An 85331-nucleotide genomic window follows, 5' to 3' on the forward strand; every position below is an offset into this window, starting at 1 on the left:
AGGCCGGCCGGGCTGGACTCCTCCCGTTCCAGCTTGGTGATGAAGCCGAGCTGGCGGCGCAGCAGGTTCTGGTTGCGCCGGCCCAGGTTGGCCAGCGACTCGGCGGTGGTGCGCCGCAGCATCGCCTGCTCGGTGGCCAGCGCGTACGCCGTGGCCTGCACCCGGTCGAAGGCGTCGGCCACCAGGCGGATCTCGGTGCTGGCGCCGCGCGGCACGAGCACCGGTGGCGGGGGAGCGGTGCTGTCGCCGGCCGCCGCCTGCTGGACCGCCTCCGGCAGCTGTGCGCTGGCCAGCAGGTTCGCCTCGGAGGCCAGGACGGCCAGCGGGCGGGCGACCGACCGGGACGCGACGGTGGCGAGCCAGACCGAGCCGGCCAGGCAGAGCAGCACGGCGCCGAGCAGCACGCCCATACGTGCGGTCGCGTCGTCCTCGAGGGTGGCGGCCCGCGCCGTGATGACCGACCCGATGTGGTTCTCGAGCTGGAGCATGTCGTCGAGCACCGTGGTGTGCGCGGACCACCAGGACTGCGGGTTGACCTGGAGGTATCGGTTGTCACCGGACTGGAGGGCGACCTGCTCGAAGAAGGCGGCCTCGCGGGCGGCGCCGGTGTCGAACGTGTAGTCGCGGGCGGCGCGCTCGGTGCTGTTGGCGTACCGGTCGAAGGCGGCGAGCGCGGCGTCCTTGGTGGACCGCATGGTGACGAACTGGAGGAACTCGCCGGACTTGAAGCCGCTGGCCGAGAAGACGCCGTTGAGGAAGGCCCGCTCCTGGGCGATCGCCTCCTTGATGTCGCCGAGCGCCTCCAGCGCGGCCGCGCCCCGGCGCAGCTCGGGGTCGCTGGTGCCGTCCAGGTCGAAGTCGAGGTTGCCGAGGTCGGCGATCCGGGCGGTGTAGAAGGCGAAGGTGGCGGCCCGCTCGCCGGAGCCGGTGTCGGTGCCGGCCCGTACGCCGGTCAGCCCGTCCAGCTGCTGGAGTGCGGCGCCGACCCGGTCCTCCACGTCACCGCCGTCGGCGATCAGCACCTCCAGTTGGTCGCGCCGCAGGTCGACCGCGTCGCGGGCGGGCAGCAGCTCGGCGCGGAAGCCGTCGTTGCCGCCGAGCAGCCCGGCGGTCAGGCCACGTTCGGTCTGGAGATCCTGGACCAGCTCCTGGACGCCGAGGTCGATGGTGACGGCGCGGGTGGTGTCCGAGGCGGTGCGGTAGTTGCCGACCTCACCGACGGCCACGATGGTGAGCAGCACCAGGGTGGTGGCCACCGGCAGGGCGAGGGTACGCACCACACGCCGGCGGATCGTCCCACCGGCCCGTCGTGATCGCGCCCTCTCGTCGCCGGGGTGGCTGCTGGGGGCCGGCGCGTTCCCGCCCGGCTCGGACTGCTCGGCGCCCTCAGCATGGACGGACAAGCGATCAGCTCCTCTGTCGACCGCCGGCTCGGCTCGCTCACGGCCGGCGTGCACGTCGATTCAATACGGTCGATCCGTAAAGTCTGTTGCATGAAGCGGGGGGTGGCGCGATGGAAAGCGGTCGCCGGTAATGGAACTGATCTTCGGGGACCGCCGAAACAGAATCGTCTCTTCGTCCTTGATGGTCAACAGTGCGAGCCGAAATTTACGATGGCGCAACGTCAAATCGCTTTTACGTGATCACGGATGGTGAGATGGGAGCGTTATCAGTCACCCGCTGTGAATTCCTGGGCCGCGTCGACGATCCAGTCGGCCAGGTGTGCCGCGAAGGACGCCCGCACCAGGATCCAGAACCCCGTCTCCCGGCGCCAGATGATCACCGGCGCGTGCGCCATCGTCGTCTGCGCGCAGTCGCCCACCCGGAAGACGCGCGGGTGAAGGTCGATCGCGCAACCCATGGCCAGCAGATCGAGCACCCGCGAGCCGCCCATCGCCACGGTGGTGCGCTGAGCCGACACGTCCACGGCGGAGGAGTCCGCCGATGCGGCCGAGAGCCCCGGCGGTCCGACGATCAGCCATTCATCCGGGCCGAGTTGAAGAACGTTAACATCGACAGCTGTCGAGGTGCTGGGAAGTGCTCGCACGCCGATCTGGGTCAGGAACGGCACCTCGGCCACGGTGACCGCGCCGCCGGTCGCGGCCGCCACCGCCGCCAACCGGTCCGTGGCGCCGCCCAGAGGGGAATTCCGCTCAGCCATCTCGCCGGGTTCCTTCCGGGTCGTAGAGCACCGAACCGGTGACCGCCACCGGTGTCACGCCGTCGTCGAGGGTGGCCCACAGCGTCTGCCCGATCAGGCCACGGCCGCCGCGCACCAGGGCCAGCGCGAAGGTCCGCCCCAGGGCCGCGCTGTGGTACGACGACGTCACGTGCCCCAGGGCGGCCGTCTCGTCCGGTCCGGTCAGCAGGTGCGAGCCCTCCGGCAGCAGCGTTCCGGCGTCCGGCAGCAGCCCGACCAGTTGCTTGCGGTCCGGGCGCGCGGTGTCCGTACGGGAGAAGGATCTGCGGCCGAGGAAATCGGCCTTCTTGCGCGACACCGCCCAGCTCAGCCCCAGATCGTGCGGGGTGACCGTGCCGTCGGTGTCCTGGCCGATGATCGGATAGCCCTTCTCGGCGCGTAGCACGTGCATGGTCTCGGTGCCGTAGGGCGTGATGCCGAGCGGCGCGCCGGCCGCCAGCAGCGCCTCCCACAGCGTGACCGCGTCCCACCAGCTCACGTTGATCTCGTAGGCCAGCTCGCCGGAGAAGCTGATCCGGCAGACCCGCGCTTCCAGGCCGGCCACCTCGGTGTCCCGCCACGTCATGAACGGGAAGCCCTCCCGGCTCACGTCGAGGGCGGGCGCCAGCGTGGCGAGAACCCGGCGGGAGTCCGGTCCGACCAGCGCCACGGTGGCCCACTGCTCGGTGACCGAGGTGCAGTGCACGCGCAGTTCCGGCCACTCGGTCTGGAGCCACTCCTCCATCCAGTCGAGGACCGCCGCGGCGTTGCCGGTCGTCGTGGTGACCAGGAAACGGTCCTCCGCGAGGCGGATCACGGTGCCGTCGTCGAACACCATGCCGTCCGGGCGGCACATCACGCCGTACCGGATCGCGCCCGGCGCCAGCGTGCTGATCATGTTGGTGTACAGGCGATCCAGGAACACCGCGGCGTCCGGCCCGCGCACGTCGATCTTGCCGAGGGTGGAGGCGTCCATCATCGCCACGCCCTCGCGGGCCGCCCAGCACTCGCGCAGCACGGCGGCGGCCATGTCCTCGCCCTCGCGCGGGTAGTACCACGGCCGCCGCCACTGGCCGACGTTCTCGAAGAGCGCGCCGTTCGCCTCGTGCCAGGCGTGCAGGGCGGTCACCCGGACCGGATCGAAGCGCATGCCCCGGTTCCGGCCGGCCAGCGCCGCGAAGCTCACCGGCGTGAACGGCGGCCGGAACGTCGTGACACCCAGCGCGCCGACCTCCACGCCGAGCAGTTCCGCGATCACCCCGCTGGTCAGCGCCCCGGACGTCTTGCCCTGGTCGTGCGCGGTCCCGGCGGTGGTGTAGCGCTTCACGTGCTCCGCCGAGCGCATCCCGGTCCCGGTGGCCCGGGTAAGGTCCGCCACCGTCACGTCGCGCTGGAGATCCACGAACGCGGTGGCCGGATCCCCGCCGGGCAGCGTCCAGACGGCCAGCGGCGGCGTCACCTCCGGCTCGGTGACCGCCGGCAGGACGATCTCGCCGGCCACGAGACCGGCGGCCTCGGCGGCGCGCTTCCCGGCCGCGGCGCCTTCCGCGAGACAAACCCCCAGCTTGTACGAACCCGCGGCGGCCCCGGCGACCTCCAGCGCCTGCCGGCAGTTCCCGTCCGGACGGAAGGCGGCCAGCCCGGGGTCGAAGACGAGCCGCCCACCGGCCTGGCTGTAGAGCGCGCCCACCGGGTTCCAGCCACCGGACACCAGCAGCAGGTCCGCCTCCAGACGGCGCTCGATCCCGTCCGGAGCCCGCAGCGTCACCGCCTCGACCCGCTCGGTCCCGGCCACCCCGGTGATCGCCCAGCCGTCGCGCAGGTCGGCGACCGCGGCGATCTCCACCCCGGCGGCGGCCAGATCCCGGGCCGCGTCGTGGGCGCTGTCGTTGCCGGTCAGCACCACGGCGCGGCGGCCGGGCAGGACGCCGTACCGGTTGACGTAGGTGCGCGCCGCACCGGCCAGCATGACGCCCGGCCGGTCGTTGCCGGCGAACGCGAGGGACCGCTCGTGCGCCCCGGTGGCGAGAACCACCCGGCGCGCCCGGATCCGCCACACCCGCTCCCGGGCCCGGTGCTCCGGCAGCCCCGGCCGCCGCTGCACCGCCACCACGTAGTTGTCGTCGTAGTAGCCGAACGCCGTGGTCCGGGTCAGCAGCCGCACCTCGGGGGCGGCTTCCAGCTCGGCGGTCACCCGGTCCACCCAGACCAGGTGCTCACCGGTGCCGAGCAGGCTGCCGCCCGCCCGGATCTGGTCGTCGACGACGACGACCCGGGCGCCCGACGACGCGGCCACCATGGCGGCCGCCAGCCCGGCCGGCCCGGCGCCGATGACCAGGACGTCGCAGTGCGCGTACATCCCGTCGTACCGGCCCGGGTCGGGGTCCGCCGCCAGCCGGCCCTGACCGCGCAGGCCGCGCGCCACCAGCCCGTCGTACAGCTCGACGGTGGTGGCCGTCAGCATCGGCTCCGGGAACGGCTCCTCGATCTGGACCAGCGCGTTCGGTTCCTCCACCCCGGCCGCGAAGATCCCGCGCGGCCGCCCGGTCCGGATCCCCGAGGAGACTCGGTGAACCCCGTTGGCGAGCAGCGCCGACGCGAGCGTGTCACCGGGATGCCCCTCGTACTCCCGCCCGTCGAACAGGAACGCCAGCGCGCGGCCCCGGTCCACGAGCCCACCCGATGCGGTACGGAACGGCTGGCTCATCTCAGTACCTCGTTCGTCACGGTGTCCCGGACCAGGCTGAACCAGCGACGGCACCCGGCACTGTGGCTCCACCGCTCCCGGAACGGGCCCTTCGGGTTCTCCCGGAAGAACAGGTACTTCGCCCACTCGGAGTCGGAGAGCGCGTCCGGCTCGGCCGGATAGGCCACCCCGGCCTGCCCTCCGTAGTGGAACTCGGACTCGTCACGTGGCCCGCACCAGGGGCAGGGGATGAGCATCATGGTGTTCCTCGCAGCTGAGTGGCTCAGTGGGCGACCGCGGCGGCGCCGTGCTCGTCGACGAGCGCTCCGGTGACGAAGCGCTCCAGGCTGAACGGGGCGTTCAGCGGGTGGGGTTCGCCGTGCGCCACGGTGTGCGCGTAGCACCAGCCCACCCCGGGAGTGGCCTTGAACCCGCCGGTGCCCCACCCGCAGTTCAGGAAGAGGCCGTCCACCTCCGACAGGCCGACGATCGGGGAGGCGTCCGGGGTGACGTCCACGATCCCGCCCCAGGTACGCAGCACGTGCGCCCGGGCGAAGAACGGGAACAGCTCCAGCGCGGCCGCCATCTGCCGCTCGATGATGTGGAAGGCGCCGCGCTGCCCGTAGCCGTTCCAGGTGTCGATGCCGGCGCCCATCACCAGCTCGCCCTTGTGCGCCTGGCTCACATAGACGTGGACGGCGTTCGACATGACCACCGTCGGGTGTACCGGCTCCAGCAGCTCGGAGACGAGCGCCTGCAACGGGTGGCTCTGCAACGGCAGGTCGATCCCGGCCATCCTCGCCACCACCGAGGTGTGCCCGGCCGCGCTCAGCGCCACCCGCCCCGCCCCGATCGTGCCGCGGGTGGTGTGCACCCCGGTGACCCGGCCGCCGCTGATCTGCAGGCCGGTCACCTCGCAGTCCTGGATGAGATCCACGCCGAGGGCGTCGGCGGCCCGCGCGTACGCCCAGGCCACGTGGTCGTGCTTGGCGATGCCGGCGCGCGGCTGGTAGGTGGCCCCGTGCACCGGGTAGCGCACGTCCGGCGAGATGTTGATGATCGGGCAGATCTCGCGGACCTGCGCGGGATCGAGCCATTCGGCGTCGATGCCGTTGAGCCGGTTGGCGTGCACCCGCCGCACGCTGTCGCGGACGTCCTGGAGGCTGTGCGCCAGATTGAGCACGCCCCGCTGGCTGAACAGGATCGGGTAGTCCAGCTCCTGTTCGAGGCCCTCCCACAGCTTGAGGGAGTGCTCGTAGATCCCGGCGCTCTCGTCCCACAGGTAGTTGGACCGGATGATCGTGGTGTTGCGGGCCATGTTGCCGCCCGCCAGCCACCCCTTCTCCAGCACCGCCACGTTGGTGATGCCGTGGTTCTTCGCCAGGTAGTAGGCGGTGGCCAGGCCGTGCCCGCCGCCGCCCACGACGATCACGTCGTAGGCGGCGGCCGGCTCCGGGTTACGCCACAGCCGATCCGGGTGGTCGACTAGCCCGCCAGCCACGCCTTCACCTTGTCCGGGTTCGCCTCGACCCACTTCTTGGCCGCGTCGGCGGCGGACATCTTGTCCTGGGCGATGTACTTGGCGACCACGTTCTGGTCGTCGTTGGTCCAGTTGAAGTTCTTCACCAGGTTGTAGGCCGGCCCGTTGGCGTCGGCGAACTTCTTGCTGACGATCTTGTCGAGGTCGTACTCGGGGTAGTCGCAGGCGACCTTCGCGGCATCCGCGTCACAACCCGCGGTGTACGCCGGCAGGCTCACCTTCTTCAGCGGCACCTCGGCCAGGAACCACTGCGGCTCGTAGAAGTAGCCGATCAGCGGCGTCTTCTTCGACTCGGCCTGCCGGAACGCGGTGATCAGCGCGGTCTCGCTGCCCGCGTACACCACCTTGTAGTCCAGCTTCAGGTTCTTCACGAGCGCCTCGTCGTTGGTGACGAACGACGGGTCGCCGTCGAGCAGCTGGCCCTTGTCACCGGACTCCGAGGTCTTGAACTGCGCCGCGTACTTGTTGAGGTTCTTGTGGTCGAGGATGTCCGGGTTCTTCTCGGCCATCCACGGCGGCACGTACCAGCCGATGATGCCCTTGTTACCGGTCGACCCGGCGGCCACCGCCACCTTCTGCTCGTCGATGTACTTCTTCTTGAGGTCGTCGTGGCCCCAGTTCTCGACGATCGCGTCCACCTCGCCGGTGGCGAAGCCCTGCCAGGAGATCTCCTCCTTGAGGTCCTTCTTCGTCACGGTGCAGCCGAGGTCCTTCTCCGCGACGTACGCGATGACCGCGGCCGTGGCCTCGTACCCGACCCACGGGTTGACGGCCAGGTTGAAGGTGCCGCAGGGGGCCGCCGCCGCGGCGGACCCCGGCGTAGTGGTTTCGCCGACCTTCTCGCCGCCGCAGGCGGTCAGGGCCAGCGCGGTGATCGTGGCGGCCGCCGCGATACGCGTCGATTTCATGATTCAGTGACCTTTCCGGGTGTTCGAGGGGGACGAGGCGCGGGCGATGCGGTCGAGCATGATGCCGAGCAGCACGATGGCCGCCCCGGCCGCGAGGCCCTTGCCGTACAACTGGCTCTGGGAGAAGCCGGCGACCACGTCGTAGCCGAGCGCACCGGCTCCGACGAGACCGCCGACGACCACCATCGACAGCACGTAGATGAGGCCCTGGTTGGCGGCGAGCGTCAGCGACCGCCGGGCCATCGGAAGCTGCACCTTGGTGATCAGCTGCCAGGTGCTGGACCCGGCGGCGGTGGCGGCCTCGACCGTGGTGGCCGGGATGCCGCGCACGCCGTCCGCGACGATCTTGATGGCGACCGGCGCGGCGAACACCACCGCCGCGACGATCGCGGTGAACCTGGTGGCCGCGAAGAGGGCCACGAACGGCACCAGGTAGACGAACGCCGGCATGGTCTGCCCGGCATCAAGGACCGGGCGGACGATCCGGTCGACGTGGCGGTTACGGCCCATCCACACGCCGAGGACGATCCCGAGCAGCATCACCAGCAGCGTCGCCACGATCGTCATGGCCAAGGTGGTCATGGCGTCCTGCCACAGGCCGGTGCCGATCAGCAGCGCCAGGCAGGCGGCGGTGACGACCGCGGCGCGCACCCCGCCGATCAGCGCGGCGAGCAGTACGGCCACCGCCGCGACCAGCCACCACGGCGACTCGGTGAGCAGCGCCTGGAGCGGATTCAGCAGGGCGTAGGTGACCAGGTTCTTGACCGCGTCGGTGACGGCGAACAGGTGGTCCTGCGCCCATACGGTCACCGTGTCGGCGCCCCGGGAGATGGCGCCGCCGATCCGGTACGTGTCCGGGAACTCGGCGGCCCACACGTACGTGTAGGACATGTAGCAGCAGGCCGCGGCCAGGATCCCGAGCAGCGCCACCAGCGGCCGCCGCAGCCGGGAGGAAGGCCCGGTCCGGCGAACCCGGTCACCGGCCGCCGTGGTGACCCGGTCCAGCACGATCGCCAGCACCACGATCGCCAGACCGGCGTTGAACGCGGTGCCCACGTCCAGCGTCTGCAACGCCTTGACCACCGACTTGCCCAGGCCGGGCGCGTCGATCAGGGCCGCGATGGTGACCATCGACAGCGCCGCCATGATCGTCTGGTTGACGCCCAGCACGATGGTGCGTTTGGACAGCGGCAGCAGGACCTTGAACAGCTTCTGCCGGCCGGTGGCGCCCAGCGACTCGGTCGCCTCGACCGCCGACGGGTGCACCGAGCGGATCCCGTGCGCGGTCAGCCGGATGGCCGGCGGCATCGCGTAGATCAGCGTGGCGATCGTCGCCGACGCCGGTCCGATCAGGAACAGCAGCGTGAGCGGCGCCAGGTAGACGAAGGTCGGCATGGTCTGCATGAAGTCGAGCGCCGGCGTGATCAGCCGGTGGAACCGGTCGGACAGCCCCGCCCAGACGCCCAGCGGGATGCCGACGAGCAGCGAGATCGCCACCGCCGCGAGGGTCAGGGCCAGGGTGTCCATGCTCTCGGTCCACAGGCCCTGCAACCCGAGCAGGACGAACCCGCCGGCGGCCAGCAGCGCTACGCGCCAATTCCCGAAGACCCAGGAGACGTACGCGACGAGCGCCACCACGCCCAGCCAGCCCAGCACCGGCACCGGCCGCCCGTACGACGGTTGCGCGATCAGGTCCTGGAGGAACGTGACCAGGGCGTCGATGGCCGCCCGGATCTCGTTGAAGAAGTACAGGAACACCGGACTGCTGTCGCGGTTGGCGCCGACCGTGTCGTTGACGTCGTTGAGCCACCGGTGCAGCGGGGTCAGATCGGCCGGGGACAGGCCGAGGGTGTGCATGCCGTGCACCGGGATCCACAGCACCACCCAGGCCAGCAGCACCGCGGCCACCAGCACCGGCCGGCCGATCCGGCGGCCGGCGGACCGCGGTGCGGCGAGGGTCGTGACGGCCATCAGACGCCGGCCTCCGCACCGGTGACGACGGTCAGGATCTCCTCGCCGGTGACGACGCCGAGCAGTTCCCCGTCCTGGACGACCCGGACCGGCGCGCTCGCGGCGAGAACCGTCCGGACCGCGTCCCGGACGATCACGTCCGGGCCCAGCTCCGGGCCGTCCAGGTCGTCGTCCGGGCGGGGCCGGCGCATCACCCGGCGCAGCGTGAGCACATGCGACTTCGGCACGTCCCGGACGAAGTCGCGCACGTAGTCGTCGGCCGGCGCGCCGACCAACTCGTCGCCGGTGCCGCACTGCACGGCCGCGCCGTCCCGCATGATCAGGATCCGGTCGCCGAGCTTCAGCGCCTCGGACAGGTCGTGGGTGATGAACACCATCGTCTTGCCGACCTCGCGGTGCAGCCGGATGACCTCGTTCTGCATGTCCCGCCGGATCAGCGGGTCCAGCGCCGAGAACGGCTCGTCGAAATAGAGCACGTCCGGGTCGACGGCCAGCGCCCGGGCCAGGCCGACCCGCTGCTGCATGCCGCCGGACAGCTGGTCGGGGTAGCTGTGCTCGTACCCGTCCAGGCCGACCAGCTCGATGACCTCCCGGGCCCGGCGGTCGCGTTCGGCCCGGCCGGCGCCCCGGATCTCCAGCCCGTACGCCACGTTGTCGACGACCTGCCGGTAGGGGAGCAGCCCGAAGTTCTGGAAGACCATCGAGAACTTGTGCCGGCGCAGGTCGCGCAGCCGCCGGCGGCCGGCGTCCAGGATGTCCTCACCCTCGAACACCACCTTCCCGGCGGTCGGTTCGACGAGCCGGGTCAGGCAGCGGACCAGCGTCGACTTGCCGGACCCGGACAGGCCCATGACCACGAACACCTCACCCGGCGCCACGTCGAACGACACCTCCCGGACCGCGGCCGTGCAGCCGGTCCGGTCGGCGAGCTCGCGCCGGGACAGCGCGGCCAGCTCGGCCGAGCGTGGCACCCGGTCCGCCTTGGGCCCGAACACCTTCCACAGGTCCCGGACCGAGATGACGGCCTCGGTGGTCATCACGAACTCCAATGCTCAGGGACGGAACCAGTGCTGCGGCCGTGGGTCGATGTTCTGCCAGACGTGCTTGACCTCGCGGTACTCGTCCAGGCCGCGCGGGCCCAGCTCGCGGCCCACACCGGACTGCTTGAACCCGCCCCACTCGGCCTGCGGCACGTACGGGTGGTAGTCGTTGATCCACACGGTGCCGTGCCGCAGCCGGCCGGCGACCCGCTGCGCCCGCCCGGCGTCCCGCGTCCACACCGCCCCGGCCAGCCCGTAGTGCGTGTCGTTGGCGATCCGGACCGCCTCGTCCTCGCCACGGAACGTCTCCACGGTGAGCACCGGCCCGAACGACTCCTCGGTCACCACGCTCATCCCGGACCGGCAGCCGTCCAGAACCGTGGGCAGGTAGTAGAACCCGCCGGCCAGCTCCGGGTCGTCCGGGCGCCGGCCGCCGCAGCGCAGCTTCGCGCCCTCGGCGAGCCCGGCCGCGACGTACGCCTCCACCTTGGCCAGATGGGCCGCCGAGATGAGCGGCCCGGTCTCGGCGTCCGGGTCGAACGGGCCGCCCAGCCGGATCCGCGCGGCCCGCTCCACGACCGCGTCCACGAACTCGTCGTGCAGCGACTCCTCGACGATCAGCCGCGCCCCGGCCGAGCAGACCTGCCCCGAGTGCAGGAAGACCGCGGTGAGCGCGAAGTCCACCGCGGTCTCCACGTCGGCGTCGGCGAACACCACGTTCGGGTTCTTGCCGCCGAGTTCCAGGGCCACCCGCTTCACCGTGGCGGCGGCCGCGGCCATCAGCCTCCGCCCGGTGGCCAGGCTGCCGGTGAACGAGATCAGGTCGACCCGGGGGTCCTCGGCCAGCGGCGCGCCGACCTCGGGGCCGGCGCCGAGCACCAGGTTCGCCACCCCGTCCGGCAGCCCGGCCTCGGCCAGCAGGTTCGTCAGCCGGATCGCGGTCGACGGGGTGAGCTCGCTGGGTTTGAGCACGAACGTGTTCCCGGCGGCCAGCGCCGGGGCGACCTTCCAGGACGTCTGGAGCAGCGGATAGTTCCACGGCGTGATCAGCCCGCACACGCCGATCGGCTCGTGCGTGATCCGGCTGATCGCGTCGGTGCGGCCGGTCTCGATGACCCGGCCCGCGTCGGTCGCCGCGATGCCCGCGAAGTACCGGAAGGCCTTCGCCACGTCCGCCATGTCGTACTCGCTCTCGACCAGGCGTTTGCCGGTGTCGAGCGACTCGGCGCGGGCCAGCTCCCCGGCGTCGCGGTCGATCAGGGCGGCGACCCGGTACAGCAGGTCGCCCCGCTCGACCGCCGGGGTGCGCGGCCACGGGCCGTCGTCGAACGCCCGCCGGGCCACCGCGATCGCGGCGAGCGTGTCGCCGCGGGTGTGCTCGGGGACCTCCGCGACGAGGCTGCCGTCGGCCGGGTTGCGGATCTCCCGGGTGGCGGTCACCGGTCGCTGCCCTGCCGGAAGAACGGCACCGGCTCCGCGGCCAGGGGAGTGTTGCCGAGGATCAGGTCGGCCGCCTTCTCGGCGACCATCATCACCGGGGCGTAGATGTTGCCGTTCGTGACGTACGGCATGACCGAGGCGTCGACGACCCGCAGCCCGTCGACTCCGTGCACCCGCATGCTCCCCGGATCGACCACCGACATCTCGTCGACACCCATCCTGGCCGTACAGGAGGGGTGCAGCGCGGTCTCGCCCTCCCGTCTCACCCAGTCGAGGATCTCCTCGTCCGACTCGACCGCGGGACCGGGGGAGATCTCGCCACCGTTGTACGGATCGAGCGCCGCCTGACCGAGGATGTTCCGGGCCACCCGGACCGCCTCCACCCACTCGCGCCGGTCCTGATCGGTGGAGAGGTAGTTGAACCGCAGCGCCGGATGCTCCCGCGGATCCCGGCTGACGATCTTCACGCTGCCCCGGGCGTCGGAGTACATCGGACCGACGTGCACCTGGTAGCCGTGGCCACCGGCGGGCGCCGAGCCGTCGTAGCGGACCGCGATCGGCAGGAAGTGGAACATCAGGTTCGGGTAGGCGACGGTGTCGTTGGACCGGACGAAGCCGCCCGCCTCGAAGTGGTTGGTCGCCGCCGGACCGCCGCGCAGGAACAGCCACTGCGCGCCGATCCAGGGCCGGTGCCGCCATTTCAGGTAGGGCTGCATCGACACCGGTTGTGTGCAGGCGTACTGGACGTACACCTCGAGGTGGTCCTGGAGGTTCTCGCCGACGCCGGGCAGGTGGTGGACCGGGTCGACGCCGAGGGCGGACAGCTCGGCCGCGTTGCCCACACCGGACAATTGCAGCAGCTGGGGCGTGTTGATGGCGCCGCCGCAGAGGACGACCTCACCGGCGTGCACCCGTCGCGGAGCGCCGCCGCGGCGGGTGGTGAACTCGACGCCCACCGCCCGCTTCCCGTCGAAGACGACCCTGGACACGTGCGCGCGTGTCCGTACCGTGAGATTGGGTCTTCTCATGGCGGGATGCAGATAGGCGCGAGCCGCGCTGAGACGGCGACCCCGGCGGATGTTGCGGTCGAAGAGGGCGAAGCCCTCCTGGCGCTCACCGTTGACGTCGGCGGTGGCCGGATATCCGGCCTGGCGGCTCGCCTCCAGCATGGCCTGGAACAGCGGGTTCGTCCCGGGACCGCGCTCCAGCACCAGCGGGCCGTCGTGGCCGCGGAACGGATCGTCCGGGTCGGCGGCCAGGCACGACTCCATCTTCTTGAAGTACGGCAGGCAGTGCGCGTAGTCCCAGTCCGCCATGCCCGGATCGGCGGCCCAGCGTTCGTAGTCCAGCGGGTTGCCGCGCTGGAAGATCATGCCGTTGATGCTGCTGGAGCCGCCGAGGACCTTGCCGCGGGCGTGGTAGACGCGGCGGCCGAACATGTGCGGCTCGGGCTCCGACCGGTATTTCCAGTCGTAGAAGCGGCTGCCGATCGGGAAGGTCAGCGCCGCCGGCATGTGGATGAAGACGTCCCACGGATAGTCCGGGCGTCCCGCCTCCAGCACGAGGACCCTGGTGGCCGGATCCTCGGAGAGCCGGGCGGCGAGGGCGGAGCCGGCCGAGCCGCCGCCGACGATGACGAAGTCGTACCGGTCGGTCATGGGCGGGCCTGTTCGGAGAGCGCCACGTGGACGACGCCGTCGGTCACCCGGACCCGATGGGTGCGGACCGGCTTCTTCGCCGGCGGCGCGTCGACCGCGCCGGAGCGCAGGTCGAACCGGGAGGCGTGCAGCGGGCACTCCACCTCGCAGCCCTCCAGCCAGCCGTCGGCCAGGGAGGCGTCCTGGTGCGTACAGGTGTCGTCGATGGCGAAGACCTCTCCGTCCTCGGTGTGGAAGATCGCCACCGGCGGGTCGGTCTCCCACCGGTACGCCTCTCCCGGCGGGATCGTGCTGAGCGGGCACACGGGCTGGAACATCAGGCCTCCTGCGGGACCGCGCGCACCTGGCGGCGCCATCGGGTGAACGACTTCGGCCGGTTCATGCCGAGCACCGCGACCGGATGCCCGTCGCGCTCGTAGACGGCCAGGAAGTCGCGCCGCTCCGGGTCGCCCTCGACGATCCGGACCGCGTCGCCCGGCTCCCGGCGGCCGGCGAACTGGATGCGCACGCCGTACTGGTCGGACCAGAGGTAGGGCTGCCGGGCCGGTGGCGGGGTGCCGCCGAGCAGGGTGGCCACCGCGGTCGCCGGATGGTCCATGGCGTGCGACCAGTGCTCGTTGCGGACGCCCGCGGCCACCGCACAGTCGCCGGTCGCCACCACGGTGGGCAGGCTCGTCGCGCCGTACGCGTCGGTCACCACCCCGCCCGCGAGGGCCAGCCCGGATCCGTCCAGCCACTCCACATCGGGCACCGCGCCGATCCCGGCCACCACGACGTCGGCCGGCAGCCGGGTGCCGTCGGCCAGTTCGACCGCCTCCACACGATCGGAACCGGTCAGTCCGCGTACCGGGACGCCGGTCAACAGCCGTACCCCGTGGTCGCCGTGCAGCGCGGCGCAGACCGCGCCCATCTCACGCCCGAGCGGACCGGCCAGCGGGGTGTCCAGGGCCTCGACGACGGTGACGTCGCAGCCGAGCGACCGGGCGCTGGAGGCGACCTCGGCGCCGATGAAGCCCGCGCCGATGATCACCACGTTCGGGCGCCGCCGGAGGTCGTCGCGCAGGGCGACGGCGTCGTCCAGCGTGCGCAGGGTCCGGGAACGGCCGAACGTCCGGGCCCGTGCTCCGGTCGCGATGACCACGCCGTCCGCCCGGACCTCCGTGCCGTCGTCGAGATGGACGCTGCGCCCGCGTGGATCCAGCCGGGTCGCCGTGACGCCCAGGCGCCAGTCGATGCCGAGGTCCTCGTGGTCGAGGGCGAGGTCGTTCTCGGTGCAGGCGCCGGTCAGGAAGTCCTTGGACAGCGGCGGGCGGTCATAGGGGTGGCGGCGCTCGGCTCCGATGAGGATGATCTCGCCGGAGAAGGACTGCCGGCGCAGCGCGCGTGCGGCGGCGAGGCCGGACAGGGAAGCGCCGACGATCGCGACTTTCTCCACGCCGGTAATCGCCCCCTGTTGTGGAACACGAAACAGTCAGTGAGATCCGCAACAGCCTGTCGGGGGATTGATCGATAGTCAAGAGTGCGACAGATACCGGTCGAATCTCGCAACGTGCCCGAAATTCCTGCCCTAGTGTTGCGCCATGAGCAACGAGTCCGAGCCGGGTCCCGCCCTAGTGCAGTCCGTGGACCGCGCCCTGAGCATCCTGGAGATCCTGGCGAGGCGCCGCAGCGCCGGGGTCACCGAGATCGGCCGGGAGCTCGGTGTGCACAAGTCCACCGCGTTCCGCCTGCTCGCGGTCCTGGAGAGCCGGGGCTTCGTGGAGCAGACCCAGGAGCGTGGCACCTACCGGCTCGGCCTCGGCGTGGTGCGTCTGGCCGGGGCGGTGGCCGCGCAGCTCGACCTGAGCCGGCAGGGCCACGAGGTGTGCGACCGGCTCGCCGCCGACCTGGGGGAGACCGTCAACATCGCCATCCTGGACGGCAGCCGCGTCGTCAACATCACCCAGAGCCGCGGCGCCGCCTCGGTGACCAGCTACAACTGGGTCGGCCGGCAGACGCCGCCGCACGCCACGTCCAGCGGCAAGGTGCTGCTGGCGTTCGCGCCCGAGCCGGTCCGGGCCGCCGTCCTCGCTGAGCCGCTCGAACGGTTCACCCCCGCCACCCTCACCGGCGGAGGCGAGTTGATCGCCGAGCTGGACGCGGTCCGGTCGGCCGGATGGGGGTCCACGAGCGAGGAGTACGAAGTGGGACTCAACGCCGTGGCCGCGCCGATCCGGGGCGCCGACGGCTCGGTGGTGGCCGCCCTCAGCGTCTCCGGGCCGGCGTACCGGCTGGACCGGGCGGCGTTCCCGGAGATCGCGAAGCGGGTGATCGTCGCTGCCGGCGAGGTGAGCGGGCGGATGGGATTCATGGCTTGACGCGGGCCTGACTGTGCGTTGAAGCTGTTGCGTATTCCAGATCCGGTTGCGCTCAACGAAACGCAGGGATCCCATGGCCAAGCCTCCCCGTGTAGTCATCATCGGCGCCGGCGTCGTCGGCAGTGCCCTGGCGGACGAGCTCACCGAGCGCGGCTGGACCGACGTCACCGTGGTCGACCAGGGTCCCCTCTTCACCCCCGGCGGCTCCAGCTCGCACGCCCCGGGCCTGGTCTTCCAGACGAACCCGTCGAAGACCATGACCGAGCTGGCCACCTACACGGTCGAGAAGCTCAGCGGCCTCACCCTCGACGGCCGGTGGTGCTTCCGGCAGGTCGGCGGCCTGGAGGTGGCCACCACCGAGGCCCGCCTGCACGACCTCAAGCGGCGGTTCGGGCTGGCTGCCTCGTGGGGTGTCGAGGCCGCGCTGCTCGACCCGGACCAGTGCGCCGCCGTGCACCCGCTGCTCGACCCGGCCCGGATCCTCGGCGGATTCCATGTGCCCACGGATGGTCTGGCCAAGGCGGTCCGCGCCGTGGAGGCCCAGGCCCGCCGCGCGATCGAGCGCGGCGCCCGCTTCCTCGGCGGGCACACCGTCACCGGCATCGGGCAGAGCGCCGGCCGGGTCACCGGTGTGGAGACCGATCAGGGTTTCGTCCCGGCCGACGTCGTGGTCTGCGCCGCCGGTTTCTGGGGTCCGCGGATCGGCTGGATGGCCGGGCTCACCGTGCCGCTGCTGCCGCTGGCCCACCAGTACGCGACGACCGGCCCGGTGCCCGCGCTGGCCGGTGTGAACGACCCGGTCCTGGAGGCGACCAGGCCCATCCTGCGCCACCAGGACCGGGATCTCTACTTCCGGGAGCACGGCGACCGCCTCGGCATCGGCTCCTACGGCCACCGCCCGATGCCGGTCCGCGACTTCCTCTCCCCGGCCGAGGCGCCGGTCATGCCGAGCGTCCTGCCGTTCACCGCCGACGACTTCGCGCCGGCCTGGCGGGACAGCGTCGCGCTGCTGCCGGACCTGGCGGCCACCGCCGTCGAGGAGGGGATGAACGGCGTCTTCTCGTTCACCACCGACGGCTTCCCGCTGCTCGGCGAACACCGGGAACTGGCCGGATTCTGGGTGGCCGAGGCGGTCTGGGTCACCCACTCGGCCGGTGTGGCGCGGGCCGTAGCCCGGTGGCTCGTGGACGGTGACCCCGGCATCGACCTGCACGAGTGCGACCTGCACCGGTTCGAGACGGTGCAGTTGGCGCCCCGCTACGTCGAGGAGAGAGCGAAACAGAACTTCATCGAGGTGTACGACGTCGTGCACCCGTTGCAGCCGATGGACCGCCCGCGCCCCCTGCGGACCAGCCCGTTCCACCCACGGCAGCGGGAGCTGGGCGCGGTCTTCCTGGAGGGCGCCGGCTGGGAGCGGCCCCACTGGTACGCGTCGAACGCCGCGGCCGTGACGCCGCCCCGGGACGAGTGGTCGGCCCGCTACTGGTCACCGATCGTCGCAGGCGAGGCCGCCGCCACCCGGGAACGCGTCGCGATGTACGACATGACGCCGCTCAAGCGCTTCGAGGTGAGCGGACCCGGGGCGCTCGGCTTCCTCCAGCGCCTCACGACCAACAACGTGGACAAGACGGTCGGCTCGGTCACGTACACCTTGATGTTGGATTGTGAAGGGGGCATCCGCAGTGACCTGACCGTGGCGCGGCTGGGCGACCAGACGTTCCAGGTCGGCGCGAACGGGCCGCTCGACGAGGACTGGATGCGGCGGCACCTGCCCGATTCTGTTCAGTTGCGGGACATCACCGGTGGCACCTGCTGCATCGGCCTGTGGGGTCCGCGGGCCCGCGAGGTCCTCCAGCCGCTGACCGACGCCGACTTCTCCAACGCCGGTCTCAAGTACTTCCGCGCCCGGCGGGCCTACGTCGGCGAGGTCCCGGTCACCGCGATGCGACTCTCCTACGTGGGTGAACTCGGCTGGGAGCTCTACACCTCGGCCGACCTCGGCCTCAAACTGTGGGACATGCTCTGGGAAGCCGGCCGGGAGCACGGGATCGTCGCGGCCGGGCGCAGCGCCTTCAACAGCCTCCGCCTGGAGAAGGGCTACCGAGCCTGGGGCACTGACATGACGACCGAAAATGATCCCTTCGAGGCGGGCCTGGCGTTCGCCGTCCGGATGGACAAGGGCGACTTCATCGGGCGGTCCGCACTCGTTGCACGCCCGGCGGCGCCGGACCGCCGCCTCACCTGTCTCACCCTCGACGACCCCGCCGCCGTGGTGATGGGCAAGGAGCCGGTGTACGCCGGCGGCGCGTCCGCCGGCTACGTCACCAGCGCCTCCTACGGCTACACCATCGGCCGCACCGTCGCGTACGCATGGCTGCCCGCTTCACTCTCCGTGCCGGGCACCGCGGTGGCCGTCGAGTACTTCGGCGTGCGGCTGCCGGCGACCGTCCGGGCGGAACCGCTGTTCGACCCGAAGATGGAACGTATCCGCTCGTGAGGAGTGGCCGTGACCGCAAGCCTGATCCCCACCCTGCCCGGCCACTACTACACCGACCCCACGATCTTCACCCTGGAGCAGTCGCGGATCTTCGAGCGGATGTGGATCTGCGCGGTGCGGGCCGCCGACCTGCCGAAACCGGGCAGCTTCCGGACGGTCGACGTCGGGCGGGAGAGCGTCGTCATCGTCCGGGGCCGCGACGGCGTGCTGCGCGCCTTCCTCAACGTCTGCCGGCACCGGGGCGCGAAGCTCTGCACCGAACCGGGCGGTGAGGTGCGGCGGGCCATCCAGTGCCCCTACCACGCCTGGACCTACGGGCTGGACGGCAGGCTGATCGCGGCGCCCAACCTGACGCGGATGCCGGACATCGACCGTGTCGAGTACGGGCTGATCACCGTCCACCTGCGGGAGTGGATCGGGTACGTCTGGGTGTGCCTGGCGGACGAGCCGCCGTCGTTCTCCGACGACGTGACGGGCGCGGTCATCGAGCGGCTCGGCGATCTGGGGGCGATCGACTCGTACGAGATCGAGAGCCTCGACGTGGGCCGGCGCATCACCTACGACGTGCGGGCCAACTGGAAGCTGATCGTCGAGAACTTCATGGAGTGCTACCACTGCGCCACCATCCACCCGGAGCTGACCGAGGTGCTGCCGGAGTTCGCCGACGGCTACGCGGCCCAGTACTACGTGGGCCACGGGGCCGAGTTCGGCACCGGCGTCCAGGGCTTCACCGTGGACGGGAGCGAGGGCTTCGCGAAGCTGCCCGGCGTGACCGACGACCAGGACCGGCGCTACTACGCGATCACCATCAAGCCGCAGGTCTTCGTCAACCTGGTGCCGGACCACATCATCCTGCACCGGATGTACCCGGTCGCCGCCGACCGCACGATCGTCGAGTGCGACTGGCTCTACTCGGGACAGGTGGTGGAGTCCGGCCGGGACGTGTCCCGTTCGGTGGAGCTGTTCCATCGGGTGAACGTGCAGGACTTCGAGGCCTGCGAGCGGTGCCAGCCGGCGATGGGCTCCCGCGCGTACGCCCGGGGCGGGGTCCTGGTCCCGTCCGAGCACCACATCGGCGCCTTCCACGAATGGGTCACCGACCGGCTCGGAGACGCTGTGATTGACTAGCGCTCATGCTCCGGTACCAGGTGATGCGGTGACGGCCGGGCCGGCCTCGGCCACCCGCCCGCACAACCGCAAGCAGCTCATCGTCGAGGCCGCCGGTCAGGTGTTCAGCGAACGCGGCTACCACGCCGCGTCGATGGAGGAGATCGCCGCCGGGGTCGGCATCAGCGCCGCGGCGCTGTACCGGCACTTCCCGAACAAGTACGCGCTGTTCGCCGAGTGCGCCGAGGTGATGGTGGACCGGCTCGTTCTTGCTCTGCGGGAGGCGCCGTCCGGCGCCTCCCTCCGCGACGTGTTCGCCGCCGTCACCCGGGTGACGGTCGCGCACCGCGCCTCCGGCGGCCTGTACCGGTGGGAGGCCCGCTACCTGGAGGCCGCCGACCGCCGGCGGCTGCGGGGCAAGTTCGAGCAGGTGGTGGGGCGGGTCACCGAGTTGGTGGCCGGCGAGTTCCCCCTTCCGGAGGCACGGCTGCGGGCCGTGGCGGCGCTCGGCGCCATCGGGTCGATCACCATGCACCACACCTCGATCGCCCAGCGCCGCGTCGAGGACCTGCTGCTCGGGTCGGCCCTGCACGTGGCGGCCACCGACCCGTCGGCCGCCGCCGGCAGCGCCGGGCTGGTCGAGCCGCCCGCCTCGCCGGTGCCGCGGACCAGACGGGCGGAGATCCTGGCGGCCGCCGTCCCGCTGTTCGCCCGGGACGGGTTCGCCACCGTCACGAACGCGCAGATCGCGCAGGCGGTGGGCCTGGCCCCGTCGGCGATCTACCGGCACTATCCCGGCAAGGTCGACATCCTGGTGGCGGCGTGCCTCCAGGCGGCCGGGCTGCTCGCGCAGGCGGTGGAGCAGAGCCTGGAGCACGCGGCCGGCCCGCGGGCGGCGGTGAAGGCGCTGGCCGCGGCGTACGTCGCCTACAAGTTCGAGCACGACGCGCTCAACAGCGTCGCCGAGGCCGAGATCGCCGGCCTGCCGGACGACCTGAAGCGGCCGCTCATCCTCGCCCAGCGGGAGCACATCGCGATCTGGGAGCAGCAGTTGCGCGGCGTCCGTCCGGAGTTGGACGCGCGTCAGGCCCGGCTGCTGGTGCACGCCGGGTTCGGCGTGGTGGTGGAGGCCGGGCGCGCGCTGCGCTGGGAGAACACGCCCGGCCACCGGGACGCCGTCACCGCGCTGGTGATCGGCGCCCTCACGCTCTGACCGCTCAGGTGCCGGCCCGGTTGCCGGTCGGGATGGTGATCGGCGTGTACGTGGCCGACGTCCCGTTGTTGAGGAACAGCATCGCCACGCCGCGGATGAACTGGTCGAAGAGCGAGTACGTGGTCGGGATGATCCCCGACGTCCCCTCCCGGAACGCCACGTACGCCGGCCAGCCGACCTCGATGATCGCGCGGGAGGCGTAGTCGCGCGGCAGCCTCAGCCAGTTGCCGACCTGGTCACCGAGCAGGTAGCGGGCGAACTCCCGCTGGAAGCCCTTGGTGACGCCCAGGTCCACCTGCGAGGTCAGCCCGAGCAGGATGTCGGCCAGGTCGATGCCCTCCGGGGTGGGCGCGAGCAGCGGCGTCAGCGCGTACTGCGACTGAGCCCTGGCCGCCGCCCAGGTCGCCGGGATGAAGTCGTCCCGCACGCCCAGCAGGTGCAGCGCCACCTGCCACATGTGCAGGAACGCCTCCTCCTCGGCGGCCGACATCCGGATGCCCCACGACTTCAGCTTGCCGTGCACGAAGGTGCCCAGGCTGTGGAAGGTGATCAGGATGTCGCCGTTGCTGATCGGGATGAAGTCCTGGTCGTCGGTGACCGCCCGCCAGTGCGGGGACTGCGGCAGCAGGTGCCGGACCGCGGCGTGGGTGAGGCGGGTCTTGTTCGAGGTGACGACGAAATGGCCGGTCGGCTTGAAGGCGTCGACGGCGCTCAGGTCGTACCCGTAGGTGAAGGTCTTGGCCGCCCGCGACTTCATCACGGCGCCGCCCTCGGACCAGTAGACGTTGCGCGCCTCCCGCGGGATGACCGTGCTCATGATGCCGCTGCCCAGGCCGTAGAGCAGGAAGAGGTACATGCTCATCCGCTTGTTGAACTGGGCGGCACGGTCGAGTTTGGTCTGATCGGCCCACGACGGCAGCCGGTTGTGCGCCTGGAGGTAGGTGGTGAGCGCCGCCGGGATGCCGCTCGGCAGCGCGTCGCCGTTGTCGACCCACTTCTCGAACGCCGTGTTGACGCCCGGGATCTGACCGTTCTCCAGGAGGTCGACGAGCAGCGGGTCGGTGGCGTCGTCCCAGACACCCCACGGGTCGGTGACGGTGTCCGTCGCGGCGATCGAGCCGGACGACGACCAGGCCCAGGCCTTCGAGGGGTCGGCCACGCCCACCAGACCGAGGGCGGCACCGATGGTGAGGACACGTCGTCTACTGAGATTCTGCATTAGCTTCCCACCTTCGTACGGGGTGTTACGCGGGTGTGGCTACGTTCATCGATATGTGATTTTCGATTAACATAGCGGCACCTGGCCGCACTCGGCAAGGTGGCTCCTCTAGTGATCAACCTCGATATGCGAATACGGTCATCGAGGAAGTTCCGAGGCTTCGACAAGGAGGTCGAAACATGGGTACGCGCAGGCCGCGGATAATCGCCGCGCTCGCCGCCGTGTCGCTCGCCGCCGCCTGCTCCCCGGGCGGCGACGGCGGGGACGGGGACACCACCGGCTATCCCGAACAGAACATCACCATCGTCGTGCCCTTCAGCGCCGGCGGCCCCACCGACACGGTCACCCGGATGATCGCCGACCCGATGGCCGAGGCGCTCGGCGGCAAGATCGTCGTCCAGAACGTCGAGGGCGCCGGCGGCACGGTCGCCGCCGGCCAGGTAGCCCAGGCCGAACCGGACGGCTACACCGTCCTCATGCACCACATCGGCATGTCCACGGCGCCCGCCCTCTACAAGGACCTCGGCTACCAGCCGCTCGAGGACTTCGCGACCGTCGGGCTGGTCACCGAGGTGCCGATGACCGTCGTCGCCCGGCCCGACCTCCCGCCCGCCACCCTCGCCGACCTCACCGCCTACGTGAAGGCCAACCAGGACAAGGTCACCCTCGCCAACGCCGGGCGCGGCGCCGCCTCCCACCTGTGCGGGCTGCTCTTCCAGTCGGCGGCCGGGGTCAAACTCCAGGAGGTGCCGTACCAGGGGACCGGGCCGGCGCTCACCGACCTGGTCGGCGGGCAGGTCGACTTCATGTGCGACCAGACCACCAACACCAGCGGCCAGATCACGGCGGGCAAGATCAAGGCGTACGCGGTGACCACCCCGGAACGGGTCAAGAGCCTGCCCGACGTGCCCACCACCACCGAGGCCGGGATGCCGCAACTCCAGGTGAGCGTGTGGCACGGGCTGTACGTGCCGGCCGGGACGCCGCCGGAGATCGTCCAGAAGCTGTCCGGGGCGCTCCAGAAGGCACTGGCCGACCAGGCGGTCATCGACCAGATGGCGGAACTCGGCACCGCGCCGGTCACCGCCGCCGACGCCACCCCGGAGACACACCGCGCCCACCTGGAGGAGCAGATCGAGACCTGGGGCAAGGTCATCGCCGACGCCGGCGTGCAGGCCTCGTAGATGCAGCGCCGACGGTCACTCCCGGACGTGCTCGCCGGGGGAGTCTTCGCCGTGATCGGCGGCGTGTTCGTGGTGGGGTCACTCGGCTACGACCGGGGGACCCCGCTACGGATGGGCCCCGGCTACTTCCCGCTGCTGGTCGGCGCGATCGTGACCGTCCTGGGCCTGGCGATCGTGGTGAAAGGCCTCCTTGCCGGATCCGATCTCCCGTTCGAGGCCGTCCCGTGGCGCGCCATCGTGCTCGTCACCGTGGCGGTCGTGTTCTTCGGCGTCTTCGTCCGGGTGCTCGGCTTCGTCCCCACGTCCTTCGTCACCGCGCTGCTCACCGCCTTCGCCAGCCGGCGGGTCCGGCCGCTCACCGCCCTGGCCGTGGCCGCCGGCCTCACCGTGGCCGCCACCCTCATCTTCATCGTCGGGCTCCAACTACGGCTCCCGCTGTGGGGCTGGTGATGGACCTCCTCGACAACCTCGTCCTCGGCTTCTCCACCGCCCTGCTGATCCAGAACGTCCTCTACTGCTTCGTCGGCGTGCTGCTCGGCACCGCCGTCGGGGTGCTGCCCGGCATCGGCCCGACCGCCACGGTCGCCATGCTGCTGCCGATCACCTTCGAGTTCGAACCGGTCACCGCGCTGATCATGCTGGCCGGCATCTACTACGGCGCCCAGTACGGCGGCTCCACCACCGCCATCCTGATCAACCTGCCCGGCGAGTCGTCGGCCGCGGTCACCGCCCTCGACGGCCACGAGATGGCCCGCCAGGGCCGCGCCGGACCGGCCCTCGCGGCCGCCGCGATCGGCTCCTTCGTAGCCGGGACGATCGCCACCGTCATCCTGGCCGTCGCCGCCCCGCCGCTGGCCGCGGTCGCCCTCGAATTCGGCCCGGCCGACTACTTCGCGCTCGTCCTCTTCGGCCTCATCGTGTCGATCACCCTGGCCCGCGGCTCGCCGCTGAAAGCCCTCGCGATGATCGCGCTGGGCATCCTGCTCGGCACGGTCGGCCAGGACATCTACACCGGTACGCCGAGGTTCGTCCTCGGCCAGCGCGAACTCTACGGCGGCATCGACTTCGTGTCCGTCGCCGTCGGCATGTTCGGCATCGCCGAGATCCTGCGCAACCTGGAGAACGAACGCGATCGGCCGGTTCTGTTGGGTCAGGTCGCGGGTCTGTGGCCCACCCGGGAGGACCGCCGCCGCATCGTCGGCCCGATCCTGCGCGGCACCGGGCTCGGCGCGGCACTCGGCGTCCTGCCCGGCGGCGGCCACGTGCTGTCGTCGTTCACCTCGTACGCCGTCGAGAAACGGATCTCGAAACGCCGGGCCGAATTCGGGCACGGCGCCATCGAGGGCGTGGCCGGACCCGAGTCGGCCAACAACGCCGCCGCACAGACATCGTTCATCCCGCTGCTCACCCTGGGACTGCCCGCCCACCCGGTGATGGCGCTGATGGTCGGCGCGTTCATCGTGCACGGCATCACCCCCGGCCCCAACGTGATCAACGACGAGCCGGAGCTGGTCTGGGGCCTGATCGCGTCCATGTGGATCGGCAACATGCTGCTCGTCCTGCTGAACCTGCCGCTGATCGGCATGTGGGTGCGGCTGCTGCGCATCCCGTACCAGGTGCTCTTCCCGATGATCGTGCTGTTCGCGGTGATCGGCACCTACTCACTGGGCTTCAACGAGTACGACGTCTACGCGATCGCCTTCTTCGGCCTGCTCGGCTACGTCCTGATCAAATGCGGCTGCGAACCGGCCCCACTGCTGCTCGGCTTCGTCCTGGGCCCACTGCTGGAGGAGAACCTGCGCCGCGCCCTGATCATCTCCCGCGGCGACCCCACCGTCTTCCTGTCCCGCCCGATCTCCGCCGGCCTCCTGCTCCTGACCGCCGCGGCCCTGATCGTGGTCGCCCTCCCCACCATCCGCCGCCGCCGCGAAACCGTCTTCACCGAGGACGATTGACCGGGCGTCTCCTCGCGCTTTCGTGGTCGAGGTCCGCGTTTCGCTTCCAGCTCCTTTCTTTCTTGTACGCGTGTCCCCGTCCCGCCTCATTCGGACCGTCCCGTCCGGTCGGCGCGATCTCGCTGCCCGCTCCGGCCTTTGCCGCGCCCGCCGGGCGCAGATCGGTGCCCGGGCAGGCCGGGCGGGCTGCCACTTCCGCACATGCCGCCGGTCAAGCCGGGCGGGTGGTCGCGCGGTGGGCGCACACGCCGGCGCTGTCGTGGTGAGCCGCCTCGAGCCGGACAAGAAGCTCTACATGGAGATCAGCGAGCCCGCCCTGGTCGCGACCCTGGGCGAGTTCGTCGAGATGTAGCGCCGGTCAGATCCGGCCGCGGACGGCCCGGATCCGACCACCAGAATCGGGCCCGCCCGAAAGCCACAGCCCGAGCAGCGCGCCGAGCACGCAGACGCCGGCCGTGACCAGGAAGATCTCGCGGTACTCGGTCTGCAGGGCGGCCTTGACCGCCGCCTCGTAGACGGCGAGCCGGGCCTGGTACTCGGCCGGGTCGACGCCGAACGGCAGCGGGGTGTCGAGTGCCGCGGTCAACGTCTGGAAGCGGTGCAGCCCCCACGCGGTCAGCGTGGCGACACCGAGCAGCATGCCGACCATCCGGGCCACGACCGCGGCCGCGGAGGCCACCCCGTGCCGGTCCGGCGGGGTGACACGCAGCACGGCCGCGGCGAGCGGCGCGATCACCAGGCCGAGACCGAACCCCGCGACGACGAGGTCGGTGTCCGGGCGGGGCAGGAACCCGGCGTAGCGCACGGCGAGCACATCGGTCGGCCAGTGCGCGATCAGCACGTACCCGAAAGCCGCCGTGAGCAGCCCGGTCAGGGTGACCAGCCGTTCGCCCAGGCGAGCGAGCAGCACGCCGCCGAGCAGGGCCCCGACCGGCAGGGCGACCAGGAACCGGGTGAGCAGCAGTGTGCCGCCGAACGCGTCCTTGCCGAGCAGCGTCTGCGCGATCAACTGGACGTCGACGAGGGTCACCATCAGGGCGGCGCCGGTGCAGAAACTCGCGCCGAGCGCGGCGAGAAAAGGCGCCATGCGCACGCCCGCGGGATCGAACAGCTTCGTTCGGGTCCGGCTCTCCCACCAGACGAAGATCAGGAGTACGGCCACCGCCGCGCCGATCGCGACGGGACCCCAGTCCGGCAGCACCGAGTCTCGCGGATCCGGGTTGTAGAGCCCGGCGACGAGCAGAGCAAGCCCGGCGGCGAGCAGGATCCCGCCGACCACGTCGACGCCGGGGCGTTCCCGGCCGGCGGCGGGCTCGCGGGGCAGCGCGATCAGCACCGCGACGATGGCCAGGACGGCGAGCGGGATGTTGATCCAGAAGATGCCCCGCCAGCCGATCAGCGCCGCGACCGCGCCACCGTAGATCGGGCCGAGCACACTGCCCAGTTCCTGCGCGGCGCCGACCGTGCCGAGAGCCACCGCGCGACGGCGCTGTTCCGTCCAGAGATCGCCGGCGAGAGCCATCGTCACCGGCAACAGCGCGCCACCGGCCAATCCTTGCAGGACCCGGCCGGTCACCAGCCAGTACAGCGACTCGCCGGACCCGGCGGTGACCGCCGAACCCACCGCGAATCCGGCCAGGCACGCGACGATGACCGCACGACGGCCGAACCGGTCGGAGACCGAGCCGAGCAGTGGCATCCCGGCCACGTACCCGAGCAGGTAGCCGGTCACGATCGGGGTGGCCCGCTCCAGCCGGTTGAGCGGGATGTGCAGGTCGCCGAGGATGTCGGTGAGGACGGTGACCACGACGTACGCGTCGAGGGCCCCCAACAGCACGGCGGCGCCGCCGACGCCGATCGCCAGCCGCCGCCGCGCCACCGGCACGGTGGCCGTGGCGTCAGGGCGCACTGATCACCGCCGGCACGTCGAACTCCTCGAACGTCACCGTCACCGAGCCGCCCGGCAGCGTGAAGGCCGCCTTGAGCAGGCGCTTGTCGGCGGCGGCGATCCACAGTTTCGTCGGGATGGTGCCGGTGAGGCCGGGGATGAGCCCGGCCAGCCCGGTGCCGGTCGTGTTGGCCGCGACCCGCCAGGCGTCCTTGCCGCCGACCGCCTCCGCGGCCTCGGTCTCGGGGCTGGTCACGGATTCGAGCATGGTGACGACGCCGCGCTCGGGATCGAGGATGGCCGACGGGTCGTAGACGGTGGCCGCCAGCGTGAGCGGCAGCGTCTGGTAACCGCCGGTCGGCCCCTTCAGATAGAGCTTGTCGCCGACGATCACGAACTCCAGCTCGACGATCGAGCCGCCCTGGTCGAGCTGCGCCGTGCCCTTCGCGCTGCCCTCCCTGGTGAGCGTGCCCTCGGCCCGTCGCAGGCTGAGCCCGGCGATCTCACCGTCGGCGACGATCAGGAAGCGCGTGGTCTTGACCTCGCGCATCGCCACCGCGCACTCCTGCACCAGAGTGGCGCCGTTCGGCAGGCTCGCCGTGTCGTCGCTCTTGTCGCGAGTGCACGCGACCAGCGAGAACATGACGGCGACCAGGGCAAGCAGGGGGCGGAGTCGGAGCATAGAGCGAATGCTAGACCGCTTAGCGGTCACGATGTGGTGACGACTCGGGTGCGAGACGCCCTCCCACGTCTACCGGCGCCTTCTCGCGGCCTCCTCGTTCCAAACGGAGACGATGCCTTCCCCGTACCTGTCGACGGCAACGGCACGCGCCTCTTCGGGCGAGTCCGCGACGACCCGAAATGGTGGCCTCGGTGGGGGTACAACATTTCCCATCACGTTCGCTCACAGATTGACATCGCCCATATCGAACAGGTTGGATTCTTTACAGATCCCGTGTGCCTTGGTCCTCGAGGAGTCCCGCCCATGTCCGTGCGTGCCCCCCTTCCGCTGCGGCGGCTGTTCGCCGCCGCCGCGACGCTCGCGGTGACCGCCGCCGGCCTCGCCGCCACCACCGGTCCGGCGGCGGCTGTCGATCCGCCCGGGCCGTTGCCCGCGGTCGGCGCCGGCACGACGTTCCTGGACGGAAACGCCTTCGTCGGCGGCTTCGACGATCCCGCTTGGTACCGGGCGAACATCCCGTTCCTGGAGGTGCCCGACCGCCAGATCCAGGACGTCTACTACTACCGGTGGAAGACGTGGAAGGAACACCTGGTCTACACCGGGCCGCAGTTCGGCTGGATCTCCAGCGAGTTCCTCGACCCGGTTTCCTACGGCGCCCCGTACGGAGGGATCTCCGCCGCCGCCGGGCATCACATCAACGAGGGGCGCTGGGTTCGTAGTGCCCAGTACCTCGACGACTACATCAACTACTGGCTGACCGGTCCCGGCGCGGGACCCAAACCAGCCGTCGAGGCGGTCAACCCGAACACCACCGACTGGGGTCACGAGTACAGCTTCTGGGCCGCCAGCGCGGTGTGGAACCGATACCTGATCAACGGCGACCGGGCGTTCGTCACCGCTCAGCAGCCGGCGCTGCAACGGTTCTACGACCGGTGGAACGTGCAGTTCAACGCCGCCCTCGGGCTGTACTGGCAGGTCCCGGTCTGGGACGCCAGCGAACTGTCCGCGGCGTCGTACCAGTCACCGGACCCGTACCACGGCGGCGCCGGCTACCGGCCCAGCATCAACGCCTACCAGTACGGTGACGCGCGGGCGATCGCCGCCATCGCCGCCCTCAACGGCGACACGGTGACCGCCGGCGCCTACAACGCGCGAGCCGCGGCGCTGAAAACGGCGATGGACAACCGGCTGTGGGACCCGCAGCGCAACTTCTACTACCACGTGATGCGCGACCAGAACCCCGGACTCGGCAAACTGGACACCCGCGAGCACATCGGCTTCGTGCCGTGGATGTTCAACATGCCGGACGCCGGCCGCTCCGTGGCCTGGGCGCAGGTGACCGACCCGCAAGGCTTCTACTCCGGGTACGGTCCGACCACGGCTGAACGGCGTAGCCCGCAGTTCATGCGTGACGCGCTCAGCGGTTGCTGCCGCTGGAACGGCCCGTCCTGGCCGTACGCCACCGCCCAGGTTCTGTCCGGCCTGGCCAACCTGCTCCAGGACTATCCGGCTCAGCCCTACGCCGACAGCGCCGACTACGTCGACCTGCTGCACAAGTACGCCCTCACCCAATACCGTGACGGCGTGCCCTACGTGGCCGAGGCCCACCACCCGGACGAGAACCGGTGGATCTACGACGGGCGGGGACACAGCGAGGACTACAACCATTCGACGTACGTCGACAACGTCATCTCCGGACTGATCGGCGTGGACGGGCGCGCCGACAACGCGGTCACCATCACACCGCTGGCCCCGGCGACCTGGGACTACTTCCTGCTGGAGAACACGCCGTACCACGGTCACAACCTCACCGTGCTGTGGGACCGTACCGGGACCCGGTACGGCCGCGGCGCCGGGCTGAAGGTCTTCGTCGACGGTGCCCAGGTCGCCGCCCAGGCGGGCCTGAACCCGCTGACCGTCACCGTCGGCGACCCGGTGACCCCGCCAGGGACCGAGGGCCGGGTCGACATCGCCGCCAACAGCCAGCGACACGGCAACGGTGCGGCGCAGCCGTTCGCCTCGTACACCTTCCAGGTCGACAACGCCTGGCGGATCATCGACGGCAACATCTTCGAACACACCGTGCCGCAGAACACCCGCTGGACCTCGTACGGTTCGCCGAACGCCAGTGACCACGCCGGGGTGGACTTCGGCCGGCCCGTCACGGTCGACGACGTGCGGCTGTACTTCTACGACGACGGCGGGGGAGTGCGGGTGCCGGCGAGCTACGACCTCCAGTACTTCACCGGTGCCGAGTGGCGCACCGTGCCGGGACAGAACCGCAGTCCCGGCGGGACGTCACCGGCGGTGAACGGGCTCACCCGGATAACCTTCCCGGCCGTCATCGCGACCCGGCTGCGGGTCGTCGCGCCCAACCGCGGGGGCGGCGTGGGCTGGGGCCTCAGCGAGTTCCAGGTGTGGAGCCGGCCCACCTTCAAGATCTTCAACCGGCACAGCGGCAAACTCCTCGCCGTCAACAACGCTTCGACGGCCGACAGCGCACCGGTCCAGCAGTACAGCGACACCGGCACCATGGACCACCGCTGGGAACTCGTCGACAACGGCGACGGCTACTTCCGGATCAAAAACCTGAACAGCGGCAAGGTGCTCGGCGTCGCCGGCATGTCGACGGCCGACAGCGCCCAGGTCGTGCAGTACGACGACAACGGCACCGCCGACCACCTGTGGCTGCCGGTGGACGCCGGCGACGGAAACTTCAAACTGGTCAACCGGCACAGCGGCAAGCTGTTGGCGGTCGATCGGATGTCCACCGCCGACAGCGCCGACGTCCAGCAGTACCGCGACAACGGCACCGCCGATCAGCAGTGGCAGCTACGCTCGAGCATCGGCCGGTGACGGCCTTTCAATGGGGCAGGGCCACCGTGAAGGTGGTGCCGCCGGTGGGCGCCGGCTGGGCGGTGATCGTGCCGCCGTGAGCGTCGACGATGGCTTTGGTGACGGCGAGGCCGAGGCCGGTGCCTTTGATCTTGCGGTCGGTCGCGGTGGTGGCGCGGAAGAAGCGGGTGAAGAGCTGGGGGTACTGCTCGGCCGGGATGCCGATGCCGGTGTCGGTGATGCCGATGGTGACGATGGTGTCGTCGGCGTGTGCGGTCACGGTGGCGGTGCCGCCGGCAGGTGTGTATTTGATGGCGTTGGAGAGCAGATTGTCGACGACTTGCCGGAGCCGGGGAGCGTCGCCGGGCACCAGCGGTAGTGGGCCGATGTCGGTGGTGAGGGTGACCGATTGGGTTTCGGCGTTGGGCTGGTGGTCGTGTACGGCCTGGCGCAGCAACTGGTCCAGCCGTAGTGGTTTGCGGTCGATGGTGGTTCGGCCGCTGTCGAAGCGGGCGAGGTCCAGCAGGTCTTCGACGAGGTGGTTGAGGTGGTCGCTGGTACGCGCGATGACGGCGAGTTCGGGTTGGTCGGCCAGGCCGGGTTCTTCGCGGAGGAACTCGGTGTGCGCGGCGATGATGGCGATGGGGTTGCGCAGTTCGTGGCTGACGACGGCGACCAGTTCGTCCTTCATCCGGTCGAGTTCCCGCAGGCGGCGTACCTGCTGCTGTTCCTGGGCGAGTAGCCGCTCCCGCTGGTCGGCGAGTTCCCGGCGTTCGGTGACGTTCGTGCTGGTGCCGTCGATGTAGAGGTGGCCGTTCTCGCGGCGGGGGACGGCGCGTATCCACACCCAGCGGGTGACGCCGTCGAGGCCGATCAGCCGGCATTCGCATTCGGCCGGCTCGCCCGTCGACGCCTGCTCGTAGAACAGCTCGAACATCTCCCGGTCGTCCGGGTGCACGAGCGCTCTGACGGTGGTCGCCATGTCCCCGTCGGTGGGCAGCGCGCCGCCGTAGACGCCCTTGCCACCGACGCTGGAGTAACTGGAGCGGACCTCACCGGACGGGGTGACCTCGACGGTCCAGAACGAGTCGTTGACCTGCTCGACGACCCGGTTGAAGTCGCGGCGGGCGGCGGCCAGCGCGAGGGTGAGGTCCTCGGCGCGGCGCCGTTCCACGAAGCGGCCGATCTGCCCGGCGATGTCGCACAGCATGGCGAGGATCTCGTCGTCGCGGTCGATCTCGGCATCGATGAAGAACACGAGCGCGCCGGCCACCCCGTGACCGCGGTGCACCGGTACCCCGACCCCCGTACGCAGCCCGGCCCGGTACCCGGCCCGTACCCGGCCCCGGTGGGGGAAGGTGAGGTCGCGGATCAGGTCGGTGCTCCAGATCTCGACGCCGCGTTCCCAGACGGAACCGGCCAAGCCGTGGCCGCGGGTGAGGGCCCGCGTACCTTCGTCGCGGAATGCCGTCAGGTCGGTGCCGGGCCGGCTCCAGCAACTGTTCCGGACGAGGAGGCTCTGCTCCTCGTCGACCTCCCAGTATTCGGCGCAGGCCCACTGGAGTTCGGCGGCGACAGCCGCGGCGGCCGCGGCCGCCGCCCCCTGCGCCGAGGTGGCCTCGGAGAGCGCGCTCGTAACGGCGTACCGGCAGCGGCGCAGCAGCTCGGCGCGGCGCGTCTCAGTGATCTCGTGCAACGCCGCCACAGCGCCGAGGCACCGCCCGTCCGCGGTCTCGACCGGCCGGGAGTTGCTGAGGAAGTAGCGTGGTGGCCGGCCCGGGACGACGATCGAGATCTCCTGGCGCCGCACGACCTCACCCCGGAAGGCGCGGGCCAGGCCGGCATCTTCCGGCCGCATCGGGGTGAGCCCGTCCGCTTCGAACAGGTGGTAGGTCCGCGACCACGACTCCGGCCCGAGCGGCAGCATGTCCTGGCCGTGGATTTCCCGCATGGCCGAGTTGAACTGGGTCAGGACGCCCTGGCTGTCGCAGGCCACCACCCCGACGTCCAGGCTGTTCAGCACCGCCTGCAGGAAAGCCCGTTCGCTCTCCAGTTCGGCACGCGCCACGGTCCGCTCGGTGATGTCGTGCATGAACATGCTGAACACCGGCCGGCCGTGCCCGTCGTCCATGTACAGAGATGTCTCGACCGGGATCTCCCGGCCCCGCTTGTCCAGCAAGGCTATTTCCAGCCACTGCCCGACCAGGTCGGATGTTCCGGTACGCCGGGCCTCGGCCAGCCTCTGTTCGTGCCTGTCCCGGGACTTCGGGGGCACGAGCAGGTCGGTGGTGCGCTTCCCCAGAACCTCGGCGGCGGACCAGCCGAACAGCTGTTCGGAGGACCTGTTCCAGCCGATGATCCGCCCGGCGGCATCCATCGACAGGTAGGCCTCGATCGCGCCGTCCAGCATTTTCTGCAGCCGTGCCGCGGAAAGCCGTGCGGCATCGTACGCGGTATGCAGCGCGATCTCCGACTCGGCGGTCTCGGCCAGATCGAGCAGGTTCTGCAGCTCGTCGTCGGTCCACTCCCGCGGCACGATGTCGGCCACGAAGAACACGCCGGGCGACTCCCCGTCCGGCCCCCGTAGCGGATAACCGGCGTAGGCGACTGTCTCGTGTTCCCGGACCGCCGAGTCGTGGCTCAGCCGCGGGTCGGTGTCGCAGCGGACAACGATCAGCGGGTCGCCCTCGCTGACCACGTACCGGTTGCACGGATGCGACTGGTTCGGGTCGGTGCCGGGCCGGGACACTCCCGCGATCGGGACATGCAGTTGCCGCGCGGCCATCCGGGCCAGCCGGTTCAGACCCGGCGCCGGGTCCGGCTCCTCGCAGACGCGTGCCGAAACCACCTCCTGCGCGCGCACCTTCACCTTCACCGGATCGGCGGGATCGCGCTCCTGCTGAGCGCGTGCGCCGCGATCCGAAACATCAGACGATCCCGGCGGTGAACGAAAGCGGGTTGCGGTGGGACAGACAGGAGGACAGCCCTACGAAAAGGAGTGAACGCGTCATGCGCATCTCTTCGCATCCCCACCGGCTCGGCACGGCCACGCTGCTCGGACTCGTCCTACTGGTGGCCGGCACCTTCGGCGCCGCGCCGGCGGCCGCTGGGCCGCCGTCCCTCGCGGCCGGCGCCGCCGCCTGCGAGGGCGCGGTGGTCCACTCCGTCGACGCCGCACAGCCCGGCACGCTGCCGCGCCTGTGCATCGCGGTCGGCGGGGTCGTGCGTGTCGTCAACACCGGACCCGGGTCGCTGCTCGCGCAGCCCGCCACCATGGTCGACTGCTTCTACGCGGCGGGCACCTACCAGTGCCGCCTGATCCGCACCGGCACCGTGCGCCTCACGCTGGCCGCGGATGCCCGGGAGCTGCTCGTCCGGGTGCCCGCGGCGGTGCCCGGACAGCCGTCGACGGCCTGCTCGCCGGCGGGCAGCGTGGTCGATCTCGACACCACCGACGAGTTGCGCTGGTGGTCGCCGTGCCTGCGGATCGGCGCGACGCTGCGGGTGGTCGACCTCGGGCCCGGCCTGCTGGCGGTCACCCCTGCCGACGCCGTGAACTGTCACTACGAGGCCGGCATCCACGCCTGCCAGTTCCGCCGGCCGGCCAGTGTCGTCTTCACCGCCACGGTGGACGCGGCGACACGCTCCGTGACGGCCGTCGCGGTCCGTTAGCCGTCTAGCGATCGGCGTCTATGGTCGAGCCGTGACGGGTGAAGTCGCACCATCATGACCGGCCTACGGCAGATCGGCGGGTACCGCATCGAACGGTTGCTCGGCGCCGGGTCGTTCGCCACCGTGTGGCTCGGCCACGACCCGGCGCTGGACGCCTACGTGGCGATCAAGGTGCTGGCCGAGAACTGGGCCCACGACCTGCGGGTCCGGGAACGTTTTCAGCAGGAGGCCCGGCTGCTGTGGCGGCTTGCCGACGAACGGGTGGTGCGGGTGTACGCCGTCGGCGAACTGCCGGACGGCCGCCCGTACTCGGTCATGGAATTCGCCGAGGGCGGCAGCCTGCGCGACCGGCTCGATCAGGGTGACCTGCCGCCCACCGTGGCCTTGCGGGTATTGCGGGAGATCGCCGCGGGCGTCGCGGTGCTGCACCGGCACCGGATCGTGCATCGCGATCTCACGCCCGGCAACATCCTGTTCCAGACAGCGTCACCAGGACCGGAGCGGGTACTGATCGCCGACCTCGGCCTGGCGAAGGCGCTCGCCGCCGCATCGGGGCTGACCGCGCGCGCCGGCACCCCCGGCTACATGGCTCCGGAACAGGACGACCCCCTGGCCGCGGTGGACACCAGCGCCGACGTCTACGGGCTGGGACGGCTCGGCGCCCGGCTGCTGAGCGCCCAGCAGAGCACCGGGCGGCCACGGATGCGCCCCGGCGTGCCCGCCGGGGTCGCCGCGCTCCTGCACCGGGCGACGGCGCGTAACCCCCGGGATCGACCTCCGGACGCCGCCGCCTTCGCGGCGGCGCTCGATCGGGCCGTCGGGAACGACACCGGTGGCGCGTTCACGCCGTTCGGGCGCGCGGCGACCATCATCGCGGCCGTCGTGGTCCTGGCCGGCGTCCCGTCCGACGCCGCCCGACCCGAGGGCACGCGCACGGCCCGGGACGGTACGGGGCAGCTGACAGTCGCGCTGCCCGCCGGATGGCGTGCCGCGGGGTCCGGCTGGGCCGGCCGCCTCGACGGGGACGGCCGGCTGGAACCCGCCATGGTGATCTCCCCGGATCCCGCGCGCTGGCGTACCGATCCGGGTGTGCCCGGCGCGTTCATCGGACTGTCCCGCAGTGCCGGGGCACGCACGACGGCGGCCGGTTTCGTCGCGGAGCACCCGCACGCACGCTGCGCCGCGGCACCGGTCCGGCAGTCCGGCGCCGACTGGGTGGTGGCGCGCTTCACCTGCACCGGTCCCAAGCCGGTGATCATCGAGGCGGTCCGTCCGGACATCCGATCGGCGGCCCTGGTGTACGTGCAGATCGCCCTCGAACCGAAGGCGAGCGACGAGGAGGTCGACGAGCTGCTCGGCGGCGTCGGCACGACCTAGCGGACCACCACCGTGATGTCATAGGTCCTGCCGCCCTGTGGGATCGTCACGACGACAGTGCCCCTGCGCACGAAACGCACCTCGACGATGCCGGCCTCGTAATGCTGCGCGACCAGTTCCGGCGAGTCGGTGGTGACCTCGCCCGGCCCGATGTTCTCGATGCGCAGCACCGCACCGGCCGCCAGGCACATCGCGGGAACCAGAGCCAGCTCGTCCGCGGCCACGTCGATGGTGTGGACGACCGCGCCTTCACAGGACGGCGACGCCGGAGGCCGGGTGGACGTCCGGCTCGGGCTCGGGGTGACGAGGGGGCGGCGCGACGGCGACGAAGTGGACGCGGGGGAGGGCCGGGGCGGCGACACGCTCGAGGCTCTGCTCGCCGGCCCGGCGGCCGCCGACCGTACCGGTGCCGTTTCGGTGGCAGCCTCGGTCGGTAGCGGTGAGACCGGCGACTCGGCCGCGCATCCCACCATGGCCAGCGACGCGGCGAGCGCACCGACCGTCAGCCGGCCCCGCATCAGGTTCCCCCGGGCGGTGCCAGCCGCAGCCGCAGCTGTGAACGGCCATGGTGAATGCGGGATCTCACGGTGCCCTCCGGTACCGCGATCAGCGCGGCGATGTCGGAGTAGCTGAGGTCGAGCAGATCCCGCAGGACGACCGCCTCGGCAAGATCGGGTGGTAGCCGCTCCAGCGCGTCGAGCAGATCCAGGCGGGTTCCCGCTACCACGCTGGTCCTGCGCGGGTCGGGACGATCGGGCAGCGGCACTCCACCCGATTCGGCCAGGAAGCGGCCGCGCAGCCTCTGGTAGGTCGACCTGGCACGGTTGGCGGTCAGACGGTAAAGCCAGGTACGGAACGACGAGCGACCCTCGAAGCCGCCGATCGACCTGGTGAGCGCGAGCAGCGCGTCCTGACAGGCGTCTTCGGCGTCTTCGCGGTTCGGCAGGAACCGGGCACATATCCGGAGCATGTCAGGTCGCAGCACGGTCAGCAGGACATGCAGCGCGGTGGCGTCGCCGGCCGCGGCCGCGTGTGCCAACTCTTCGACCTCGGTGGCTGGGCTGTCCACCAGCCCAGCCTAGACATGCCACACCAGCACCAGGGTCCACTTCGGATGCGAGCGCTGGGACTGCGGTGTCTGCGGTTCAGGGCGCGCCGATGAGCCGCAAGTCCCCCGGTCGGACCGAGACGGTGAGGGGGCCGCTCCCGAGCGGTTCACCGTCGGCGTACACCGGTAGTGGGCGGTTGGCCGTGACGGTGACCGTCCGGGCTCGGCGGGTTTCGATGCCGGGCAGCTCCAGGTGGGTGCCGTGCCGGAGCGCGGCGAGCGCTCTGAGCATCCGGCCTCGCGGCAGGGCCCCGACGGTGACGATGTCCAGCAGGCCGTCGTCGAGCCGGGCGTGCGGTGCGACCCGCAGGCCGCCGCCGTACCACGGCGCGTTGGCCACCACGACGGTGTGCCCGGTGAACGAGGTGGTCTGCCCGTCCACGGTCAGCGTGTACTCCACCGGGCGCCACCTGGCGATGACGGCCAAGCCGGCGAGCTGGTACGCGATCGGGTGGCGCGGTAGCCGGCGCCGGTTCGCCAGGTCGTTGGCTGCCGCGTCGATGCCGATGCAAGCGCTGCCCGCGACCACCCGGCCGTCCGCCTCCGCCACGTCGATCGGCCGGCCGGGCAGCGTACGCAGCGCCTGAGCGGCAGCGGCCGGATCGGCCGGCAGCGGGGCGCAGCGGGCGAAGTCGTTGCCCCGCCCGGCGGGCACGACCGCCATCTCGGCATCGGAGCCGACCAGGCCGGCGGCGACCGCGCCCACGACGCCGTCGCCGCCGACCGCCAGGACGGTGTGTCCCGCGGCGGCGGCCACGGCGCCGAGCTCGGTGGCGTGGTCGAGCGAGCGGGTGTACGACACGGTCACCGCGGCCCCGCTCTCCCGCAGCGCGGTTGCCAGCCGGGTGACGTGGACGGCCGCCGTGCCCGCACCCGCCGCCGGGTTGACCACGGCGGTGAACCGGTCGCGGTTCACGGCAGCAGGATGCCGGGGTTGAGGATGCCGTGCGGGTCGAGCGCCTGTTTCACGCCCTGCAGCGCGGCCACGCCGACATCACCGATCTCGCGGGTGTACCAGGGGCGGTGTGCACGGCCGACGCCGTGGTGATGGGTGATGGTGGCGCCCGAGGCGGCGATGGCGTCGCTGGCCGCGGCCTTGGCGGCCTGCCACTGCGCGACCGGCTCCTCGGCCTGGGCCGCGACCACGGTGAAGTACAGCGAGGCGCCACTGTCGTACACGTGCGAGATGTGGCACAGCACCAGCGGCGGCGTGCCGGCGCCGGAGAGGTTCTCCATCAGGGCGCCACGCACGGCGGCGTAGGTCGCCGGCAGCCGGTCCCAGAACGTGGCCGTCTCCAGCGTCTCGGCGATCGCACCCGCGTCGAGCAGGGCGTCACGCAGGTAGGGCGCCCGGAAGCGCCCCTCCTGCCAGGCCTCACCGGGCCCGGTCCCGAGCGGGGTGCCGCCGAGCTCGGCCAGCCGCTGTTCGAGCGCGGCGGTACGGCCGGCGACATCCTCGACGGTGCCCTCGACGCCGACCACGGCCAGGCAGCCGTCGGCCTGCGGGCCGCCGGTCGCCGCGTTGATCGCCGTCTCGGTCTCGTCCGACAGCCGCAGCACGGTAGGCATAGGACCGTCCTGGGCGAGCGCGCGCACCGCGTGGGCGCCGGCGTCGAACGACGGGAAGCTCCAGCCCGCGTAGTGGCGTGCCTGCGGTGCAGGGCGTACCCGTACGGTCAGCTCGGTGATCACACCGAATGCGCCTTCCGAGCCCAGCAGGAGCTGGCGCAGATCGGGGCCGGCGGCCGACTCCGGGGCCCGGCCGGTGTCGAGCAGCCCGATCGGGGTGGCCGCTCGCAGGCCGACGACCATCCGGTCGAACCGTCCATACCCGGCGGACGCCTGACCGCTGGACCGGGTCGCGGCGAAGCCGCCGAGGCTGGCGTACTCGAAGGACTGCGGGAAGTGCCCGAGCGTGAAACCCTCGGCGGCCAGCAACTGCTCGGCCCGTGGCGCGCGCACGCCGGCCTCGAAGGTCGCGGTCCGCGAGACCTGGTCGAGGTGCACCAGGCGGTCGAGAGCGGCGAGGTCGACCGCCAGCACGCCGGCGAAACCTTCCCGGCGGGCGGCGAGGCCACCGACCACCGAGGTGCCACCGCCGAACGGGACGACCGCCACCCGGAGCCGGGAGCAGACGGCCAGCAGGTCGGCCACCTGTTGCTGGGCGGTCGGCCGGGCCACCGCGTCCGGGGCGTCGCCGGCCTGCCCGGCCCGCAGCCGTAGCAGGTCGTCGGTGGATTTGCCGGCGGCGTGCGCCAGCCGGGCCTCGTCGTCGGTGGCGACCGTGGGGCACACCGAGCGCAGCTCCTTCAGGACCGTCTCGCTCAGGGTGCCGGCCGGCAGGTCGGCGGTCGCGGCCGCGGGGCGGGGGTCGGTCACGCCGAGAGCCGCGCTGAGCAGATCGCGTACGCCGGAGGACAGGGATACGGCGTCGGCGGGGGTGCCCCATCGCGCCACGTCGCGCAGTTCATTCATGAGTTACACTGTTACACATGACGTCGAATCGTCACACCCTTGGAAGCCGTACAGATGAAGATGTTCTTCTCGACGCGGCGCGCGACTGTGTGCTCGCGGTGGGGCTGCGCCGCACCACGCTGACCGACGTCGCCCGGCGGGCCGGCGTCTCCCGGATGACGATGTACCGGCGGTGGCCCGACATGGCGACGCTCGTCGCCGACCTGATGACCAGGGAGTGGGGCGATCTCGCCCTCCAGTCGCAGGCGAGCGCCACCGGCCGGCACACCCGCGAGCGCCTGGTGGACGGGCTCACCGGCGGGGCCCGGCGACTCCGCGACCACCCGGTCTTCCGCCGCATCGTCGAGCTGGACCCCGAGGTGCTGCTGCCCTACCTGGTGGACCGGCGCGGCACCAGCCAGGACCGGATGCTCGCCGCCCTGCTCGTCACGATCGCCGAGGGTCACGCCGACGGATCGGTCCGGCCCGGTGCGCCCGAGCTGCTCGGCCGTGGCCTGCTGCTGACCCTGCACGGCTTCGTCATCTCCATCGGCACCATGACCGACCAGGTCACCTCCGCCGAACTCGACAGTGAGCTGCGCCTGCTCCTCGACCGGTACCTGGCGCCGTGACCGCCGCCGCAACCGCGCTGACCGCCGCGCGCCGCGCCCGTGACCTCGCCGAGCTGGCCGCCGGCGAGACCGTCGACCTGCTCGTCGTGGGCCTGGGCGTGACCGGGGCCGGTGTCGCCCTCGACGCCGCCTCCCGCGGGCTCACCGTGGCCGCCGTGGACGCTCACGACCTCGCGTTCGGCACCTCCCGCTGGAGCTCCAAACTCGTCCATGGCGGATTGCGCTACCTGGCCGGCGGCCACATCGGCCTGGCGTACGAGAGCGCGGCCGAACGCGACGTGCTGCTGCGCCGCGTCGCCCCGCACCTGGTCAGCCCGCTGCCCTCGGTGCTGCCGCTGACCCCGCTGACGCCCGCCGTGCCGGCGGCGCTGGCCCGCGCCGGCTTCGCCGCCGGTGACGTGCTGCGGGCCGCGGCCGGCACTCCGGCCGGCATCCTGCCCCGGTCTCGGCGGATCGCGCCGGTCGAGGTGCACCGGCTGGTCCCGGCGGTGCGGCGCAGCGGTCTGCGCGGTGGCCTGCTCGGCTGGGACGGCCAGCTCGTCGACGACGCACGGCTGGTCGTCGCGCTGGCTCGTACCGCCGCCGGGCACGGAGCCCGGGTGATCACCCGGTGCCGGGTGGAGCAGTTGCACGGCCGGGGCGCCACCGTGTTCGACACGCTCACCGGCGAGCACCACGAACTCCATGCCCGCGCGGTCGTCAACGCCACCGGCGTCTGGGCGGACCGGCTCGACCCGGGGGTCCGGCTACGCCCGTCTCGCGGCACGCACCTCGTGCTGCGCCCCGGCGCCCTCGGCCGGCAACTCGCCGGCCTCACCGTGCCGGTTCCCGGTACCACGAGCCGCTTCGTCTTCGTGCTGCCCCAGCCGGACGGCTACAGCTATCTCGGGCTGACCGACGAGCCGGTCGAGGGCCCGGTGCCGGACGTCGCCGAGCCGAGCGCCGCCGAGCGGGGCTTCCTGCTCGACGTCCTGGCCACGGTGCTCGACACCCCGCTGTCGGACGCCGACGTGGTGGGCGCGTTCGCCGGCCTGCGGCCACTGCTCGCCGGCGCCGCCGGAAGCACGGCGGACCTGTCCCGGCGACACGCGGTCCGCGTCTCGCCGGACGGGATGACCACCGTCGTCGGCGGCAAACTGACCACATACCGCCGGATGGCCCGCGATGCCGTCGACGCCGCCCTCACCGCGGCCGGACTGCCCGTGGGCCGGTGCCGTACCGCCCGGCTGCCCCTGGTCGGGGCCGCGCCGGCGCAAGACCTGGCCCGGCTGGGCGCGCCCGCCCGGCTCGTCGCCCGGTACGGGACCGAGGCCGCGGAACTGGCCGCCCTCGCCGAGCACGACCCGGACCTGGCTCGCCCGGTCGCCGAGGGTCTCATGGTGACCGGGGCGGAGCTGCTCTGGGGCGTCATCCGGGAGGGAGCGCTCGACGCGGACGACCTGCTCGACCGGCGTACCCGCATCGGTCTTGTGCCGGCCGACCGGGCCCGGGCCCGGGCCGCCGCCGAGGCGATGGTCGAGCGGGGCAGGGCGGCGACCACCGCCTGAGCAGCCAGGCCATCACCGTCGCACGGTGCAGGAGGTCACCGCGGTCGCGCCCGGGTCGCTCTCCGACCTGACCTCGACCGTCACCGCCGGCACACCCTTGACGTGGACCTCGACCGAGGCCGGCTGACGGCCCGCCACCCCGACGACCGCCCGGGGCAGTACTGCCCCCGGCGCGGAGATCCGGAAGACGTCGGCGTCCCGGCCGGTGTTGCGGATCGGAATCGTGCACCGAGCCCAGCCGGACGGCCCGGGGCGGGCGGTGGCCGGCGACGCCTTCACACCGCGGACGGACGGCCCGGCGCCGTCGAGGGAGCGGACCGCGACCTCGTACGAGAGCACGCCGTGCCGGTCCCGCTTCCGGTCCAGCACGTAGAAGTGCAGCCGGTTGGCGGTGTCCGCGTACTCGAACAGGCTGCCCGAGCCGGTGCCGGCGTGGAACAGCGCGTCGGAGAGCTGCCGGTAGTCGCCGATGGTCATCTTCTGCGGCGTGCCGTCCGGCAGCACGAAGTCGACCTTGTCGATGTCCTGCGGGTTGGCGTCGATGGTCCAGATGAACGGCGCGGTGTCCGCGTTCTTCGTCTTGGCCAGCAGCACGCCGGAGCCCGGGGTGAACGAGTCGAAGCCCATCCGGTCGACGACTTCGAGCGTGTAGTTGTGGTACCCGCCGCCGTCGCAGTACGGATCCGTCGCGGTGTTGCAGGCCGGGCTGCGGTCGCCGCCGTCCAGGGTGACGTTGATGCCGGCCAGCCGGCGAGGGCCGGGATCGACCGCGCGCGCCGTCACTCGCGTCACCACGACGCCGGACTGGGCGAGAGCGTCGCGGGACAGCTTCAGCACCGCGGTGTCGTCGACGATGCCGAGCTTCATCTTGTTGCGCAGCATGTGCTGTGCGCCCATCGACGAGCCCGCGGTTCCCGGGATCAGCCACCGGCTGTGCGGTCCGCCGGGGCCGTTGAACGTGCCGCGGCTCAGCATCTCCCACGGTCCGCTGTAGTCGCGGCGCGCCGGTACGGAGTACGGGTTGTTGTAGTTGTCGCCGATGCCGAGGATGTGGCTGAACTCGTGCGCGTACGTCGACATGCCCGAGCTCTCCGCCTGCAGTGAGCTGCCCTGGGTGGCGTTCGGCCAGATGTTCGCCGAGGCCTGCCAGGACGTCCACTCGACGTAGCGGGTCGCGTTCCAGTTCGTCAGTGACTCGTCCGGCGGGCCGAACTCGTCGCTCACGTCCTCCTTGGTGGTGAACTTCATCTGGCCGAACTCCTGCCAGGTGGCCGACTCGTCCTGGCCGGCCGAGAGGAAGAAGACGAAGTCGTACGAGGCCGCCTCCTGTTCGCCGATCGCCGCGATCCAGGCGGCGCGCGCGTCGGCACGCAGGTCACGCCCGCACACGTCGTCGGCCGGGCAGCCCAGTCCGCGCTGCATGGAGTTCTCGATGCCGTATTCGTGGCTCGCGTGCGGCATCTGGTACACACCGAACGCGCTCAGGTCGATGCCGAAGCGCCCGTTCGAGTCCTCCATCCAATATTCGTGGATGGTGTGCCCCCGGTTGAGCGTCCCCGGCTTGTTCAGAAAGTCCCGGTAGAACGCCGGCACTTCGGAGCGGTCCAGATTCTGTACGCCGGACGGGTTTCCGTAGATCGTCGAGTTCGCCGGTTGCGTGACCACGAACGGCTGGTTCGGGTAGTCGACCAGCACCAGCGCCCCGTTGAAGGTGCGTTCCGAGCCGCGCACCGCCGGGTCGGCCCAGTCGGTGCCCGGCACAGCCCGGTAGTCGTCCCAGGTCATCGTGTCCGGCAGCTCGTACCGCTGGGGGTCGATCGGCTGCGGCGCGCCGGCCGGGCCGCCCAGGGTGACCGCCTCGTCCAGCTGCCAGGGCTGGGTCCGGGGCCAGTGCCGCATGCGCCACGGTGTGTCCGGGTCCCCGGCCGGTGGCGTGGCCGTCGCCGGTGCGGCGTTGAAGGCGCCGGCCACCACGAGCGCCGCTACGGACAGTGCCGAGAACAACCGTCGCCCCGTCGTCATGGCGCCATCCTGGCAAATTTATCGACTCCTCTCAATGGGTTGATCCGGCACGCCGGCACGCTAGCGTCAGGGACGGTAAAGATGATGTTCGATGTTTGGGGGTCGGATGAGTTTACGCAGACGGGCAGCAGCAGCCGCTGGCGCGCTGATCACGGTTGCCACTCTCGCGGTAGGTGGCCCGGCGACCGCCGCCGCTGTCTCGCCGCTGGGCGTCACCCACGAGGAGAACCCCCGCGTACCGGAGGGCGCGGTGTGGACGGAAGCCTACTTCCCGTCCACCGACAACAGCGGCGTCGAGCTCCACGCGGACGTCCTGCGGCCGGCGCACCTGCCGTCGCGCGCCCGGACGCCGGTGATCCTCGCCGTCAGCTCGTACTTCAGCCACGCGGGCCAGACCGGACCGGAGGGGTGGACCCGTACCGGCCCGTCCAGCCGCTTCGCGGACTTCACCAGCGGCACGGGCCTCTTCGCCCGCGGCTACACCTACGTCATGGTCGACCTGCGTGGCTTCGGCGGAAGCACCGGCTGCCTCGACTGGGTGGGCCCGGGTGAGCAGGCCGACGTCAAGGCCGCGATCCAGTGGGCGGCGACTCAACCGTGGTCGACCGGCAAAGTGGGCATGTATGGCAAGTCGTACGACGCCGTCACCGGGCTCGTCGGCAACAATCTGCGCCTGCCCGCCCTGAAAGCCGTCGTGGCTCAGGAGCCGGTGTGGGACATGTACAACTACCTGTTCAGCAACGGGGTTCCCCGTCCCAACGTGACCGGCACTCCGAACGCCTACAACGGCATCGCCACGATGGCGCCGCTAGCCGACGACACCGGTCGCTACAAGGCCAACGCGGCGTACGAACAGAGCCACCCCGAGTGCCTCGCCGACAACCTCACGAACAACAACAATCCCGACCCGGACTCGTCCTACTGGCGCGCACGGAACCTCGCCGCCCAGGCCAAGGGCACGAACACCCCGCTCTTCGTCACGCAGGGATTCATCGAGAACAACACCAAGCCCGAGGACATGCAGGAATTCCTCGACAACCACCACGGCGTCGAGCGGGGCTGGCTGGGGCAGTGGGAGCACGTCCGCGGCAACGAGACCAACAATCAGGGTCAGCTGCTCATGGGTCGCGCCGGGTTCTTCGACGAGGTCATGCGCTTCTACGACCGCTACCTGAAGGGCATCCGCCCGGCGGTGCACGACCCGGCCTACGCCGTCGAGGACAACACCGGCGCGTGGCGCGCCCAGCCGACCTGGCCGACGCCGTCCTCCGCCACCAGCGCGGCCCTGGTCGACGGGCAGTACGTCGATGACGGAATCGCCTCGACGCTGGCCGCGCCCGCCGGTCAGGAGTGGGACATGGAGCACTACACGGATCCCGCTCCGACCGCCGCCAAGGGTCTCGCGCAGGCGGCCGCGGGCAGCTATTTCACCTGGTCCACGCCGGTCGAGTCGCGACTGCGGATCACCGCCACCCCGCGGATCACATTGCACGCGAGCGCGCTGGGCAATGTCATGGTGCGGCTGTGGGACGTCGCCCCGGACGGGACCGCGGTGATGTTCGACGAGAACGTAGCGCTGATCGAACGAGCGGGCCGGGTGGCGTTCGACCTGAAGTCCACGGACTGGACTTTCGAGGTGGGCCACCAGCTGGGTGTGCAGATCGGGACGATCGGTAGCGGGAACTGGCGCGACACCCCCAGCGGCAACACGATCGAGATCACCCGCGCACGGCTGAACCTCCCGTTGCAGAATCCGCGGCTCGACGTGCCGACCCAGGGTGACCGGTCGCCGTTCCTCGACACCTACCTGAGGCAGTACACCCGCACGCTCACCGACATCGGCGAGGGAACCTTCCCGCTCGCCCCGCGCCACCGACCCTGACGAGCCGCCACCGCGTGGACTGCCCGGCCGCCCGACCGGCCGGGCAGCTCATCGGTGAATGTCGCTCCGAGTCGCGGCTCCACCCGAAGTGCGTACCGCTGCGACGTGTCCCGTTCCACGGACAACTTCACCGGCTACTGGCCACAGCCACCCGCCGACAAGGACACCGGTGCTGTCCACGGCATCCAGGCGTCCAACCCGCGTCGTCGTAACTTCGCTGGAACGCCGGACCCTGGCCCTGCATGAGCCCTGTGACCGGGTAAAACGCCCGCATCGGCGAAACCGGCCGGCAGCGAACGCCGTCAGCGCTTACCTGCCTGACCAGGGCGTTTACCTCACGTTCACCTTGGCCGCTCCGGGCGGGCAGCTGCCGTTCCTAGCTTCCCGGCCAACTGATGGTTCTCTGACCAAGGAGTTGCCGATGCGGCTGCTGATCCTTTCCGTCTTGCACGAGGTGTTGCCGTGGCTGCCCCAGCTCTCCGTGCTGGTGAAATTCGCCGCCGCCGCTCTAAGCCTCTGGGCAGCGGTCTTCGCACTCGTCAAGCATCACCGGTGCCGCTGCGGCTGTACCCGTAAACACTGAGCCAGGGCAGGATCGCCGGCCTGGGCTGCTCCAGCGGCTCAGGCCGGCGCGCATGGCGTCGTGGACGCCGCGGCGCCGGCGGGTCTGACCGAGGCTTTCATGCCATCAACGAGTGACCGGGTCGGCCCAGGTCGCCCGTAGGAGGCCGACCAGACCGATGTTCGCAGATCGCTGCGCCGCCGACAGGCGCAACTCGGCGGCCCGCATGTCATCGGCGAGAGCAGCGGCGGTGGCGGCCGTCTGCTGAGCCTCTTCCTCGGCCTGTGCCGCGGCGGCCGCGGCCTGCTCGTAGCGTCGCCGGGACTCGAGCACCCGCAACTCCCACCCGAGCGGCACCGCGGCGGGGGTCTGCGTGGATTCCGCCGTAGTGTGAGCGTGCCGCCAGATCAGGTTGAGTTCGCCAACGGACAGCTGTCCACGCTGGTATGCGTTCAGAGCCGCGCGCTGCACGAGCTGATGAGTTCGGCCGGCCGCTTCGGCCTGTCTGAGTACCTGCCGGTGGCGCAGCTCCGCAATGTCGCGTGTCGTGGATGCCCACAGGGCCCGGTCATGTGCCTGGTCGGCCTCGTCCAGCGCCCGCTGCGCTGCCGCAGTGGCCAACTCGACGTCGGCAGCCGCCACGTCCACCTCATCGGTGATGAACACCGACCCGCCGTGTTCCGCCTGCCTGTCGGCGAGTTCGCGTTGACGGCGGGCAGCGATCCCCAGCAGCACCACAGCCAGCAGCAAGGCGGCCTGAACCAAGCTGAAGACGAACATGGCAATCGTCGACACCGCTGTCCCTTTCCGCCGTCTCGCGAATGGTTTCATGCTCCGCTCTACCCGCGTTGCCGCCCTCGAGCGGCGTATGGCGGAACATGCCCCAAGGGGCGGCGGGAAACACCTCGGATGGCCGTCTCGATGCGTACCGCGTCCGCCGAGTCCTGCCGCCCGGCTGCTGATCGCCGGCCACTGCCCCATCGTGCAACCGGCCGGCCCGGCCCGCGACCGAGGTCCGGGCCGTACCACCCTCACCCGGCGGCGATGCCGAGTGTCGGAGGCGGCCTCGGCCGTGGCGCGGATCCCGCGGCTGACAAAATCGCCGCATGAGTGGTCCCGAACTGGTCCTGGTGCTGCGCTATCGCAAGGCGGTGACGTACGGCTTCCACGTGCTGCTCGGTGCGCTGGGTCAGCACGAGACCGCCACCCGGTACGAGGTGCGTTTCGGGGAGGGCGCTGAGGAGACGGCCCGTCACATCCGGGAGGCGGGCGATGTCCGTACCCTCGTCCTCTGGTCGTTCTATTCACCGGATGCCGCGGCTCTCGCTGAGGAGCTGAAGCAGATCCGGGCGCTGGCCGACGGCCCGAACGTGACTCATCTGGCCGGTGGCGTGCACGCCACCGCCGAGCCGGTGCAGACGCTCGATGCGGGCTGGGACATGGCGGCGATCGGTGAGGGCGAGTCGACCTTGCTGTCTCTGGTCGACGCGAAGGGTGACCCGAGGGGGATCACCGGCCTGGCCTACCGCGACGCTACCGGCACGCTGATCAGGACCGGCAAGGCCAAGCAACGCGATCTCAACGACTTCCCCGGCTTCGCCCTGAAGTGGGACAAATTCAACGCTCTCGAAATTACGAGAGGCTGCATCTACGCCTGCAGGTTCTGCCAGACCCCGTTCATGTTCTCGGCGAAGTTCCGGCATCGGAGCATCCAGAACGTTCGGTGGCACGTCGACCAGATGCGGGCTCGTGGGCTGCGGGATGTCCGGTTCATCACGCCGACGGCGTTGAGTTACGGGAGCCAGACGGACGAGCCGAACCTGGACGCCGTGGAGGAGTTGCTGGCGTCGTGCCGGGAGGGGATCGGGCCGAACGGGCGGGTCTTCTTCGGGTCGTTTCCGAGTGAGATCCGGCCCGAGCACGTCAGCCGGGAAGCGTTGCGGCTGGTCAAGAAGTACTGCGACAACAACAACATCATCGTGGGGGCGCAGTCCGGCTCCGACCGGGTTCTCGACGCGGCCAAGCGGGGTCACGGCGTCGAGGAGGTGATGCGAGCCGCGCGGCTCGGCATCGAGGAGGGCTTCCGGATCAACGTCGACATGATTTTCGGGATGCCGGGCGAGAACGAGGACGACGTCAACGACTCGCTGACCCTGGCCCGGGAGCTCGCCGACCTGGGCGCCCGGATTCACGCGCACACCTTCATGCCGCTGCCGGGGACCCCGTGGCGTGACGCTCCGCCCGGTGACGTCGACCCGGAGACGATCCGCGAGGTGGATCGACTGTCGCGGCGCGGCGCACTCTACGGCCACTGGCAGAAGCAGCGTGACCACGCGGCCCGGCTGGCGGCCGCCGCGGAGGCGTATCCGCGGCCGGGCCGCAGCCGCACGATCCTCCCGACGGTGCCGGCCGCAAGCACGGTGCCGACCGCAAGTACGGTGCCGGCCGCGACGAAGCCCACCGACGGCTGCGCGACCTGCTGAAACGCGCCATTCAAAAGAGAGCCGCTCAGAGGGAGCGGGCCAGTGCAGCGGCGTGGGCCAGGTGGTCGGCCTTCAGCGACGCCCACCCGGCGGGGTCGCTCCCGGCCAGGACCGACCCGCCCAGGACGACGAAGTCGGACGAGGATGCCCGCGCGCCGATGCGGTCGGTGAGCATGGCGGTCCGCATCGCCTGGTGGACGCCGGATTTCTCCAGTTCGGCGACGGTGTAGCCGGCGGTGCAGAGCACGACCGCTCGCCGCGCCACCCGCCCCCACCCCGGCTTGTACGCCCACCCGACCGTCCACACCCGGTCGAACCAGCCTTTCAGCATGGCCGGGCAGTCCGCCCACCACACCGGGTAGACGAACGCCCATACCTCGGCCGCGTCAAGAGACTCCTGTTCCGCGGCCACGTCGGAGGGCACGGGATCGGAGGCCGGCCGCGCGTACTCGGCGGCGCTCAGGACGGGCTGAAAACCGGACCCATAAAGATCCGAGACGGTGTACGACGAAAGCCCGCCCACGAACGCGTCCAGCACCTCCCGGGTGAAGCTCGCCGGGTCCGGATGGGCGTAGACGACATGAACCGGGCTCACACCGTGGATTCTGACAGGGCCGCCGGCTCCGGCCGCGGTTCGGGCGTGTCACCCTCGGCCCGGCTGGACCAGACGGCCGCGTTGACGGCGGCCCAGGCGACTCCGAGGACCACCGCCGCCACGGTCACGCTGGTGTCGCTCCAGTTCAGGTAGACCCACGAGCCGGCGCAGACCAGCGTGTACCCGGTCGCCAGCGTCCAGACGGTGACCCGCCACTTCCACGGCAGCCCACGCACGACCACCCAGGCGAGCAGCCCGGCCGCGGCCGCCACCTGTGCGGTCTGCCCGGCGGGCATGCTGTGCACCGCGATCACCTGGGCGTCCAGGGGCAGCGATCCGTCGAGTTCGCCGGCCGGCGGGAACGGGATGTCGCCGGTGGTTCGCCGGCCGGGGTCGGCGGTGGCGGCCAGCACGACGGCGAGGACGACGGCGGGCAGGATCGGGCCGAGCACCTCGGGGAAGAAGGCGCGCAGGTCGAACCCGCGCCAGCACCACCGGGCGAGGGCGATGACCAGAGCCAGGATCACCAGGATCTCGGGGACCAGGGAGGTGGCGATCTGGAGGGCGGCGAAGTAGCCGTCGGAGGTCCACTGGGATCGGGCCCAGGCGGCCACCGTCTCGTCGACCGCGGACAGCCCGCTGAACCGCACCACCGGCGGGATCACCGCGATCAGCAGGAACGCCAGCGCGACGAGCAGGACGAGGCTCACCGCCGTGGCGGTGCCGGCCGGCAGCGGCTTCGGACGGAAACGGCGCGCGACCGCGCGTACCGGATCGGGGTGTCTTCCGAACAAGCGGCCCGCCAGTGTCAGACCGAGAACGAGCACCGTCAGGGCGGCCAGCGCGCCCGCGGCGCGCCCGGCGCGCGCCGCAAGCACGTCGTAGGAGGCTCCGGCCGCGTAGCTCGCGCCGACCATCCACAGGGCCCAGGAAATCGCCGCCGGCGTGTGCCAGGCCATGAAGATCTTTCGGGGTACGCCGTTGCGTGCGGCCAGTCGCGGCATCAGGGTTCGTGCCCCCACCACCCACTGGCCCAGGAAGACGGCCCGTCCGCCGTGCCGCTGGAAGAGTTTCTCGGCCCGGTCCCAGGCGCGCTGTTTGCCGGTGGCCGGCGCGGTCCCGGCCCGCCGGAAGGCGATGTTGCCGCCGATCACCGCGGCCGCGACCGCGGTGAGCAGGGCCGGGCCGACCGGTACGACCCCGGCGTTGGCGAGCAGGCCCATCGCGACGAGGGCGGTGGCGGCCGGCAGCACCAGTCCGGCGAGCAGTGCCGTCTCAGCCGTGACCAGCACGCCGACGACGAGACAGACGAGTGCCCACGGCAAGTCGCCGAGCAGGTCGTTGAGCCACCGCATCGATCGAATCCCCCAGGTCTGGCCGACAATGTGGACGCTATGGCAAAGACCGTAGCGGTGGATCCGTGATGCTCCTTAGGGCTACACCGATATCTCTTGCGGGGTGGGATGCGGCGAACTAATCCGTTCAGCTGATTCCCACTGATCTATCAAGCGAGAACCGTCGATGTCATGACACAGGTTGTGCCCAAGTGGCGTGCAGTTTTACTCGATTTCCTGGAGCGGGCCGGCTGGTCCGCCGGGCAGGTGTTCATCGCGACACTGCTGGCCGGAGGTGTCAGCTCGGTCACCGAGCTGCCATGGAAGTACTCGGTCACCATCGCGATCGGCGCGTTCATCTCCTCGGTGATCCTCACCGGGGTGCAGTACCTGTCGAAGATGACCAACCTGGCCTTCTGGCCCGACCTGCTGGTCCGGCTCGTGAAGACCTTCCTGTCGTCGCTGGCCGGCGTGATGACGGCCGGCGTCTTCGACGTCACCGCCTTCGACTGGGACGCCGCGCTGAACGTGGCGTTCCTGGCCACCGTCGCGTCGCTGGCCAAGGGTCTGCTGGCCCGGGAGCCGGCCGCACCGAATGGGCAGGTCCCGCCCGGCGCCAGCCCGTCCACCCTGCCGACCGGCACCTACCGGGAGGCCGTCGACCACGCTCCGCCGCCGCCGACCATCGCGGCCACCGACCCGCCGGACGGCGGGTCAGTACCCGATGGGAAGCCCGGCGTAGTTCTCGGCGAGGCCGGTGGCTCCGGCCCGGCTGCCGGCGACCCAGCGTAGCTGCGAGAGCTGCAACTCGGCGTCGAACGGGTCGTCCGAGACGTGCAGCATCGTCGTCATCCACCAGGAGAAGTGCGTGCACCGCCAGACCCGGCGCTGCGCGTCGTCCGAGTACCGGTCGGCGAGCGCCGGGTTCTTCTCTCTCAGTGACGCGACGAGCGCCCTGCTGAGCAGTGCCACGTCGGCGATCGCCAGGTTGAGCCCCTTGGCGCCGGTCGGCGGGACGATGTGTGCCGCGTCGCCGGCCAGGAACAGGTTGCCGTGCCGCATCGGTGTCTGCACGTAGCTGCGCATCGGCAGGACGCTCCGGTCGGTGATCGGGCCGGGGTTGAGCTTCCAGCCGTTCTGCCCGTGCCCGAGCCGGGTGGACAGCTCCTCCCAGATCCGGTCGTCGGACCAGGACCGCGGGTCCGTGCCGTTGGGGACCTGGAGATAGAGGCGGCTGACGCTCGCCGACCGCATCGAGTGCAGGGCGAAGCCGTTCGGATGCCAGGCGTAGATCAGCTCGTCGGTCGAGGGCGCGACGTCGGCGAGGATCCCGAACCAGGAGTAGGGGTAGACCTTCTCGTAGGTCTCGGCGGCGGGCACGGCCTGGCGGCTGGGCCCGAACGAGCCGTCGCAGCCGGCCAGGTAAAGAGCGTCCAAGCGACAGATAAGTCCGTTCTTATCGGTGAATGTCACATAGGGTTGGTCCGACTCGACATCGTGCAGCGAGACGTCGGAGACCTCGTAGTGGATCTCCTGACCGTCGGCATGACGGGCCGCGATCAGGTCCTTCTGTACCTCGGTCTGCCCGTAGACCCACACGCTGCGCCCGGTCAGGTCGACGAAGTCGAGGTGGTGCCGCTCGCCCGGCCACTGGAGGTAGATGCCCCGGTGCTGGTCACCCTCGGCCCGCAGCCGGGATCCGAGCCCCACCGACTCCAGCAGCTCGACGCTGGAGTGCTCCAGGATGCCGGCCCGGATCCGGGCCGCGACGTACTCCTCGGAGCGGGTCTCGAGGACCACCGATTCGACCCCGCCCCGGGCGAGGAGGTGGGAGAGCAGAAGTCCGGCCGGGCCGGCGCCGATGATGGCGACCTGGGTACGCATGCCCCCAGCGTTCAGTCCCGAACCGCCGGGACACAAGACCCTATTTCCACTGGATGGAAGGATCGCCGGTGAGGGTCCGGCCGATCCCGTGCGCCGCCACCTGGAGGGCGGAGACCAGCCGGGGCAGTTGCCGGCGCAGGTCGGGCACCACCATGCCGAGGGCCGCCACCACGGTGTCGCCGCTGCGCACCGGCACCGCCACCGAACAGGCGCCCAGGCTCATCTCCTCGCCGGTGGTGGAGTACCCCTCGGCGCGGACCCGGCGCAGCTGTTCCAGCAGGCGGGCGGGCTGGGTGACGGTGTACGCGGTGATCCGGGTGAGGTTCTGGAGCACCTCCATGCGGACCTCCTCCGGAGCGTAGGCGAGCAGCACCTTGCCGACCCCGGTGGCGTGCATCGGCAGGCGGGACCCGACCCGGCTCACCACCGGCACCGAGACGTGCCCGGCCAGGCGTTCCACGTACAGCACCTGGAGACCGTCGCGGACGGCCAGGTGCACGGTCGCGAGGGTTGTCCCGTACAAATCATGCAAAAATGGGGACGCGGCCTGGCGCAGGCCGCTCTGCACCGGCGCGAGCAGCCCGAGTTGCCAGATCCGGCGGCCGATCACGTACTCGCCGTTCGGCTCGCGCGCCAGCGCACCCCACCGCTGCAACTCGCCGACCAGGCGATGCGCGGTGGCCAGCGGCAGCCCGGCACGGCGCGCCAGATCGGTCAGGGAGAGGCTGCGGTGCTCGCCGTCGAAGGCGCCGAGGATGGCCAGCGCGCGGGACGTGACAGTTGCCCCCACGGACGCTCCTTCCGCTCAGTGGAAGAAGAGTATCGCCCCGGGACGCGTTTCCGCCTAGCGTCCGGAGCGTGAACATGGAGTCGTCACAAGCTGACATCAACAGGGAGATCGAGGCGGCGGCGCAGCAACCGGGCGGGCCCCAGCCGAAGATCGACTACGCCCCGTACCGGAGCAGCATCCTCCGGCACCCCAAGCAGCCGGCGCACCTGATCGACCCGGAGGCGGTCGAGCTGTGGGCCCCGGTCTTCGGTCACCGTGACGTCGCCGACGACGAGGCCGACCTGACCATCCAGCACGCCGGCACCCCACTGGGCGAGCGGATCGTGGTCACCGGCCGGGTCCTCGACGGTGACGGCCGCCCGGTCGCCGACCAGCTCGTCGAGGTGTGGCAGGCCAACGCCGCGGGCCGCTACCGGCACCAGCGCGACCAGCACCCGGCGCCGCACGACCCGAACTTCACCGGGGTGGGCCGGATGCTGACCGGGCCGGACGGGACCTACCGGTTCCAGACCATCAAGCCGGGACCGTACCCGTGGCGCAACCACGTCAACGCGTGGCGGCCCGCCCACATCCACTTCTCGATCTTCGGCACCGACTTCACCCAGCGCCTGGTCACCCAGATGTACTTCCCGGGCGACCCGCTGTTCCCGCTCGACCCGATCTACCAGTCGATCACCGATCCCAAGGCGCGGGAGCTGCTGATCGCCCAGTACGACCACGATGTGACCACCCCGGAGTGGAGCACCGGATACCGCTGGGACATCGTGCTCACCGGCACCCACCGCACTCCGCTGGAGTCCGACACCGAGGAGGAGGCCGCATGAGCGCGGTTCCCGGTCAGACCGTCGGCCCCTTCTTCCATCTGGGGCTTGAGTACGACGGCATGAACGAGCTGGTTCCCCCGGGCCACCCGCGGGCGCTGCGCCTGCACGGCCACGTCTACGACGGCGCCGGCGCCCCGGTCCCGGACGCGGTCATCGAGATCTGGCAGGCCGACCCGCAGGGCCACATCCCGCGCCAGCCCGGCTCGCTGCGCCGCGACGGCTGGACCTTCACCGGCTGGGGCCGCGCCGCCACCGGCCCGGACGGGCACTACCAGTTCACCACCCTGGAACCGGGCGCCACCGAGCCCGGCAAGGCGCCGTTCTTCGCCGTCACGGTCTTCGCCCGCGGCCTGCTCGACCGTCTGTTCACCCGGGCCTACCTGCCGGACGACCCGGACCTGCTGGCCAACGACACGCTGCTGGAGTCGGTCGCGCCGGACCGCCGGGCCACGCTGATCGCGCGCCGCGTTCCGGACGGCGCCGTCTTCGACATCCGCCTCCAGGGCGACGACGAGACGGTCTTCCTCACCTACCCGCGCCTTCGCGACGCATGGGCCTGACGCACGGTTCGTGCCGCGCGTTCCGGGCATCCGGTGAGGGAGAAACCATGAGGGGTACGCGGTGAGCGATCTGTTGTGGCCCGGTGACGAGCGGGCCGGTGACCTCTTCACGGACGCGGCCGTGTGTGCGGCCATGGTCCGTGTCGAGGCCGCCTGGCTGGCCGCGCTCGTGCTGCACGGCGTCGCCGCCCCGGACGCCCGGGACGACCTGGACGGGCTGATCGGCCCCGGCGACGTGGCGACGGTGGCGGCCGGCGCCGAGTCCGGCGGCAACCCGCTCATCCCGCTGCTCAAACTGCTCCGCAAACGGCTCGAAGCGCGCAACCCGGCCGCCGCGTCCTGGCTGCACCGGGGCCTCACCAGCCAGGACGTGGTGGACACCGGGCTGGTGCTGTGCCTGCGCGACGCCGCCGACCGGATCGGCGACGACCTGGCCGCCCAGGCCGCGGTCCTGGCCCGGCTGGCCGAGGAGCACCGGGACACCCCGATGGCCGGGCGCACGCTGACCCAGCACGCCGTACCGATCACCTTCGGTCTCAAAGCCGCCGGCTGGCTGACCGGCGTGCTGGACGCCCGGGACCGCCTGGCCGCCGTCTCGGACCTGCCGTTGCAGGTCGGCGGCGCGGCCGGCAGCCTGGCCGCGCCGGTCGCCCTGGCCGGCTCCCCGGCGGTGGTCGGCGACCTGGTCGAGACCACCGCGGAGACCCTCGGCCTGCCGGTGCGCGACCCCTGGCACACCGCCCGGGCACCGCTCACCGGCCTCGCCGACGCGTTCGTGACCTGCACCGACGCGTGGGGGCGGATCGCCAACGACGTGCTCGTCAGCGCCCGGCCGGAGATCCACGAACTGTCCGAGGGCGCGGTCGCCGGGCGCGGTGGCTCGTCGGCCATGCCGAACAAGCAGAACCCGGTGCTGTCCGTCCTGGTCAAGCGGGCCGCGCTGGCCGCTCCGTTCCTGGCCGCGACGGTGCACGCGGGCGCGGCAGCCGCCGTCGACGAGCGGCCGGACGGCGGCTGGCACGTCGAATGGGCCACCCTGCGGACGCTGGCCCGCCGCACCGTGACGGCCGGCTCGCAGACCGCCGAGCTGCTGGCCGGGCTCCAGGTGGAGACCGCGTGGATGACCGCCAACCTGACCGCGGCCCGGCCCGGGATCGACGCCGAACAGCGGTCGATCAACCCGGGCGCGGCCTCCGGCGAGCCCTACCCGGGCGCCACCGACCGGATCATCGACGCGGCCATCGCCCGGGCGAAGGAGCACCGCTGATGACCGGCCGCCGGCACGCCGTACCCCTGAGGAGGCTCGCGCCGATGACCGCGTCACCGGCACACCGGCGGCGCCGCTCCGGCGTACCGCTGAAGAAGCTCGCGCCGAAGCGCGGAGAGGGACCGATTTGCTGACCGCGACCACCTTCACCGACGCCCCCGATCGGCCGTTGTTGCTGCTCGGACCGTCGGTGGGAACCACCGCCGAGACGCTGTGGGCCCGCTGCGCCGGACGGCTCTACGGCCGCTACCACGTGGTCGGCTGGGACCTGCCCGGCCACGGCCGCAGCGCGCCGGCGGCCGGGCCGTACACCATCGCCGACCTGGCCCGGGAGGTGCTGGCGCTGGCCGAGAGGATCCGGCCGGGGGAGGCCTTCGGCTACGCCGGCGACTCGATCGGCGGCGCCGTCGGCCTCCAGTTGCTGCTGGACGCGCCCGAGCGGGTGACCGCGGCCGCGCTGCTCTGCACCGGCGCGAAGATCGGTGAGCCGTCGATGTGGCACGACCGGGCGAAACTGGTCCGGGCGGAGGGCATGGAGGCGGTGGTCGCCGGGTCCCGGGAGCGCTGGTTCGCGCCCGGCTTCACCGGCGCCGAGCCGCTGATCGCGGCGCTGCGGGCCACCGACGCGGAGAGCTACGCGCGGGCGTGCGAGGCGCTGGCCGGGTTCGACGTCCGTGACCGGCTCGCCGAGATCGCCGCCCCGGTGCTGGCGGTGGCCGGCGGGCACGACAAGCCGACCCCGGTGGACAGCCTGGCCGCCATTGCGGACGGCGTCCTGCACGGCCGCCTGGTGGTCCTCGACGACGTCGCCCACCTGGCCCCGGCCGAGGCCCCGGAGGTCGTCGCCACCCTGCTCGACCAGCACTTCGACGAGCTGCGCGCGGCCGGCATCGGGGTCCGCCGGGAGGTGCTCGGGCCGGCGCACGTGGACCGGGCCACCGCCGGGACCACCGCGTTCACCCGCGACTTCCAGGACATGATCACCCGGTACGCGTGGGCCGAGATCTGGACCCGCCCCGGCCTCCAACGGCGGGACCGCTCGCTGATCACCCTGACCGCCCTGATCGCTCTCGGACACCACGAGGAGCTGGCCATGCACGTACGGGCGGCCCGCACCAACGGCCTGTCCGACGACGAGATCAAGGAACTGATCCTCCAGACCGCGATCTACTGTGGCGTTCCCGCCGCCAACACCGCCTTCCGGATCGCCCAGCGCGTCCTGACCGAGCTCGACGAGGAGCAGCACCAGTGACCGATTCGTTCGTCTACGCCGCCGCCCGTACCCCGTTCGGCCGCTACTCCGGCGCCCTCGCCGACGTGCGCCCCGACGACCTGGCCGCCACCGCCCTGACCGGCCTGCTCGCCAAGGCCCCGGACCTGGACCCGGGCCGCATCGACGACGTCTACTGGGGCAACGCCAACGGCGCCGGCGAGGACAACCGCAACGTCGGCCGGATGGCGGTCCTGCTCGCCGGCCTGCCCACCAGCGTCCCGGCGTCGACCGTGAACCGGCTCTGCGGCTCCAGCCTGGACGCCGCCATCATCGGCTCCCGGGCGATCGCCGCCGGGGACGCCGAGATCGTGGTGATCGGCGGCGTCGAGTCGATGACCCGGGCCCCGTGGGTGCTGCCGAAGCCGTCGCGCGCCTTCCCGGCCGGCAACCTGGAGGCGGTCTCCACCACGCTCGGCTGGCGCCTGGTCAACCCGGGGATGCCGGCCGAGTGGACGATCTCGCTGGGTGAGTGCAACGAGCGGCTGGGGGAGAAGTACGGCATCTCCCGGGACCGGCAGGACGCGTTCGCGGCCCGCTCCCACCAGCTCGCCGACAAGGCGTGGAACGACGGGTTCTACGACTCCCTGACCGTGCCGGCCGGCGACCTCACCCGGGACGAGGGCATCCGGGCCGACAGCAGCGCCGAGAAGCTCGCCCGGCTCAAGCCGTCCTTCCGCGCTGACGGGACGATCACCGCCGGCAACGCGTCGCCGCTCAACGACGGCGCCGGGGCCGTGCTGCTCGGCACCGCGGCCGCCGCCTTCCACATCGGCTTCGACCCGATCGCCCGGATCGCCGGCCGCGGCGCGCACGCCCTCGACCCGCAGGACTTCGGGTTCGCCCCGGTCCAGGCCGCCGAGAAGGCGCTGCGGCAGGCCGGCATCGGCTGGTCCGACGTCGGCGCGGTCGAGCTCAACGAGGCGTTCGCCGTCCAGTCGCTGGCCTGCGTCGACGCCTGGGGCCTCGACCCGGGGATCGTCAACACCCGCGGCGGCGCCATCGCCATCGGCCACCCGCTCGGCGCGTCCGGCGCCCGCATCCTCGGCACCCTCGCCCACGTGCTGCGCGAACGCAACCAGCGCTGGGGTGTCGCGGCCATCTGCATCGGCGTGGGCCAGGCCCTCGCCGTCGTCCTGGAGAACTGCAACCCGTGAAGACTCAGGTAACCGACGCGCTGACCGCGGTCAAGGAGATCGCCGACGGGGACACGGTCCTCGTCGGCGGGTTCGGCATGGCCGGGATGCCGGTCGAGCTGATCGACGCGCTGATCGAGCACGGCGCCGGCGACCTCACCATCGTCAGCAACAACGCCGGGAACGGCGACACCGGCCTGGCCGCGCTGATCGCCGCGGGACGTGTACGAAAGATGGTCTGCTCCTTCCCGCGTCAAGCGGACTCCTGGCACTTCGACGGCATGTACCGGGCCGGGAAGATCGAGCTGGAACTGGTCCCGCAGGGCAACCTGGCCGAGCGGATGCGCGCGGCCGGCGCCGGGATCGGCGCCTTCTACTGCCCGACCGGCGTCGGCACCCCGATCGCCGAGGGTCGGGAGACGAGGATCATCGACGGCCGCGAGTACGTCCTGGAGTACCCGATCCACGGCGACGTCGCCCTGATCCGCGCGCACGTCGCCGACCGGCTCGGCAACCTGGTCTACCGCAAGACGGCCCGCAACTTCGGCCCGGTCATGGCGACCGCCGCCAAGCTGACCATCGCCCAGGTGTCGAGGATCGCCGAGATCGGCGAACTCGACCCGGAGAACATCGTGACCCCCTCCATCTACGTGAACCGCCTCGTGGAGGTGCCCCTGTGACTCCCTCTCTGGAGAAGGACGATCTTGCGCGGCTGGTCGCCGCGGACATCCCCGAGGGCGCCTACGTCAACCTCGGCATCGGCCAGCCCACGTCGATCGCCCGCTATTTGAAACCGGACAGCGGCGTCATCCTGCACACCGAGAACGGCATGCTCGGCATGGGCGAGGTGGTGCCCGCCGAGGAGGCCGACCGGGACCTCACCAACGCGGGCAAACAGCCGGTCACCGAGCTGCCCGGCGCCGCCTACTTCCACCACGCCGACAGCTTCGCCATGATGCGCGGCGGCCACCTCGACGTCTGCGTGATGGGCGCCTTCCAGGTGTCCGCCGACGGCGACCTGGCCAACTGGCACACCGGCGCGCCGGACGCCATCCCCGCGGTCGGCGGCGCCATGGACCTCGCGGTCGGCGCCAAGGAGGTCTGGGTGATGATGACCCTCTTCACCAGGACCGGCGCCCCGAAACTGGTCCCGGCCTGCACGTACCCGCTCACCGGCAAGGCGTGCGTCACCCGCGTCTACACCGACGTGGCCACCTTCCTGCTCACCCCCGACGGCGTCCGCGTCCGCGACACCCACGGCATCGGCCGCGACGAGCTGGCCACCCGCCTCGACGTGCCGCTGCTCTGAACCCCACCGGTGGGCGGCGGCTCAGCGTCGCGCTTCCGCTCACCGGTTGGTCAAAACCCGTTTCTTGTACGACAGAGCCGCGCTCGCCTGCCCACTCCCGCCTGTGCCGCGCCCGCCGGGCTGAGATCGGTGGTCCCTCAGAGCAGCGCGAACATGGTCTCGATGCGTGCCGCGAGAATCGGGTCGATCGCACCGTGCACCCGGATGTCGACGACGCTGCCACCCGGCTCCCGGGACAGCTCCACCTCCAGTGGCGGGGTGCCCATCAGCGGGTGACGCAGCGGAGTGCCGGCGGCAAGCGCCGCCTCGTCGAGGTGGTCGTAGTCGTACCCGATGAGGCGGCTCAGTTCTTCCAAGAACCTCACCAGGTTCTCCTCGCTGACCCAGTCCGCGACCACGTCGTCCCGACGGCTACGCCCTAGTGCGTGCTCGACCGCGGACTCCGGCGTGTCGGCGTAGTGGATGCCCGGCACGGGTGTGCCGTCCGCCGCGTGGATCCGCCAGCCGCCCAGGGCGACCACCGGCAGGTCGCCGCGGCGCATGCCGAGGGCGATCTCGCTGAGCGTGCCCCACGAGCCGCCGACGCTGATCAGGGCGTCCGCGCTCCGGACCAGGATCGCGTTCCGCGCCTGCCCCATCCCGGTGACCACGGTCGCCGACAGATCCGGCGAGGCCCCGGCCCGGCTGTCCCCGGACCACACCCCGACGATGAGTCCGTCCCGGGAACGCGCGCCGGCCGCGACCGCGGCCATCACCCCCGCCCCGCCGCCGCAGAGCACCACCGCCCCGGCCTCGGCGAGCAGCTCACCGACCCGCCGTGCCTGCTCGGTCTCCCGCACGGTGCATTCCGCCGGCCCACAAACCGCGATCTGAACGGATGTCATGACGGCATTCTGGTCGCCCGGCGTGGCGTGATCGTGCGCCAGGCGGCTGCCGCGCCGCTGAGTTGCGGGATCAGCCGGGCGAGGCCCGCGGGCGGCACCCGGCGAACACCTCCGCTGAACGGATCCGGCGGCAGGTGGGTGCACACGGTCGCGTTGTTGTGTGTGCCCACCTGCCCTATGTGGCCGGTGGTCGCCCACGCGCCACGTTGTGTGTGCGGCTCGCGGGGATTCGCGGAAGCGCAGCAGCGGCACCGGGACGCCGTCTGGCGTACCGGTGCCGCTGCCGGTGAACCGCCCGCGGTGGGGTGACCGCGGCGGGACTGCACGCCGCTCCGGGCCGGACGAACCGGCGGCCTGGCGGCGGTGACGGGAGCGGGTGGGGCGCCCGCGCTTCCCGTCGTGGAGTCACAGCACGTGCGTGGACGGAGCCGAGCCACGCGGGTGTTGCCTGGTCTCCGTTTCTGGGGGATGGGGGACGGCTAGATCTCTGGGAGCGCTCCCATTAACCGCACTGTAACAAAGATGAACGCCGATGCGAAAGGGTCAGGTGGTGGCCGCGCAGGTGAGCGTCGGCGCGACCGCCGTACCCGAGCCGAGGAAGCCGAAGGTCGTGCTCGCACCGGCCGCCAGGCTGCCGTTGTACGACGCGTTGGTCGCCACCGCCGTACTGCCGTTGGTGGTGAGGCTCGCGCTCCAGACCTGCTGGATCGGTGACGTGCCCGGGTAGGTCAGCGTCACGGTCCAGCCCTTCACCGCCGAGGAGCCCGCGGTCACCTTGACCTCGCCCTGGTAGCCGCCCGACCACTGCGACGTCACCGAGTGGGTCGCGGCGCAGGAGCCGGTCACCGGCGGCGTGGACGTGCTGGGCGACACCGACGGCGACACCGACGGGGAGGTCGACGGCGACGTCGACGGCGAGGTGGACGGGGATGTCGACGGTGAGCTGGTGACGCCGCCGAAGTTCACGTCACTACAGAAGTAGTACGACTGGTCCAGGTGGCTGGCCTGCCAGATGGTGTAGAGCATGGCCCGCCCGGACCGGCCGGAAACGCTGACCGGGATGTCCATCTGCACGCCATTGGTCAGCTGCTGGGTCCACTGTGCCGCCGGCGTGTTCGGCACCGTGGTGAGCAGTTGCAGATCGGACCACTTGAGTGCGGTGGTCACCGGATTGAAGCCGGGCTTGGTCACGTAGACCCGGATGTAGTCGGCGCCGTGACGCGCCCCGTCGAAGAGTTTCACCGTGAACGAGTTGCCGATCGACGTGGCCTTCCAGTCGCCGACCGTGTCCATGGCGTTGTAGCGGCCGCTCTCGGTGTGCCCGGCGCTGCACAGCTGACCGTCCGGGATGGCGGTCTCGTGCTGGCCGGCCACACCCTCACGGAACAGGCCGTTCCAGTTCCACATGGCGTTCGGGTTGGCCTGCCATGCCTGCCAGCACATCGGATCCTGGGTGGCCATGGCCGGATTCTGGAAGTCCGAGCCCCATCGCTCGAAACAGCCGTAGTTGCGGGATGCCGGGCCGGTGACGTTGCCGTGCGCGGCGGCCGGGCCGGTCTGCACGGCGAGCACGGCGAGCGACGCGGCCAGGGCCGCTACCACGGCACTGATCAAAAACTTGATGCGTACGGAAGAAAGCATGTGAACTCAGCACTCCTGAGCTCGGGACCGTCACGCCGAGCGCGACAGGTCCGCCTGAGGTGGACTCACGGAAGCTGCCCATGCCTCCGCGCCGTGTGGCTCCGGCGGCGTGCTGTGGCCACAGCCTGGTCCAGTGATCGAGATAAGTCAATGAGAAATTCGGGTGCCGCCGGTTCCGGCCGTGCCTACGGTGAGGGCATGTCCGTACCCGCCGCGCACGCCTCCGGGCTCCTCATGCTGCTGTCCCACCCGGCCCGGTTGCGGGCCTTCGCCGAACTGGTCCGGCACGGCCGGGACGGCTGCACCATCGCCGAGATGTCCATCCACCTGGATCTGCCGAAACCGGAGGTGGGTGAGCTGCTCGGCCGGCTGGTCGGCGCGGGCGTCACCACCGGCACCGGCGACGGCGTCTACCGTGCCGTGGCCGACGTGCTGCGCGAGGCGGCCCAGGCGCTCGACCGGGTCCAGCCGATCGCCCCGCTGCTCCGGGAGTACCCACAACTCAGATCGTTCTTCTCGCACGGCCGGCTGACCAGCCTGCCGCCCACCCTGAGCGACCGCTACCAGCAGGCCGCCGAGCTGTTCGCCCGTTTCCTCGCGGTCGACGGCGTCTTGACCGAGGCCGAGGTGAACGACCGCATCGCGGCGGCCGCCGACGACGTGGCCGCGGTCCGCCGCATGCTGGTCGAGTCGGGCTGGCTGGAGCGCGACCGGGCCGGCGCCTCCTACAGCTCCGCCCGCGTCCTCCCCACCCTGAGCAACGCCTGACCGGCTGGCTCCCAGGGCTGTCTCACCCGCCCCGAGACGGCTCCGGGGCCGGCCGCAGAGATCAGGTCGGCTGGGTGAGGGGTCAGTCGTGGGTGACGTTCAAGGGGGTGGCGGAGCGGGGGGACGATCGCCGGCGTGGCGACGGCCAGGACCGCGGTCGCGACACCGAGCACACCCAGGGCCGGGCGCAGGCCACCGAAGGTGCCGGACAGGCCCATGATCAGGACCGGGGACAGGAACTCGCCGATGAACAGGGTGCCGGTCCACAGACCGGTGCCCCGGCCCCGCTCGGCGAAGGACAGCCCGTTGGTGGCCCAGGTGAGCAGCACCGGCAGCAGCAGGCCGGTGCCCGCGCCGGTCAGCACCGCACCCGCGGTGATCACCGGGATCGCGCCGCCACTGGCCCAGATGATCAGGAATCCGGCGGCCGACGATCCGAAGGCGACCGGCAGCAACGCGCGCGGCGTACGCCCGGAAAGTCTGGCGAAGGACCCGGCGGCGATCGCGGTGGCCAGCGACATGAGCGCGCTCAGCGCGCCGATCGTCGCGGTGGCCGTCACCCCGGCCTCGTCGAGGACGAACGAGAGTTCGACGATCAGCGCGTAGAAGACGACGCCACCGGCCAGGGTGACCAGGCACGGCACCCGCAACCGACGCCACGGGATCGGGGGCAGCGTCTCCTTGGAAGCGCCACGCGCGGGCTGCCAGATCAACAGATACATGGGTACGGCGAGGAGCGCCGCCACGGTGTAGAGCCAGAACGGGGTACGCCATCCGGACGACCCGAGCGCACCGCCGATGCCGAGGAAGACGGTCGCCGACACCGACGCGAGCAGTGTCTGTAGTCCCAGGTAGCGGCTGCGGCGCGGCCCGGACCAGTAGTCGGCGATCAGCGTGGTGCAGCAGGTCATGATCGCCGCTTCGCAGAGCCCGACCAGGACTCGGCTGCCGATGATGGCGCCCAGCGAGTCGAGGTAGAGCGGCGCCGTACCGAAGAGGGTGTAACCGATCATCGCGAGGATCAGCACCCGCTTGCGGTACCGCTGATGGCGGCCATAACTCAGGCTGATGGACGCAGTTCGGTGGCGGCGTCGAGCAGCACCTCGCGCAGCCAGACGTGGGCCGGATCGTTGCGGTACATCGGGTTCCACCAGAACGCCTCGGCCACCGGGACCACGTCGAACGGGCAGTCCAGGGCCCGGACCCCGGCGACCGGTCCGAGCAGCCGGGCCAGCCGTTCCTGGATGAGCGCGACCCGCCGGGTGCCGGCGACGAGGAACGGCATCTGGAGGAACCCGTCGACGACCAGGTCGACCCGGGCCTCGATGCCGAGCATCCGCAGTTGGCGTACGGCCGGGGCGAACGCGGTCGGGCGGTCGAAGAGGACGACCCACGGCAGTGCCGCCAGCTGTTCCATGCTGACCGCGTCACCGACGTCGGGGTGGTCCTCGGAGACGATGCAGACCCAGCGATCGGTGTAGAGGTCCAGGTAGGGCAGTCCGGTCACGAAGCCGTGCGGGATGAACAGCCCGTCGGCGGTGCGCAGCGTGTCGGTGGCGTGGTCGACGGCGTACGGCGTGGTCTGTTGCAACCGCAACCGGGCCCCCGGAGCCTGCGCCGCGATCCGCCGGGCCAGCAGCGGCCCCAGCACGGTGGCCGCGTAGTCGGAGCTGACGATGGTGAACTCGCGGTCGAGCCCGGACGGGTCGAACTCGGCGGTGGCGTCGAAGACCCGGCGCACCCCGGCGAGCGCCGGCCCGGTGAGGGCGGCGACGCGGGTGGCGAGCGGCGTGAGGTCGTACCGGTTGCCGACCCGGACCAGCAGTTGATCGCCGAAGTGCCGGCGCAGGCGGCTGAGCGCTCCGCTGACGGCCGGCTGGCTGACCCCGAGTTGTTCCGCGGTCCGGGTCACGTTCCGCTCCCGGAGCAGGGCGTCGAGCGTGAGCAGCAGGTTGAGATCGAGGTTGGCGAGCACCCGGTCGACGGCCATCCTCGAACTATAAGCCTGACCTATGGTGCCGATCAGCAGTTCGAGCTTCCCTTATGGCCTGGTCGACCGGGACAGTGGTCCCAGTCACAGGGGTAACAGGGAGGAAACAGCCGTGCCAGCAGTTCGTAATGTTCTGGTCGTCGGTGGCGGCGCCGCCGGTGCTGCCGCGGCGATCCTGCTCGCCGAGGGCGGGGTGACGGTCGACCTGGTCGACCTGAAACCCGACGTGGCGGCGCTCGGCTCCGGCATCACCCTCCAGGGCAACGCGCTGCGCGTCCTGCGCCGGCTGGGCGTCTGGGAGCAGGTCGAAGCCGAGGGGTACGCGTTCGACACGCTCGGCCTGCGCGCCCCCGACCCGGCCGGCACGCTGATCGCCGAGCTGACCGACATCCGTACCGGCGGCGCGGACCTGCCCGCCACCCTCGGCATGTACCGGCCCACGCTGGCGAGGATCCTGATCGACCGGGCCACCGCGGCCGGCGCGCGGATCCGCTTCGGCGCTTGCCCGGCCGGCCTCACCCTGGACGGCGAGGTCACCTTCGCCGACGGCGAGAGGCAGCGGTACGACCTGGTGATCGGCGCCGACGGCCTGCGCTCGTGGACCCGTCGCCAGGTGGGCATCGACGTCGAGCCGCAGCCGGTCGGCATGGGCATCTGGCGGACCTTCACGAAGCGGCCCGCGTCGGTCACCCGCACCGACCTCTACTACGGCGGGCCCGCCTACATCGCCGGCTATTGCCCGACCGGGCCGGACTCGATCTACGCCTACCTGGTCGAGGACGTGCAGGACCGGTTCAGCCTGTCGCCGGAGGAGGCCCTCGCCGCCATGCGTGAGCTGGCCGGGGCCTACCACGGGCCGTGGGACGAGATCCGGCGGACGCTCACCGACCCGGCCCGGGTCAACTACACCGCCTTCGAGAGCCACGTCATCGACGGGCCCTGGCACCGGGGGAACGTGGTGCTGATCGGCGACGCGGCGCACAGCTGCCCGCCCACCCTGGCCCAGGGCGCCGCCCAGGCCCTGGAGGACGCCGCCGTCCTGGCCGAACTGCTGCTCCGCGAGGACGCGCTCACCGACGACCTGTGGCAGGAGTTCACCGGCCGCCGCCTCGGCCGGGCAAGGACGGTCGTCGAGGCATCCCTGCAACTCGCCCGCTGGCAGCTCGCCCACGAACGCGGTGACGTGCCCGGTCTGATGGCCCGCGTCGCGCACCTGGTCGCCGATCCGGCCTGAAAGGACAGACATGAACGACGAGCGACTCATCACCCACCTGCGGCACGTCGACCTGGCGGTGCCCGACTACGACCGGCAGTTCGAGTTCTACACGACCATGTGGGGCCTGGAGCCGGAGACCACCGACGACGGCATCGCCTTCCTGGCCGCGGCCGGCTCCCCGGAGCAGTACTCGGTCCGGCTGCGCAGGGCCGCCGAGAAGCGCCTCGACCTGATCGCCTTCGGCGCGGCGAGTGAGGCCGACGTGAACGAGCTGGCCGAGCGCCTGGGCCGGTCCGGGGTGAAGCTGGTCTGCGAGCCCGGCCGGCTGCTCACCCCGGGCGGCGGGTACGGCTTCCGCTTCTTCGACATCGACGGCCGTACCGTCGAGGTGTCCTCGGACGTCGAGGTCCGGCGGCACCGGAAGGTGGAGGAGGGCGAGTCCGTCCCGGTCAAGCTCTCGCACGTGGTGATCAACTCGCCGAACCCGGAGGCGACCGTCGCCTTCTACGCCGAGCACCTCGACTTCGCGCTCTCCGACACCCTGATGCATCCGCGGATGGGCGAGATGATGTGGTTCCTGCGGACCAACCGCTGGCACCACAGCCTGGCCGTCGCCCGCGGCCCGCACGTCGCCCTGCACCACGCGTCGTTCGAGATGCGCGGCGTCGACGAGTACATGCGCGGCACCGGCCGGCTGCTGCGCGGCGGCGTCGAGAAGGTGTGGGGCCCCGGACGGCACATGGCCGGGAACAACACCTTCAGCTACTTCCTCGACCCGCACGGCAACACCATCGAGTACACCACCGAGCTGGAGGAACTCGACGAGGACACCTGGCACCCGCACATCTACGACTTCTCCGACCCGGCGGTCAGCGACCAGTGGGGCACCGCGAACCCGATGAACGAGTTCGTGGCGAAGCAGTCGTTCAACGATGTCGACCGCGGGCTCTTCGTCGCCCCGCCGGTGTAGGGAGAACCATGAGGATCGCGACATTCCGCCACGACGGCCAGGTCCGCACCGGGATCGTCGACGGCGATCAGGTGCTGCCGTTCCACGGGGACCCCACGATGCTGGAGATCATCTCCGCGGGCGTCGATGCGTTCGGGAGCGCTCAGGCCGTACCCCTCGAAAAGATCCGCCTGCTGGCGCCGCTGAAACCCGCCTCGCTCCGCGACTTCGTCGCGTTCGAGGAGCACGTCGAGGGGGTCCGGCGCAGCATCGACGGCGCGAGCGGCGTTCCGGATGCCTGGTACGCCGCGCCGACCTTCTATTTCACGAACCCGCACACGATCCTCGGGCCGGACGACGACGTGCCGTTCCCGGCCGCGTCGGTGGCGCGCGACTTCGAGCTCGAAGTCGCCGCCGTGATCGGCCCGGACCAGCGGATCTTCGGCTACACGATCTTCAACGACTGGTCGGCGCGCGACCTCCAGAGCCGGGAGATGAAGGTCAGCCTCGGCCCGGCCAAGGGCAAGGACTTCGCCGGCACGCTCGGCCCCTGGATCGTCACCGCCGACGAACTCGAACCGCACAGGAGGGAGGGCTTCCTGGAGCTGTGGTGCACCGCCTCGGTGAACGGCGTCGAGGTCGGCCGTGACCTGCTCAGCAACATGGGCTGGACGTTCGAGACGATGCTCGCCTACGCGGCCCGGGACAGCCGGGTGATGGCCGGTGACGTGCTCGGATCCGGGACGGTCGGCAACGGCGGCTGCCTGGCCGAGCTGTGGGGCCGCAACGGGAGGCAGGATCCGCCGCCGCTGCGGGACGGCGACACCGTGACATTGACCGTCGAGGGCATCGGCAGCCTGACGAACCGCATCATCTCCGGTCCCCGGACCGCTGAACTCCCGCCCGTTCGCCGCCGTGATCCGGCGATCGCGCGCAACGAAAGGCAGCACTGAATGTTCGAGTACTTCCCCGGCAACTACGTCTGGAACCTGGGCGTGGTCGCCACCCTGAACAGCGGCGGGCTGATCGACGAGGTGGACCGCGCGTGCCGCCCGATCAAGGACCTGGCCGCGCGCGGCTCGGACGTCGGGACGGCCGAGTTCATGGCCTCCTGGGCGGCGGTCGCGGAGGACCTCGCGACCCAGGCGGCGGCCGACGAGGCGGCCGGCAACACGCGCACCGCGGGGCAGAAGTACCAGCGGGCCACCAACTACCTGGCCCAGGCCGAGCGCATGCAGAGCGCCAGGTCGCCCGGCCGCCGCGCGTTCTACCAGCGGCTGCTCGACCTCCAGCAGAAGGCGTTCGACCTGATCGACCCGGACACCACGCGGGTCTCGATCCCGTTCGAGGGTTCGCTGCTTCCGGCCTACTTCAAGAAGGCCGTCGACGGTCCCGCGCCGACGATCATCCTGTGGAACGGGCTCGACTCGACCAAGGAGCACATGTACGCCTCGGGTTTCGCGCACGAACTCGCCGCCCGGGGTGTCAACACGCTGATGGTCGACTGCCCGGGCAGTGGCGAGGCACTGCGGTTTCTTGATCTTAAAAGCCGGGTCGAGACCGAGGACTGGGCAGCGGCTTGCGTGGACTATCTGCTGACCCGCGATGATGTTATCTCCGGAAAGATTGGACTCGTAGGCTGGTCTTTGGGTGGCTACTACGCGCCCCGGGCCGCCGCGTTCGAGAAGCGGCTCGCCCTCTGCGTCGCGTGGGGAGCCAACCACGACTGGGGCGCCGTGCAGAAGCGCAGGCTGGAGCGCGAGGGCGAGAACCCGGTGCCGCACTACTGGGACCACGTGCTCTGGGTGTGGGGCGAGGACGACCTGGACACGTTCATCACCAAGGCCGAGGCGGTCAACCTGGACGGGGTGGTCGAGCGGATCACCGTGCCGTTCCTGATCTGCCACGGCGAGAACGACCGGCAGATCCCGTTGAAGTACGCGCACCGCTCCTACGAACAGGCGGTCAACTCGCCGAAACGGGAGCTGCGGATCTTCACCCCGGCCGAGGGCGGGGCCGAGCACATCGGGCTCGACCACTTCGCGCACGTGCAGACGTACATCGCGGACTGGGTCACCGGTGTTCTCGAGAACTGACCCGGAGAGCTCCATCGCCGCGGCCGCGCAGCGGTGTTCCAACTGGGGCCGGTGGGGCGCGGACGACGTACGCGGAACCATGAATTTCCTGACCCCCGGCAAGCGCAGGCAGGCCGCGGCGCTGATCCGCCGCCGGGCGCGGGGTGCTGCTCGACTTCGGGGACCTTCCGGACGGCTTCGCGATTCGTGCGGAGCATCTCGTCTCGCGGGCCGCGGATCAGGGTGTGGAGATCGGCCGGGGCGACATCGTCCTGGTACGCACGGGGCAGGTCGCCCGCGCACGCCGGGACGGCTGGGGCGACTACGCCGGAGGGCCGGCCCCCGGCCTGTCGTTCGAGACCGCCGACTGGCTGCACCGCACCGAGATCGCGGCGATCGCCACCGACACGTGGGGCTTCGAGGTGCGGCCCAACGAGTTCGACGACGCGTTCCAGCCGCTGCATCAGGTGGCCATCCCGCACATCGGCCTGTTCATCGGCGAGATGTGGGACCTGGACGCGCTCGCACTCGACTGCGCGTCGGACGGCGTCCACGAGTTCTGGCTGACCGCCGCCCCGCTGCCGATCACCGGCGCGGTCGGCTCGCCGGTGAACCCGATAGCCGTCAAATAGGTCGTGGGCGGGCCCGCGGACTCAGGCGGTGGCGGCCACCGAGTCCGCGGGAGACTCTCGGCGCCTCGCCACCCAGCGCTCGAAGATCAGTGTGGTGAGCGGCGGGATCGACGCCGCCAGGCCGAACAGGGTGCGCCACGGCGACCACCGCTCGGCGCGCGCCACCCACAGCGTGGCCACCAGGTAGGCGACGAACAGCGCCCCGTGCAGCCGGCCGAACAGCCACACTCCCGCCTCGGTGGTCTCGGTGACGTGCTTCAGATACATCCCGACGAGCAGGCCCGTCCACGAGAACGCCTCGGCGATCGCGGTGATCCTGAAGATCCGGAACGGCTGCACGTGTGAACTCCTCTTCCCAGTCGGCTACCGGAGAGTACGGCCGCGAAGATGAGCGTTTGCTGTGGGGATGACTCGTCCCTTTCCGGGTATCTCGCCAGGCGTTCCATCCAACGCTTCCACCGAGGGGGACCCAACCGTGCCGGACATCGTCGAGATCATCAAACAGCAGCACCGACGGGTCGAGGATCTGCTCGCCCGGGCCGAGGAGGGCGGCACCGACCGGGCCGAGCTGATGCAGGAGGTGGCCCGGATGCTCCTGCCGCACTCCGAGGCCGAGGAGGACTTCGTCTACCCGGCCATCCGCGATCTGGCCGCCGACGAGGGCGAAGAGGTCAAGGACGGCACCGTCGAACACCACCAGGTCGAGGAGATGCTGCAGAACCTCCTCCGCGGCGACCCCGGCGACCCCGGTTACGGCGGCACGATCGCTGCCATCGCGGGCGAGCTGCGCCACCACGTACAGGAAGAGGAGGACGACCTGCTCCCGGTCCTGGAGAAGCGGCTGGCCGCCGACGAGCGCGAGGAGATGGGCCGCCGCTTCGCCGAGGCCACGATGGGATCCCTCCCCGACGGCGGCGACCACCATGCCACCACCCGTAAGGAGCTGTACGAGAAGGCGAAGGACCAGCACATCACGGGCCGCTCCCGGATGAGCAAGCAGGAACTGGCCGAAGCCGTCGGCGAATCCTGATTCGCCCCGGGTCCCGCGCGACGGCGCCGGATCGCCGGATAATCGAGGGGTGGGGGAAGCGAGATCATCGGAGCGGATGCGGCCGTGCCGTCGCTGTGGTCACCCGACCCGGGTGGACCGCATGATCCAGGGGTACGGGCGCAACTGCGCCGCCATCATGGGCCTGATCGGGGGCACGGTGGACACCGGGCACTCCGGTCCGGACCTGTTCGATCTCCTGGAGATCGAACCGGAGGACAGCTGCGACGGCTGGGACCGGCCGGCCGACGCCGGGATCGCTATCTCTCGCCGACGCCGCCCAGGGTCACGAATCGGGCGGGGTCGCTGACCGGCTCGTCGTCCGGGTCCGGCCGCCACTCCGGGCAGTAGACCAGGCCGGGCTCCACCAGCCGCCACCCTGCGAAGAGCCGTTCCACCTCGTCCGGTTTCCGCGGCGTCAGCGGTGTCTCGGTGCGGTTGTAGAGCGCGGTGAACCGCTCCGTCAGCTCGGTGTGGTCGCTGGGCGTGACGTGTGAGATCGCCAGGACGCTGCCGGGCGCGGCCGCCTCCCGGTACCCGGCCAGTGCCGCGTCCAGGGCCGGCCCGTCCGGCAGGAAGTGCAGCACGCTGCTCAGGAGCACGGCGAGCGGCTGGTCCAGGTCGAGCAGATTCTGGACCTCCGGCTCGTCCAGCAGGGCCTCGGGGTGCAGCAGGTCGCCGTGGACGGCCGCGGCCCGCGGGTCGCCATCGAGTTGATGGCGGGCGTACAGGACGGCGGTGGGGTCGATGTCGACGTGGACCAATTGGGCGTCGGGGGCCACGTCCCGGGCCGCCTGGCGCACGTTGTTCGCGCTCGGGATGCCGGAGCCGAGGTCGAGGAACTGCCGGATGCCGCGCTCGGCCGCGTACCTGACCGCGCGGCGCAGGAAGGCCCGGTTGGCGCGGGCGATCGCGGGGGTGTCGGGCAGCAGTTCGATGGCCCGGGCGGCCACGGCACGGTCCGAGGCGAAGTGGTGGGCGCCGCCCAGGAAGAGATCGGCGATCCGGGCAGTGCTGGGCCGGTTCGGGTCGATGGGTGGCTCGGCTGCGGTGCTCACCCCGAATACATTCCCCGATTACTCCAACCTTATGCCCGAATATCCGGGCAGAAGTACCGTGGAGGCGGGAGGGATCGGTGGAGTCAACCGGGATCCCGGGGCTCCTCATCGACACCGCCCCGGACGCGATCATCGTGAGCCGCTCGGACGGCACCATCGCCATGGCCAATCGCCGTGCGCACGAGATGTTCCGCTACACGACCGAGCCGCTCGTCGGCCGTACCCTCGATGACCTGATCCCGGACGATGTGCGCGACTCTCGCCCGCTTCCGCTGCGGCGGCTGCCGCTCCGCGGCACGCGCCGCGACGGCACCGTCTTTCCGGTCGAGGTCTCGCTGTCCGCGGCGCGGGCGCCCGACGGGGAGCGGTACGTGACCGCGATCCTGCGCGACGACACGGTGCAGCGGGAGGTGGCCCGCACCCGCGCGCTGCTCGCCTCGATCGTGCAGTCCTCGCACGACGCGATCGTCACCACCGACCTGGACGGCCGCGTGCTGTCCTGGAACCCGGGCGCCGAGGCGCTCTACGGTCACCCGGCGGCCGAGATGATCGGCAGGTCGATCGACGAGATCATCCCGGCCGAGCGGCAGGCCGACGAGAAGCAGGTCCGGCTGCTGGTCCGGCTGGGCGGCCGGGTGGACCGCTACCGCAGCGTCCGGCGCACCGCGAACGGCGAGATCATCGCGGTGTCGACGCTGGTGTCCCCGCTGCTCGACGAGCACGGCACGATCGTCGGCACGACCGGCATCACCCGCGACATCAGCGACCGGGAGCGGGCCGAGGCCCGGGTGCAGGCGATCCTCGACGCGGCGCCGGACGCGGTGCTCGGCGTCGCCGAGTCCGGTGAGATGGTGCTGGTCAACGCCGAGGCCGAGCGGCTGTTCGGCCATCCCCGGTACGACCTGCTGCACATGCCGCTGAGCCGGCTCCTCCCGGACGGGCTGCCGGTCGCCTCGGCGGTGCTGCGGACCGGCGAGGACACCACCCCGCTGGACTCCGAACGCGCCGCCGACGGCCAGGCCGACCAGCACTGGGCCACCCGCCGTGCGATCGGCCGCGACGGCGCCGAGATCCCGGTCGACATCGCCTGCAGCGCCCTGCACACCGACAGCGGCGTGGTGACCGTGGCCGTGGTCCGCGACATCACCGAGCGCCTGGCCACCGAGGAGGAGCGGCGCCGGCTGCGTGAGGAGGCCGAGAAGCAGCGCCTGGAGGCCCGGATCCAGCAGACCCAGCGGCTGGAGAGCCTCGGGCAGCTGGCCGGTGGCATCGCCCACGACTTCAACAACCTGCTCGCGGTGATCCTCAACTACGCGTCGTTCATCATCGAGGACTCCGCCGGCACCCCACCCGCCACGGACGCCGAGCAGATCGCCCGGGCCGCCCGCCGGGGCAGCGACCTCACCCACCAGCTTCTCGCCTTCGCCCGGCGGGAGGTGATCCGGCCCCGGCCGCTGAACCTGAACGAGGTGGTCACCGAGGTGCATCAGATGCTGAAGCGGTCACTCGGCGAGCACATCACCCTGACCGTACGAACCCCGGACGGCCTGCCGTCGGTGATGATGGACCCGGGCCAGATGGAGCAGGTGCTGGTCAACCTGGCGGTGAACGGCCGGGACGCGATGCCGACCGGCGGCCGGCTCACCATCGACACCGCCCCGGTCGAGGTGGACATCGAGCACACCGCCGCCCAGGCCGGCCTTTCGCCGGGCCCCTACGTGCGCCTGCGCGTCTCCGACACCGGCACCGGCATGCCCCGGGAGGTGATCGACAAGGTGTTCGAGCCGTTCTACACCACGAAGCCGAGCGGCCAGGGCACCGGCCTCGGCCTGGCCACCGTCTACGGGATCATCACCCAGGCCGGCGGGACCGTGCAGATCTACTCCGAGGTGGGCATGGGCACCACCTTCACGATCCTGCTGCCGGCCACCGACGTGGAACCGCACGAGCAGGCCCCGGAGGATCCCGGCCTCGACCTCACCGGGCACGGCGCGAGCGTGCTGGTGGTCGAGGACGAGGACGCGCTGCGCGACGTGACCTGCCGGATCCTGCGGCGCGCCGGCTACACGGTGCTGGCCGCCGGCGGCGGCGACGAGGCGCTGCGGCTGGCCGCGGAGAACAGCGTCGACGTCCTGCTCACCGACGTCATCATGCCGAACATGCTGGGCAAGGACCTGGCCGACGCGGTCCGCGAACGCTGGCCGGGCACCAGGGTGCTGTTCATGTCCGGGTACGCCCAGCCGGTCCTCACCACGCACGGCACCCTCTCCGCCGAGGTGCACCTGCTGGAGAAGCCGTTCACCGGCGCCGATCTGATGCGCGCCCTGCACGACGAGCTACAGGCCTGACCGTGACCCGCCCGGGCGTCACGTCAACCGGCGGCGTCGAGGATCCAGCCGATGCACGCGCAGACACCCAGCGTGACCGCGACCGTCAGGAGCGCCCACGCGGCCCTCGCCCCCGGGTAGCGCTGCGGAGGAGCGCCGAGCGCCCCGCGCAGAAAGGACAACAGGGGCGCCCGGTACTCCAGCTCGACGGTCCTGCCCGGCAGTGCGAGCACCGTGACGTCGGCGGCGCCGATCCGGGACGGGATCAGGTACGGCACGTGCACGTGCACATGGTGTTCCCCGAACCCCACCGACTGCACGAACCGTCCCCAGCCGGCCGGCACCGCCTGCCCGTCGATCTCCAGCACCGGGGGGTAGAGCCGCAGCAGGAAGGCGAGCGGCGCGTACCGCAGGGTGACCGCGATCGACGCGCCGCCGTTGCGGCGCGCCGGATCGTCCGGCGGGAAGCCGGGGGAGAAGGGCCGATGGGGCGGGGCTTGCACGGCCAACGCTGAACCCTTTCCGAACGTCGCCCGGGCAGGATATGCCGCGATCCACCGGCGGGGAAACCCGAGCCGATCCACTGTGGACCACGACGGACCTCGATTCCGGCTAGGATGATCGCGGCCCCGATCGCGCTCCCATTCCCGGAGGATGCCCCGTGACCAGCGACAAGGTTGATCAGACGACGGTCTCCTCGGCCCGCCGGTGGAACTACTGGCTGGGCGGCAAGGACCACTTCGAGGTGGACCGGGAGTCCGGCGACCGGATCGCCTCGGTGTACCCGGCCGTCCGCACCGCCGCGCAGCAGGGCCGGGCCTTCCACAACCGGGCGGTCCGTCACCTGGCCGAGGTCGGCATCCGCCAGTTCCTGGACATCGGCACCGGTCTGCCCGCCCCGCAGAACACGCACGAGGTGGCTCAGCGGATCGCCCCGGACAGCCGGGTGGTCTACGTCGACAACGACCCGATGGTGCTCACCCACGCCCGCGCGCTGATGATCGGCGGCGCCACCACGTATGTCGACGCCGATCTGAAGGACCCGGCCGCCATCCTGGGCGCCGCCGAGCTGAAGGAGACCATCGACCTGGACCGCCCGGTCGGCATCCTCCTGCTCGCCGTCCTGCACTTCGTCGCCTCCGACGAGCGGGCCCGGGAGGTGGTCGCCGAGCTGCTGGCGGCGGTGCCGCCCGGCAGCTACCTGGTGGCCACCAACTCGACGAAGGACTTCGTCGACGTCGAGGCCGCCGCCCGCTACGACGCGATGCTCGCGGCCGGCCACGTCGACGCCTGGCCGCGCGACCGGGCCACGTTCGGCCGCTTCTTCGACGGCCTGGAACTGGTCGAGCCGGGCATCGTGGCGATCAGCGACTGGCGCCCCGAACGCGAGGATCGCCCGGCGCCGTCCGAGGTCTCGATGTACGGCGCGGTCGCCCGTAAACCCTCCTGACCTTGCACGATGGTCGTACCCTCCGTGACGGGATCGTGTGGTGACGGCGATTTCTCAGCGTTCGTTCAGCGGGCGTTGCTAGTTTTCCGAGGCACCTTTTTCTAGCGGGAGAACATCGTGGTCTTCAAGAAGTTGCTCGGTGCCATCGGAGTGGGCGGGCCGAGCGTGGACACTGTGCTGTCCAACCCGAGCACCTACCCGGGCGCTCCTCTGACCGGCAATGTGAATCTGGTCGGCGGCACGCAGGACGCGGCCATCGAGCACATCACCCTCGGCCTGATCACCCGGATGGAGGTGGAGGGCGGCGGCGGTGACTACTCGGCCGTCACCGACTTCCTGCGGGTCCCGGTCACCGGGCCGATGCGCCTGGCGCCCGGCCAGCAGTTGTCGCTGCCGTTCCGGATCGACATGCCGTGGGAGACGCCGATCACCACGGTCTACGGGCAGACGCTGCGCGGCATGGTGATGGGCGTGCGCACCGAGGTGGCCATCGCCCGGGCGATCGACAAGGGCGACCTGGACCCGGTGCACGTGCACCCGCTGCCGATCCACCAGCGCATCCTGGACGCGTTCGCCCAGCTGGGCTTCCGCTTCAAGTCCGCCGACCTGGAGTACGGGCAGATCTACGGCGTCCACCAGACCCTCCCGTTCTACCAGGAGATCGAGTACTTCCCGCCCCAGCACTACGCGGCGGCCGGCATCAACGAGGTCGAGCTGACCTTCGTGACCAGCCCGCACCAGGTCGAGGTGGTGCTGGAGTTCGACAAGCGCGGCGGCCTGTTCACGCAGGGCCACGACACCTACGGCCGCTACACGGTGTCGCACGGCGACGCCGACACCACCGACTGGCGCCAGGTCGTCGACGGCTGGGTCCGCCAGGCGGTCGACCGCCGTAAGTCGATGCCGGGCTTCGGCGGGTACGGCGCGCCGCAGCCCGGTTACGGCCACCCGCAGCCGGGTTACGGCCATCACGGTCACTACCGAGGCGGTGGCCACGGTCACCACGGCCACTACCGGCACCGCGGCCACGGCATGGGCGGCGCCGCGATGGGCATCGCGGGCGGTCTGGCCGCGGGCTACCTCGCCGGCGAGGCGATCGAGGAGATCGGCGAGTCCTTCGGGGACTTCGGCGAGTGATCAGACCCGCGGCCGGCGGGTGAGTTCCGGCTGAGAAGGGCGAGGTGCGCATCGTGCGCCCTCGCCCTTCCTCCTTTTCCGGTACGCCTTCGTGAGCCGGGCGTCGTCGCAGGTCACGGGCGGTAACGCCGCCTGAACGGTCCTCATATCCCACTCACTCTATGGGAAATGTATGTGAGCTGGGTCACAAACCCGCTGACGTGGCGGTCCCCCGCGGCATACGTTGCTGACATGAACCGAAGCAAGCGCCTGACCCGGCGCCGCTTCGTCGACTACCTCCGGGTGTGTACCTGCGCCTGTTGAGACGGACGGCGAAGCCGCCGCACCGCCTGTCACACCGATCGTGAACCCGCCCGCCTCCGTGCCGGCGCGCTGAATCCTGCCTGAGATACGCCGACGGCCCGTGGCCGCCCGGCCGATGACCCCTGCCTGCCCCTCTTGAGGAGTACCGATGACCACCCGTAGATCCGCCCTCGCCGCCGCGCTGGCCGGCGTCCTCGCCGTCACCACACTCGCCGCCTGCGGTGGATCCGGCTCGGCCGCCGCCGGCGACCAGGTCAAGGAACTGCGCTACCAGGGCAACGTCGGCGCCGTGACCCTCGCCGAACTGGCCGCCGACCTGGGCTACCTGAGCGACGTCAAGCTCAAGTGGATCGGCAACACGATCAGCGGCCCGCAGGACATCCAGGCGGCCACCACCGGCGACACCGACTTCGGCGGCGCGTTCAACGGCGCGATCGTGAAGCTCGCCTCCTCGGGCGCGCCGATCACCGCGGTGGTCGGCTACTACGGCGTCGACGACGTCAACTTCAACGGCTTCTACGTCCTCGACGACAGCCCGATCAAGTCGGCCCGCGACCTGATCGGCAAGAAGATCGGCGTCAACACCCTCGGCGCCCACTCCGAGGCGATCACCAAGACCTACCTGGCCAAGGAAGGTCTCACCGACGAGGAGATCAAGCAGGTCGAACTGATCGTGGTGCCGCCGGTCAACACCGAGCAGTCGCTGCGCGCCAAGCAGATCGACGTGGCCGCCCTCGGCGGCACGCTGCGCGACAAGGCCCTCGAGCGGGGCGGCATCCACCCCCTCTACACCGACTACGACCTGCTCGGGAAGTTCACGGCCGGCAGCTACATCTTCCGCGACGACTTCATCAGGAAGAACCCGGACACCGTGAAAACCTTCGTCGCCGGTGTCGGCAAGGCCATCGAGTGGTCGCGCGCCACACCGCGCGAAGAGGTCATCGCGAAGCTCCAGGAGATCATCAAGAAGCGTGGCCGCGAGGAGGACGACAGTCAGACCAAGTTCTGGAAGAGCTACGGCGTCGCCGGCAAGGGTGGCGTGATCGAGGAGCGCGAGTTCAGAACCTGGATCGAGTGGCTGGACCGGGCCGGTGAGCTGAAGAAGGACATCAAGGCCACCGACATCTACTCCAACGACTACAACTCCTTCGCCACCGGCGGTGCCGCATGACCGCCAAGATCGTGTTCGAGAACGTCGGCAAGACCTTCCAGGCCCGCGGCCGCACCGTCACCGCCCTCCAGAACATCAACCTCGAGGTACGCGACGGCGAGTTCCTGGTCATCGTCGGTCCCAGCGGCTGCGGCAAGTCCACCCTCCTGGACCTGCTCGGCGGCCTCAGCGAGATCTCCAGCGGCCGGATCCTGGTCGACGGCAAACCGGTCACCGGCCCCGGCCTGGACCGCGGCATCGTCTTCCAGCAGTACGCGCTGCTGCCGTGGCGCACCGCCCAGGGCAACGTCGAGTTCGGACTGGAGGCCAAGGGCGTCGGCCGGAGGGAACGTGCCGAGAAGGCCCGCGAGTACCTGGACCTGGTCGGCCTGTCCGGCTTCCACGACCGCTACCCGCATGAGCTCTCCGGCGGCATGAAGCAGCGGGTGGCGATCGCCCGCAGTCTTGCCTTCGACCCGGACGTGCTGCTCATGGACGAGCCGTTCGCCGCCCTCGACGCGCAGACCCGCGACGGCCTCCAGGACGAACTGCTGCGGATCTGGGAGAAGACCGGCAAGACCATCGTCTTCATCACCCACGGCATCGAGGAGGCGGTCTACCTCGGCCAGCGCGTCGCCGTCCTGACCTCCCGGCCGGGCCGGATCAAGGAGGTCGTGGACGTGCCGATCGACGCCCGGTCGGCCACCGAGGACCTGCGCTCCGACCCGCAGTTCACGCACTACCGCCACGAGATCTGGAGCCTGCTGCGCGACGAGGTCGACCGCGCCCGGAGCGAGGAGTTGGAGAGCAGCGATGTCTAGCATCACCGATGTTCCGGTCGCGCTGTCGGAACGGGTCGTCCCGGTGGCCGGGGTCACCGCGTCGCCGGCCCCCGTGAACCCCTGGTACCGCACGGGCGCCCGCTTCCTCACCACCGTCTTCACCCGGATCGCGGCGATCGGTGCGCTCGCCCTGGTCTGGCAACTCGCCCCGCAGTGGGAGACCGCCCCGGGGGAGTACCTGGTCGACCCGACGTTCCTGCCGCCGCTGTCCGAGGTCCTCGTCGCCTGGTGGGACCTGCTGATCTCCGGCGAACTGTGGACCCACACCGAGGCCAGCCTGGTCCGCTCGGCCGCCGGCTTCGGCCTGGCCATTCTCATCGCGGTGCCGCTCGGCCTGCTGATCGGCTGGTACAGCCCGGTCGCGAACCTGCTGAACCCGCTGCTCGAGGTGTTCCGCAACACCGCGGCGCTGGCCATCCTGCCGGTGTTCGTGCTGATCCTGGGACTCGGCGAAACCTCCAAGATCTCGATCATCCTGTACGGGTGCACCTGGCCGATCCTGCTGAACACGGTCAGCGCCGTCCGTACCGTTGATCCGCTCTTGATCAAATCGGCCCGATCGCTGGGACTGGGCCCGGTGCGGCTCTTCCAGAAGGTCGTGCTCCCGGCCGCCGTGCCGACGATCTTCACCGGGATCCGGCTGGCCGGCGCCGCCTCGATCCTCATCCTGATCGCCGCCGAGATGGTCGGCGCGAAAGCCGGCCTCGGCTACCTCATCAACTACGCCCAGTACAACTTCGCGGTCCCCGACATGTACGCCGGAATCATCACGATCTCCGCCATCGGCCTGATCGTGAACCAGCTCCTGATCGTCACCGAGCGCCGCTTCTCCACCTGGCGCACCAACTAAGCCCCTCCCTTTCGGAAAGGAACGACAATGAGCATCGACATCACGCGCCTCGGTGGCCGGATCGGAGCCGAGATCTCCGGCGTCGACCTTCGTAACCCGGTGGACGACGTCACCGCCAAGGAGATCCACGACGCCCTGGTCGAGCACAAGGTCCTGGTCTTCCGCGGCCAGCACCTCGACGACGAGCAGCACCAGCGGTTCGCCTCGATCTTCGGCCCGCTGACCCTGGCCCACCCGACCGTCCCGTCCGTCGACGGCCAGGCCAACGTGCTCGAGGTGGCCGGCGCCGAGGGGGCCCGGGCCAACGCCTGGCACACCGACGTCACGTTCGTGGTCGCCCCGCCGAAGGCCACCACCCTGCGCAGCCTCGTCATCCCGCCCTACGGCGGCGACACCCTCTTCGCCAACACCGCGGCCGCCTACGCCGACCTGCCCGAGCACCTGCGGGTGCTGGCCGACCGGCTGTGGGCCGAGCACTCCAACGAGTACGACTACGCCGAGCACCCGCAGTTCCGCTCGGCCGAAGTGGAGGAATACCACAAGGTCTTCGTCTCCACCCGCTACCGCACCGCCCACCCGGTGGTCCGCGTCAACCCCGACTCCGGGCTGCCGAACCTGTTCATCGGCAACTTCGTCACCGGGATCATCGGCCTGTCCCGTACCGAGTCCCGCGACATCCTGCGCCTGCTCCAGCACTACGTGACCCGCCCCGAGAACACGCTGCGCCACAAGTGGCAGGTCGGCGACATCGTGGTCTGGGACAACCGCACCACCCAGCACTACGCCGCCGACGACTACGGCGACCTGGCCCGCAAGCTGCACCGTGTCACCGTGGCCGGCGACGTCCCGGTCGGCACCGACGGCACCAGGAGCCACATCCTCGAGGGCGACGAGGCCACCCACTACACCCCGCAGGTGCAGTGATGACCCGTCCCGGACAGCTTCACCTCAACGCCTTCCTGATGAGTGTCGGCCACCACGAGGCGGCCTGGCGTCTTCCGGAGAGCGACCCGTACGCCGACCTGAACGTCGAGCACTTCAAGAACCTGGCCCGGATCGCCGAGCGCGGCAAGCTCGACTCGCTGTTCCTGGCCGACGTCCCGGTCATCTTCGACCAGGTGGGCCGCCGCCCGTCCGGCATCCTCGAACCGACCGTGCTGCTCACCGCCCTCGCCGGGGCCACGCAGCACATCGGGCTCATCGCCACGGCGTCCACCACCTACAACGAGCCCTACAACCTGGCCCGCCGGTTCGCCTCCCTGGACATCGTGAGCGGCGGCCGGGCCGGCTGGAACATCGTCACCACGGCCGGCCTCGACTCGGCCCGCAACTTCAACCTCGACGCGCTGCCCACCCACCGGGACCGCTACGAGCGCGCCGCCGAGTTCGTCGACGTCTCCGTCAAGTTGTGGGACTCCTGGGACGACGACGCCATCGTCGCCGACAAGGAGACCGGCGTCTGGGGCGATGAGGACCGGATCTACCCACCGGCGCACCAGGGCCGGTACTACTCGGTGGCCGGAGCCCTCAACCTCCCGCGCTCCGCCCAGGGACGCCCGGTGCTGGTCCAGGCCGGCTCGTCGGAGAACGGCCGCAACTTCGCCGCGAAGTACGCCGAAGCCGTCTTCACCGCACACCAGACCCTGTCCGACGCCCAGGCGTTCTACGACGACCTCAAACGCCGCGCCGCCGAACACGGCCGCGACCCCGACCACGTCAAGATCCTCCCCGGGATCGTGCCCCTCATCGGCGCCACCGAGTCGGAGGCGCGCGAACTCGAAGCCGAACTGGAACGCCTGATCCGCCCCGAATACGCCCTCACCCAGCTCGCCGACCTGCTCGGCGTCGAACCCGGCGAGCTCTCCCTCGACGCCCCGCTCCCGGCGAACCTGCCGGAGGAGGAGCAGATCGAGGGCGCCAAGAGCCGCCGCACCCTGATCGTCAACCTGGGCCGCCGCGAGGGCCTCACGGTCCGCGAACTGATCGGCCGTCTCGGCGGCGGCCGTGGCCACCTCACCTTCGCCGGAACCCCCGTCCAGGTAGCCGACAAACTCGAGCACTGGTACGAGTCCGGCGCCGCCGACGGCTTCAACATCATGGCCCCGGTCCTCCCCTCAGGCCTGGCCGCCTTCGTAGACCAGGTAGTCCCGATCCTCCAGGAACGAGGCCGCTTCCGAACCGAGTACACCGGCCACACGCTGCGCGAACACTACGGCCTACCCCGCCCCGCCAACATCAACACCACCACCCGCCCACCCGCCCTACTCCCGTAGACCGCCCCACCACCGACCGGCCCACCCACCAAACGACCGGCCCACCGCCCCACCACCGCCCCACCACCGCCCGACCACCGCCCCACAACCGACCGACCGGCCCACCGCCCCACCACCGACCGACCGGCCCACCGGCCGACTCACCGACCGACCCGCCCCCACCGACCGACCACGCACCGACCGGCCCACCCGCCCGGCCGCGCTGCCGGGCAACACCCCGGCGCGGCCGGCCGGGGCGTTCCGCAACACCCCGCACGACCGTCCGGCGGCGGAACGGTGTTCCTCCTGGTCGTTTCACCGCCGGTTCGGTGCCCCTGTTCGGGTGCCCCGGCCGTACCGACGGAAGGTTTGATCTTGAAACCCGGCGCCACGCTCGGCGGTCTCTGCCTAGCCACGACGGCCTACTCGGTCCTGCAGTCGCTCGTCGTGCCCGCCCTCGGCGTCTTCCAGGACGAGCTGAACGCCACCCCGTCCGCGACGGCCTGGCTGCTCACCGCTTTCCTGCTGAGCGCCTCGATCTCCACACCGGTCCTCGGCCGGCTCGGCGACATCTACGGCAAACGCCGCATCCTGATCGCCGCCCTCACCGCCATGAGCCTCGGTGCCCTAACCTCCGCACTCGCCTCCGACCTGCCGGTCATGGTCGCCGGCCGGGTCGTGCAGGGCCTCGGCGGCGCTGTCTTCCCTCTCTGCTTCGCCCTGGTCAGAGAACACCTCCCGGCGCCCGGCCGCCCCCGCGCCTTCGTGATCATCTCCACCGTGATGAGCGTCGGCGGCGCCGCCGGCACCATCACCGCCGGCCCCATCCTCAGCCTGCTCTCCTCCCGCTGGCTGTTCCTGATTCCCGCCATGGTCTCCGCGCTGGCGATCATCCCGGTGATCCTTCTCCTGCCGCCCGGTGAGCGCGCGCCGCTCAACACCCGGATCGACTGGTACGGAGCCGCCCTCCTCGCCACCTGGCTGGGCCTCCTGTTGCTGGCCATCAGCCGCTTCGGATCACCCGGCTGGCACTGGCCCCTGATCGGCGCCACCATCCTCGCCCCGGTCTGGTGGCGCGGCCAGCGACGAGCCGACCAACCACTCGTCGACCTGCGAACCCTGGCCCTTCCGACCGTCCGTGCCACCAACGCGGCCACCCTTCTGCTCGGCTTCGGCATGTTCGGCTCCTGGATGGTGATCCCGTTACTGGTGGCCGAGAAGTTCGACGCCGGACCCACCGTCGTCGGTTTGGTGATGGTGCCGACCGCCGTAGGCAACCTGCTGATCATGCGGGTCTACCGCCGCCTCACCGCACGCCAGGGACCACGCGCCGCCCTCGCCGCCGGCATCGCCATCGCCGGTCTCGCCTACCTCGCCCTCGCGGTCGGCCACCAGACCTTGGCACAGGTCTGCCTGGGCATCCTCGTCATGGGCGCCGGCATCGGCCTGGCCTTCGCGGCAGTCGGCGCACTCGTCGTCGAAGCGGTGCCGAGCGAACAGACCGGAGTGTCCGCCGCCGTCAACACCGTGATGCGCACCGTCGGCGGGAGCCTCGGCACCGCGGTCGGCGGCTCGGTCCTGACCTGGTCGCCGGGCGAGTCCTCCTACACCACCGTCCTACTGCTCTACGCGGCCGCGCTGGCCGGTGCCCTGTGCTGCGCCATCCGGGTGCCGCGGCCGGTCACCGTATACGGCGGGCCAGCCGAAGCTCGGACAGGTACCGCTTGACGATCCGCCCGCCGTGCTCCTCGTCGATCAGCCGGCCGATGCCGTCCAGCAGGGCGGACTGCTCTGGTCGTGGCATCGAACGGGTGGTCGAGTAGGTGAGCAGCAGATCCAGATACTCCGACGTCGTATAGGCGGCGTCCCACTCGTACCGGTGAAAGTCCGCCGGGCCGAACCGGTCGGACGCCGCGATCTCCGCATCGTCGTGCGGGATGTCCCGGGCCGGCTCCAATCGCAGGTTCGGTGGGGTGCGCGGGTCGTAACGCTCATACAACCGCTGTGCCGCCGCAAAGAACACCTCGGTGCCACCCTTGATGTGATGGGTCGCGACAGTGGCCAGCAACCCACCGATCCGCAGCGCGTCCGCCGACCGTGACACTCGGGTGGCCGGGTCGATCCAGTGGAAGGAGGTCGCCGCGAACACCACGTCGAACGGCTCCTCCGGCAGCGTCCACTCCTCGAAGCTCCCGGTCACGATCGTCACCGCGGGATGGTCCGTCAGGTTTCGCTGTGCTGCCGCCGCGAGCGAAGCACCCAGCTCGATCCCGGTGATCCGGTAGCCGCGCTCGGCAAGTGACACCGTCGCCTTGCCCGTTCCGAGTCCGATCTCCAGCACCCGCGCGGGCGGTGGCGCCCCCGCGGCCGCCAGATCCTCGAAGATCTGCGGCGGATATCCCGGTCTAGCCCGGTCATACCGCTCCGCGTCCTCGTCAAAGACCCGCCGCAGTTCCGTGGTCATCTCCGCTCCCTCCATCGACCTGGCACCCAGTCTGGCCCTTCTCGGCCTTCCACGCCTTGCCCTGTCCATCCAGGGATCGCCCCTCCTAGGCAGTTGTCCCGGAGGCCGAGGAGGCCGCGGGGGCTGCGGAGGTCCCGGAGGTCGAGGAGGCCGCGGGGGCTGCCGGGGTCGCGGGGGCTGCCGGGGTCGCGGGGGTCGTGGAGGAAGCGGGCGGCGAGCCTGTCGACGGTCTCATGGCCGCCTGGGTGTCCCGGGTCAGAGTTCGGCCAGAGTGGTCTGGCGGCGGGCCTCGGCCACATCCGCCATCAGTTCGTCCCAACGGAGGTCGGGGCGGAAGCGTGCCAGCCGGATGCTCTTCGCCGCGCGGGCCGACGTGTACTCCCACCAGGCCGCCACCCGCACCGGCCAGAGGCCCATCCGGACGGCGCCGGCGATGAAGCACCGGTGCGCCAGCAGAGTGGCCGCCAAGATCTCCGGATCCAGCTCCAGCTGGGGATCGTCGATCGCCTTACCGAGCGCCCGCACGTCCCGGTGCATCTCCGAATAGCCCAGCAGCCCCGGCATGGCCGGGACCAGCAGCTCATCCTCCGGATCCACCAAATCATCCGCGTACGCCGGTGTGAAGACCACATCGTCCACCGTGATGATGAACGGCAGCGACTCGTGTCCGCGCTTGATGTTCACCTGAACCGCTGGCGCCCCGGTCGGGACCGACACCTCATAGGCGTCCAGCACCTCCCGGAACAGGATCCGAGCCGTGTCCCCGATCGCCGGCACATGCACCGTGACCACCCCGGGCGCCGCGGTCACCTCAGTACCGGGCACCTCGCTGATCAGGTCCGCGAGCTCGTCAGTGCGCATGCGTCGGTTATATGCCCTCGAAGCATCCCCGTGGGGCCCGCCTCGCCCACACCTCGGACGAGCGCTGCTCGGTCTTGCGCGAGCGCAGTTGAGGATTTACCGCGACAAATCGGTGTGACGGGCGTCGCGGGACCCCCGATTTGGAGTTGCGAGGGGCGGCGAGTAATGTTGTCCGAGCCGCCAGGGAGACGGGCGAGCGAGCGGGACCTGATTCAGGGGCCCGGCGCGGCCGTCCTGGAGGAACCTCAAACAAGATCGCACGATCTAGCATCGTGCTTCTATTGGGGTGCCTGTGCAGTTTCTGTGGTGCTGAATTCGGTTGCGAAACGCGGATTTGACACGGCGGAAACGGCGGGTAAAGTAGAGC

General features: G+C 71.0%; 75 protein-coding genes (1 of these 75 only partly in view). 39 read left to right on the forward strand and 36 right to left on the reverse strand.

Annotated elements, in window-relative coordinates; all coding sequences use genetic code 11:
* The 12 genes from IEZ13_RS35615 to IEZ13_RS35670 all read right to left on the reverse strand — a co-directional run.
* Positions 1-1403, reverse strand: the 5' portion of a protein-coding gene (locus IEZ13_RS35615; RefSeq protein ID WP_183219983.1) for a sensor histidine kinase. The gene continues 961 nt to the left of window position 1, outside the view; only the first 1403 of its 2364 coding nucleotides appear in the window; its start codon is at positions 1401-1403; its stop codon lies beyond the left edge, outside the window.
* A 266-nt stretch (positions 1404-1669) separates the two neighbouring features.
* Entirely contained in the window at positions 1670-2161 is a 492-nt protein-coding gene (locus IEZ13_RS35620) for a sarcosine oxidase subunit gamma (RefSeq protein ID WP_183219985.1), read from the reverse strand.
* Positions 2154-4886 (reverse strand): 2Fe-2S iron-sulfur cluster-binding protein, encoded by a 2733-nt coding sequence (locus tag IEZ13_RS35625; protein ID WP_183219987.1) that lies wholly within the window; start codon positions 4884-4886, stop codon positions 2154-2156. The genes IEZ13_RS35620 and IEZ13_RS35625 overlap by 8 nt, the downstream gene beginning before the upstream one ends.
* Positions 4883-5125 carry a sarcosine oxidase subunit delta gene (locus tag IEZ13_RS35630; RefSeq protein WP_183219989.1) on the reverse strand — a complete coding sequence of 81 codons (243 nt, stop codon included), beginning with the start codon at positions 5123-5125 and terminating at the stop codon, positions 4883-4885. Before IEZ13_RS35630 ends, IEZ13_RS35625 begins: the two co-directional genes overlap by 4 nt.
* A gap of 23 nt (positions 5126-5148) precedes the next feature.
* Positions 5149-6366, reverse strand: a complete 1218-nt coding sequence (locus IEZ13_RS35635; RefSeq protein WP_183219991.1) for a sarcosine oxidase subunit beta family protein — start codon at positions 6364-6366, stop codon at positions 5149-5151.
* Positions 6351-7313 carry an ABC transporter substrate-binding protein gene (locus tag IEZ13_RS35640; protein ID WP_183219993.1) on the reverse strand — a complete coding sequence of 321 codons (963 nt, stop codon included), beginning with the start codon at positions 7311-7313 and terminating at the stop codon, positions 6351-6353. The genes IEZ13_RS35635 and IEZ13_RS35640 overlap by 16 nt, the downstream gene beginning before the upstream one ends.
* 3 nt (positions 7314-7316) lie before the next feature.
* The gene (locus IEZ13_RS35645; protein ID WP_183219995.1) at positions 7317-9284 is read right to left on the reverse strand and encodes an ABC transporter permease; all 1968 of its coding nucleotides are present in this window, start codon (positions 9282-9284) and stop codon (positions 7317-7319) included.
* Positions 9284-10321 (reverse strand): quaternary amine ABC transporter ATP-binding protein, encoded by a 1038-nt coding sequence (locus IEZ13_RS35650; protein ID WP_183219997.1) that lies wholly within the window; start codon positions 10319-10321, stop codon positions 9284-9286. The genes IEZ13_RS35645 and IEZ13_RS35650 overlap by 1 nt, the downstream gene beginning before the upstream one ends.
* Positions 10322-10336: 15 nt before the next feature.
* Positions 10337-11764 carry an aldehyde dehydrogenase family protein gene (locus tag IEZ13_RS35655; RefSeq protein ID WP_183220000.1) on the reverse strand — a complete coding sequence of 476 codons (1428 nt, stop codon included), beginning with the start codon at positions 11762-11764 and terminating at the stop codon, positions 10337-10339.
* Positions 11761-13422 carry a choline dehydrogenase gene (gene betA, locus IEZ13_RS35660; RefSeq protein WP_183220002.1) on the reverse strand — a complete coding sequence of 554 codons (1662 nt, stop codon included), beginning with the start codon at positions 13420-13422 and terminating at the stop codon, positions 11761-11763. Before betA ends, IEZ13_RS35655 begins: the two co-directional genes overlap by 4 nt.
* Entirely contained in the window at positions 13419-13739 is a 321-nt protein-coding gene (locus tag IEZ13_RS35665) for a bifunctional 3-phenylpropionate/cinnamic acid dioxygenase ferredoxin subunit (protein ID WP_183220003.1), read from the reverse strand. Before IEZ13_RS35665 ends, betA begins: the two co-directional genes overlap by 4 nt.
* Positions 13739-14857, reverse strand: coding sequence for an NAD(P)/FAD-dependent oxidoreductase (locus IEZ13_RS35670; RefSeq protein WP_183220004.1), 1119 nt, complete (start codon positions 14855-14857; stop codon positions 13739-13741). Before IEZ13_RS35670 ends, IEZ13_RS35665 begins: the two co-directional genes overlap by 1 nt.
* A 145-nt stretch (positions 14858-15002) precedes the next feature.
* Between IEZ13_RS35670 and IEZ13_RS35675 the strand changes: the two genes are divergently transcribed.
* The 4 genes from IEZ13_RS35675 to IEZ13_RS35690 all read left to right on the forward strand — a co-directional run bounded on the left by IEZ13_RS35675 (position 15003) and on the right by IEZ13_RS35690 (position 20596).
* Complete coding sequence (locus IEZ13_RS35675; protein ID WP_183220005.1) at positions 15003-15779, forward strand: IclR family transcriptional regulator; 777 nt, start codon at positions 15003-15005, stop codon at positions 15777-15779.
* A gap of 73 nt (positions 15780-15852) precedes the next feature.
* A complete protein-coding gene (locus IEZ13_RS35680; RefSeq protein ID WP_183220007.1) occupies positions 15853-18276 on the forward strand; it encodes a GcvT family protein in 2424 nt (807 codons plus the stop codon).
* A 9-nt stretch (positions 18277-18285) separates the two neighbouring features.
* Positions 18286-19404: an aromatic ring-hydroxylating oxygenase subunit alpha gene (locus IEZ13_RS35685; RefSeq protein WP_229795451.1), complete on the forward strand. Its 1119-nt coding sequence runs from the start codon at positions 18286-18288 to the stop codon at positions 19402-19404.
* A gap of 28 nt (positions 19405-19432) precedes the next feature.
* Positions 19433-20596, forward strand: a complete 1164-nt coding sequence (locus IEZ13_RS35690; RefSeq protein WP_183220011.1) for a TetR/AcrR family transcriptional regulator — start codon at positions 19433-19435, stop codon at positions 20594-20596.
* A 4-nt stretch (positions 20597-20600) separates the two neighbouring features.
* On the opposite strand, the gene IEZ13_RS35695 is transcribed toward IEZ13_RS35690, so the two are convergent.
* Entirely contained in the window at positions 20601-21815 is a 1215-nt protein-coding gene (locus IEZ13_RS35695; RefSeq protein WP_183220013.1) for an oxygenase MpaB family protein, read from the reverse strand.
* A 179-nt stretch (positions 21816-21994) separates the two neighbouring features.
* On the opposite strand from IEZ13_RS35695, the gene IEZ13_RS35700 reads away from it, so the two are divergent.
* Genes IEZ13_RS35700 through IEZ13_RS35710 form a run of 3 tightly spaced genes read left to right on the forward strand, consistent with a single transcriptional unit; the run spans position 21995 to position 24954 of the window.
* Positions 21995-22999 carry a tripartite tricarboxylate transporter substrate-binding protein gene (locus IEZ13_RS35700; RefSeq protein ID WP_183220015.1) on the forward strand — a complete coding sequence of 335 codons (1005 nt, stop codon included), beginning with the start codon at positions 21995-21997 and terminating at the stop codon, positions 22997-22999.
* Entirely contained in the window at positions 23000-23449 is a 450-nt protein-coding gene (locus IEZ13_RS35705) for a tripartite tricarboxylate transporter TctB family protein (protein WP_183220017.1), read from the forward strand.
* Complete coding sequence (locus IEZ13_RS35710; RefSeq protein WP_183220019.1) at positions 23449-24954, forward strand: tripartite tricarboxylate transporter permease; 1506 nt, start codon at positions 23449-23451, stop codon at positions 24952-24954. The genes IEZ13_RS35705 and IEZ13_RS35710 overlap by 1 nt, the downstream gene beginning before the upstream one ends.
* Before the next feature lie 358 nt (positions 24955-25312).
* Here the strand turns inward: IEZ13_RS35710 and IEZ13_RS35715 are convergent, their stop codons facing one another.
* On the reverse strand, positions 25313-26863 hold the full coding sequence (locus tag IEZ13_RS35715) for an MFS transporter (RefSeq protein WP_229795453.1): 1551 nt from the start codon (positions 26861-26863) through the stop codon (positions 25313-25315).
* Positions 26853-27524: an LppX_LprAFG lipoprotein gene (locus tag IEZ13_RS35720; protein ID WP_183220021.1), complete on the reverse strand. Its 672-nt coding sequence runs from the start codon at positions 27522-27524 to the stop codon at positions 26853-26855. The genes IEZ13_RS35715 and IEZ13_RS35720 overlap by 11 nt, the downstream gene beginning before the upstream one ends.
* Positions 27525-27827: 303 nt before the next feature.
* On the opposite strand from IEZ13_RS35720, the gene IEZ13_RS35725 reads away from it, so the two are divergent.
* Positions 27828-30380 carry an MGH1-like glycoside hydrolase domain-containing protein gene (locus IEZ13_RS35725; RefSeq protein WP_183220023.1) on the forward strand — a complete coding sequence of 851 codons (2553 nt, stop codon included), beginning with the start codon at positions 27828-27830 and terminating at the stop codon, positions 30378-30380.
* A 7-nt stretch (positions 30381-30387) separates the two neighbouring features.
* Here IEZ13_RS35725 and IEZ13_RS35730 read toward each other — a convergent pair whose 3' ends face one another.
* Positions 30388-33222 carry a PAS domain S-box protein gene (locus IEZ13_RS35730; protein ID WP_183220025.1) on the reverse strand — a complete coding sequence of 945 codons (2835 nt, stop codon included), beginning with the start codon at positions 33220-33222 and terminating at the stop codon, positions 30388-30390.
* A gap of 146 nt (positions 33223-33368) precedes the next feature.
* On the opposite strand from IEZ13_RS35730, the gene IEZ13_RS35735 reads away from it, so the two are divergent.
* A complete protein-coding gene (locus tag IEZ13_RS35735; protein WP_183220027.1) occupies positions 33369-34031 on the forward strand; it encodes a hypothetical protein in 663 nt (220 codons plus the stop codon).
* A gap of 54 nt (positions 34032-34085) precedes the next feature.
* Entirely contained in the window at positions 34086-35408 is a 1323-nt protein-coding gene (locus IEZ13_RS35740; protein ID WP_183220029.1) for a serine/threonine-protein kinase, read from the forward strand.
* Here IEZ13_RS35740 and IEZ13_RS47040 read toward each other — a convergent pair.
* The 5 genes from IEZ13_RS47040 to IEZ13_RS35760 all read right to left on the reverse strand — a co-directional run bounded on the left by IEZ13_RS47040 (position 35405) and on the right by IEZ13_RS35760 (position 38991).
* The gene (locus IEZ13_RS47040; protein WP_229795455.1) at positions 35405-35632 is read right to left on the reverse strand and encodes a hypothetical protein; all 228 of its coding nucleotides are present in this window, start codon (positions 35630-35632) and stop codon (positions 35405-35407) included. The two genes, IEZ13_RS35740 and IEZ13_RS47040, sit on opposite strands and share 4 nt — an antisense overlap.
* Before the next feature lie 25 nt (positions 35633-35657).
* Complete coding sequence (locus IEZ13_RS47045; RefSeq protein ID WP_229795457.1) at positions 35658-35873, reverse strand: hypothetical protein; 216 nt, start codon at positions 35871-35873, stop codon at positions 35658-35660.
* Positions 35874-35925: 52 nt separating this feature from the next.
* Entirely contained in the window at positions 35926-36477 is a 552-nt protein-coding gene (locus tag IEZ13_RS35750; protein WP_229795459.1) for an RNA polymerase sigma factor, read from the reverse strand.
* 76 nt (positions 36478-36553) lie between these two features.
* A complete protein-coding gene (locus IEZ13_RS35755) occupies positions 36554-37432 on the reverse strand; it encodes a diacylglycerol/lipid kinase family protein (protein WP_183220033.1) in 879 nt (292 codons plus the stop codon).
* Positions 37429-38991 carry an FAD-binding oxidoreductase gene (locus IEZ13_RS35760; protein ID WP_183220035.1) on the reverse strand — a complete coding sequence of 521 codons (1563 nt, stop codon included), beginning with the start codon at positions 38989-38991 and terminating at the stop codon, positions 37429-37431. Before IEZ13_RS35760 ends, IEZ13_RS35755 begins: the two co-directional genes overlap by 4 nt.
* Before the next feature lie 17 nt (positions 38992-39008).
* Here IEZ13_RS35760 and IEZ13_RS35765 point away from each other — a divergent pair, with 17 nt between their 5' ends.
* Entirely contained in the window at positions 39009-39602 is a 594-nt protein-coding gene (locus tag IEZ13_RS35765; RefSeq protein WP_183220037.1) for a TetR/AcrR family transcriptional regulator, read from the forward strand.
* Complete coding sequence (locus IEZ13_RS35770; protein WP_183220039.1) at positions 39599-41149, forward strand: glycerol-3-phosphate dehydrogenase/oxidase; 1551 nt, start codon at positions 39599-39601, stop codon at positions 41147-41149. The genes IEZ13_RS35765 and IEZ13_RS35770 overlap by 4 nt, the downstream gene beginning before the upstream one ends.
* A 12-nt stretch (positions 41150-41161) precedes the next feature.
* On the opposite strand, the gene IEZ13_RS35775 is transcribed toward IEZ13_RS35770, so the two are convergent.
* The gene (locus IEZ13_RS35775) at positions 41162-43171 is read right to left on the reverse strand and encodes a M6 family metalloprotease domain-containing protein (protein WP_183220041.1); all 2010 of its coding nucleotides are present in this window, start codon (positions 43169-43171) and stop codon (positions 41162-41164) included.
* Positions 43172-43277: 106 nt separating this feature from the next.
* Between IEZ13_RS35775 and IEZ13_RS35780 the strand changes: the two genes are divergently transcribed.
* Positions 43278-45053 carry a CocE/NonD family hydrolase gene (locus IEZ13_RS35780; protein WP_183220043.1) on the forward strand — a complete coding sequence of 592 codons (1776 nt, stop codon included), beginning with the start codon at positions 43278-43280 and terminating at the stop codon, positions 45051-45053.
* A 421-nt stretch (positions 45054-45474) separates the two neighbouring features.
* Positions 45475-45636, forward strand: a complete 162-nt coding sequence (locus IEZ13_RS35785; RefSeq protein WP_183220046.1) for a hypothetical protein — start codon at positions 45475-45477, stop codon at positions 45634-45636.
* A 105-nt stretch (positions 45637-45741) separates the two neighbouring features.
* Here IEZ13_RS35785 and IEZ13_RS35790 read toward each other — a convergent pair whose 3' ends face one another.
* Positions 45742-46410 (reverse strand): hypothetical protein, encoded by a 669-nt coding sequence (locus IEZ13_RS35790; RefSeq protein WP_183220048.1) that lies wholly within the window; start codon positions 46408-46410, stop codon positions 45742-45744.
* Between the two features lie 311 nt (positions 46411-46721).
* On the opposite strand from IEZ13_RS35790, the gene IEZ13_RS35795 reads away from it, so the two are divergent.
* The gene (locus IEZ13_RS35795) at positions 46722-48098 is read left to right on the forward strand and encodes a TIGR04013 family B12-binding domain/radical SAM domain-containing protein (protein ID WP_183220050.1); all 1377 of its coding nucleotides are present in this window, start codon (positions 46722-46724) and stop codon (positions 48096-48098) included.
* A 25-nt stretch (positions 48099-48123) separates the two neighbouring features.
* On the opposite strand, the gene IEZ13_RS35800 is transcribed toward IEZ13_RS35795, so the two are convergent.
* Together IEZ13_RS35800 and IEZ13_RS35805 are read right to left on the reverse strand one after the other, a co-directional pair.
* The gene (locus IEZ13_RS35800; RefSeq protein ID WP_183220052.1) at positions 48124-48693 is read right to left on the reverse strand and encodes an NAD(P)H-dependent oxidoreductase; all 570 of its coding nucleotides are present in this window, start codon (positions 48691-48693) and stop codon (positions 48124-48126) included.
* On the reverse strand, positions 48690-50048 hold the full coding sequence (locus IEZ13_RS35805; RefSeq protein WP_183220054.1) for a DedA family protein: 1359 nt from the start codon (positions 50046-50048) through the stop codon (positions 48690-48692). Before IEZ13_RS35805 ends, IEZ13_RS35800 begins: the two co-directional genes overlap by 4 nt.
* Positions 50049-50219: 171 nt before the next feature.
* Here IEZ13_RS35805 and IEZ13_RS35810 point away from each other — a divergent pair, with 171 nt between their 5' ends.
* Positions 50220-50819, forward strand: a complete 600-nt coding sequence (locus IEZ13_RS35810; protein WP_183220056.1) for a holin — start codon at positions 50220-50222, stop codon at positions 50817-50819.
* Here the strand turns inward: IEZ13_RS35810 and IEZ13_RS35815 are convergent.
* Both IEZ13_RS35815 and IEZ13_RS35820 read right to left on the reverse strand, forming a co-directional pair.
* Entirely contained in the window at positions 50742-51911 is a 1170-nt protein-coding gene (locus IEZ13_RS35815) for a 4-hydroxybenzoate 3-monooxygenase (RefSeq protein ID WP_183220058.1), read from the reverse strand. The two genes, IEZ13_RS35810 and IEZ13_RS35815, sit on opposite strands and share 78 nt — an antisense overlap.
* A gap of 40 nt (positions 51912-51951) precedes the next feature.
* Positions 51952-52701 carry an IclR family transcriptional regulator gene (locus IEZ13_RS35820; RefSeq protein ID WP_183220060.1) on the reverse strand — a complete coding sequence of 250 codons (750 nt, stop codon included), beginning with the start codon at positions 52699-52701 and terminating at the stop codon, positions 51952-51954.
* A gap of 74 nt (positions 52702-52775) precedes the next feature.
* Here IEZ13_RS35820 and pcaH point away from each other — a divergent pair, with 74 nt between their 5' ends.
* The 7 genes from pcaH (at position 52776) to IEZ13_RS35855 (ending at position 59067) form a co-directional block, all read left to right on the forward strand.
* On the forward strand, positions 52776-53525 hold the full coding sequence (gene pcaH / locus IEZ13_RS35825; protein ID WP_183220187.1) for a protocatechuate 3,4-dioxygenase subunit beta: 750 nt from the start codon (positions 52776-52778) through the stop codon (positions 53523-53525).
* A complete protein-coding gene (gene pcaG / locus IEZ13_RS35830) occupies positions 53522-54085 on the forward strand; it encodes a protocatechuate 3,4-dioxygenase subunit alpha (RefSeq protein WP_183220062.1) in 564 nt (187 codons plus the stop codon). Before pcaH ends, pcaG begins: the two co-directional genes overlap by 4 nt.
* 61 nt (positions 54086-54146) lie before the next feature.
* Positions 54147-55352 (forward strand): lyase family protein, encoded by a 1206-nt coding sequence (locus IEZ13_RS35835; RefSeq protein WP_183220064.1) that lies wholly within the window; start codon positions 54147-54149, stop codon positions 55350-55352.
* Between the two features lie 127 nt (positions 55353-55479).
* On the forward strand, positions 55480-56604 hold the full coding sequence (pcaDC, locus tag IEZ13_RS48255; RefSeq protein WP_183220065.1) for a bifunctional 3-oxoadipate enol-lactonase/4-carboxymuconolactone decarboxylase PcaDC: 1125 nt from the start codon (positions 55480-55482) through the stop codon (positions 56602-56604).
* Positions 56601-57779: a thiolase family protein gene (locus tag IEZ13_RS35845; RefSeq protein ID WP_183220067.1), complete on the forward strand. Its 1179-nt coding sequence runs from the start codon at positions 56601-56603 to the stop codon at positions 57777-57779. The genes pcaDC and IEZ13_RS35845 overlap by 4 nt, the downstream gene beginning before the upstream one ends.
* Positions 57776-58438: a 3-oxoacid CoA-transferase subunit A gene (locus IEZ13_RS35850; protein ID WP_183220069.1), complete on the forward strand. Its 663-nt coding sequence runs from the start codon at positions 57776-57778 to the stop codon at positions 58436-58438. Before IEZ13_RS35845 ends, IEZ13_RS35850 begins: the two co-directional genes overlap by 4 nt.
* Positions 58435-59067: a 3-oxoacid CoA-transferase subunit B gene (locus tag IEZ13_RS35855; RefSeq protein ID WP_183220071.1), complete on the forward strand. Its 633-nt coding sequence runs from the start codon at positions 58435-58437 to the stop codon at positions 59065-59067. Before IEZ13_RS35850 ends, IEZ13_RS35855 begins: the two co-directional genes overlap by 4 nt.
* Positions 59068-59204: 137 nt before the next feature.
* Here IEZ13_RS35855 and IEZ13_RS35860 read toward each other — a convergent pair whose 3' ends face one another.
* Both IEZ13_RS35860 and IEZ13_RS35865 read right to left on the reverse strand, forming a co-directional pair.
* Positions 59205-59951, reverse strand: coding sequence for an SLOG cluster 4 domain-containing protein (locus IEZ13_RS35860; RefSeq protein ID WP_183220073.1), 747 nt, complete (start codon positions 59949-59951; stop codon positions 59205-59207).
* A gap of 543 nt (positions 59952-60494) precedes the next feature.
* Positions 60495-61553, reverse strand: coding sequence for a lytic polysaccharide monooxygenase auxiliary activity family 9 protein (locus IEZ13_RS35865; RefSeq protein WP_479722563.1), 1059 nt, complete (start codon positions 61551-61553; stop codon positions 60495-60497).
* A 237-nt stretch (positions 61554-61790) separates the two neighbouring features.
* Between IEZ13_RS35865 and IEZ13_RS35870 the strand changes: the two genes are divergently transcribed.
* The gene (locus IEZ13_RS35870; RefSeq protein ID WP_183220077.1) at positions 61791-62360 is read left to right on the forward strand and encodes a DUF2087 domain-containing protein; all 570 of its coding nucleotides are present in this window, start codon (positions 61791-61793) and stop codon (positions 62358-62360) included.
* Here the strand turns inward: IEZ13_RS35870 and IEZ13_RS35875 are convergent.
* Together IEZ13_RS35875 and IEZ13_RS35880 are read right to left on the reverse strand one after the other, a co-directional pair.
* A complete protein-coding gene (locus tag IEZ13_RS35875) occupies positions 62318-63388 on the reverse strand; it encodes an MFS transporter (RefSeq protein WP_229795461.1) in 1071 nt (356 codons plus the stop codon). The two genes, IEZ13_RS35870 and IEZ13_RS35875, sit on opposite strands and share 43 nt — an antisense overlap.
* 32 nt (positions 63389-63420) lie before the next feature.
* On the reverse strand, positions 63421-64350 hold the full coding sequence (locus IEZ13_RS35880; protein ID WP_183220079.1) for a LysR family transcriptional regulator: 930 nt from the start codon (positions 64348-64350) through the stop codon (positions 63421-63423).
* Between the two features lie 112 nt (positions 64351-64462).
* Here IEZ13_RS35880 and IEZ13_RS35885 point away from each other — a divergent pair, with 112 nt between their 5' ends.
* The 5 genes from IEZ13_RS35885 to IEZ13_RS35905 all read left to right on the forward strand — a co-directional run bounded on the left by IEZ13_RS35885 (position 64463) and on the right by IEZ13_RS35905 (position 69222).
* Entirely contained in the window at positions 64463-65584 is a 1122-nt protein-coding gene (locus IEZ13_RS35885; protein ID WP_183220081.1) for an FAD-dependent monooxygenase, read from the forward strand.
* 10 nt (positions 65585-65594) lie between these two features.
* Positions 65595-66536, forward strand: coding sequence for a VOC family protein (locus IEZ13_RS35890; RefSeq protein ID WP_183220083.1), 942 nt, complete (start codon positions 65595-65597; stop codon positions 66534-66536).
* Positions 66537-66544: 8 nt separating this feature from the next.
* Positions 66545-67468, forward strand: a complete 924-nt coding sequence (locus IEZ13_RS35895; RefSeq protein WP_183220085.1) for a fumarylacetoacetate hydrolase family protein — start codon at positions 66545-66547, stop codon at positions 67466-67468.
* Complete coding sequence (locus IEZ13_RS35900; RefSeq protein ID WP_183220087.1) at positions 67469-68611, forward strand: alpha/beta hydrolase family protein; 1143 nt, start codon at positions 67469-67471, stop codon at positions 68609-68611. It begins immediately after the preceding gene.
* A gap of 143 nt (positions 68612-68754) precedes the next feature.
* A complete protein-coding gene (locus tag IEZ13_RS35905; RefSeq protein WP_229795463.1) occupies positions 68755-69222 on the forward strand; it encodes a cyclase family protein in 468 nt (155 codons plus the stop codon).
* A gap of 21 nt (positions 69223-69243) precedes the next feature.
* On the opposite strand, the gene IEZ13_RS35910 is transcribed toward IEZ13_RS35905, so the two are convergent.
* The gene (locus IEZ13_RS35910) at positions 69244-69561 is read right to left on the reverse strand and encodes a DUF3817 domain-containing protein (RefSeq protein ID WP_183220089.1); all 318 of its coding nucleotides are present in this window, start codon (positions 69559-69561) and stop codon (positions 69244-69246) included.
* Positions 69562-69697: 136 nt separating this feature from the next.
* Here IEZ13_RS35910 and IEZ13_RS35915 point away from each other — a divergent pair, with 136 nt between their 5' ends.
* The gene (locus IEZ13_RS35915) at positions 69698-70252 is read left to right on the forward strand and encodes a hemerythrin domain-containing protein (RefSeq protein WP_183220091.1); all 555 of its coding nucleotides are present in this window, start codon (positions 69698-69700) and stop codon (positions 70250-70252) included.
* Positions 70253-70530: 278 nt separating this feature from the next.
* Here the strand turns inward: IEZ13_RS35915 and IEZ13_RS35920 are convergent, their stop codons facing one another.
* The gene (locus IEZ13_RS35920) at positions 70531-71328 is read right to left on the reverse strand and encodes an SAM-dependent methyltransferase (RefSeq protein WP_183220093.1); all 798 of its coding nucleotides are present in this window, start codon (positions 71326-71328) and stop codon (positions 70531-70533) included.
* A gap of 77 nt (positions 71329-71405) precedes the next feature.
* Here IEZ13_RS35920 and IEZ13_RS35925 point away from each other — a divergent pair, with 77 nt between their 5' ends.
* Positions 71406-73676, forward strand: coding sequence for a PAS domain S-box protein (locus IEZ13_RS35925; protein WP_183220096.1), 2271 nt, complete (start codon positions 71406-71408; stop codon positions 73674-73676).
* Between the two features lie 23 nt (positions 73677-73699).
* Here IEZ13_RS35925 and IEZ13_RS35930 read toward each other — a convergent pair whose 3' ends face one another.
* A complete protein-coding gene (locus IEZ13_RS35930; RefSeq protein ID WP_229795470.1) occupies positions 73700-74158 on the reverse strand; it encodes a hypothetical protein in 459 nt (152 codons plus the stop codon).
* A 158-nt stretch (positions 74159-74316) separates the two neighbouring features.
* Here IEZ13_RS35930 and IEZ13_RS35935 point away from each other — a divergent pair, with 158 nt between their 5' ends.
* The 8 genes from IEZ13_RS35935 to IEZ13_RS35970 all read left to right on the forward strand — a co-directional run bounded on the left by IEZ13_RS35935 (position 74317) and on the right by IEZ13_RS35970 (position 83367).
* On the forward strand, positions 74317-75105 hold the full coding sequence (locus IEZ13_RS35935) for an SAM-dependent methyltransferase (protein WP_183220100.1): 789 nt from the start codon (positions 74317-74319) through the stop codon (positions 75103-75105).
* A 117-nt stretch (positions 75106-75222) separates the two neighbouring features.
* Entirely contained in the window at positions 75223-76242 is a 1020-nt protein-coding gene (locus IEZ13_RS35940) for a sporulation protein (protein WP_183220102.1), read from the forward strand.
* 451 nt (positions 76243-76693) lie between these two features.
* Positions 76694-77716, forward strand: a complete 1023-nt coding sequence (locus IEZ13_RS35945) for an ABC transporter substrate-binding protein (RefSeq protein WP_183220104.1) — start codon at positions 76694-76696, stop codon at positions 77714-77716.
* Positions 77713-78516: an ABC transporter ATP-binding protein gene (locus IEZ13_RS35950; protein WP_183220106.1), complete on the forward strand. Its 804-nt coding sequence runs from the start codon at positions 77713-77715 to the stop codon at positions 78514-78516. Before IEZ13_RS35945 ends, IEZ13_RS35950 begins: the two co-directional genes overlap by 4 nt.
* Positions 78509-79387 carry an ABC transporter permease gene (locus IEZ13_RS35955; protein WP_183220108.1) on the forward strand — a complete coding sequence of 293 codons (879 nt, stop codon included), beginning with the start codon at positions 78509-78511 and terminating at the stop codon, positions 79385-79387. The genes IEZ13_RS35950 and IEZ13_RS35955 overlap by 8 nt, the downstream gene beginning before the upstream one ends.
* Before the next feature lie 27 nt (positions 79388-79414).
* Entirely contained in the window at positions 79415-80311 is an 897-nt protein-coding gene (locus tag IEZ13_RS35960) for a TauD/TfdA dioxygenase family protein (protein WP_183220110.1), read from the forward strand.
* Positions 80311-81660 carry an LLM class flavin-dependent oxidoreductase gene (locus tag IEZ13_RS35965; protein WP_183220112.1) on the forward strand — a complete coding sequence of 450 codons (1350 nt, stop codon included), beginning with the start codon at positions 80311-80313 and terminating at the stop codon, positions 81658-81660. The genes IEZ13_RS35960 and IEZ13_RS35965 overlap by 1 nt, the downstream gene beginning before the upstream one ends.
* Positions 81661-82014: 354 nt before the next feature.
* Positions 82015-83367, forward strand: coding sequence for an MFS transporter (locus tag IEZ13_RS35970; protein ID WP_183220113.1), 1353 nt, complete (start codon positions 82015-82017; stop codon positions 83365-83367).
* Here IEZ13_RS35970 and IEZ13_RS35975 read toward each other — a convergent pair.
* Together IEZ13_RS35975 and IEZ13_RS35980 are read right to left on the reverse strand one after the other, a co-directional pair.
* Positions 83321-84103, reverse strand: a complete 783-nt coding sequence (locus tag IEZ13_RS35975; RefSeq protein WP_183220115.1) for a class I SAM-dependent methyltransferase — start codon at positions 84101-84103, stop codon at positions 83321-83323. The two genes, IEZ13_RS35970 and IEZ13_RS35975, sit on opposite strands and share 47 nt — an antisense overlap.
* Before the next feature lie 255 nt (positions 84104-84358).
* Positions 84359-84964 carry a hypothetical protein gene (locus IEZ13_RS35980; protein WP_183220117.1) on the reverse strand — a complete coding sequence of 202 codons (606 nt, stop codon included), beginning with the start codon at positions 84962-84964 and terminating at the stop codon, positions 84359-84361.
* Positions 84965-85331 lie beyond the last annotated feature (367 nt).

This window comes from Actinoplanes campanulatus (genome assembly GCF_014647795.1).
GTDB lineage: Bacteria > Actinomycetota > Actinomycetes > Mycobacteriales > Micromonosporaceae > Actinoplanes > Actinoplanes campanulatus.

Coding starts and splice junctions, on each gene's coding strand:
- IEZ13_RS35975 (WP_183220115.1), bottom strand. CDS start 84,103: ATGACCACGGAACTGCGGCGGGTCTTTGACGAGGACGCGGAGCGGTAT.
- IEZ13_RS35815 (WP_183220058.1), bottom strand. CDS start 51,911: ATGCGTACCCAGGTCGCCATCATCGGCGCCGGCCCGGCCGGACTTCTG.
- IEZ13_RS35965 (WP_183220112.1), top strand. CDS start 80,311: ATGACCCGTCCCGGACAGCTTCACCTCAACGCCTTCCTGATGAGTGTC.
- IEZ13_RS35900 (WP_183220087.1), top strand. CDS start 67,469: ATGTTCGAGTACTTCCCCGGCAACTACGTCTGGAACCTGGGCGTGGTC.
- IEZ13_RS35960 (WP_183220110.1), top strand. CDS start 79,415: ATGAGCATCGACATCACGCGCCTCGGTGGCCGGATCGGAGCCGAGATC.
- IEZ13_RS35805 (WP_183220054.1), bottom strand. CDS start 50,048: ATGCGGTGGCTCAACGACCTGCTCGGCGACTTGCCGTGGGCACTCGTC.
- IEZ13_RS35640 (WP_183219993.1), bottom strand. CDS start 7,313: ATGAAATCGACGCGTATCGCGGCGGCCGCCACGATCACCGCGCTGGCC.
- IEZ13_RS35625 (WP_183219987.1), bottom strand. CDS start 4,886: ATGAGCCAGCCGTTCCGTACCGCATCGGGTGGGCTCGTGGACCGGGGC.
- IEZ13_RS35650 (WP_183219997.1), bottom strand. CDS start 10,321: ATGACCACCGAGGCCGTCATCTCGGTCCGGGACCTGTGGAAGGTGTTC.
- pcaH (WP_183220187.1), top strand. CDS start 52,776: ATGGAGTCGTCACAAGCTGACATCAACAGGGAGATCGAGGCGGCGGCG.
- IEZ13_RS35680 (WP_183220007.1), top strand. CDS start 15,853: ATGGCCAAGCCTCCCCGTGTAGTCATCATCGGCGCCGGCGTCGTCGGC.
- IEZ13_RS35760 (WP_183220035.1), bottom strand. CDS start 38,991: ATGAATGAACTGCGCGACGTGGCGCGATGGGGCACCCCCGCCGACGCC.
- IEZ13_RS35860 (WP_183220073.1), bottom strand. CDS start 59,951: ATGACATCCGTTCAGATCGCGGTTTGTGGGCCGGCGGAATGCACCGTG.
- IEZ13_RS35890 (WP_183220083.1), top strand. CDS start 65,595: ATGAACGACGAGCGACTCATCACCCACCTGCGGCACGTCGACCTGGCG.
- IEZ13_RS35765 (WP_183220037.1), top strand. CDS start 39,009: ATGACGTCGAATCGTCACACCCTTGGAAGCCGTACAGATGAAGATGTT.
- IEZ13_RS35785 (WP_183220046.1), top strand. CDS start 45,475: ATGCGGCTGCTGATCCTTTCCGTCTTGCACGAGGTGTTGCCGTGGCTG.
- IEZ13_RS35720 (WP_183220021.1), bottom strand. CDS start 27,524: ATGCTCCGACTCCGCCCCCTGCTTGCCCTGGTCGCCGTCATGTTCTCG.
- IEZ13_RS35725 (WP_183220023.1), top strand. CDS start 27,828: ATGTCCGTGCGTGCCCCCCTTCCGCTGCGGCGGCTGTTCGCCGCCGCC.
- IEZ13_RS35735 (WP_183220027.1), top strand. CDS start 33,369: ATGCGCATCTCTTCGCATCCCCACCGGCTCGGCACGGCCACGCTGCTC.
- IEZ13_RS35945 (WP_183220104.1), top strand. CDS start 76,694: ATGACCACCCGTAGATCCGCCCTCGCCGCCGCGCTGGCCGGCGTCCTC.
- IEZ13_RS35710 (WP_183220019.1), top strand. CDS start 23,449: ATGGACCTCCTCGACAACCTCGTCCTCGGCTTCTCCACCGCCCTGCTG.
- pcaG (WP_183220062.1), top strand. CDS start 53,522: ATGAGCGCGGTTCCCGGTCAGACCGTCGGCCCCTTCTTCCATCTGGGG.
- IEZ13_RS35665 (WP_183220003.1), bottom strand. CDS start 13,739: ATGTTCCAGCCCGTGTGCCCGCTCAGCACGATCCCGCCGGGAGAGGCG.
- IEZ13_RS35980 (WP_183220117.1), bottom strand. CDS start 84,964: ATGCGCACTGACGAGCTCGCGGACCTGATCAGCGAGGTGCCCGGTACT.
- IEZ13_RS35950 (WP_183220106.1), top strand. CDS start 77,713: ATGACCGCCAAGATCGTGTTCGAGAACGTCGGCAAGACCTTCCAGGCC.
- IEZ13_RS35775 (WP_183220041.1), bottom strand. CDS start 43,171: ATGACGACGGGGCGACGGTTGTTCTCGGCACTGTCCGTAGCGGCGCTC.
- IEZ13_RS35780 (WP_183220043.1), top strand. CDS start 43,278: ATGAGTTTACGCAGACGGGCAGCAGCAGCCGCTGGCGCGCTGATCACG.
- betA (WP_183220002.1), bottom strand. CDS start 13,422: ATGACCGACCGGTACGACTTCGTCATCGTCGGCGGCGGCTCGGCCGGC.
- IEZ13_RS35810 (WP_183220056.1), top strand. CDS start 50,220: ATGACACAGGTTGTGCCCAAGTGGCGTGCAGTTTTACTCGATTTCCTG.
- IEZ13_RS35705 (WP_183220017.1), top strand. CDS start 23,000: ATGCAGCGCCGACGGTCACTCCCGGACGTGCTCGCCGGGGGAGTCTTC.
- IEZ13_RS35620 (WP_183219985.1), bottom strand. CDS start 2,161: ATGGCTGAGCGGAATTCCCCTCTGGGCGGCGCCACGGACCGGTTGGCG.
- IEZ13_RS35675 (WP_183220005.1), top strand. CDS start 15,003: ATGAGCAACGAGTCCGAGCCGGGTCCCGCCCTAGTGCAGTCCGTGGAC.
- IEZ13_RS35895 (WP_183220085.1), top strand. CDS start 66,545: ATGAGGATCGCGACATTCCGCCACGACGGCCAGGTCCGCACCGGGATC.
- IEZ13_RS35795 (WP_183220050.1), top strand. CDS start 46,722: ATGAGTGGTCCCGAACTGGTCCTGGTGCTGCGCTATCGCAAGGCGGTG.
- IEZ13_RS35870 (WP_183220077.1), top strand. CDS start 61,791: ATGTCCGTACCCGCCGCGCACGCCTCCGGGCTCCTCATGCTGCTGTCC.
- IEZ13_RS35630 (WP_183219989.1), bottom strand. CDS start 5,125: ATGATGCTCATCCCCTGCCCCTGGTGCGGGCCACGTGACGAGTCCGAG.
- IEZ13_RS35700 (WP_183220015.1), top strand. CDS start 21,995: ATGGGTACGCGCAGGCCGCGGATAATCGCCGCGCTCGCCGCCGTGTCG.
- IEZ13_RS47045 (WP_229795457.1), bottom strand. CDS start 35,873: ATGCGCGGCCGAGTCGCCGGTCTCACCGCTACCGACCGAGGCTGCCAC.
- IEZ13_RS35740 (WP_183220029.1), top strand. CDS start 34,086: ATGACCGGCCTACGGCAGATCGGCGGGTACCGCATCGAACGGTTGCTC.
- IEZ13_RS35955 (WP_183220108.1), top strand. CDS start 78,509: ATGTCTAGCATCACCGATGTTCCGGTCGCGCTGTCGGAACGGGTCGTC.
- IEZ13_RS35880 (WP_183220079.1), bottom strand. CDS start 64,350: ATGGCCGTCGACCGGGTGCTCGCCAACCTCGATCTCAACCTGCTGCTC.
- IEZ13_RS35645 (WP_183219995.1), bottom strand. CDS start 9,284: ATGGCCGTCACGACCCTCGCCGCACCGCGGTCCGCCGGCCGCCGGATC.
- IEZ13_RS35695 (WP_183220013.1), bottom strand. CDS start 21,815: ATGCAGAATCTCAGTAGACGACGTGTCCTCACCATCGGTGCCGCCCTC.